This window comes from Achromobacter denitrificans NBRC 15125 (genome assembly GCF_001571365.1).
Classification (GTDB): domain Bacteria; phylum Pseudomonadota; class Gammaproteobacteria; order Burkholderiales; family Burkholderiaceae_B; genus Achromobacter; species Achromobacter denitrificans.
In genome coordinates, this window is sequence record NZ_BCTQ01000012.1 from 1 (window position 1) to 113,946 (window position 113,946).

Annotated in this window: 100 protein-coding genes, 1 tRNA gene and 1 rRNA gene (1 of these 102 only partly in view); 76 read left to right on the forward strand and 26 right to left on the reverse strand. The window is 67.2% G+C overall.

The features are described from left to right. Positions 1–147: 147 nt before the first annotated feature. Positions 148–260, forward strand: a 5S ribosomal RNA gene (gene rrf / locus ADE01S_RS12035). A 216-nt stretch (positions 261–476) separates the two neighbouring features. Here the strand turns inward: rrf and ADE01S_RS12040 are convergent. Continuing rightward, positions 477–1,886: a sigma-54-dependent transcriptional regulator gene (locus ADE01S_RS12040; protein ID WP_242663487.1), complete on the reverse strand. Its 1,410-nt coding sequence runs from the start codon at positions 1,884–1,886 to the stop codon at positions 477–479. Next, on the reverse strand, positions 1,883–3,841 hold the full coding sequence (locus ADE01S_RS12045) for a sensor histidine kinase (RefSeq protein WP_082775767.1): 1,959 nt from the start codon (positions 3,839–3,841) through the stop codon (positions 1,883–1,885). The genes ADE01S_RS12040 and ADE01S_RS12045 overlap by 4 nt, the downstream gene beginning before the upstream one ends. Positions 3,842–4,137: 296 nt before the next feature. On the opposite strand from ADE01S_RS12045, the gene ADE01S_RS12050 reads away from it, so the two are divergent. Next, positions 4,138–5,487, forward strand: coding sequence for a dicarboxylate/amino acid:cation symporter (locus ADE01S_RS12050; protein WP_062681937.1), 1,350 nt, complete (start codon positions 4,138–4,140; stop codon positions 5,485–5,487). Between the two features lie 58 nt (positions 5,488–5,545). Here the strand turns inward: ADE01S_RS12050 and ADE01S_RS12055 are convergent, their stop codons facing one another. From ADE01S_RS12055 to ADE01S_RS12085, 7 genes are all read right to left on the reverse strand, one after another. Next, positions 5,546–6,172: a Maf family protein gene (locus tag ADE01S_RS12055; RefSeq protein WP_062681938.1), complete on the reverse strand. Its 627-nt coding sequence runs from the start codon at positions 6,170–6,172 to the stop codon at positions 5,546–5,548. Positions 6,173–6,248: 76 nt separating this feature from the next. Next, entirely contained in the window at positions 6,249–6,719 is a 471-nt protein-coding gene (rlmH, locus tag ADE01S_RS12060; protein ID WP_062681939.1) for a 23S rRNA (pseudouridine(1915)-N(3))-methyltransferase RlmH, read from the reverse strand. 7 nt (positions 6,720–6,726) lie between these two features. Continuing rightward, positions 6,727–7,131 (reverse strand): ribosome silencing factor, encoded by a 405-nt coding sequence (gene rsfS / locus ADE01S_RS12065; protein ID WP_062681940.1) that lies wholly within the window; start codon positions 7,129–7,131, stop codon positions 6,727–6,729. Between the two features lie 74 nt (positions 7,132–7,205). Then, positions 7,206–7,793 carry a nicotinate (nicotinamide) nucleotide adenylyltransferase gene (gene nadD, locus ADE01S_RS12070; RefSeq protein ID WP_062681941.1) on the reverse strand — a complete coding sequence of 196 codons (588 nt, stop codon included), beginning with the start codon at positions 7,791–7,793 and terminating at the stop codon, positions 7,206–7,208. Beyond that, the gene (hemF, locus tag ADE01S_RS12075; protein WP_062681942.1) at positions 7,790–8,701 is read right to left on the reverse strand and encodes an oxygen-dependent coproporphyrinogen oxidase; all 912 of its coding nucleotides are present in this window, start codon (positions 8,699–8,701) and stop codon (positions 7,790–7,792) included. The genes nadD and hemF overlap by 4 nt, the downstream gene beginning before the upstream one ends. A 12-nt stretch (positions 8,702–8,713) precedes the next feature. Further along, a complete protein-coding gene (gene purD, locus ADE01S_RS12080) occupies positions 8,714–10,021 on the reverse strand; it encodes a phosphoribosylamine--glycine ligase (protein ID WP_062681943.1) in 1,308 nt (435 codons plus the stop codon). Between the two features lie 23 nt (positions 10,022–10,044). After that, on the reverse strand, positions 10,045–10,776 hold the full coding sequence (locus ADE01S_RS12085; protein WP_062681944.1) for a YebC/PmpR family DNA-binding transcriptional regulator: 732 nt from the start codon (positions 10,774–10,776) through the stop codon (positions 10,045–10,047). 161 nt (positions 10,777–10,937) lie between these two features. Here ADE01S_RS12085 and ADE01S_RS12090 point away from each other — a divergent pair, with 161 nt between their 5' ends. The 3 genes from ADE01S_RS12090 (at position 10,938) to ADE01S_RS12100 (ending at position 14,687) form a co-directional block, all read left to right on the forward strand. After that, positions 10,938–12,452: a helicase HerA-like C-terminal domain-containing protein gene (locus ADE01S_RS12090; RefSeq protein WP_062681945.1), complete on the forward strand. Its 1,515-nt coding sequence runs from the start codon at positions 10,938–10,940 to the stop codon at positions 12,450–12,452. Positions 12,453–12,624: 172 nt separating this feature from the next. Beyond that, complete coding sequence (locus tag ADE01S_RS12095; protein WP_062681946.1) at positions 12,625–13,692, forward strand: tartrate dehydrogenase; 1,068 nt, start codon at positions 12,625–12,627, stop codon at positions 13,690–13,692. Positions 13,693–13,727: 35 nt separating this feature from the next. Next, positions 13,728–14,687 carry a WaaZ-like lipopolysaccharide core biosynthesis protein gene (locus ADE01S_RS12100; protein WP_062681947.1) on the forward strand — a complete coding sequence of 320 codons (960 nt, stop codon included), beginning with the start codon at positions 13,728–13,730 and terminating at the stop codon, positions 14,685–14,687. Between the two features lie 49 nt (positions 14,688–14,736). Here ADE01S_RS12100 and ADE01S_RS12105 read toward each other — a convergent pair whose 3' ends face one another. The 5 genes from ADE01S_RS12105 to ADE01S_RS12125 all read right to left on the reverse strand — a co-directional run bounded on the left by ADE01S_RS12105 (position 14,737) and on the right by ADE01S_RS12125 (position 20,488). Next, positions 14,737–16,347: a DHA2 family efflux MFS transporter permease subunit gene (locus ADE01S_RS12105; protein WP_082775768.1), complete on the reverse strand. Its 1,611-nt coding sequence runs from the start codon at positions 16,345–16,347 to the stop codon at positions 14,737–14,739. Further along, entirely contained in the window at positions 16,344–17,537 is a 1,194-nt protein-coding gene (locus tag ADE01S_RS12110; protein ID WP_062681948.1) for an HlyD family secretion protein, read from the reverse strand. Before ADE01S_RS12110 ends, ADE01S_RS12105 begins: the two co-directional genes overlap by 4 nt. 22 nt (positions 17,538–17,559) lie before the next feature. After that, a complete protein-coding gene (locus ADE01S_RS12115) occupies positions 17,560–18,981 on the reverse strand; it encodes an efflux transporter outer membrane subunit (RefSeq protein ID WP_062681949.1) in 1,422 nt (473 codons plus the stop codon). Positions 18,982–19,086: 105 nt separating this feature from the next. Beyond that, positions 19,087–19,572: a MarR family winged helix-turn-helix transcriptional regulator gene (locus tag ADE01S_RS12120; protein ID WP_062681950.1), complete on the reverse strand. Its 486-nt coding sequence runs from the start codon at positions 19,570–19,572 to the stop codon at positions 19,087–19,089. Positions 19,573–19,603: 31 nt separating this feature from the next. Next, positions 19,604–20,488: a DMT family transporter gene (locus ADE01S_RS12125; protein ID WP_062681951.1), complete on the reverse strand. Its 885-nt coding sequence runs from the start codon at positions 20,486–20,488 to the stop codon at positions 19,604–19,606. A gap of 59 nt (positions 20,489–20,547) precedes the next feature. On the opposite strand from ADE01S_RS12125, the gene ADE01S_RS12130 reads away from it, so the two are divergent. The 10 genes from ADE01S_RS12130 to ADE01S_RS12175 all read left to right on the forward strand — a co-directional run bounded on the left by ADE01S_RS12130 (position 20,548) and on the right by ADE01S_RS12175 (position 29,897). After that, on the forward strand, positions 20,548–21,525 hold the full coding sequence (locus ADE01S_RS12130) for a DMT family transporter (RefSeq protein WP_062681952.1): 978 nt from the start codon (positions 20,548–20,550) through the stop codon (positions 21,523–21,525). Positions 21,526–21,578: 53 nt separating this feature from the next. Continuing rightward, entirely contained in the window at positions 21,579–22,568 is a 990-nt protein-coding gene (locus ADE01S_RS12135; protein ID WP_062681953.1) for a quinone oxidoreductase family protein, read from the forward strand. 370 nt (positions 22,569–22,938) lie between these two features. Continuing rightward, entirely contained in the window at positions 22,939–24,450 is a 1,512-nt protein-coding gene (gene styD / locus ADE01S_RS12140) for a phenylacetaldehyde dehydrogenase StyD (RefSeq protein WP_062681954.1), read from the forward strand. 70 nt (positions 24,451–24,520) lie between these two features. Next, positions 24,521–25,402 (forward strand): transporter, encoded by an 882-nt coding sequence (locus ADE01S_RS12145; RefSeq protein ID WP_062681955.1) that lies wholly within the window; start codon positions 24,521–24,523, stop codon positions 25,400–25,402. A gap of 31 nt (positions 25,403–25,433) precedes the next feature. After that, positions 25,434–26,624, forward strand: a complete 1,191-nt coding sequence (locus ADE01S_RS12150; protein WP_062681956.1) for an amine dehydrogenase large subunit — start codon at positions 25,434–25,436, stop codon at positions 26,622–26,624. Beyond that, complete coding sequence (locus ADE01S_RS12155) at positions 26,621–27,163, forward strand: MauE/DoxX family redox-associated membrane protein (protein ID WP_062681957.1); 543 nt, start codon at positions 26,621–26,623, stop codon at positions 27,161–27,163. The genes ADE01S_RS12150 and ADE01S_RS12155 overlap by 4 nt, the downstream gene beginning before the upstream one ends. Positions 27,164–27,174: 11 nt before the next feature. Then, the gene (mauD, locus tag ADE01S_RS12160) at positions 27,175–27,813 is read left to right on the forward strand and encodes a methylamine dehydrogenase accessory protein MauD (protein WP_062681958.1); all 639 of its coding nucleotides are present in this window, start codon (positions 27,175–27,177) and stop codon (positions 27,811–27,813) included. After that, positions 27,797–28,312, forward strand: coding sequence for a methylamine dehydrogenase light chain (locus ADE01S_RS12165; RefSeq protein ID WP_062681959.1), 516 nt, complete (start codon positions 27,797–27,799; stop codon positions 28,310–28,312). The genes mauD and ADE01S_RS12165 overlap by 17 nt, the downstream gene beginning before the upstream one ends. Continuing rightward, positions 28,309–28,863: a c-type cytochrome gene (locus tag ADE01S_RS12170; RefSeq protein WP_062681960.1), complete on the forward strand. Its 555-nt coding sequence runs from the start codon at positions 28,309–28,311 to the stop codon at positions 28,861–28,863. The genes ADE01S_RS12165 and ADE01S_RS12170 overlap by 4 nt, the downstream gene beginning before the upstream one ends. Before the next feature lie 80 nt (positions 28,864–28,943). Next, the gene (locus ADE01S_RS12175) at positions 28,944–29,897 is read left to right on the forward strand and encodes an AraC-like ligand-binding domain-containing protein (protein ID WP_062681961.1); all 954 of its coding nucleotides are present in this window, start codon (positions 28,944–28,946) and stop codon (positions 29,895–29,897) included. 43 nt (positions 29,898–29,940) lie between these two features. Here ADE01S_RS12175 and ADE01S_RS12180 read toward each other — a convergent pair whose 3' ends face one another. Together ADE01S_RS12180 and glnE are read right to left on the reverse strand one after the other, a co-directional pair. After that, complete coding sequence (locus ADE01S_RS12180) at positions 29,941–30,615, reverse strand: epoxyqueuosine reductase QueH (protein ID WP_062681962.1); 675 nt, start codon at positions 30,613–30,615, stop codon at positions 29,941–29,943. A gap of 88 nt (positions 30,616–30,703) precedes the next feature. Further along, positions 30,704–33,484, reverse strand: a complete 2,781-nt coding sequence (gene glnE / locus ADE01S_RS12185; RefSeq protein ID WP_062681963.1) for a bifunctional [glutamate--ammonia ligase]-adenylyl-L-tyrosine phosphorylase/[glutamate--ammonia-ligase] adenylyltransferase — start codon at positions 33,482–33,484, stop codon at positions 30,704–30,706. A 39-nt stretch (positions 33,485–33,523) separates the two neighbouring features. Here glnE and ADE01S_RS12190 point away from each other — a divergent pair, with 39 nt between their 5' ends. Further along, positions 33,524–37,309, forward strand: a complete 3,786-nt coding sequence (locus ADE01S_RS12190; RefSeq protein WP_437340732.1) for a YhdP family protein — start codon at positions 33,524–33,526, stop codon at positions 37,307–37,309. A 130-nt stretch (positions 37,310–37,439) separates the two neighbouring features. On the opposite strand, the gene rho is transcribed toward ADE01S_RS12190, so the two are convergent. After that, positions 37,440–38,699 (reverse strand): transcription termination factor Rho, encoded by a 1,260-nt coding sequence (gene rho, locus ADE01S_RS12195; protein ID WP_043541410.1) that lies wholly within the window; start codon positions 38,697–38,699, stop codon positions 37,440–37,442. Between the two features lie 117 nt (positions 38,700–38,816). Continuing rightward, positions 38,817–39,143 (reverse strand): thioredoxin TrxA, encoded by a 327-nt coding sequence (gene trxA / locus ADE01S_RS12200; RefSeq protein ID WP_062681965.1) that lies wholly within the window; start codon positions 39,141–39,143, stop codon positions 38,817–38,819. Between the two features lie 327 nt (positions 39,144–39,470). Between trxA and parE the strand changes: the two genes are divergently transcribed. Genes parE through ADE01S_RS12220 form a run of 4 tightly spaced genes read left to right on the forward strand, consistent with a single transcriptional unit; the run spans position 39,471 to position 45,612 of the window. After that, the gene (gene parE / locus ADE01S_RS12205; protein ID WP_062681966.1) at positions 39,471–41,432 is read left to right on the forward strand and encodes a DNA topoisomerase IV subunit B; all 1,962 of its coding nucleotides are present in this window, start codon (positions 39,471–39,473) and stop codon (positions 41,430–41,432) included. Further along, complete coding sequence (locus ADE01S_RS12210) at positions 41,432–42,055, forward strand: YcxB family protein (protein WP_062681967.1); 624 nt, start codon at positions 41,432–41,434, stop codon at positions 42,053–42,055. The genes parE and ADE01S_RS12210 overlap by 1 nt, the downstream gene beginning before the upstream one ends. Positions 42,056–42,062: 7 nt before the next feature. Next, positions 42,063–44,387 carry a DNA topoisomerase IV subunit A gene (gene parC, locus ADE01S_RS12215; protein ID WP_062681968.1) on the forward strand — a complete coding sequence of 775 codons (2,325 nt, stop codon included), beginning with the start codon at positions 42,063–42,065 and terminating at the stop codon, positions 44,385–44,387. Between the two features lie 34 nt (positions 44,388–44,421). Continuing rightward, on the forward strand, positions 44,422–45,612 hold the full coding sequence (locus tag ADE01S_RS12220) for a DUF418 domain-containing protein (protein WP_062682053.1): 1,191 nt from the start codon (positions 44,422–44,424) through the stop codon (positions 45,610–45,612). Positions 45,613–45,621: 9 nt separating this feature from the next. On the opposite strand, the gene ADE01S_RS12225 is transcribed toward ADE01S_RS12220, so the two are convergent. The 4 genes from ADE01S_RS12225 to ADE01S_RS12240 form a co-directional block, all read right to left on the reverse strand. Next, positions 45,622–48,240 carry a TRAP transporter permease gene (locus tag ADE01S_RS12225; RefSeq protein WP_062682052.1) on the reverse strand — a complete coding sequence of 873 codons (2,619 nt, stop codon included), beginning with the start codon at positions 48,238–48,240 and terminating at the stop codon, positions 45,622–45,624. Between the two features lie 141 nt (positions 48,241–48,381). Next, positions 48,382–49,386 (reverse strand): TAXI family TRAP transporter solute-binding subunit, encoded by a 1,005-nt coding sequence (locus tag ADE01S_RS12230; RefSeq protein WP_062681969.1) that lies wholly within the window; start codon positions 49,384–49,386, stop codon positions 48,382–48,384. A gap of 159 nt (positions 49,387–49,545) precedes the next feature. Then, positions 49,546–50,886 (reverse strand): aspartate aminotransferase family protein, encoded by a 1,341-nt coding sequence (locus ADE01S_RS12235; RefSeq protein WP_062681970.1) that lies wholly within the window; start codon positions 50,884–50,886, stop codon positions 49,546–49,548. Positions 50,887–50,928: 42 nt separating this feature from the next. Beyond that, positions 50,929–51,861 (reverse strand): MurR/RpiR family transcriptional regulator, encoded by a 933-nt coding sequence (locus ADE01S_RS12240; protein WP_062681971.1) that lies wholly within the window; start codon positions 51,859–51,861, stop codon positions 50,929–50,931. Between the two features lie 263 nt (positions 51,862–52,124). Here ADE01S_RS12240 and ADE01S_RS12245 point away from each other — a divergent pair, with 263 nt between their 5' ends. The 20 genes from ADE01S_RS12245 (at position 52,125) to ADE01S_RS12340 (ending at position 73,588) form a co-directional block, all read left to right on the forward strand. Continuing rightward, a complete protein-coding gene (locus tag ADE01S_RS12245) occupies positions 52,125–52,673 on the forward strand; it encodes a MarR family winged helix-turn-helix transcriptional regulator (protein ID WP_062681972.1) in 549 nt (182 codons plus the stop codon). Beyond that, entirely contained in the window at positions 52,670–53,230 is a 561-nt protein-coding gene (gene ectA / locus ADE01S_RS12250; protein ID WP_062681973.1) for a diaminobutyrate acetyltransferase, read from the forward strand. Before ADE01S_RS12245 ends, ectA begins: the two co-directional genes overlap by 4 nt. A 122-nt stretch (positions 53,231–53,352) precedes the next feature. After that, on the forward strand, positions 53,353–54,660 hold the full coding sequence (ectB, locus tag ADE01S_RS12255) for a diaminobutyrate--2-oxoglutarate transaminase (RefSeq protein WP_062681974.1): 1,308 nt from the start codon (positions 53,353–53,355) through the stop codon (positions 54,658–54,660). Next, positions 54,657–55,061, forward strand: a complete 405-nt coding sequence (locus tag ADE01S_RS12260) for an ectoine synthase (RefSeq protein WP_043541425.1) — start codon at positions 54,657–54,659, stop codon at positions 55,059–55,061. The genes ectB and ADE01S_RS12260 overlap by 4 nt, the downstream gene beginning before the upstream one ends. Positions 55,062–55,076: 15 nt before the next feature. After that, positions 55,077–56,003, forward strand: a complete 927-nt coding sequence (gene thpD / locus ADE01S_RS12265) for an ectoine hydroxylase (protein ID WP_062681975.1) — start codon at positions 55,077–55,079, stop codon at positions 56,001–56,003. A gap of 163 nt (positions 56,004–56,166) precedes the next feature. Next, entirely contained in the window at positions 56,167–57,039 is an 873-nt protein-coding gene (locus ADE01S_RS12270; RefSeq protein WP_062681976.1) for an MOSC domain-containing protein, read from the forward strand. A gap of 275 nt (positions 57,040–57,314) precedes the next feature. After that, positions 57,315–57,683 (forward strand): aspartate 1-decarboxylase, encoded by a 369-nt coding sequence (panD, locus tag ADE01S_RS12275; RefSeq protein WP_062681977.1) that lies wholly within the window; start codon positions 57,315–57,317, stop codon positions 57,681–57,683. Between the two features lie 64 nt (positions 57,684–57,747). Beyond that, a complete protein-coding gene (locus ADE01S_RS12280) occupies positions 57,748–58,794 on the forward strand; it encodes a CDP-6-deoxy-delta-3,4-glucoseen reductase (protein ID WP_062682054.1) in 1,047 nt (348 codons plus the stop codon). Positions 58,795–58,974: 180 nt separating this feature from the next. Next, positions 58,975–60,231, forward strand: coding sequence for a D-amino acid dehydrogenase (locus ADE01S_RS12285; protein WP_062681978.1), 1,257 nt, complete (start codon positions 58,975–58,977; stop codon positions 60,229–60,231). A 4-nt stretch (positions 60,232–60,235) separates the two neighbouring features. Beyond that, entirely contained in the window at positions 60,236–61,576 is a 1,341-nt protein-coding gene (locus ADE01S_RS12290; protein ID WP_062681979.1) for an extracellular solute-binding protein, read from the forward strand. A 192-nt stretch (positions 61,577–61,768) separates the two neighbouring features. Further along, positions 61,769–62,626 (forward strand): TrbG/VirB9 family P-type conjugative transfer protein, encoded by an 858-nt coding sequence (locus ADE01S_RS12295; RefSeq protein WP_062681980.1) that lies wholly within the window; start codon positions 61,769–61,771, stop codon positions 62,624–62,626. Beyond that, positions 62,623–64,206: a hypothetical protein gene (locus ADE01S_RS12300; protein ID WP_062681981.1), complete on the forward strand. Its 1,584-nt coding sequence runs from the start codon at positions 62,623–62,625 to the stop codon at positions 64,204–64,206. Before ADE01S_RS12295 ends, ADE01S_RS12300 begins: the two co-directional genes overlap by 4 nt. 2 nt (positions 64,207–64,208) lie before the next feature. Beyond that, complete coding sequence (locus ADE01S_RS12305) at positions 64,209–65,534, forward strand: hypothetical protein (protein ID WP_242663406.1); 1,326 nt, start codon at positions 64,209–64,211, stop codon at positions 65,532–65,534. Next, a complete protein-coding gene (locus ADE01S_RS12310) occupies positions 65,521–66,039 on the forward strand; it encodes a hypothetical protein (protein WP_062681982.1) in 519 nt (172 codons plus the stop codon). Before ADE01S_RS12305 ends, ADE01S_RS12310 begins: the two co-directional genes overlap by 14 nt. Then, entirely contained in the window at positions 66,036–67,751 is a 1,716-nt protein-coding gene (locus tag ADE01S_RS12315; protein ID WP_062681983.1) for an ATPase, T2SS/T4P/T4SS family, read from the forward strand. The genes ADE01S_RS12310 and ADE01S_RS12315 overlap by 4 nt, the downstream gene beginning before the upstream one ends. Further along, entirely contained in the window at positions 67,744–68,880 is a 1,137-nt protein-coding gene (locus tag ADE01S_RS12320; RefSeq protein WP_062681984.1) for a hypothetical protein, read from the forward strand. The genes ADE01S_RS12315 and ADE01S_RS12320 overlap by 8 nt, the downstream gene beginning before the upstream one ends. Positions 68,881–68,937: 57 nt before the next feature. After that, positions 68,938–69,555: a type 4 pilus major pilin gene (locus tag ADE01S_RS12325; protein ID WP_062681985.1), complete on the forward strand. Its 618-nt coding sequence runs from the start codon at positions 68,938–68,940 to the stop codon at positions 69,553–69,555. After that, complete coding sequence (locus ADE01S_RS12330; protein ID WP_242663405.1) at positions 69,552–70,628, forward strand: prepilin; 1,077 nt, start codon at positions 69,552–69,554, stop codon at positions 70,626–70,628. Before ADE01S_RS12325 ends, ADE01S_RS12330 begins: the two co-directional genes overlap by 4 nt. Positions 70,629–70,706: 78 nt before the next feature. Continuing rightward, on the forward strand, positions 70,707–73,331 hold the full coding sequence (gene alaS, locus ADE01S_RS12335) for an alanine--tRNA ligase (protein WP_062681986.1): 2,625 nt from the start codon (positions 70,707–70,709) through the stop codon (positions 73,329–73,331). Continuing rightward, the gene (locus ADE01S_RS12340; RefSeq protein WP_062681987.1) at positions 73,331–73,588 is read left to right on the forward strand and encodes a sulfurtransferase TusA family protein; all 258 of its coding nucleotides are present in this window, start codon (positions 73,331–73,333) and stop codon (positions 73,586–73,588) included. Before alaS ends, ADE01S_RS12340 begins: the two co-directional genes overlap by 1 nt. 82 nt (positions 73,589–73,670) lie before the next feature. Here the strand turns inward: ADE01S_RS12340 and ADE01S_RS12345 are convergent, their stop codons facing one another. Next, positions 73,671–74,252, reverse strand: a complete 582-nt coding sequence (locus tag ADE01S_RS12345; protein ID WP_062681988.1) for a hypothetical protein — start codon at positions 74,250–74,252, stop codon at positions 73,671–73,673. A gap of 428 nt (positions 74,253–74,680) precedes the next feature. Here ADE01S_RS12345 and rpsP point away from each other — a divergent pair, with 428 nt between their 5' ends. From rpsP to ADE01S_RS12385, 8 genes are all read left to right on the forward strand, one after another. Beyond that, on the forward strand, positions 74,681–74,941 hold the full coding sequence (rpsP, locus tag ADE01S_RS12350; protein ID WP_043541446.1) for a 30S ribosomal protein S16: 261 nt from the start codon (positions 74,681–74,683) through the stop codon (positions 74,939–74,941). A gap of 91 nt (positions 74,942–75,032) precedes the next feature. Next, a complete protein-coding gene (rimM, locus tag ADE01S_RS12355; RefSeq protein ID WP_062681989.1) occupies positions 75,033–75,650 on the forward strand; it encodes a ribosome maturation factor RimM in 618 nt (205 codons plus the stop codon). After that, on the forward strand, positions 75,650–76,486 hold the full coding sequence (trmD, locus tag ADE01S_RS12360; RefSeq protein ID WP_062681990.1) for a tRNA (guanosine(37)-N1)-methyltransferase TrmD: 837 nt from the start codon (positions 75,650–75,652) through the stop codon (positions 76,484–76,486). Before rimM ends, trmD begins: the two co-directional genes overlap by 1 nt. Before the next feature lie 101 nt (positions 76,487–76,587). Further along, entirely contained in the window at positions 76,588–77,277 is a 690-nt protein-coding gene (locus ADE01S_RS12365; protein ID WP_062681991.1) for a helix-turn-helix domain-containing protein, read from the forward strand. A gap of 98 nt (positions 77,278–77,375) precedes the next feature. After that, positions 77,376–78,131 carry an ABC transporter substrate-binding protein gene (locus tag ADE01S_RS12370; protein ID WP_062681992.1) on the forward strand — a complete coding sequence of 252 codons (756 nt, stop codon included), beginning with the start codon at positions 77,376–77,378 and terminating at the stop codon, positions 78,129–78,131. 116 nt (positions 78,132–78,247) lie between these two features. After that, complete coding sequence (locus tag ADE01S_RS12375) at positions 78,248–78,901, forward strand: amino acid ABC transporter permease (protein ID WP_062681993.1); 654 nt, start codon at positions 78,248–78,250, stop codon at positions 78,899–78,901. Beyond that, positions 78,898–79,629, forward strand: coding sequence for an amino acid ABC transporter ATP-binding protein (locus tag ADE01S_RS12380; protein ID WP_062681994.1), 732 nt, complete (start codon positions 78,898–78,900; stop codon positions 79,627–79,629). The genes ADE01S_RS12375 and ADE01S_RS12380 overlap by 4 nt, the downstream gene beginning before the upstream one ends. A 9-nt stretch (positions 79,630–79,638) precedes the next feature. Next, a complete protein-coding gene (locus tag ADE01S_RS12385; protein WP_062681995.1) occupies positions 79,639–80,928 on the forward strand; it encodes an NAD(P)/FAD-dependent oxidoreductase in 1,290 nt (429 codons plus the stop codon). Between the two features lie 56 nt (positions 80,929–80,984). Here the strand turns inward: ADE01S_RS12385 and ADE01S_RS12390 are convergent, their stop codons facing one another. Next, complete coding sequence (locus ADE01S_RS12390) at positions 80,985–83,879, reverse strand: valine--tRNA ligase (RefSeq protein ID WP_062681996.1); 2,895 nt, start codon at positions 83,877–83,879, stop codon at positions 80,985–80,987. Between the two features lie 393 nt (positions 83,880–84,272). Here ADE01S_RS12390 and ndk point away from each other — a divergent pair, with 393 nt between their 5' ends. The 20 genes from ndk to ADE01S_RS12490 all read left to right on the forward strand — a co-directional run bounded on the left by ndk (position 84,273) and on the right by ADE01S_RS12490 (position 106,113). Next, positions 84,273–84,698, forward strand: coding sequence for a nucleoside-diphosphate kinase (gene ndk, locus ADE01S_RS12395; protein WP_062681997.1), 426 nt, complete (start codon positions 84,273–84,275; stop codon positions 84,696–84,698). Positions 84,699–84,742: 44 nt separating this feature from the next. Further along, positions 84,743–85,897, forward strand: coding sequence for a dual-specificity RNA methyltransferase RlmN (rlmN, locus tag ADE01S_RS12400; protein ID WP_062681998.1), 1,155 nt, complete (start codon positions 84,743–84,745; stop codon positions 85,895–85,897). After that, complete coding sequence (locus ADE01S_RS12405) at positions 85,894–86,388, forward strand: helix-turn-helix domain-containing protein (protein WP_062681999.1); 495 nt, start codon at positions 85,894–85,896, stop codon at positions 86,386–86,388. The genes rlmN and ADE01S_RS12405 overlap by 4 nt, the downstream gene beginning before the upstream one ends. Positions 86,389–86,401: 13 nt before the next feature. Beyond that, on the forward strand, positions 86,402–87,688 hold the full coding sequence (gene ispG, locus ADE01S_RS12410; RefSeq protein ID WP_062682000.1) for a flavodoxin-dependent (E)-4-hydroxy-3-methylbut-2-enyl-diphosphate synthase: 1,287 nt from the start codon (positions 86,402–86,404) through the stop codon (positions 87,686–87,688). A 50-nt stretch (positions 87,689–87,738) separates the two neighbouring features. Beyond that, the gene (gene hisS, locus ADE01S_RS12415; protein ID WP_087881390.1) at positions 87,739–89,025 is read left to right on the forward strand and encodes a histidine--tRNA ligase; all 1,287 of its coding nucleotides are present in this window, start codon (positions 87,739–87,741) and stop codon (positions 89,023–89,025) included. A gap of 3 nt (positions 89,026–89,028) precedes the next feature. Further along, the gene (locus ADE01S_RS12420; protein WP_062682002.1) at positions 89,029–89,667 is read left to right on the forward strand and encodes a YfgM family protein; all 639 of its coding nucleotides are present in this window, start codon (positions 89,029–89,031) and stop codon (positions 89,665–89,667) included. Between the two features lie 5 nt (positions 89,668–89,672). Beyond that, positions 89,673–90,830 carry an outer membrane protein assembly factor BamB gene (gene bamB, locus ADE01S_RS12425; RefSeq protein WP_062682003.1) on the forward strand — a complete coding sequence of 386 codons (1,158 nt, stop codon included), beginning with the start codon at positions 89,673–89,675 and terminating at the stop codon, positions 90,828–90,830. Between the two features lie 22 nt (positions 90,831–90,852). Continuing rightward, a complete protein-coding gene (gene der / locus ADE01S_RS12430) occupies positions 90,853–92,211 on the forward strand; it encodes a ribosome biogenesis GTPase Der (RefSeq protein WP_062682004.1) in 1,359 nt (452 codons plus the stop codon). Between the two features lie 3 nt (positions 92,212–92,214). Further along, the gene (gene hisC / locus ADE01S_RS12435) at positions 92,215–93,288 is read left to right on the forward strand and encodes a histidinol-phosphate transaminase (protein WP_062682005.1); all 1,074 of its coding nucleotides are present in this window, start codon (positions 92,215–92,217) and stop codon (positions 93,286–93,288) included. A 156-nt stretch (positions 93,289–93,444) separates the two neighbouring features. Beyond that, positions 93,445–93,681 (forward strand): RNA chaperone Hfq, encoded by a 237-nt coding sequence (hfq, locus tag ADE01S_RS12440; protein ID WP_006218585.1) that lies wholly within the window; start codon positions 93,445–93,447, stop codon positions 93,679–93,681. Positions 93,682–93,765: 84 nt separating this feature from the next. Next, complete coding sequence (gene hflX, locus ADE01S_RS12445) at positions 93,766–94,872, forward strand: GTPase HflX (RefSeq protein ID WP_043541532.1); 1,107 nt, start codon at positions 93,766–93,768, stop codon at positions 94,870–94,872. Then, positions 94,838–96,136, forward strand: a complete 1,299-nt coding sequence (gene hflK / locus ADE01S_RS12450) for an FtsH protease activity modulator HflK (protein WP_062682006.1) — start codon at positions 94,838–94,840, stop codon at positions 96,134–96,136. The genes hflX and hflK overlap by 35 nt, the downstream gene beginning before the upstream one ends. A gap of 18 nt (positions 96,137–96,154) precedes the next feature. Next, positions 96,155–97,057, forward strand: coding sequence for a protease modulator HflC (gene hflC / locus ADE01S_RS12455; RefSeq protein ID WP_062682007.1), 903 nt, complete (start codon positions 96,155–96,157; stop codon positions 97,055–97,057). Between the two features lie 263 nt (positions 97,058–97,320). Further along, positions 97,321–98,478, forward strand: a complete 1,158-nt coding sequence (locus tag ADE01S_RS12460) for an ATP phosphoribosyltransferase regulatory subunit (RefSeq protein ID WP_062682008.1) — start codon at positions 97,321–97,323, stop codon at positions 98,476–98,478. Between the two features lie 76 nt (positions 98,479–98,554). Next, positions 98,555–99,850: an adenylosuccinate synthase gene (locus tag ADE01S_RS12465; RefSeq protein WP_062682009.1), complete on the forward strand. Its 1,296-nt coding sequence runs from the start codon at positions 98,555–98,557 to the stop codon at positions 99,848–99,850. 83 nt (positions 99,851–99,933) lie between these two features. Continuing rightward, positions 99,934–100,476, forward strand: a complete 543-nt coding sequence (locus tag ADE01S_RS12470; RefSeq protein WP_062682010.1) for a phosphoribosyltransferase — start codon at positions 99,934–99,936, stop codon at positions 100,474–100,476. Between the two features lie 307 nt (positions 100,477–100,783). Continuing rightward, positions 100,784–100,996 (forward strand): 30S ribosomal protein S21, encoded by a 213-nt coding sequence (gene rpsU / locus ADE01S_RS12475; protein ID WP_006218592.1) that lies wholly within the window; start codon positions 100,784–100,786, stop codon positions 100,994–100,996. Between the two features lie 19 nt (positions 100,997–101,015). Next, on the forward strand, positions 101,016–103,079 hold the full coding sequence (gene dnaG / locus ADE01S_RS12480) for a DNA primase (RefSeq protein ID WP_062682011.1): 2,064 nt from the start codon (positions 101,016–101,018) through the stop codon (positions 103,077–103,079). A 678-nt stretch (positions 103,080–103,757) separates the two neighbouring features. Then, positions 103,758–106,025 (forward strand): RNA polymerase sigma factor RpoD, encoded by a 2,268-nt coding sequence (rpoD, locus tag ADE01S_RS12485; RefSeq protein ID WP_062682012.1) that lies wholly within the window; start codon positions 103,758–103,760, stop codon positions 106,023–106,025. A gap of 9 nt (positions 106,026–106,034) precedes the next feature. Next, positions 106,035–106,113 (forward strand) — tRNA-Ile (locus tag ADE01S_RS12490). A 346-nt stretch (positions 106,114–106,459) separates the two neighbouring features. Here ADE01S_RS12490 and ADE01S_RS31565 read toward each other — a convergent pair. Continuing rightward, entirely contained in the window at positions 106,460–107,074 is a 615-nt protein-coding gene (locus tag ADE01S_RS31565; protein WP_131828728.1) for a hypothetical protein, read from the reverse strand. 501 nt (positions 107,075–107,575) lie between these two features. Here ADE01S_RS31565 and ADE01S_RS12495 point away from each other — a divergent pair. The 3 genes from ADE01S_RS12495 to ADE01S_RS12505 all read left to right on the forward strand — a co-directional run bounded on the left by ADE01S_RS12495 (position 107,576) and on the right by ADE01S_RS12505 (position 109,426). Further along, positions 107,576–108,190 (forward strand): hypothetical protein, encoded by a 615-nt coding sequence (locus ADE01S_RS12495; protein WP_131828727.1) that lies wholly within the window; start codon positions 107,576–107,578, stop codon positions 108,188–108,190. 136 nt (positions 108,191–108,326) lie between these two features. Further along, positions 108,327–108,689, forward strand: coding sequence for a monooxygenase (locus ADE01S_RS12500; protein WP_305954980.1), 363 nt, complete (start codon positions 108,327–108,329; stop codon positions 108,687–108,689). Positions 108,690–108,832: 143 nt separating this feature from the next. After that, a complete protein-coding gene (locus ADE01S_RS12505; protein ID WP_062682015.1) occupies positions 108,833–109,426 on the forward strand; it encodes a BPSL1445 family SYLF domain-containing lipoprotein in 594 nt (197 codons plus the stop codon). 75 nt (positions 109,427–109,501) lie between these two features. Here the strand turns inward: ADE01S_RS12505 and ADE01S_RS12510 are convergent, their stop codons facing one another. Then, positions 109,502–110,434 carry a LysR family transcriptional regulator gene (locus tag ADE01S_RS12510; protein WP_062682016.1) on the reverse strand — a complete coding sequence of 311 codons (933 nt, stop codon included), beginning with the start codon at positions 110,432–110,434 and terminating at the stop codon, positions 109,502–109,504. Positions 110,435–110,662: 228 nt separating this feature from the next. On the opposite strand from ADE01S_RS12510, the gene ADE01S_RS12515 reads away from it, so the two are divergent. The 5 genes in view from ADE01S_RS12515 to ADE01S_RS12535 are tightly spaced (at most 33 nt apart) and all read left to right on the forward strand, a layout consistent with a single transcriptional unit that may run on beyond the window. After that, the gene (locus ADE01S_RS12515) at positions 110,663–111,058 is read left to right on the forward strand and encodes a Zn-ribbon domain-containing OB-fold protein (RefSeq protein ID WP_062682017.1); all 396 of its coding nucleotides are present in this window, start codon (positions 110,663–110,665) and stop codon (positions 111,056–111,058) included. Beyond that, entirely contained in the window at positions 111,055–112,227 is a 1,173-nt protein-coding gene (locus ADE01S_RS12520; protein WP_062682018.1) for a thiolase family protein, read from the forward strand. Before ADE01S_RS12515 ends, ADE01S_RS12520 begins: the two co-directional genes overlap by 4 nt. Positions 112,228–112,259: 32 nt before the next feature. Next, positions 112,260–112,946, forward strand: coding sequence for a 3-oxoacid CoA-transferase subunit A (locus ADE01S_RS12525; protein WP_062682019.1), 687 nt, complete (start codon positions 112,260–112,262; stop codon positions 112,944–112,946). Continuing rightward, a complete protein-coding gene (locus ADE01S_RS12530) occupies positions 112,936–113,604 on the forward strand; it encodes a 3-oxoacid CoA-transferase subunit B (RefSeq protein WP_062682020.1) in 669 nt (222 codons plus the stop codon). Before ADE01S_RS12525 ends, ADE01S_RS12530 begins: the two co-directional genes overlap by 11 nt. A 33-nt stretch (positions 113,605–113,637) precedes the next feature. Further along, positions 113,638–113,946: the 5' portion of an acyl-CoA carboxylase subunit beta gene (locus ADE01S_RS12535; protein ID WP_062682021.1), read on the forward strand. The gene runs 1,236 nt beyond the window's last position; only the first 309 of its 1,545 coding nucleotides appear in the window; its start codon is at positions 113,638–113,640; its stop codon lies off the right edge, out of view.

The window sequence follows — 113,946 nt, forward strand, 5'->3', positions numbered from 1 at the left end:
TACAAATCTGGCCGCACCGTCGGCGGCCAGCCAACACCAATTACACCCCACTGTGCGCGTGATCATCGAGCTAGTCTCTGATTACCCACACGTTGTGTTTCTTCCAAGATTGGAGCAGTTGCGTTAGCAGCCGCTCAACCAGTTACGCCTGACGACCATAGCGAGTTGGTCCCACTCCTTCCCATCCCGAACAGGACAGTGAAACGACTTTGCGCCGATGATAGTGGACGGACGTCTGTGAAAGTAGGTCATCGTCAGGCTTTTATTGCTCAAAACCCCACAGGTACACCCTGTGGGGTTTTGTCTTTGGGGCGACGCCTTGCCTGCCAGGGCGCATACCCATCAAAAGAAAACCCCTCGCCGGCATTGCCGGCGAGGGGTTTTTGTTTATGCGGCGGCGGAAGATCCGGTATTAATGCGTGCCTGGCCGGTGGAAGCGGGCTGGTGAGCGAGCCGGGCAGCGGCAGCTGACGATCTTACTGGGGCAGGTATTGCTGGCGGTCGATGCCGTGGCGCTGCAGCTTGTCGTAGAAGGTCTTGCGGGGAATGCCCAGGGATTCGAGCGTGGCCTTGAGGTCGCCCCGGTGTGCTTCCAGGGTTTCGCGGATGAGTTGGGCTTCGAAGCGCTCCATGCGCTCCGGCAGGCTCAAGGCGGCGGCGGTGGCCGCCGCCGCGTCGGGTACGGGCGTGTTCAGTACGCCCAGGACCACGCGTTCGGCGAAATGCGCCAGCTCGCGGACGTTGCCGGGCCAATCGTGCGTCATGACATGCTGCTTGATGGCGGCCGGCATTTCGGGGATGTCGCGCTGGAAACGGCGCGACGCATGGCCGAGATAGTGGGCGAACAGCAGCGGGATGTCTTCGCGGCGCTCGCGCAGCGGAGGAATGCGGATGGTTACCACGTTGAGCCGGTAGAACAGGTCTTCGCGGAACGTCGCCCGGATGGCGGGGCTGCCCAGGTCTTCCTTGGTGGCCGCGACCACGCGCAGATCCAGGTTGCGCACGTCATTGCTGCCCAGGGGCGTGATCTGGCGCGATTCGAGCACGCGCAGCAGCTTGACCTGCACGGCCAGCGGCATGCTTTCGATCTCGTCCAGGAACAGCGTGCCGCCGCTGGCATGCTCGATGCGTCCGATGCGCTTCTTCTGCGCGCCGGTGAACGCGCCGGCCTCATGGCCGAAGAGTTCGCTTTCGATGACGCTTTCCGGCAGGGCGCCGCAATTGATCGCGACCAGCGGCCGGTCTCGCCGGCGGCTCAGGCGGTGCAGCGCGGTGGCCACGACTTCCTTGCCCGTTCCGGTTTCGCCTTCGACCAGCACGTCCACGTCCGCGTCGGCGATGTGGCGCAGGGTCTGCTTGATGCGCTGCATGGCGGGCGTCGTGCCGATGAAGGGCACTTCGTCCGCTTCGACGGCGAATGCGGCTTCCCGCAGCCGGCGGTTCTCCAGTACCAGGCGGCGCTTTTCCGCGGCGTGGGTGATCGCCGTGATCAGTCGATCGGCCGCATAGGGCTTGGCCAGGAAGTCGTAGGCGCCGTCGTGCATGCATTGCACCGCCGTGGCGATGTCGCCGTGGCCGGTGATGAGGATGACGGGGATGTCGGGGTCGATCTCGCGCACGCGCCGGAAGAGCTGCAGGCCGTCGATGTCGGGCATGCGGATATCGCTCACCACCACGCCGTCGAAGGCGCGCGTCAGCGCCGGCAGCGCGGCGCGGGCGCTGGCGTGGGCATCCACGGAGATGCCGTGCAGCTTGAGCGTCTGGGCGTTGGCGCGCCGCAGTTCGTCGTCGTCGTCGATGAAGACGGCATGCGGCGGGAGCGGCTGGCGCAGGCCATCGTCGGGCGCGGCCTGTGCCGGGGCTGGGGAATCGGAGGCTCGGGTCATGAGGGGCTCGAAGCAGTGTCCTGGCCGGGCGCCTTGCGCAAGGTCAGGACGAAAAGGGCGCCGCCGTCGGGCGCCTGGGAATCGGAGGAGGCGCTCGCGGGCGGCGCCACGTTCAGCTCGCCGCCGAACTCGGCGACGATGTCGCGGCAGATGACGAGGCCCAGCCCCAGTCCTTCCGGCTTGGTCGTATGGAAAGGGGTGAACAGGCGGGCGCGGGCTTGCGCGGACAGGCCCGGGCCGTTGTCGGCGACCTGGATCCGGATCGTGGCGCCCAGGTCCTGCTGGGTGATGACGATGCGTCCGTCGGTCCGGCCTTCCAGGGCCTCCAGCGCATTTTGCAGAAGGTTGACCAGCACCTGTTCCAGCCGGATGCGGTTGGCCTGCACGAGGTCGTTCTGCATTTCGGGCGGCCGTTGCAGCGCGACGCCCTGGCGTCGGGCGCGGGGGCCGACCAGCAGCAGTGCGCCTTCCAGGCAGTCTTTCAGGCTGGTGGGCCCCACCGAGGCGCCGGCCTTGCGGGAAAACGCGCGAAGCTCGCCAGTGATGTGGCCGATGCGATCGGTCAGGGCGGCGATGGTGCCGAGGTTTTCCCGCGCCGAGCCGTCGTCATGCCGCCGCAGGAATTCCGCGGCGTTGTCGGCATAGGCGCGTATCGCGGCGACAGGCTGGTTGATCTCGTGCGCGACGCCCGCGGCGACCTGCCCCAGCAGGGCGAGCTTGCTGGCCTGCACCAGTTCCTCCTGCATGGTGTGCAGGCGCGCGGCGGTGCGCTGGCGTTCGTCCATTTCGTCGACCAGCTGTTCGTTCACCCTGAGCAGTTGCGACGTGCGTTCGTCGACCAGGGACGTCAGCTGTTCATGGATGGCCGCCTGCTGGTGGGCGCGTTCGCGCTGGCGGTGGCGCCGCAGCAAGACGATGCCGATCAGGGCGGCCAGCGCGCTTTGCGCCAGGAGGGCGCCCAATTGCGCATTGGCCGTGGCCTGGTTGATGGCCGCCTGCACCGGCGACAGCAGGTGCAGCGTCCAGCCGGGGGATTCGACGATGGGCAGCGTCGTGTGCAGGAGGGGCGCGGCGGCCGGGATCTGCGGCAAGGCGGTGTCGGCGCGGACCAGTTGGCCGGTGCTGACCGCCTGCAACGGTGGCTGGACGGGCAGCGGCTGGAAGCGGGCATCGCCGAATTGCAGGCTGGTGCGCAGGGTCTGGGCCAGCCCGGGCGGCAGTGGTGCCAGGACGTCGAAGCGCCAGTCGGCGATGCTGCCCAGCAGCACCACGCCATGTTCGTCGGTGACGAAGATGGGCGCGTTGGACTGGCGCCAGTCCGCTTCCAGTTCGCGGAAGTCCACTTTCAGCACGACCACGCCCAGCATCGCGCCGCCCACGTCGTCGACCCGCCGCGACAGGTACAGGCCGGCCTCGTGGCTGATGGTGCCCAGCGCGAAATGCTCGGCCGACCCATGAGTGACCGCGCCCTGGAAGTAGGGGCGGAACTGGTAGTCGACGCCGACGAAGGTGGCGGGTTCCCGCCAGTTGCTGGCGGCGATCGCCCAGCCCTTCTTGTCCAGCACGTAGATCGCGGAGGCGCCGACCCCGCGGCTGAGCGTGTCGAGTTTTTCGTCCAGGGATTCGATCTGTCCGGGAGCGGGGTTTTGGAGCGCGGCGCGCACGTCGACATCGCGGGTGAGCACGAAAGGCAATGCCCGGAATTTGTCGAGGTTGTTGCGCAACAAGGCCGCGTTGACCTGGGCGGTGCCGCGCGCCTGCGTCGCGGCATTTTTCAGGGCGCCGTCGCGGGCCCAGAGGGTGGCTGCATGCAGCACGCCGAAGACGACGCCCACTCCCAGCAGAATCGCCGCCACGCGCCACGGCCAGGCGTGCTTGCGCCGCCGGGGCACGGACAGGGAGGGCGGCTCCCCGGCCTGGGAGGCGTGGGGCGGAGAAAAGTCGGGGCGGGACATGGCGTGTGCGGGTTTTCGCACATTCTATATCGTTTTTGTGTGGAAATTCGCCATCCAACCAGGGAAAGGGCTGGGGGGGATGGGAAAAAATCGTCGCGTTATCAATGGCTTGCGCCGACATCGCTGGGGCGGACAGGGCTGGCACGGCGCTTGCATAAGAAGGAGCAAGCCGCGCGGCGCCTCCACGCGGTGACATGGGCCCGCGGCGATGCCGCGGAGCCATAAAACAGATAACGCCCCGTCGCCCGCCGCGCCCTGTCGCCCGGAGCAAGGGGCCTTGGTGGGGACAAATCCCAATGATCGACGTGGATCAAGTCGCGCCCGCGCGCAAGCTCAAGTTCTATCAAATCCTTTATGTGCAGGTGATTTTCGCCATCGTGGTCGGGGTGGCCCTGGGCGCGCTGAAGCCGGAACTCGGCCAACAGATGCAGCCGCTGGGCGACGCCTTCATCAAACTGGTGAAAATGATCATCGCCCCGGTGATCTTCCTGACCGTGGCCACCGGCATCGCCGCCATGAGCGACCTGAAGAAGGTCGGCCGCGTGGCGGGCAAGGCCATGCTGTACTTCCTGATCTTCTCCACGCTGGCGTTGATCGTGGGCATGATCGTCAGCCATATCGTGCAGCCCGGCGCGGGCATGCACATCGATCCCAAGACCCTGGATGAGAAGGCGGTCTCGGGCTACGTGGCCAAGGCGCACGACTCGACCATCACCGGCTTCCTGATGAACGTGATTCCCACGACCATCTTCAGCCCGTTCGTGGGCGGCGATATCCTCCAGGTGCTGTTCGTGGCCGTGCTGTTCGGCATCTCGCTCGCCATGGTGGGAGAGCGCGGCAAGCCGATACTGACGTTCATGACGGCGCTGGCCCAGCCGATCTTCAAGCTCGTCGCCATCCTGATGAAGGCCGCGCCCATCGGCGCCTTCGGCGCCATGGCATTCACCATCGGCAAGTACGGCATCAAGTCCGTCGTCAACCTCGCCATGCTGGTGGGCACCTTCTACGCGACTTCGGTATTGTTCGTGGTCGTCGTGCTGGGCCTGGTTGCCCGCTACAACGGCTTCTCCATCCTGAAGCTGGTCCGCTACATCCGCGAGGAACTGCTGCTGGTGCTGGGCACCAGTTCCTCGGAGGCGGCGCTGCCCACCCTGATGCAGAAGATGGAACGGGCGGGGTGCTCGAAGTCGGTGGTGGGGCTGGTGGTGCCCACCGGCTACTCGTTCAACCTGGACGGCACCAACATCTACATGACGATGGCGGCGCTGTTCATCGCGCAGGCTTGCGATATCCCGCTATCGCTGGGCGACCAGATTCTGCTGCTGCTCGTCGCGATGCTGAGCTCCAAGGGCGCGGCGGGCGTGACGGGCGCGGGCTTCATCACCCTGGCCGCCACCCTGTCGGTGGTGCCCTCGGTGCCGGTCGCCGGGATGGCGTTGATCCTGGGCGTGGACCGCTTCATGTCGGAATGCCGCGCGTTGACCAACCTGGTCGGCAATGCGACGGCGGCCGTGGTCGTCGCCCGCTGGGAAGGCGAGCTGGACACAGCGCAATTGCACGCCGCGCTGGAAGGCGAACTTCCTCCGCCGCAACCCGCGGTCGAGGCGCGGCAGCCCGTCCTGGGCCAACCGCTGCAGCAAGGCTGAGCGCCTTTCCTCATTGAAAAACCCCCGCGGGCCTGGACGGTCCTCGGGGGTTTTTCTATCAGGGCGTCTGGATGCCCGCGGCGCGCAGCAAGCCGGCGGTTTCGAACACGGGCAGGCCCATCACGCCCGTGTAGCTGCCGGCGATATGGGAGATGAACACGCCCGCCAACCCCTGGATGCCATAGGCGCCGGCCTTGCCGTAAGGCTCGCCGCTGTCGCAGTAGCGGCCGATTTCGTCGTCGGTCAGTTCGCGCATGCGCACTTCGGTGATGGAAACGGCCTCCAGCAGCTGCTCGCCCGTCCAGACCGCGACGGCGGTGCGGACTTCGTGCGCCGAGCCGGAGAGCGCGCGCAGGATCCGGATGGCGTCGTCCCGGTCCGCGGGCTTGCCCAGGACCTGGCCCGCCAGGATGACCGTGGTGTCGGCGGCCAGCAGGGGCAGGCGCGGCAGGCCGTGCTCGCGCACCCAGTCGCGGCCGCGCAAGGCCTTGTCGCGCGCGGTGCGCTGGACGTAGTCGGCGGCGCTTTCGCCCGGATGCTGGGGTTCGTCCTCGCCCGGCGGGGCGGGCACCAGCAGCACTTCGTGGGCGAGGCCGATCTGCGTGAGCAGTTCGCGCCGGCGGGGGCTGGCCGAAGCGAGATAGAGGCGCGCGGGAGAGGCTTGGAGGTCGGCGGTGTCGGTCATGCGTCGGCGGGAAGGGAAGAGGCCCGGCCTGTGGTACGGTGCGGCCGGCTAGGTGCGGCCGGCCAGGCGCGGCCGGCTAGGCGCGATGGTAGGGATGGTTGGTCATGATGGCCCAGGCGCGGTAGAGCTGCTCCGCCAGCACCACGCGCACCATGGGGTGCGGGAGCGTCAGCGAGGACAGACGCAGCTGGCCGCTGCAGGATGCTTTCAGTCCGGCGTCCAGGCCGTCGGGGCCGCCCACGAGAAAGGCGACGTCCTGTCCGCCGGCCCGCCACTGTTCGAGCTTCTGCGACAGGGCCATGGTGGTCAGGTCGCGGCCGCGCTCGTCCAGCGCCAGGCGCAGCGCGCCGGCGGGCAGGGCGGCTTCGATCCGCTTGGCTTCCGCGGCCATCATTTGCGCCGGGGTTTTGCCGGTGGTGCGGGGTTCGGGCTTGATTTCACGCAGTTCCAGCGCGCAATCGGCGGGCAGGCGCTTGGCGTAGTCGTCCCAGGCCGTTTGCACCCAGTCCGGCATGCGCGTGCCCACGGCCACCACGATGAGCTTCACGGCGTGCTCAGTAATCGGTGCTGTCGTAGGCGCTGTCGCTGACGATGGGCGCCGGCCGGGTCGATTCGGGCAGGAGCTTCACGCGCACCGGCTTGCCGCCCCAGATTTCCTCCAGGTTGTAGTACTGGCGGATGGCGGGCTGCATGATGTGCACGACCACGTCGCCGAGGTCGACCACGACCCATTCGCCGGTGTCCTCGCCTTCGATGGTGATGCCGGACAGATCGAGCGCGCGTCCGCGGTCGGCCACGCTGGAGGCCAGGGCGCGGGTCTGGCGGTTGGAGGTGGCGCTTGCAATCACGACGCGATCGAACAGGCTGGTCAGATGCGTGGTGTTGAAAACCTTGATGTCTTGCGCTTTGACGTCTTCGAGGGCGTCGATGACGGCGCGTTGGAGTTTTTGTATATCCATAGCTGTAAATATAACCCGCGCGCGGTCAGCGCAATGCTGGGTCCGTGGCGCATTCCGGCGCCCGGCGGGTGGGGTTATCGATAAAGATGGTGCGCCGCAATATATGCCGTGACGGCCGGATCGAGCAGGCCCTCGGTGGACTCGCCCTGCGCCAGGCGCTGGCGGATCTGGGAAGCCGAGACGGGCATGGGGGAAAAAGGCAGTTCCTGGAGGTCGCGACCCAGGCTCCGCAGGTGTTCGGCCAGCGCCGGCGGAGCGCTGAGCGCCGTGCCGGGGCGGGTGGCGACGGCCAGGTCGACTTGGCGTGCGATGTCCTGCCAATCGCGCCAGGTGCAGAAATTCGCCAGCTGGTCGGCGCCGAGCAGCCAGACGTAGCGCGCGTCCTGGGGCAGCGCGCGCAGCGTGTCGATGGTGTAGGTAGCGCCGCCGCGATCGATTTCGATCGGGTTGACGGCCAGCCCCGGGTGGCCGTCGATCGCCAGTTCCAGCATGTCGCGCCGTTGTTGCGCGGTGGCATGCAGCGCGGCGCGCTGCCAGGGATTGGCCGCCGGGATGAGCTGCACTTCGGCCAGGCCCAGCGCCTGCAGCGCGCTGCGGGCAAGTGCGATGTGCGCGACGTGGACGGGGTCGAAACTGCCGCCCAGGAGCCCGATGCGTTTCAAGCCCAGTCCCGCGGGGTCAGGTAGGCGGCCAGTTCCGCTTCGGGCGTGCCGGCTTGCGGCTGCCAGTCGTAGCGCCATTGCGCCAGCGGCGGCATGGATAGCAGGATGGATTCGGTGCGCCCGCCGGATTGCAGGCCGAAGAGCGTGCCGCGGTCGAAGACCAGGTTGAACTCGACGTAGCGGCCGCGGCGGTAGGCCTGGAAATCGCGCTCGCGCTCGCCATAGGGCGTGCCGCGGCGGCGCTCCACGATGGGCAGGTAGCTGTCGAGGAAGGCGTCGCCGACCGAACGGGTCAGGGCGAACGAGGCGTCGAAGCCGGGGGCGTTCAGGTCGTCGAAGAAGATGCCGCCGATGCCGCGCGTTTCATTGCGGTGCTTCAGGAAGAAATAGTCGTCGCACCAGCGCTTGTAGCGCGGGTAGTAGTCGGCGCCGTGGCCGGCCAGCGCGTCGCGGCAGACGGTATGGAAATGGCGGGCGTCTTCCTCGAACGGATAGTAGGGGGTCAGGTCGATGCCGCCGCCGAACCAGAAAACGTCGGCTTCGTCGTGGCCGGGCCGGGCGGCCGCGAGGAACATGCGCACGTTCATGTGCGTGGTGGGCACATAGGGGTTGCGCGGATGCAGCACCATGGATACGCCCATGGCCTCCCACGAGCGGCCGGAAAGCTCGGGTCGGTGCGCGCTGGCCGACGGCGGCAGCCTGGTGCCCTGGACGTGGCTGAACAGCACGCCCGCCCGCTCGAACAGTTCGCCGCCTTCCAGCAGCCGCGACAGCCCGCCGCCGCCCTCGGGGCGCACCCATTCATCGGCGCGGAAGGCGGCGCCTTCCGCATCTTCCAGCGCGCCGACGATGCGGGCCTGCAAGCCGGTGAGGTAATCCCTGACTGCGGAGACGGGCAAGGCTTTCATCGTCGGTTCCGGTTAGGCGTTGGACTTGGGCTTCTGCTGCGAGGGCTTGAGCGCGCGCCAGCCGATGTCGCTGCGGTACTGGCGGCCGTCGAAGTGGATGCCGTCGATCGCTTCGTACACGCGGTCGCGGGCCATCTTGACCGAGTCGCCCAGCGCCGTGACGCACAGCACTCGGCCGCCGGTGGTCTTGGTTTCGTCGCCGTCGAGCCGGGTGGCGGCATGGAACACCATGCAGTCCTCGGCGTCGGCCGGCAGGCCGCGGATGACGTCGCCGGTGCGGGGCGTGTTCGGGTAGTTGTGCGCGGCCAGCACGGCGCCCAGCGCGGTGCGGCGGTCCCAGACGATGTCGGCTTGGTCCAGCGTGCCGTCGACGGCGTGTTCCAGGGCGTCCAGCAGGTCGCTCTTCACGCGCATCATGATGGGCTGCGTTTCCGGATCGCCCATGCGGCAGTTGAATTCCAGGGTCTTGATCTCGCGGTCGGGATCGTCGCCGGGGGCGATCATCAGGCCGGCGTAGAGGAAGCCGGTGTAGGGAAGGCCGTCGCGCGCCATGCCCTGCACGGTCGGCAGGATGATTTCGCGCATGATGCGGTGGTGCAGTTCGGGGGTGACGATGGGCGCGGGGGAATAGGCGCCCATGCCGCCAGTGTTGGGGCCCTGGTCGCCGTCCTGCAGGCGCTTGTGGTCCTGGCTGGTGGCCAGCGCCAGCACGTTGCGGCCGTCGCACATGACGATGAAGCTGGCTTCTTCGCCCACCAGGCATTCCTCGATGACGACGCGAGCGCCGGCCTCGCCCATGGAGCCGTCGCCCAGCATGGCGTCGACGGCGGCGTGCGCCTCTTCCAGCGTGGCGGCGACCACGACGCCCTTGCCCGCGGCCAGGCCGTCGGCCTTGATCACGATGGGAGCGCCTTCCTGGTCGATATAGGCATGCGCCTTGGCCGGGTCGGTAAAGGTTTCGTAGCGGGCGGTCGGGATGTTGTGCCGGACCATGAAGGCCTTGGCATAGTCCTTCGAGCTTTCCAGCTGCGCGGCGGCCTTGGTCGGGCCGAAGATCTTCAGGCCGCGGGCGCGGAACACGTCCACGACGCCGGCGGCCAGCGGCGCTTCGGGGCCGACGACGGTCAGGGCCACGCCTTCGCGCTGCACGAAATCGGCCAGTTCCTCGGCGTTGGTGAACGGAATGTTCTCCATCTGCTCGGCTCGTTGCGTGCCGCCATTGCCCGGGGCGACGTACACCTTATGCACGCGCGGGGAGCGGGCCAGCCGCCAGGCGAGGGCATGTTCGCGGCCGCCCGAGCCAATAACCAGGAGTTTCATGTTGGGTGATTCTGAAGGAGGATTTACTGCGCTTCGTCGAAAACGACGGTCGTATAGACTTCCTGCACGTCGTCCAGGCCTTCCAGGGCGTCGAGCAGTTTTTGCATCTTGACGGCGTCTTCGCCGGCCAGTTCGGTTTCGTTCAAGGCTTTCATCACGATGCCGTCGACTTCGGCCTTCAGGCCGGCGGCGTCGAAGGCGCTGCGCACGGCGGCGTAGTCGGCCGGCGAGCAGACGACTTCGATCACGCCTTCCTCGTCGGTCGTGACGTCTTCGGCGCCGGCCTCCAGGGCGGCTTCCATGACCTGGTCTTCCGAAGTGCCGGGCGCGAACACGAATTGGCCGCAATGCTTGAACATGAAGGCCACCGAGCCTTCCTGGCCCAGGTTGCCGCCGTTCTTGGCGAAGGCGTGACGCACTTCGGCCACGGTGCGGGTGCGGTTGTCGGTCATGCAGTCGACGATCACGGCCGCGCCGCCGATGCCGTAGCCTTCGTAGCGGACTTCCTCGTAGGCGTCGCCGTCGGCGCCGCCCGCGCCACGCTGGATGGCGCGCTGGATGTTGTCCTTGGGCATGTTGGCGTCGGTGGCCTTGTCCCAGGCCATGCGCAGACGCGGATTGCTGTCGGGGTCGGGGCCGCCGGCGCGCGCCGCCACGGTGATTTCACGAATGATCTTGGTCCAGAGCTTTCCGCGCTTGGCGTCTTGGCGCCCTTTGCGGTGCTGAATATTGGCCCATTTGCTGTGTCCGGCCATGGCTTCCCAGGATAAATTGTCTGCAAAAGAAGCATTTTACCGTGACGGCGGGCCGCGCGTCCGGGCAAGACCCGCTTGTGTCGATATTGCCACGCGCACAATCCGCGCGGCAGGCTCTACACTTGGGCATCCATCTGATTTCCCGGTTCGGAGAGTTGCACATGCCCACCCCTATCGTCATCGCCAAGAACGCCCGGACGGAGCTGGCGCTGCTGCCCGCGCTGGCCAACCGGCACGGGTGCATCACGGGGGCCACGGGCACGGGCAAGACCGTGACGCTGCAGGTCCTGGCCGAATCCTTTTCCCGCATCGGCACGCCGGTGTTCATGGCCGACGTCAAGGGCGACCTGACCGGCATTTCCCAGGCGGGAGCGGCCAGCCCGAAGCTGCTGGAGCGGCTGAAGACCCTGGGCCTGGACGCGCCGGCCTGGGCGGCCAGCCCCGTCACCCTCTGGGACGTCTTCGGCGAGCAGGGCCTGCCGGTGCGCGCCACCGTGTCCGATATGGGGCCCTTGCTGCTGTCGCGCATCCTCGAACTGAACGACACGCAGGAAGGGGTGCTGACCCTGGTGTTCAAGGTGGCCGACGACGAAGGCCAGCTGCTGCTGGACCTGAAGGATCTGCGCGCCATGCTGCAGAACGTCGCCGACCGGGCCGCGGAACTCAAGACCCGCTACGGCAACGTGTCCGCGGCCAGCATCGGCGCCATCCAGCGCGGCCTGCTGGCCCTGGAGTCCCAGGGCGCGGAGAAGTTCTTCGGCGAACCCATGCTGGACGTGGCCGACCTGATGCGCACGGATGCGCAGGGCCGCGGCATGGTCAACGTCCTGGCGGCCGACAAACTCATGCAGGCGCCGCGCCTGTATGCCATTTTCCTGCTCTGGCTGCTGGCGGACCTTTACGAGAAACTGCCCGAGGTCGGCGACATGGACCAGCCCAAGCTGGTGTTCTTCTTCGACGAAGCCCATCTGCTGTTCAACGACGCCCCGGCCGCGCTGCTCAACAAGATCGAGCAGGTGGTGCGGCTGGTTCGGTCCAAGGGGGTGGGCGTCTATTTCGTGACGCAGAATCCGCTGGACATCCCGGACACGGTGCTGGGGCAGCTCGGCAACCGGGTCCAGCACGCGCTGCGTGCCTTCACGCCGCGCGACCAGAAGGCGGTCAAGACGGCCGCCCAGACCATGCGGCCCAACCCGGGGCTGGACATCGAGGCCGCCATTACCGAACTGGGCGTGGGCGAAGCGCTGGTGTCGCTGCTGGATCCCAAGGGCCGGCCCATGCCGACCGAGCGCGCCTTCATCGTGCCGCCGGCGAGCCGGATCGGCCCCGCCACGGACGCCGAGCGGCAGTCGCTGCGGCAGGGCAGCCCGCTGGCCTCCAAATACGAGACGGCCATCGACCGCGAGTCGGCCTATGAGGTGCTGGCCGGACGCGCGGCGAAGCCGGCGGCTCCCGCCGGAGCCGGACAGAACGAGTCGGGCCAGGCGCCGGCCGGCGACAGCGGCGGCGGGCTGATGGACAGCCTGAACGACGTGTTGTTCGGATCGACCGGGCCGCGCGGCGGCAAGCGCGACGGTATCGTCCAGACCATGGCCAAAAGCACCGTCCGATCGATCGCGCGCGAGCTGACTCGCGGCATATTGGGGTCTTTGCTGGGGTCCAAGGGCCGCCGTTGAGGCGGCAACGGCGCCAGCCGCGGCGGGGCGGCAGCCTGTTGCGAGTTGAAATGGCTAGTTTGTAACGGCAGCTTTTCAGACTTTATCGGTTTGTAAATAATGGGGTTGCGGCTGGGCTGTTTGTGCCTATCATGCCGGGTTACGCATCCCGAAAGAAACAGAGGACGACGCGGTGACAAAGAAACATAAAATTGCAGTAATCCCTGGGGACGGGATCGGGAAGGAGGTCGTCCCGGAAGGCCTGAAAGTGCTCGATGCCGTCGCGAAGCGCTTCGGCATCGGCTTCCAGTGGGACCATTTCGATTGGAGCTGCGACTACTACGCCAAGCACGGCAAGATGATGCCGGACGACTGGCAGGCGCAGATCGGCCAGCACGAAGCCATTTTCTTCGGCTCGATTGGCTGGCCCGCCACGGTGCCCGACCATGAGGCCCTGTGGGGATCCCTGTTCAAGTTCCGCCGCGAATTCGACCAGTACATCAATCTGCGCCCGGTGCGCCTGATGCCCGGCGTGCCGTCGCCGCTGAAGGACCGCCAGCCCGGCGAGATCGATTTCTTCATCGTGCGCGAGAACACCGAGGGCGAGTACTCCAATAGCGGCGGCCGCCTGTTCGCGGGCACCGAGCGCGAAGTGGTCATCCAGGAAAGCGTCTTCACCCGCATCGGCGCCGACCGCGTCCTCAAGTTCGCCTTCGAGCTGGCGCAGAAGCGCGGCAAGCACCTGACCGCGGCCACCAAGTCCAACGGCATTTCCATTTCGATGCCCTGGTGGGACGAGCGCGTGGCCGACATGGCCGGGAACTATCCCGACGTGCGCTGGGACAAATACCACATCGATATTCTCTGCGCGCACTTCGTGCAGCATCCCGATTGGTTCGACGTGGTGGTGGCTTCCAACTTGTTCGGCGACATCCTGTCCGATCTGGGCCCGGCATGCACCGGGACGATCGGCATCGCGCCGTCGGCCAACCTGAACCCCGAGCGCAAGTTCCCGTCCCTGTTCGAGCCGGTTCACGGTTCGGCGCCGGATATCTATGGCAAAGGCATCGCCAACCCGATCGGCCAGATCTGGAGCGGCGCGCTGATGCTCGACTTCCTGGGTTACCCCGAGGCATCCGCCGCCGTCGTGAAAGCCATCGAGACGGTATTGGCGGAAGGCCCGCGCACCCGGGACATGCAAGGCAATGCCTCGACCGCCGATGTCGGCAACGCGATCGCGTCGCTGATCGAGGGCGGCTAAGGGCATTTCGCCGGTAAGGCCTGTCAGGCTAGTAGATGGAAGATTCAGCTTTTTCCTCCTCCGTCGCCCACGTGGGCGGCGGACGGGCCGATCGTTTTGTGCGCAAGCTATTCCGCTTGTTGCGATCGCGCACGCAGAGGCACAACCAGCACTTGTGGCCGTTCGTCCGGATCTGGCGCGACCGCTCCGGCGCCATTTGCGGCTTCCGGGCATTCGGCCGTTCGGTGCCCATTACGCCGTTGGAGCAGGGCTACGATCCCCGCGACGAAACGGTGCATCTCATCTTGAGCGGCCCGTCCGTCGCCGAGATTCCCTACGACCGGCTCGACATCCGCTCGGCGATGGGCGTGAACGGCGCCATCGCGCTGGCGCGCAAGTTCGACCTGCCGTTCAAGTACTACTGCATCATCGACGAGAATTTCGTCAGGGACCGCATCGACCTGGTGCGGGAAATCGTGTCGCGCGACCTGACGCTGTACGTGGTGCCCCAGGTGCTGCGGTACATCATGCAGGGCATCCCGCAGGAATCGATCCGATGCCGCATCTGCATCATCGAATTGATCTCGGAGCGCGCCTACCAGCGCAGCGCCGCGCCGGCCGTGCTCAAGCGCATGGCGGCGGCCACGCCGGACGTGAAGCTGCTGGACGCCAAGCAGGGGCTGGGATTCAGCTTCGACGCGGCGCTGGGCGTGTTCGACGCCGACACCGTCGCCTATGCGGCGCTGCAGGTGCTGGTGTCCGGGGGCGCGCGCCACGTGTACGTGCACGGGCTGGACCTGACCTTGCAGAACGGCCTGCGCTTCTACGACGAGGGGCCCACCCCCCAGGCCAGCAGGCTGGCGCGCAATTTCTCGCTGTTGATCGAGCCGTCGTTCCGCTTCGCCGCCGCGCAGTGGCGCGCGCGGGGCGTGTCGGTGTTCAATCTGTCGCCCATCAGCGCCTTGTCGGCGGACATCATCGAACGCCTGGACTGGCAGGCGCTGCTGAAGGAATGATGCCGGCCCCGGGCCGGGCGCGTTGCGCGCCCGAGGCCCGGACGGCGCGTCAGTGCGCGCCGGCGGCCGCTTCGGCGGCCCCGCCGCCGCCAGCCTTGGCCGATTTCGGCCGGGCGAACCACACCAGACCCGTCAGCGCCAGGAAGATGATCGCGGATGCGTAGAACACGTCTACCGCCGACATGGTGAAGGCCTGGCCGTTGATCATGGCGTCGACCGTGCTCAAGGCCTGCTGGTGCGACATCCCCACGTTCTGCAGCGTATTCACCGTGTGGTCGAACGCCTGCTGCCCGGGCTTGGCCGCCTCCGTCAGCTGGGCATGGTGCATGGTGGCGCGGTTTTCCCAGAGCGTGGTGGCGATGGACGTGCCGAACGCCCCGGCCGTCAGGCGCAGGAAGTTCGACAGGCCCGAGGCGGCCGGGATGCGCCACGGCTCGATGCTGGCTAGGGTGATCGAGGTGAGCGGCACGAAGAAGGCCGCCATGGCCGCGCCCTGGATGATGGTAGGGATCATCAGGGTGCGCACGTCGGTCTGGGTGTTGAATCCCGACCGCATGAAGCACACCAGGGCAAAGATCATGAAGGCCACCGTCACGATCTGCCGCGGGTCGCGCGTGGCCAGCATCTTGCCGACGATGGGCGTGAGCAGGATGGCCAGCAGGCCGACCGGCGCGGTCACCAGGCCCGCGTAGGTGGCCGTGTAGCCCATATTGCTTTGCAGCCATAGCGGCAGCAGCACCACGTTGCCGAAGAAGACGCCGTAGGCCACCGCCAGCGTCAGCGCGCCGACCGTGAAGTTGCGGATCTTGAACAGCCGCAGGTCCACCACGGGGTGGGCGTCGGTGAGCTCCCAGATCAGGAAGAAGACGAAGGCCACGAAGGCGGTCGCGGCCAGGGCGATGATGGTGGGGCTGGCGAACCAGTCCAGCTCCTTGCCCTTGTCCAGCATGATCTGCAGGGCGCCGACCCACACCACCAGCAGCGCCAGGCCGACCTTGTCGATCGGCAGCTTGCGCGTCACCGACTCCCGGTCGCCGTAGATGCGCCAGCTGATCCAGGCGGCCAGCAGGCCCACCGGGACGTTGATGTAGAAAATCCAGGGCCAGGTGTAGTTGTCCGAGATCCAGCCGCCCAGCAACGGCCCGGCGACGGGGGCGACCAGCGTGGTCATGGACCAGACCGCCAGCGCCATGCCCGCCTTGGACTTGGGGAAGCTGGCCAGCATCAGCGCCTGGGACAGGGGAATCATCGGGCCCGCGACCGCGCCTTGCAGCACGCGGAACGCGATCAGGGCTTCCAGCGACGGCGAGAAGCCGCACAGCCACGAGGCCAGCACGAACAGCAGCGTCGAAATCAGGAACAGGCGCACCTGGCCGAAGCGCTGCGTCAGCCAGCCCGTGAGCGGCACCGTGATCGCGTTGGCGACGGCGAAGGACGTGATGACCCAGGTGCCCTGGCTGGTGCTCACGCCCAGGTCGCCCGAGATGGTGGGAATGGACACGTTCGCGATCGAGGTGTCCAGCACGTTCATGAACACCGCCGTGGACAGCGCGATGGACCCGATGATCCGGGTCGCGCCTTCCAGCGGCGGATGGGCGCCCGGCGGGCGGGCGGCCTGGGGGGAGGGGCCCGCGTCCGCGGGCTGGGCGGCCGTGCTCATGATGCGAGATTGGCCTCGATGATCTTGCCGATCATGGCGTCGACTTCATCGTGGGCGGGCTCGAAGGCGCGCGTGGACCAGACCGGCTCCTTGCGCTCGGCCTGCGTCAGCGGCTCGCCGTCCTGCTTGCCCACGTCGACTTCCACGTCCATGGACAGGCCGACTCGCAAGGGGTGCTTTTTCAGGTCCCCGGGATCCAGCGCGATGCGGACCGGCACGCGTTGCACCACCTTGATCCAGTTGCCGGTGGCGTTCTGCGCGGGCAGCAGGGCGAAGGCGCTGCCGGTGCCGGCGTCCAGCCCGGCGATCGTGCCGTGATAGGTCACCGAGCTGCCGTAGAGGTCGGCCACCAGCTTGGCCGGCTGGCCGATGCGCATCTTGCGCAGCTGGCCTTCCTTGAAATTGGCTTCCACCCAGACCTGGTCCAGCGGCACGACCGTCATCAGGGCGGAGCCGGGGGCTACGCGCTGGCCGACCTGCACGCTGCGGCGGGCGATCACGCCGGCGACGGGAGCGGGCAGCACCGTGCGCGACTGCGCCAGCCAGGCATTGCGCAGGCCGGCGGCCGCCTGCCGCACGTCGGGGTGATCGGCCACCGTGGTGCCCTGGGTCAGCGCCTGGTTGGTCGCCAGCTTGGCGCGCGAGGCCGCCAGCGCGGCGCGGGCCTGGGCAAGGCCGGATTGGGCGGCCTTGAGCGCGGCCTCGGCGTGCAGGATTTCCTCGCCGCTGACGCCGCCCGACTTGGCCAGCTGCTGGCGGCGGTTGACGTCGCTCTGCGCGCGGGTCAGTTCGGCCTGGGCGCGCAGGATGTCGGCGTTGCGCAGGTCGACGTCCGCGGCCAGGGCATCGTTCTGGACATAGATGGTGCGCACCTGGCGGACCGTCTGCGCCAGCTTGGCCTGGGCCTGCTGCAGGGCCACGTCGGTGTCGGCGGGATCCAGGCGCACCAGCGGCTGGCCGGCGGCGACGGTTTCCGTATCGTCGGCCTCGATGGCGACGACCGTGCCCGGCACCTGGGGCGTGATCTGCACGAGATTGCCGTGCACGTAGGCGTCGTCGGTGCTTTCGAAGTGGGCGCCGAACAGGACCCACCAGATGCCGTAAGCGATCGCGATGAGGATGAAGGCGCCGGTGGCCAGCAGCAGGAGGCGTTTGCGGGCGGGGTTGGCGGCGGGGGTAGCAGCGTTCATGACGTCTGAATCCGGGGATCGTTCAATGGATGGGGTTCGCGGCGGGCTCGGAGCCGGTGGCGGGGACGTAGCCGCCGCCCAGCGCGTTCGCCAGGCTGGCGTCGAGTTGGTAGGCGCGGATGCGCAGGTCGGTATCCAGGCGGGCCTGGGTGAGCACGCCGGTCTGCGCGATCAGCACGGAGATGTAGTTGCCCATGCCGGCCTTGTAGCGCTTGACGGCCAGGTCGTAGGCCGCGTCGATCGCTTCGCGGGCCTGGCGTTGCTCGGCCTTTTCCCGGTCCAGCAGGCGCAGGCCGTCGAGGGCGTCGGCCACCTGGCGCACCGCGTCCAGCACGGTCTGGTTGTAGTCCGAGACCGCGAGGTCCGCGTCGGCGCGGCGGCCCGCCAGGTTGGCGTTCAGTTCGCCGCCATGGAAGATCGGCAGCGTGATGGCCGGACCGAAGCCCGCCATGCGGGCGTCGGCGCCCAGCAGGTTGCCGGTGCCCATCGCCTGGAAGCCGGCGAAGGCCACCAGATTCACGTTGGGGTAGAACTCGGCCTTGGCGCTGTCGATGGCATGGCGGGCGGCTTCGGCGCGCCATTTGGCGGCGGCCACGTCGGGGCGGTGGCCCAGCAGGTCCAGCGGCACGCTGGCGGGCAGGCCGCCGGCGGGCGCGGTCAGGGCCACCGGCGCCAGCGACTGGCCGCGCTGCGGCCCGGCGCCGGCCAGCGCCGCGACCTGGTTGCGCAATTGCGCGATCGTGGTTTCGGCCTGGGTCAGTTCCACCTTGCCGGCGGCCAGCGACGATTCCGCCTGCTTGACCTCCACCTGCGTATCCAGCCCGGCCTGATAGCGGCCCTGGGTCAGCGACAGCACTTCGGCGCGCTGGTCCAGCACGCGCTTGAGCACCTCGCGCTGGGCGAAGGCATTCTGCAGGTTCAGATAGGCGCGCACCGTGGCGCTGGCCAGCAGGTTGCGCGCCGCCTGCGCGTCGGCCGCCGCGGCCTGCTGCTCCGATACCGCCGACTTCAGGCGCGAACGGTTCTTGCCCCAGAAATCCAGCTCGTAGCTGAAGTCCAGGGCCAGCCGGTTGTCGCTGACGACGGAACCGCCCAGCGGGGCGGGGTAGATGTAGTCCTTGGAGAGGTGCTCGCGGGTCAATGAATAGTTGGCGTCCACGCGCGGCAGCAGCGGGGCCCGGGCGGAACTGACCGCGGCGTTGGCCCTGGCCAGGCGGGCCTGGGCCGCGCTCATCGACGGATTGTTCGCCAGCGCTTCATCCAGCAGCGTGTCGAGCTGCGGATCGCCATAGCGTTGCCACCATTGCGTGGTGGGCCAGGCGGCGTCCTGGCCGGTCAGCCCCAGCTTGGCCGCGTCCAGCGCCGCCACGGGGTCGGGCCCGGGTTCCATCAGGGCGCAACCGCTCAGGGCCAGCACCAATACGGTAGAAAGAAGGCGTTTCATCCTGACTGTTTGCTGAAAGTAATTGATTAATCTGTATTTGCCTAGGCAATTATTATGCCAAATAAAACCCCATTCAATGGGGGCGGGGCGGTGGCGTAGCGAGCGTCAGGCGGAGCCGTTGGCGAGCATGCGGCGCAGCAAGTGCATGAGTTGGGAGACTTCGTCGGTCGAGAACCCGCGCAGATGGTGATTGAGCGAGCGGGCGATGTTCGCCGGGATTTCGCGGGCCTTGGCCTCGCCCAGTTCGGTGAGCTCGATCTTGACCACGCGGCGGTCTTCCTGGCTGCGGCTGCGGCGCAGCAGGCCCTTGGCCTCCAGCCGGTCCAGCGCGCGGGTCATGGCGCCCGTGTCCATGCCGTTGAGCCGCGCCAGTTCGGCCGGCGTATCGGCGCGGCCCAGGAAGACCATGGCGATGGGGCGCCATTGCATTGCGGTGAGGTCCAGCGGCGCCATTTCCTGGTCCAGCATCCGGTTCAGGGAGTTGTAGACCTGCTTGATCAGGAAACCGGCGTTGTCCTCCATCATGCAGCGGGCATCGTTGCGGTAATGGACGGGCGTATCGGGCGTAGAGGGGGGAGGCGCGGCATTCATGCGCCGAATTTTACTGCCTAGTCAGTTATTGTCAAGGCTGTATCTTCGTCGCCGGTTCGGCCGGCGGCTGCTTGCGCAGGCCCGACCAGACGATGGCCGCCACGATCAGGGCGGCGCCCGCCATCATGCGCGGCGTGGGCTCCTGGCTGAACAGGGCCCAGGCGAAGGCGATGGCGTAGACCGGCTCCAGCGCGATGACCAGCCCGGCGCTGCGGGCGTTGAGGCGGGTCAGGCTGGAGACGAACAGGTAATGGGACAGGCCCGTGCAGAAAATGCCCAGCAGCGCCAGCCAGAAGAGGTCCAGCGCCGGCAGGGCGGGCAGCTGGCCGGCGGCGAAGGGCAGCAGCAGGAGGGCGACGATCAGGTTCTGCCAGCACGCCACCTGCATCGGGTCCATGCCCGAGGCCGAACGCCGGTTGCTCAGCGCCAGCAGCGCGAAGGTCAGGCCCGACAGCAGGCCCCAGGCCAGGCCGATGGTGCCCTGGTCGGCCAGGTCGAAAGAGGGAGTGACGAGCACCAGGCCGGCCGTCACCAGCCCCAGCAGCAGCCATTCCGCCAGGCGGATGCGCTCGCGGAAGATCAGGCCCTCGAACAGGGTGATGAACGCGGGGAAGCTGGCGAAGCCCAGGGTCGCGATGGCGATGCCGCCGACCTTGACCGAAATGAAGAACGTAACCCAGTGCCCCGCCAGCAGGGCGCCCGCGATGACCAGCACGAAGAGCTGGGCGGGCGTCAGGGCGCCCAGCAGGGGCTTGCGGCGCATGCGGGCGAACAGCCCCAGCGAGATTACCGCGAAGACGGCGCGTCCCAGGGTGATCACGGCGGCGCTGGCCTGGATCAGTTCGCCGAATACGCCGGTCAGTCCGAAAAGTACGGCGGCGATGTGGATGTAGGTCAGGGCGCGATGTCGGGTCATGCGAGAAAGGCGTAGGGCGAAGCGTGCATTTATTTTTGCACTGAACATAAAATCATCGCATGAATCGCTACGCCGGGTTTTTGCCGCAATTCCGTCCGTCCAGCCGCGCGGCCGGTTTCCTCATGGCGACCTTGGGCGCGATCCTGTTTTCGGCCAAGGCCATCGTGGTCAAGTTCACGTACCGCTATGGCATCGACGCGGTCACGCTCATCGCCTTTCGCATGCTGTTCGCCATGCCGTTCTTCGCGGCCGTGGCCTGGCACCAGTCCCGCCGCGCCGCGCGCGGCGAAATCGTCACACTGACGCTCAAGGAGCGCCTGCAGGTCTGCGTGCTGGGGCTGCTGGGCTACTACCTGTCGAGCTTCCTGGACTTCCTGGGGCTGCGCTACGTCACCGCCAGCCTGGAACGGCTCATTCTCTTCCTGTCGCCCTCGCTCGTGGTGCTGCTGTCGGCCTTCTGGTTCAAGCGCCCGGTCGAGCGCCGCCAATGGATGGCCATGGTGCTGTCCTACGCCGGCGTGGTGCTGGTGTTCGCCCACGACCTGTCCTTCGGCGGAGGCGAGGTGCTGTTAGGGTCTTTATTCGTTTTCGGGTCCGCCGCAAGCTATTCTGTGTACCTGATCTGTTCAGGGGAGCTGATCAAGCGGATCGGCGCGACGCGCCTGGTGGCGTATGCCATGCTGGTGTCCTGCGTGGCCTGCATCATTCAGTTTTTCGTCGTGCATCCGCCGTCCATGCTCATCCAGCCCGCGGGGGTCTACGGATATTCCGTGATCCACGCCACGCTGAACACGGTGGTGCCGGTATTCATGCTGATGTGGGCGGTGGCGCTGATCGGCGCGCCCACCGCCTCGCTGCTGGGCATGATAGGGCCGGTGTCGGTGCTGTTTCTTGCTTCATGGTTCCTGCACGAGCCCATCACGGTGTGGCAGATGGCGGGGACCGCTTTGGTGCTGGCCGGCGTGTTCGCGCTGATGGGGGGCGGGGCCGCGAGGCCGGCGCCCGCCAGGCAGGGCGAGACGCGGCCGCCTCGTTGAATCCGCTAGTCCCGTTCAGTTCGCATTATTTCCATAGAAAAAAGGAGGCCAGCATGGCCAGCAATCTCGTCAAGGCAATTCGTATCGAGCAGCACGGTGGTCCCGAAGTCCTGAAGCTGGTCGAGGTGGAAGTGCCTCCGCCCGCCGCCAATGAAGTCACGATCCAGCAGCACGCCGCCGGCCTGAATTTCATCGATATCTATTTCCGCACGGGCTTGTATCCCCATCCGCTGCCGCATGGCCTGGGTTTCGAGGGCGCGGGCGTCGTGACCGCCGTGGGCGCCGACGTCAAGCACCTGAAGAAGGGCGACCGCGTCGCCTACGGCCAGAGCCCGATCGGCGCCTATGCCCAGGCGCGCAACGTGCCGGCCGCACAGGTCGTCAAGGTGCCCAAGGGCATCGGCTTCGACGAGGCCGCCGCGCTGATGCTCAAGGGCCTGACGGTGCAATACCTGTTCCGCCAGACCTATCGCCTGCAGGGCGGTGAGACCATTCTGTTCCACGCCGCCGCCGGCGGGGTGGGCCTGATCGCCTGCCAATGGGCCAAGGCGCTGGGCGTGAAGCTGATCGGCACGGTCTCCAGCCCCGAGAAGGCCGAGCTGGCCCGCGCCAACGGCGCCTGGGAAACCATCGACTACTCCCGTGAGAACGTGGCCGAGCGCGTGCTCGAACTGACCGGCGGCAAGAAGGTGCCGGTGGTGTACGACGGCGTGGGCAAGGACACCTGGGAAACCTCGCTGGACTGCATCGAGCCGCGCGGCCTGATGGTGAGCTTCGGCAATGCCTCGGGCCCGGTGGCCGGCGTCAACCTGGCGACGCTGAACCAGAAGGGCAGCCTGTACGTGACGCGCCCGTCGTTGGGCGTGCACGTGAACACGCTGGAAAAGCTGCAGGCCGCGTCCGAAGAACTGTTCGACCTGGTCCTGAAGAAGAAGATCAAGGTCCGCATCGACCAGCGCTATCCCCTGGCGCAGGCCGGCGAGGCGCAGACCGCGCTGGCTTCGCGCAAGACCACCGGCGCCACGGTGCTGATGCTGGACTGAGCGGCGCGAGGCGCGGCGCGCCCCGGAAACGGGCTGCGCACGGCCCGGCACGAACGCGCAGCCCGCGTCGCGCCGGGTTTTTTTTGCCTGGCGCGGCCGTGAGGAGCCTTTTCGCCGCCGGCCTGCCTTGGGCCGCCCCAAGGCGGGCCAGCCCCGCGGGGGGCAGCAAGCATGCGCAGCGTGGGGGCCGGCCCGCCGCCGGGCCGCCCCAAGGCGGGCCAGCCCCCGCGGGGGGCAGCAAGCATGCGCAGCATGCGCAGCGTGGGGGCTCACACCCATGCGCAGAATGACAAATCGCCATGCACGGTCCGACAAGCCAGCGGCGGATGCCGTTGCTATTCTGGCTCCGACCCTTACGTTGGAGTTCCGAATGCCTGCTGCAAGCGCTTCCCCCGCCGGCCATGCCGGGGCCGACCGCCCGGAACTGGGCGCCATCCGCGAATCCATGCTCATCGACGGCAAGCCGGTGCGCGAGGGAGAGGGCGAGCCCATCGCCGTGCACGATCCCGCCACCGGCGAGATCATCGCGCACCAGCCCGACGCGGGCCCCGCCCAGATCGACCTGGCCGTGCAGGCCGCCCGGCGGGCCTTCGATTCCGGCCCCTGGCGCGACATGCTGCCCGCCGGGCGTGAACGCCTCTTGTTGAAGCTGGCGGACCTGGTCGAGCAGCACGGCAATGAACTGGCCCGGCTGGAAACGCTGAACAACGGCAAGCTGCTGGGCGTGGCGCAGGGCCTGGAAGTGGGCTCCGGCGCGCAATGGCTGCGCTACATGGCGGGTTGGGCCACCAAGATCACCGGCGACACCTTGTCGCTGTCCATTCCGTTTCCGCCCGGCGTGCGCTACAGCGCCCAGACCCTGCCGCAGGCGGTGGGCGTGGTGGGGGCGATCATTCCCTGGAATTTCCCGCTGCTGATGGCGATCTGGAAGATCGCGCCGGCCCTGGCGGCCGGCTGCACCGTGGTGCTCAAGCCTGCCGAGGAAACGCCGCTGACCGCGCTGCGCCTGGCCGAGCTGGTGCTGGAGGCGGGCTTTCCGCCCGGCGTGGTCAACGTCGTGACGGGCCGCGGCGAGACGGCGGGCGCGGCGCTGGTGGCGCATCCTGGCGTCGACAAGATCGCGTTCACCGGCTCGACCGAGGTGGGCAAGCTGATCGGCCGCGCGGCCATGGACGACATGAAGCGGGTGTCGCTGGAACTGGGCGGCAAGTCTCCCGTGATCATCCTGGACGACTGCGACCTCGATCGCGCCGTGCAGGGGGCGGCGGCCGCGATCTTCTTCAACCAGGGGCAGGTGTGCACGGCGGGCTCGCGCCTGTACGTGCAGAAGACGCTGTATCCCAAGGTCGTGCAGGGCCTGGCCGACCTGGCCGCCGGCATGAAGCTGGGCTCGGGCTTCGACCCGGCCACGCAGATCGGTCCGCTGGTCTCCGCCCGCCACCGGCAGCGCGTCATGGACTACATCGGCATCGGGCAGGCCGAGGGCGGGCGCGTCCTGGCCGGCGGCGGCGCGGGCGAGGGGCCGGGCTATTTCGTGCAGCCCACGGTATTCGCCGATCTGCGGCCGGACGCGCGGATCGCGCGCGAGGAAATCTTCGGGCCCGTCGTCGTGGCCCAGCCCTTCGACACCCTGGACGACGCCGTGCGGCTGGCCAACGACAGCGCCTTCGGCCTGGGAGCCAGCCTGTGGAGCAACGATCTGGCCCGGGTCCAGCGCCTGATCCCGCGCATCGATGCCGGAACGGTCTGGGTGAACACGCACAACATGCTCGATCCCAACATGCCTTTCGGCGGGTTCAAGCAATCCGGCATCGGCCGCGAGCACGGCCGCGCCGTCCTGGACCTGTATCTGGAGAAGAAGTCCGTTTGCATCGCGTACTAGAACCGCGGCGGCGCGGACCCAAGCCGGGAGATACCGGCGGCCGCGTCGTCCCGACACCAAGGGGAAGAGCATGGCAGGGAAGACGGTTTGCCGGAACCGGAGACGCGCGGCGCTGCTGTTGGCATGCGCCGGCGCGACCCAGGCGGCATGGGCGGGAGACCCCAGCGCGCGCGACTGGATACCCGCGCCGGTCGGCACCAATCTGATCGCGGGGTATATGGCGGGGCTACGCTCGTCGGGGCTGTACTCCGAGGGCCGGCGGGTCGACGGCGCCTCGGTGGACGTGAACGCGCTGGTGTACCGCCAGATGCACTACCGCGATTTCTACGGCAAGACGGTGCAGCTCGAATTCATCGTGCCGATGTACCGGACCTCGCTGGACCTGCCCGGCGCGCCGGGCGACCACCAGACGGGCATCGGCGACGTGACCCTGGGGTCGGCGATCTGGCTCTACAACAACGAGCAGACCAAGACCTGGTTCGCCTGGGAGCCGTTCATCGTGGCGCCCGTGGGGCGCTACGACGGGTCGCGTCCGGATGTGTCGCCCGGCAAGAACCGCTGGTCCACCATCCAGGACTTTTCCTTCGTGAAGGGGATAGGCGAATCCACCTACCTCGAAGCCATCGCCGAAGTGGAGATCTACGGCCGCAATACCGATTGGTACGGGCAGACGCTGAAGAAGGATCCGTCGTTCCGCTTCTTCGCCCTGGCCTCGACCAACCTGACGCCCGACACCTACACGGGCGTGCGCTACCGCTACGAGACCGGCGGCCGGGAAACGTCCTCGGGCGAAACCGTGGCCACGAGCGCGCGCAACCACCAACTGGCGGTCGAACTCACGCACCAGATCAACGACGCCAACCAGATTCAGATGCAGTACATCCACGACCTGAAGGTCGAGAACGGGCCGCGCATGCGTGGCGTGCAGCTGCGCTACGTCTACGCGTTCTAGGAATTCGGATCATGAGACCAGGAGAATATCGATGAGTGCGCTTCGTGCCAGATCATGCGCATCGCGGGCCGGGCAATGGGCGCTGTGCGCCGCCCTGGCGGCCACGGCCGGCCTCGCCCGGGCGGACCTGCCCGTGGAGGAGCTCAAGGGCGGCACCCGCCTGCCGCCGGCCACGCCCCACCGGCTGTACGTGATGGACGCCGTCTTCAATCACCTGGTGGACAGCCGCGTCAACATCTACGACGGCGACACCATGAAGTTCCTGGGCCTCGTGCCCGCGTCGTTCAACGGCCACATGACGGTATCGGCGGACGGCAAGGACATCTACGTGATGACGACCTACTACGAGCGGCTCAACCGCGGCAAGCGGACCGACCTGATCGAAGCCTGGGACGCCGAGACGCTGACGCCCAAGTACGAGGTGCCGATTCCAAAGAAGCGCGCGCAGGCGCTGAACTACCGCAACTACCTGCAGCAGAGCACCGACGGCGGCTTGTTGTTCGTGCAGAACGCGACGCCGGCGTCCTCGGTCACGGTGGTGGACCTGAAGGCGCGGCAGTTCACGGACGAAGTCACGGCCGCCGCGGGGTGCTGGAGCATCATCGTCCTGCCTTCGCGTCCGCGCAGCTTCGCCAGCATCTGCGGCGACGGCGCGCTGCTGACGGTCGACCTGGACGCGGCCGGCAAGCCCTCGGGGCAGCAGCGCAGCCAGCCCATGTTCGATCCGGAAAAGGATCCGGTCTTCACCCATACCGAGAACCTCGGCAACACCTTCTATTTCGTTTCCTACAACGGCAACGTGTACAGCGCGGACTTCAGCGGGCCGCAGGCCGCCTTTGGCCAGCGCTGGTCCCTGCTGGACGCTTCGGGCAAGGACCAGGGCTGGCGGCCCGGCGGCTACAACCTGCTGGCCGTGAACCAGGCGACGAAACGACTCTACGTCGGCATGCATCCGGACGGCGCCGAAGGCACGCACAAGACGCCCGCGGCCGAGATCTGGGTCTACGACCTGGCAACGCACAAGCGGGTGGCGCGCGTGCCGGGCAGGAACGCGCTGTCGATGTCGGTGTCGCAGGACGACCAGCCGCGCCTCTATACCCTGGACGGCGGCAACGTGAACATCTACGACGCCGCGCCGGCCGCGCCCGTCCTCATGGGCACGATCGAGGGCGCGGGCGAGACCGCGCTGCAGGTCGAACCGCAACCGCGAGGCGCGCGATGAACGATCCCGTCCTGCTCTACGCCGCGAGCGCGGCGCTGGCCTGCGTGCTGCTCCTGGGCGCGCTGGAGAAGCTCAGGGACATGGCCGGGTTCGCCGCGGCCGTGTCGGCCTATCGGCTGCTGCCCGAGGGCTGGAGCCGCGCTTTCGCGTGGACCTACGCCCTGGCCGAAACGGCGGCCGGCGTCCTGCTGCTGGCGCCGTCGAGCCAGCCGGAGGGCGCGGCGCTGGCCCTGCTGCTGCTGGCGGCGGCCACGGCGGCGCTGGCCTTCAACCTGCTGCGCGGCCATCGCGACATCGATTGCGGCTGCGGCGGCGCCGGCCGCCGCGGGCAGGGCGCGGGGCTGTCGTGGTGGCTGGTGCTGCGCAATGCGGTCCTGGCGCTGTGGGCGGCGCCCGCGCTCCTGGCCGTCGCGGACGGCTCGCGCGGCCTGCAATGGGTGGACGCCGCCGCCGTCTTCGGCCTGGCGATGTCGGCCGTGGGCCTGTACTTCACCGCCAATCACCTCTTGGCCTCGCATCTCAAGCTGCGGAATCTTTGAAGGAGTTTCACATGGATGCCTTGATCATTTCCAACTTCCTGCTGTGGGGCGTGGTGCTCTGCCTGGTGCTGGTCATCCTGGCGCTGTCCCGGCAGATCGGCGTGCTGTATGAACGCGTGGCGCCGATGGGCGCGCTGACGATGGACAAAGGCCCGGGCGTGGGCGAGCCCGCGCCGCGCTTCGAGCTCGCCGATCTGCTGGGCCGCCGCATCGCGGTGGGCGAACGCGGGCAACACAGCCAGCTGCTGTTCTTTCTTTCGCCGACCTGCCCGGTCTGCAAGAAGTTGCTGCCCATCCTGAAGTCGGTGGCCAGCACCGAGAGCGCCTGGCTGCGCATCGTCCTGGCCAGCGACGGCGAAATGCCGGAGCACCTGGCGTTCTACAAGCAGGCCGGACTCGAACGCTTCCCCTACCTGCTGTCGGCCGAGCTGGGCATGAAGTTCCAGATCAGCAAGCTTCCCTACGCGGTGCTGATCGACGAAAACGGGACCTTGCGCGCGAAGGGCCTGATCAATTCCCGCGAACAGCTCGAAAGCCTGTTCACGGCCAAGGAACTGGGCGTGGCGTCGGTGCAGGAATTCCTGGCCGCCGGCACGCTGGAAGAAACCCGGATTTCCCGCAAGGAGAGCGGCAATGCACTGGCTGGATAAACTTGGAGAGCGCGCCACGCGCTCCGTCGCGCACGCCACTTCCCGGCGCAGCGTGCTCAACCGCATCGGCAAGGCGCTGGTCGGAACCGCTTTCCTGATGCCGGTGCTGCCCGTGGCCCGCTCGGCGCCGGCCGACGCCAAGAAGCCGCAGATGGACGATACCGCCTGCGACTACTGGCGCTATTGCGCGGTGGACGGCTTCCTGTGTTCCTGCTGCGGAGGCAGTATGACGTCCTGCCCCCCGGGCACCTCGCCGTCGGCGGTGTCGTGGGTGGGGACCTGCCACAATCCGCTGGACGGCAAGGACTACCTCATCAGCTACAACGATTGTTGCGGCAAGGCGGCCTGCGGCAAGTGCATGTGCGCGGCCGCCGAGCGCGAGCGCCCGGGCTACCAGATGTTCCTGCACAACGACGTGAACTGGTGCATGTCCAACGAATCCTCCATCTTCCATTGCACGACCTCGGTGATCGTGGGCCTGGCCAAGCCGAAGCCATGAAGCCGGGCATGGGGCGGCCGGGGCGGGGATGGGGGCGGCATTGCGTCGCCGCCATCCTGCTCTGCGCGGCGCGCGCCGCCGCGGGCGAAGGCGGGGCGGTCCAAACCGCCGCGGCCCAGGCCGGGGCGGACCCGGCGGAGGCGCAGCGATTGCGGCAGGGCGTGCGCGCCGACTACGTCCTGCAGTGCGCGGGCTGCCATCGCGTGGACGGACGCGGCAGCAGCCGCCACGGCATCCCGGATTTCCGCGACTCGGTCGGCGCGTTCGTGCACATGCCGGCGGGCCGCGAATACCTGATCCGCGTGCCCGGCGCGGCGCAGTCCCAGCTGAACGACGCGGAGCTCGCAGCCGTGCTGAACTGGGTGCTGGAGGAATTCAGCCCCGCGCAACTGCCCGCGGATTTCCGCCCCTACGGCGAGGAAGAGGTCGCCGAGGCGAGGCGGCGCCGCTACGAGGATGTCGTGCCGGTGCGCCACGCGTTGGCGAAGGCCCTGGCGCAGCGGGGCTTCCCCCTGGCCGAATATTCCTACGGCAGCGACCGAAAACCCTAGCGGGCCGGCAACTTAGGGGTTGTTACCGATACTCCCTCCCGTCGGCCGATGCTAGAAAGAGGCAGCATTCCGGAGTCGTCATGTCCCAAACCCTTTTGCGCAGCGCGCCCAGGCATTTCCTGGATTGCGCCAGCTGGCAGGAAAGTGTCAGCGATACCTTCGTCCCCCTGGAAGTGTCCGCCGTGTTTCCCGCGCGTTTCCGCAATAGCGTGGCGGTGGACTCCCTGGGCTGGATGCAGGTCAGCGAGCTGCGCAGCAGCGCGCAACGCGTGCGCCGCAGCAAGCTGCAGGCCGACCAGTCCGTGGCGGCGGGCTACAAGGTGACGCTGCAGTTGTCGGGCCGCAGCGAAATCCGCCAGGCCAGGCGCGGCGCGCTGCTGATGCCCGGCGAATGGGGCATCTACGACACGACCCGTCCGTACGAGGTCGATGTGGACGAGGGCGCGCATTTCCTGGTGATGCAAGTGCCGGGCAAGCACGTCGACGCCTGGCAACCGTTCATGCAGAACGCCGTGGCGCGCCGCTTCAGCGCCCGTCAGGGCTGCGGCCGCATGGCCATGGACTTGCTGCGGGTGGCGCTGAACGAACATGCGCACTTATCGGAGAGCGCGTCGCGCGATGCCGCCAACGCGGTATTGCAGATGATGGGGCTGGACATCAGCGAACAGGCCGGCGCGCTGGCCGAGCAGGACCAGGCCGAACTGCGGCTGGCGCAATTGCGCCGGGTGCAGCAGCACCTCCTCGAAAACCTGCATGACCCGGCCTTGTCGCCCGCCAGCGCGGCCGCGGCCTTCCGGGTGTCGCGGCGCTACCTGTACAACCTCTTCGCGCTGGCCTCCACCACGCCCGCCGATTTCATCCTCAGCGCGCGGCTGGAACGTTGCCGGGACACGCTGTGCGATGCGGCCCAGGCGGCCCGGCCGATCGGCGACATCGCCTACCGCTTCGGCTTTTCGGACGCGGCGCGCTTCAGCCACGCGTTCCGCAAGCGCTTCGGCGTGTCGCCCTCCGAATACCGGCGCCAGGAACGCTAGCGCCCGCGCAGCGCGGCTGGCGCAGCCGGTAGCCCTGCGCGGATCAGAGCGTTTCGTCGTTGATCAGGTCTTCCTTGCCGTAGAACTTCACGCCGATGTGGATGCGCTCGCGGCCCTGCGAACGGCGGTGGCGGTTGGTATCGCGCAGCGAATACACGCAACCGCAGTATTCCTGCTGGTAGAAGTTCTCGCGCTTGCTGATTTCGATCATGCGCGCCGAACCGCCGCCCTTGCGCCAGTTGTAGGTCCAGTAGACCAGGTCGTCGTAGCGCGCCGCGGCGCGCTCGCCGCAGCCGTTGATCTGGTTCATGTCCTTCCAGCGCGAGATGCCCAGGGAGCTCGTGATGGTGTCGAAGCCATGTTCGTGCGCGTAGAGGGCCGTGCGTTCGAACCGCATGTCGAAGCAGACCGTGCAGCGCTCGCCGCGTTCGGGCGAGTCTTCCAGGCCCTTGACGCGATCGAACCAGTTGTCCATGTCGTAGTCGGCGTCGATGAACTCGATGCCGTGCTGTTCGGCGAAGCGGATGTTCTCCTGCTTGCGGATTTCGTACTCTTTGACCGGATGGATGTTCGGGTTGTAGAAGTAAATCGCGTAGTCGATGCCCGAGGCCGTCATGGCTTCCATGACTTCGCCGGAACAGGGCGCGCAGCACGAATGCAGCAGCACCTTGCTGCGGCCGGCGGGCAGGTCGAGTTGGGGGCGCACGAGATCGGACATAGCTTGCGAACGGAAAATAGCGGAAAACTCCTTATTTTACGACGAGTTGCCGCAAGCGCGGCGGGGCGGCGCCCCGCCCGGGGACGGGTCACCCCAGCACCGCTGCCCAGAGTTCGTCCACGGCGGCGCGTTCCTGCTGCAATTGCTCGGGCGGCACGCGCGCCTTTTCCACGCCCTGCAGGCGCAATTGGTGCTGGACGCGACGCAGCGTGCGGTAGGCGTCGCCGGCGCGGGAGGCGAGTTCCGGCGCGATCAGGCCCGCCTCGCCCGCCAGGCGCAGCAGCGCGATGTTGCCCAGGTTGCGCACCAGCTGCGGATGCGTGCCCGCATGGCTAAGCACCAGGTACTGGGTAACGAACTCCACGTCGACCATGCCGCCCCGGTCATGCTTCAGATCGAACATGGGGCTGTTGTTGGGGTGGCCCGCGTTGATTTTCTCCCGCATCGCCAGCACTTCCTCGCGCAGCGCCGCCGCGTCGCGCGGCAGCACCAGGATGTCCTCGCGGATCCGTTCGAAGCGTTCGCCGATGCCCGCGTCGCCGGCCGCATGGCGCGCCCGGGTCAGCGCCTGGTGCTCCCAGGCCCAGGCATGCTTGTGCTGGTATTGCTCGAACGCTTCCACGGATACCGCCAACAGGCCGGCGTCGCCGTCCGGCCGCAGGCGCAGGTCCACTTCGTACAGGCGGCCCGAGGAGGTCATGGTGGATAGCCACGACGTCATGCGCCGGCCCAGCTTGGCATAGACCTCGGCGGCGTCCTCGCGCGGATCGTCGAACAGGAACACCAGGTCCAGGTCCGAGGCGTAGCCGAGTTCCTTGCCGCCCAGCTTGCCGTAGGCGATGACGGCGAAGCGGGGCGGGGCGCCCTCCTTGCGGTTCACCAGCGGCCAGGCGCGGCGGATGGTTTCGTTCAGCAGCAGGTCCGCCAGCGCGGACAACTGGTCCGCCAGCTTTTCCACGGTGAGCTCGCCCTCCAGATCCTGCGCCAGCAACTGGAAGCTGGCCTGGCGCTGCACGTCGCGCATCAGGTTCATCTGCCGCTCGATGTCGGGGTCGCCGTCGGGCAGCCGGCAGGCGTCGAGGTCGGCGGCCAGCTGGCGCGCGATCTGGGTGAAGTCCAGCGGTTCGAACAGCGTGCGCCAGTCGATCAGGCTGTCCAGCAGCAGGGGATGTTGCGTCAGGTACTGGGCTGCCCAGGGGCTGGCCGCGACCATGCGGGCCACGCGGGCCAGCGTGTCCGGATACTCGGCCAGCAGGGCCAGGTAGGCGCTGCGCTGCGCGATTTTTTCGATCAGGTCGAACAGGCGCACGGTGGCGTCCAGCGGCGCCGGCGTCTGGATGGCGGCGCGCAGGGCGGCGGGCAGCAGGGCGTCCATCCGCTTGCGGCTGCTTTCGGGCAGGCTGCGAATGCGATGGCTGTTGAGCAGCGTTTCAGTGCGGCGCAGCAGGTCCTGCGCCGATTCGCCGAACGCCTGCCGGATCTGTTCGGCCAGCTCGCAGTTGTCATCGATGTCGTCCAGGCAGGCGGCGGTTTCGGCCGTCCCCGGCGCCGGCGGCTGTTCCTCGGTTTCGCCCATGCCCATGATGCGGAACACGTTGCGGAAGGTCTGCGAGACGAACTCGCGGTGCGCGGCCAGCGTGCTTTCGAAGTCCGCGGGGCTCATGCCCATCGCCGCGGCCAGGGCGGCGCGCTGCACCGGGTCGCCGGGCAGCAGGTGGGTCTGGGCGTCCTCGCGGTATTGCAGCGCGTGCTCGGTGCGGCGCAGGTAGCGATAGGCTTCCTCCAGGCGGCGCGCGTCTTCCTCGGGCATCAGGCCCGCCACGCGTTCCGCGTGCAGCGCTTCGAGCAGGCCGCGCTTCTGCAGCGCCGGCATGCGGCCGCCGCGGATCAACTGCGCCACCTGCACCACGAATTCGATCTCGCGGATGCCGCCATCGCCCAGCTTGATGTTGTTCGCGCTGTCGATGCCGCTGCGCGCATGGGCACGCCGCTGCCAGTCCTGGCGGATGCGCTCGCGCAAGGCGCGCAGCGCGGCCAGCGCATCGAAATCGAAATACTTGCGGTAGACGAAGGGTACGCGCAGGCTCTCCAGCTGGCGCGCCTGGGCGGCGCTGTCGCTGCCTTCGAACGCCTGGGCCGGCATCAGCCGCGCCTTGAGCCAGGCGTAGCGTTCCCATTCGCGGCCCTGGCCGATCAGGTAGTGTTCCAGCGCGTCCAGGCTCCAGGCCAGGGGGCCGGAGTCGCCGTCGGGGCGCAGGCGCAGGTCCGTCCGGAAGACCTGCCCGTTGGCGTCCACCTCCGACAGCACGGGCATCATCCGCCGCGTCAGGCGGCCGTAGAACTCGTGATGGCTGATGCGGCGCGGGCCGTCGGTCTCGCCTTCCTCGCCGTACAGCATGATCAGGTCGATGTCTGAGGACACGTTCAGCTCGCATCCGCCGAGCTTGCCCATGCCGACGATCAGCATTTCCTGCGGCTTGCCGGTGGCGGGGTCGCGCGGCACGCCGTGAACCGCGGCCAGGTCGGCGGCCACGCTGCGGTAGGCGGCTGCCACCGCGGTATCGGCCAGCGCGGTCATGGCGCCCACCACTTCCTCCAGCGGCGCCTGGCCCGCCAGGTCGCGCACGATGAGCACATTGAAGACGCGTTCGCGCAATCTGCGCAGCACCATGCGGCAGGCGTCCACCGGCAGGACGGCGGGCGCGTCCGGACCGGCCAGCTCGGACTGCCATCCGGCGATGCGGGCGGGCGTGACCGGCTGGAGCACGGCCTGTTCGAGCCAGGCGGCCAGATCGGGGTGGGCGTCCAGTCGGCGGCGCAGGTGGCCGGACCAGGCGAGGGCGGGGGCGAGCAGGGGAGGCGTGGACATGGCGAAAGGGGCGGCGGAATGGGCGCGTTTCAGGTATAAGTGGGGACGATACCGCAAGACAATTCTCCTGCCCACCGATCCGTGTCAGTTTCAAACAAGGCCCCCACACCGGGCCCGCAATCCGGGCCCGCCGCCCCCAATGGGGGCCGCTCGTCCTGGGGCGGCCCGGCAGCGAGAAAAGCGTGCTGTTGGCTATTCTGGGCCGTGCTGGCCATTTATGTCGTCGTGGCCGTCGGCGTGCTGGGCGTGCGGTACTGGGTGCTTCCCAGAATAGACCAATGGCGGCCCGAGATAGAAGCCTACGCCGGCCGCGCCCTGGGCTCGCGGGTCGAGATCGGCGCCATCCAGGCGAACTGGCGAGGCTTGAATCCCCGGCTGGACCTGTCCTCGGTCCAGGTCTACGACGACGAAGTGGCGCCGGTGCTGACTTTACCGTCCGTGTCCGCGGTGCTGGGCTGGCGCAGCATCCTGGCGCTGGCGCCGACGCTGGTGAGCCTGCAGGTCGAGCGGCCCGAAATCACGTTGCGGCGCGACGCGTCCAATCACCTGTGGGTAGCGGGGCAGGACATCGATCTGAACGCCAGCGACCGCGAATCGGACCTGGACCATCCCGCCCTGCGCTGGCTTGCCGCGCAGCGGGAGCTGCGGATCGGCGACGCCACCATCCGCTGGCAGGATGAATTGCGCCAGGCGCCCGAATTGACGCTTTCCGGCGTCGACTTCCTGGCGCGCAATGGCGCGCTGTCGCACCGTTTCGTGGTCCGGGCGGCCGCCGGCGACGCGCTGGCGCGCAATGTCGAACTGCGCGGCGAATTCAACCGCAGTCTATTCGCCGTCAATGCCGCGAATCCCGGCAGCTGGAGCGGCCAGCTGTATGCCCAGGTGGACGATGCGGAACCGCAGGCCTGGGCGCCGTGGTTCGATCTCCCCCCGGTGGCGGGCCGCATCAGCACGCGCGCCTGGCTGCAACTGGAACGCGGCAAATTCACCGAGCTGACCGCGGACGCCGCGGTCCGGGGCGCGCGCTGGAGCGCCGCAGCGGACGGCCCCGGTTTCCAGGCCGGCTACGCGCAAGCCCGCATCCACGGCCTGCCCGGCGATTTCGTGCAGCTCGACGGCGTGCCGCTGGCGCGCAGTCCGGGCGCCGCCGACGTGTCGGTCAGCGCAAAGGCCGAACGGCTGGCCGTGACGCTGCCGGGCGTGTTCGCGGACCCCACGCTCAAGGCGCGCAATATCGCGCTGGACGCCAGCATCAAGGGGCCGGACGCGGAGCACTGGTTCGTGGACGTCGCCCAGCTGCAACTGACCAACGACGACATCGACGCGCGCCTCCAGGGCCAGTGGCGGCGCGAAGGCAAGACGGCCGCGGGCAGCGTCGACATGCGCGGCACGATGGTGCGCGGCGCCATGCCCGCCATTCACCGCTACCTGCCGCTGGAGGTCAACGCCGACGCGCGCGAATGGCTGGCGACCGGCCTGCCCGCCGGCGAAATGCAATCCGCCGCCATCACGCTCAAGGGCGACCTGGACGATTTCCCCTACGCCAACCCCGCCTCCCAGGGCGAATTCGTCATCGCGGGCGCCTTTGCCGGCGCCAAGGTCGACTACGCGCCGGCGCGCGCGCATCGCAAGGGCTGGCCGATGCTGGAGAACCTGTCCGGCAACTTCCGCATCGACAAGGTCAGCCTGGCGCTGGACAGCGCCGGCGGCGCGGTGGCCCATGTGGGATCGGGCCAGACCGTGACGCTGGGCGCGGTTTCCGCCACCATTCCCAACATGGAGGAGAACTCCGAGTTGCTGCTGACCGGCGACACCTCGGGGTCGGTGCCGGCCTACCTGGCGCTCGCGGCGAATTCGCCGTTGGGCGAACTGCTGGACGGCGCGCTGGAAGAAGCCCGCGGGACGGGCGACTGGCGGGTGGGGCTGAAGCTGAAGGTGCCGTTGCTGAACACCGACGACACGCAGGTCCAGGGGCGCATCCAGTTCGCGGACAACAGTTTCACGTTCATGCCGGAAATGCCCCTGCTCAGCCAGATGCACGGGGACCTGGAATTTTCGGAGAAGGGCGTCGAGACCAAGGAAATCCGGGCCCAGTTCCTGGGCGGCCCCGCCCGGATCTTCGGCCGGCTGACCCAGGGGTCGGACGCGCTGCGTTTCGACGGCACGCTGGCCGGCTCGTCCCTGACTCAGCTGAGCAATACGCCGTCGATGTCGCGCTTTTCGGGCAAGGCGGCCTACAAGGGCAAGGTGGGCTACCAGCGGGGTGGGGCGGTGGATATCTCAGTCGAATCCGACCTGGTGGGGATGGCGATCGACATGCCCGCCCCGGTGGGCAAGCCGGCCCAGTCGTCGCAACTGCTGAAAGTGCAATGGTCGCCCGCCCAGGATCGGGGCGCGCAGAACCGGCGCTGGCTCACCGCCAGCCTGGGGGACGGAATCAACGCGCTGTTCGAGCGCGCGCCGTCCGAGGGCCTGCCGTCCTATTTCACGCGCGGCGCGCTGGGCATCGGCCGCCCGGCCAGCCTGCCGGAGCGGGGCCTGAGCCTGAACGCCAGCCTGCCGGAACTGGACATGGACGCGTGGGAAAAAGTGTCCGACGGCTTCAGTCCGGCCGCCGGCAAGGGCGGGGCGAAGGGCAAGACGGCCGCGCGGCCCATGCTGCCCGAACCCGAGCGCATCAGCCTGGCGGCCGAGGTGCTGCGCACCGGCGGCTATACCCTGAACGACCTGACCCTCTACGCCACGCGGCCCGGGCCGGCGCAGTGGCGCGTGGACCTGCAGTCCCGCCAGGCCGCGGGCTCGCTGGAATGGCGCGAGGCCTCGGGGGCCATCGCCGGGCGGATCACGGCGCGCCTGAAACACCTGTCCCTGGGCGGCGAGGGCGACACCAACCAGGCGGACGAGGCCCTCTCGTCCGGCAACGATCTGTCGGACATCCCCGCGATAGACCTGCAGGCCAAGGAATTCCGGCTGTACGGCAAGAACCTGGGCGAATTGCAGGTGGTGGGCACCAACCTGGAGCGCGGCCGCCAATGGCGGCTGGACAAGCTTTCCATCGCCAACGAGGCGGCCTCCCTGAACGCCACCGGCAACTGGCGGCTGGAAGGCGCGGACCGGGGGCTCACGGTGGACGCGTCGGTGAAGTACGAGGACGTGGGCAAGTTCATGGACCGCATCGGCTTCGAGAAGGTGGTTTCCGGCGGGCAGGGCTCGATGACGGGCAAGGCCACCTGGCGCAACCTCCCCTGGACGCACAAGATCGAAGACCTGACGGGCGAAGTCGACGTCAGCCTGGACAAGGGCCGCTTCATGCACGTGAACTCCCGCACCGCGCGGCTGCTGGAACTGCTGTCCCTGCAATCGCTGCAGCGGCTGGCGCGGCTGGACGTGAACCCGAGCAACCTGCTGCGAGACGGATTCCCCTTCGATACCATCCGCGGCCGCGTGAACGTGGCGGGCGGCGTGGCGTCCACCGAAGGCTACAAGATCAATGGGCCCGTGGCCGCCATCGTGCTGGCGGGGGGCGTCAACATCATCCGCGAACGCTGGGACCTGAAGGCGGTGGTGATTCCCAACCTGGACGCCAGCGGCGCGGCCATGGTGACGGCGCTGGCCGTCAACCCGCTCATCGGCCTGGGCGCATTCGTGACGCAGTGGCTGCTGAAGCAGCCGCTGGCGCGCGCCATGACCATGGAATACGCCGTGACGGGCAGTTGGGACGATCCCAAGATCGAGCCGATCGACGCCGCGGGCAAGTCCGTGGCGGACAAGCAGACCAAGCGTCCCGAGACGCCGGGCCGGCTGGAGGACTTTCTGGGTAATTGAGCCGTCGGTTTAGTGCCGATCGCGGCAATAAAAACGGCCGCCCCAAGAGCCAGGCCGCGCGGATCCGGCTCCGCCGGTCCGCAGCGGCGCCCCCCCGGGGGGGGAAGCGCGCAGCGCTTCGGGGGGGGGACTACTTCTTTTTCATCATGTCGAAGAATTCGGCATTGGTCTTGGTGGCGCGCATCTTGTCCAGGATGAACTCCATCGACTGGACTTCGTCCATGTCGTGGATGAACTTGCGGAGCACCCAGACCTTCTGCAGCAGGTCCGGAGCGATCAGCAGCTCTTCGCGGCGGGTGCCGGACTTGTTCAGGTTGATCGAGGGGTAGACGCGCTTTTCAGCCAGGCGGCGTTCGAGGTGGACTTCGGAGTTGCCGGTGCCCTTGAACTCTTCATAGATGACTTCGTCCATGCGGCTGCCGGTTTCGATCAGCGCCGTGCCCAGGATGGTCAGCGAACCGCCTTCCTCCAGGTTGCGGGCGGCGCCGAAGAAGCGCTTGGGGCGCTGCAGGGCGTTGGCGTCCACGCCGCCGGTAAGCACCTTGCCGGAGGCCGGCACCACGGTGTTGTAGGCGCGGGCCAGACGGGTGATCGAGTCCAGCAGGATCACGACGTCCTTCTTCATTTCGACCAGGCGCTTGGCCTTCTCGATGACCATTTCCGCGACCTGCACGTGGCGGGTGGCGGGTTCGTCGAAGGTCGAGGCCACCACTTCGCCGCGCACGGTGCGCTGCATTTCGGTCACTTCCTCGGGGCGTTCGTCGACCAGCAGGACGATCATGACCGCGTCGGGGTAGTTGGTGGTGATGGCATGCGCGATGTGCTGCATCATCACCGTCTTGCCGGACTTGGGGCTGGCGACGATCAGGCCGCGCTGCCCCATGCCGATGGGGGCGAAGACGTCGAGAATCCGGCCGGTGAGGTTTTCCTCGCTCTTGATGTCGCGTTCCAGGCGGATCACGCGGTTCGGATGCAGCGGCGTCAGGTTTTCGAACATGATGCGATGCTTGATCGCTTCGGGCGCCACGCCGTTGACCTTGTCCACCTTCACCAGGGCGAAATAGCGCTCGCCGTCCTTGGGCGTGCGCACTTCGCCTTCGATCGAGTCGCCGGTATGCAGGTTGAAGCGGCGGATCTGCGACGGCGAGATGTAGATATCGTCCGTGCTGGCCAGGTACGAGGTCTCGGGCGAGCGCAGGAAGCCGAAGCCGTCGGGCAGGACTTCAAGCACGCCGTCGCCGAAAATCTGCTCGCCCTGCTTGGCGCGCCGTTTCATGATGGCGAACATCAGTTCCTGCTTGCGCAGGCGGTTGGCGTTCTCGATTTCCAGGCCGGCGGCCATTTCCAGCAGCTGCGAGACGTGCAGCGCCTTCAGTTCGTTGAGGTGCATCGCGGTGAGTGGTGGGGGAAAAGTAAAGGAGGGTTCTGGCGGCGCGCCACGGACGGGCTCGCGCGGTATGGAATGAGCGCCGCCACCAGGGCGGCGCCTTCGTTCACAGCACGCAGTTTACAACGCGCCGTCCAGGAATGCGGTGAGTTGCGACTTCGACAGCGCGCCAACTTTGGTGGCGGCGGCTTGGCCGTCTTTAAAGAGCATAAGGGTGGGAATGCCACGGATGCCGTACTTGGCGGCGGTGCCCTGGTTTTCGTCCACGTTCAGCTTGGCGATCGTCAGGCGGCCGGCGTATTCGTTGGCGACCTCTTCCAGGATCGGGGCGATCATCTTGCAGGGGCCGCACCAGGCAGCCCAGTAGTCCACCAGCACCGGCTGGCCGGACTTCAACACATCGGCATCGAAGCTTGCGTCACTGACGTTCTTGATTTGGTCGCTCATGATGGTGATTCTCGGTTCGGCAGCAAAGGGCGCGAAAAAAGGGACGCGCCTTGCCGTTGTTCTTGTTTGTGGAATGGACTAAAGCATACCACTGTCAATAACAACAGGCATACCACTGTTAATAACAACAGGTTTTGCCGGATTTGTGTAGCATGTTGCGGCGCAGTTGTTGCGATCCGGGCCATGCGGCCCCGATGCGCCGGCTGTGACTGTCATCATCCTACCGAATTCGGAGGTGGTCAGGTCGTGCGCATCCCACCGGGAGCCGCGCAGAACCTGGGCTTATCCGTAAAATGTCGGTTTTTTTCCACAGATGTTGGGGATAACTTGGCCACTCCACGTTACACCGAGGCGTCCATTCGCGTCCTGAAGGGACTGGAGCCCGTGCGCCAGCGCCCGGGCATGTACACCCGAACCGAAAACCCCCTGCACGTCGTGCAGGAGGTCATTGATAACGCCGCAGACGAGGCATTGGCCGGCTACGGCAAGCAGATCCAGGTCACGCTGCACGCGGACGGCAGCGTTTCCGTCGAAGACGACGGCCGCGGCATTCCGGTAGGCCTGCATCCCGAAGAGCACGCGCCCGTCGTGGAGCTGGTGTTCACCCGCCTGCACGCGGGCGGCAAGTTCGACAAGGCCGGCGGCGGCGCCTATGCGTTCTCCGGCGGCCTGCACGGCGTCGGCGTCTCCGTCACCAACGCCCTGGCCACGCGGCTGGAAGTGGTGGTGTGGCGCGACGGCGCGGTCAACCGGCTGGTCTTCAAGGGCGGCGACGTGGCCGAGCCCCTGGCGCCTTACGATCCGGGCGGCCGCAAGAAGTCCGGCACCCGCGTGCGCGTCTGGCCGGACGCCAAGTATTTCGACAGCCCCAACATTCCGCTGGGCGAGCTGACGCACCTGCTGCGCAGCAAGGCCGTGCTGCTGCCCGGGGTCAAGGTTTCGCTCATCAACGAGAAAACCGGCGACACCCGCAGCTGGCAGTACCAGGACGGTCTGCGCGGCTACCTGTCCGAGGCGCTGTCGGGGGCGGAACTGATGGTGCCGTTCTTCGAAGGCCAGCAGTACGCCGGCGCCGACCACGAGAACTTCGCCGAAGGCGAGGGCGCCCAGTGGGTGGTGGCCTGGACGGAAGACGGCAACGCCGTGCGCGAGTCCTACGTCAACCTGATCCCCACGCCCGCCGGCGGCACGCACGAGTCCGGCCTGCGCGAGGGCCTGTTCGGCGCGGTCAAGGGCTTCGCCGAACTGCACAGCCTGCTGCCCAAGGGCGTGAAGCTGCTGCCCGAGGACGTGTTCGCGCGCGCCAGCTTCGTGCTGTCGGCCAAGGTGCTGGACCCGCAATTCCAGGGCCAGATCAAGGAACGCCTGAACAGCCGCGACGCGGTGCGCCTGGTGGGCGGCTTTTCCAAGAGCGCGCTCGACCTGTGGCTGCACAGCAACGTCGAATACGGCAAGAAGCTGGCCGAACTGGCCATCCGCCAGGCCCAGGCGCGCCAGCGCTCCGCGCAGAAGGTCGAGAAGCGCAAGAGCTCGGGCGTGGCCGTGCTGCCGGGCAAGTTGACGGACTGCGAATCCAGCGACGCCTCGCGCACCGAGGTGTTCCTGGTCGAGGGCGACTCGGCCGGCGGGTCCGCCAAGATGGGCCGCGACAAGGAATTCCAGGCCATCCTGCCGCTGCGCGGCAAGGTGCTCAATTCCTGGGAGGTCGACCGCGACCGCCTGTTCGCCAACAACGAAATCCACGACATCTCCGTCGCCATCGGCGTGGACCCGCACGGCCCCGGCGATACGCCGGACCTGTCCGGCCTGCGCTACGGCCGCATCTGCATCCTCTCCGACGCGGACGTCGACGGCTCGCACATCCAGGTGCTGCTGCTGACGCTGTTCTACAAGCATTTCCCCAAGCTGGTGGAAGCCGGGCACGTCTACGTCGCCAAGCCGCCGCTGTTCCGGCTGGACGTGCCGGCGCAGGGCAAGCGGCCGGCCCGCAAGATCTACTGCCTGGACGATGGCGAGCTGGAGGCCGCGCAGGACAAGCTGCGCAAGGAAGGCGTGCGTGAAGGCGCCTGGGCGGTCAGCCGCTTCAAGGGCCTGGGCGAAATGAACCCCGAGCAGCTGTGGGAAACCACCATGAACCCGGATACGCGCCGGCTGCTGCCCGTGGGCTACGGCGACCAGACGCCCGCCGACACCACCCGCATGTTCGACATGCTGATGGGCAAGGGCGAATCCTCGCAACGCCGCGCCTGGATCGAAGAGAAGGGCAACCTGGCGGAGCTGGACATCTGATGGCCGGCTCCGAGTCCGGGCAGGCCCGCATGGACGTCGACCTGACCGCCGACGACTACGCCGACTTCGCCGCCTACGTGTACAAGCGCCCGGAACTGCGCCGCCGCCGCTACCGCTCGCATCTGCGTTTCGCGATCTTCATGATCGTGGCCCTGCTGGCCTACCTGGTCTGGCAGACCTGGGACGGCCAGGGCCCGAATTGGGGCCATCTGCTGCCGGTGTATTTCCAGGGGCTGGCGGTGGGGCTGGGCATCCTCGGGGTGCTGGCGCTGGCCTACGAGTACGTGCTGCCGACGCTCGTGAAGAAGAACACGCGCCGCATGCTGGCCAGGCAGCCCGACGATCTATTCCTCGGGCGGCACCAGCTGGACTTCGGCCGGGAAGGCATCTCGGATTCCACCGCCTCCGCTTCGGGGCGCATGGACTGGGCCGACGTGCGCCGGGTCGAGGAAACCCCGGACCATCTCTACGTCATTCTCGGCACCCTGCAGGGTGTGATCATCCCCAAGCGCGGACAGGACGCCGCCACGCTGGACGCCGTGCGCGGGCAACTGCGCGCGCATGTCGCCGACACGCAGCTGATGCCGTCCGCGCCCGCCGCTTCGACGAAATTGTCTACCTGAAACCATCATGACCGACAGCAATCAACCCGGTTTGTTCGATGCCACCCCGCCGGACGGCGAGGGCGATGCCGCCATTACCCTGGCGCGCTACGCCGAGCAGGCCTATCTGGACTATGCCGTTTCCGTGGTGCGGGGCCGCGCCCTGCCGGACGTCGGCGACGGGCAGAAGCCCGTGCAGCGCCGCATCCTGTTCGCGATGCAGGCGATGGGCCTGTCCGCCGGCGCCAAGCCCGTGAAGTCCGCGCGCGTCGTGGGCGACGTGCTGGGCAAATACCACCCGCACGGCGACCAGGCCGCCTATGACGCCATGGTGCGCATGGCGCAGGATTTCTCGCTGCGCTATCCGCTGATCGACGGCCAGGGCAACTTCGGTTCGCGCGACGGCGACAACGCCGCCGCGATGCGATACACGGAAGCCCGCCTGACCCCCATCGCCAAGCTGCTGCTCGACGAGCTGGACGAGGGCACCGTGGATTTCGTGCCCAACTACGACGGCAGCCAGCAGGAGCCGCAGATGCTGCCGGCGAGGCTGCCGGTGATGCTGCTCAACGGCGCCTCGGGCATCGCGGTCGGCATGGCCACCGAGATTCCTCCGCACAACCTGCGCGAAGTGGCCCAGGCCTGCGTGGCGCTCATCCGCCATCCGCAACTGCCGGATAGCGAGCTGCACGCCCTGGTTCCGGGCCCGGACTTCGCCGGCGGCGGGCAGATCATCACCCCGCCCGAGGACATCGCCCAGATCTACGCGGGGGGCCGGGGCTCGCTCAAGGTGCGGGCGCGCTGGCAGTTCGAGGAAATGGCGCGCGGCCAGTGGCAGCTGGTGGTTACCGAATTGCCGCCGGGCACCTCGGGCCAGAAGGTGCTGGAAGAAATCGAGGAAATCACCAATCCCAAGGTCAAGACCGGCAAGAAGAGCCTGACGCCCGAGCAGACGCAGGCCAAGGCGGTCATGCTGAACCTGCTGGACGCGGTGCGCGACGAATCGGGCAAGGACGCCGCCGTGCGCCTGGTTTTCGAACCCAAGACCTCGCGCGTGGACCGCGACGAATTCGTCAACACGCTGCTGGCGCAGACCAGCATGGAAAGCAGCGCGTCGGTCAACCTGGTGTGCATCGGCACAGACGGCCGGCCGCGCCAGAAGGGCCTGCGCGAGATCCTGGTCGAGTGGCTGGCCTTCCGCACCAACACCGTGGTGCGCCGCACCCGCTTCCGCCTGGACAAGGTCATCGACCGCATCCACGTGCTGGAAGGCCGGATGGTCGTCTACCTGAACGTGGACGAAGTGATCCAGACGATCCGCGAATCGGACGAGCCGCGCGCCGCGCTGATGGAGCGCTTCAACCTGTCCGAGCGGCAGGCCGAGGACATCCTCGAAATGCGGCTGCGCCAGCTGGCCCGCCTGGAAGGATTCAAGATCGAGCAGGAGCTGGCCGACAAGCGCAAGGAACAGCTCGGCCTGCAGGAACTGCTGGACAACCCGTCCGCGCTCAAGCGTCTGCTGATCAAGGAGATCGAGGCCGACGCCAAGCAATACGGCGACGACCGCCGCACGCTGATCGAGACGGCCGAGCGCGCCGTGCTCGAAACCAAGGTGCTGGACGAGCCGGTCACCGTGGTCGTGTCGCAGAAGGGCTGGCTGCGCGCCCGCCAGGGCCATGGCCACGATGCCGCGCAATTCGGCTTCAAGCAGGGCGACGACCTGTACGGCGCGTTCGAGTGCCGCACCACCGATACGCTGATCGCCGTGGGCGACAACGGGCGCGTCTATTCCGTGCCGGTTTCCGGGCTGCCCTCGGCGCGCGGCGACGGCCAGCCGGTCACCACCATGATCGACCTGGGGCCGGGCACGCGCATCGTCCACACGATCGCGGCGGCCGCCGACAGCCGCTGGCTGCTGGCCACGCGCGGCGGCTACGGCTTCGCCGCCAAGCTTTCCGACATGGTCAGCCGCCAGCGCGCCGGCAAGCAGTTCATCACGCTGGAAGAGGGCGACGAACTGCTGCGGCCGGTGCCGCTGTTCGCGGGCGCCACCCAGCTCGCGCTGTTGTCGCACAAGGGCAAGTTCCTGGTCTTCGGGCTGGATGAGGTCAAGACCCTGTCGGGCGGCGGACGCGGCACCATCCTGATGGGCCTGGACCCCTCGGACAAGCTGGACCAGACCGTGCCGATCGGCGCGGGCGGCCTGCGCGCCGCGGGCATCTACCGCAACAAGCACACCGAGGACATCCTGGCCGGCGCTGCGCTGGCGCCCTACGTCGGCAAGCGGGCCCGCAAGGGACGCGCGCTGGACGTCCGGCCCAAGCAGCCGGTGCTGTCGCCGGTGCTGGGCTAGCCCCGCGATGCGCGTCCAGCCGGAGGCCGGCGCGATGGGAGATCCCGGGCGCCTGGCCCAGGTGGACGCGCTGCGCGGCTTCGCGCTGTTCGGCATCCTGGTGGTCAACATCGGGGTGTTCGCATCGCCGTTCTACGGCGCCGGCGTCCCCGACCCGGTGTATTCGCGGCCCGTGGACCTGGCCGTGGGCTGGCTGATCGCCTGGCTGTTCGAGACCAAGTTCTACCTGCTGTTCTCGTTCCTGTTCGGCTACAGCTTCACCTTGCAGATGGCGGCGGCCGAACGCGGCGGCGCCGCGTTCACGCCGCGTTTCCTGCGCCGGCTGGCGGGGCTGGCGGTGCTGGGAGGCGCGCACGCGGTGCTGTTCTACCAGGGCGACATCCTGGTCACCTACGCGTTGCTGGGCCTGGGGCTGCTGCTGTGCCGGCGCATGGATCCGCGGCGCGCGCTGCGCGTCTCGCTGTGGCTCATCGTGCTGGCCGCCACGCTGTGGGCCGTGCTGGGCGGGCTGGCGTTCCTGGATCCGCTGCCGGCCGATTACGCGGCCCAGTACCATGCGGACGCGCTATCGGCCATCGAGGCCTACCGCGGCACCATCGGCACCACCATCGCCCAGCACGTCAAGGAGCTGACCGAGGCCGTCTGGTTCACGGTGCTGTTGGTGCAGGGGCCGTTCGTCTTCGCCATGTTCCTGGCCGGCCTGGCGCTGGGCCGCCGCCAGGCGCTTGCCGATCCCTGGCGCCAGCCGCGCGCGCTGGGCCTGCTGTGCGCGCTGGGGCTGCTGCCGGGCTTGGCCGGCTCGGCGGTCTATGCCACTACCGGGCTGCCTTCGGCCGGCTCGGCCTGGGAGTTGCCGGGGTTGGCGGCCGATCTGCTGACCGCGCCGCTGCTCAGCATGTCGTACGCGGCGGCCTTCCTCCTGGCGCTGCGCACCCGGCCGGGCGCGCGGCTCGGCGCCTGGCTCGCGCCGGCGGGCCGCATGGCGCTGACCAACTACCTGATGCAGTCCGTGGTCTGCGCCTTTCTCTTCACCGCCTGGGGCCTGCGGCTGTTCGCCACGGTGTCGCCCCTGGCGTGCTTCGTCATCGCGGTGGCCATTTTCGCGGCCCAGCTGCCGCTGTCCGCCTGGTGGCTGCGGCGGCACGCCTATGGGCCGGTGGAGTGGTTCCTGCGCGCGCTCACCCTCGGCGCATGGCCGGCCTGGCGGCGCGCGCAACCGGACTGATCGGCCGGATCAGGCAGGATTCGCGCGCAGCCGGCCGGCCGGCGCGCCGCCGTCGCGCCGGCCCTGGCGCACCCAGATGCCCGCCAGCAACAGCAGCGCGGGCAGGTAGACCCAGAAGTCGGACCAACGATGCGGGTTCGGCATTTTCACTTCCACCACGTCCCAGCCCTGTTCCCAGCCGGCGCGCTGCGCGCGGCTGCCGAAGCGCAGGCCGCCGATCTGCGTCTGGTCGCCCAGGCTCATCAGCGTCAGCCCCGCTTCGGCCATGCGCTTGCGGCCCGCGTCCGGCGCGTCGGCGCCGGAGGCCAGTTCGGGCAGGGCGACGGCAACGGTCTTGGTCAGTTCGTCGCCTTCCAGGTTGATGCCGCGCAGCACCACGGTCAGGCGGCCGTTGTCCGGCAGCGCGGCCGCGATGGCCTGCATGTCGGCGGCCGGACGGCTTTCGTGGCGCGGCGCGAAATGGTCCATGAACCAGTCCGGGCGGAACAGCATGAAGGTCACCAGCAGCAGGACTCCGACTTCGAGCAGCGTGCAGCGCGTGCGGAACCAGCGCATGGTGGCCGCGGCGAAGGTCAGCGAAGCCAGGGTGGCGCCCGCTACCACCAGCGCCAGTTCCCAGCCGTAGCTGACGTCGATCAGCAGCAGCATGGGGTTGAACACGAACATGAACGGCAGGATGGCCGTGCGCGCCGCGTAGGTGACGCCCTGGATGCCGGTCTTGATCGGATCCTCGCCCGAGATCGCGGCGGCCGCGAACGTGGCCAGGCCGACCGGCGGCGTGATGTCGGCCATGATGCCGTAATAGAACACGAACATATGCACGGCGATCAGGGGGATGACCAGCCCGTTCTGCGCGCCCAGTTCCACCACCACCGGCGCCATCAGCGTGGCCATCAGGATGTAGTTGGCCGTCGTGGGCATGCCCAGCCCCAGGATCAGGCACACCACCGCCGTGAAGATCAGCATGAGCAGCACGTTGCCCATCGACACCAGCTCGACGAAGGCCGTCATGCGCAGGCCCAGGCCGGTCAGGGTGATGGCGCCGACGATCAGCCCCGCGGTGCCGCAGGCGATGGCGATGCCTATCATGTTGCGGGCGCCTTCTTCCAGGCCGCCGACGGCGTCGCGCCATCCCTGGCGCCAGGCCGGCCCCGCCGGCTGCTTGCGGAACCAGGCGATCAGCGGGCGCTGCGTCACCATCTGGAACAGCATCGCCATCGCCGCCCAGAACGCGGACAGGCCCGCCGACAGCTCTTCCACGCTCAGGCACCACACGAGGATGCCGATCGGGATCAGGAAGTACAGGCCGGCGCGCACGGTGGGCCAGGGCTGCGGCCGCACCGGATGGTTGATGTCGATGTCCTGCGGCAGGTCGGGGTGGCGGGCCGCGATGCGCAGCAGCCACAGGTAGAGCGCGGCCAGGATGGCCAGCAGCAGCCAGGTGGCCGCGGCGCCCGCCACCGCCTGTATGCCGGTGCCGATGTAGTACACGGCGCCCATCACCACCAGCGTGCCGCTGATGCCCATGCCCCATCCCGCCAGCTTCTGCAGCGGCGTGCGCGCGGGCCCGGAGGCCATCATGGGCTGGATCCCCAGCTTCAGGGCCTCCAGGTGGACGATGTAGAAGAGGGCGATGTAGGAGATCGCGGCCGGCAGGATCGCGTGGCGGATGATGTCGGTATAGGGGATGCCGACGTATTCGATCATCAGGAACGCGGCCGCGCCCATCACCGGCGGCATGATCTGGCCGTTGACCGAGGACGCGGTTTCGATCGCCCCGGCGCGCACGCCGCCGTAGCCGGCCTTCTTCATCAGGGGTATCGTGAAGATCCCGCCGGTCACCACGTTGGCCACCGACGAGGCCGATACCAGGCCGTTGACGGCGGAAGACACCACGGCCACCTTGGCCGGGCCGCCCCGCAGGTGCCCCAGCAGCGCGAACGACACCTGCATCATGTAGTTGCCGGCGCCGCACTTGTCCAGCATGGAGCCCAGCAGCACGAAGATGAAAATGTAGGACACCGACACGCCCAGCGCCACGCCGTAGACGCCTTCGGTGGTGAGCCACATGTGGGACATCAGGCGTTCCAGCGACGCGCCCCGGTGGGCCAGCACGTCGGGCAGCCAGGGGCCGGCCAGCGCGTAGGCGACGAACACCAGGCCCAACACCGTCATGGGCAGGCCCAGCGCGCGGCGCGTCACTTCCAGCAGCAGCGCCAGCCCGATGGCGGCGGTGGCCACGTCCATGGGGGTGGGCTGCCCCGGCCGGCCGGCCAGTTCGTTGTAGAACACATAGAGATAGCTTCCGCAGAAGCCGGCCATCAACGCCAGCGCCCAGTCGTACCAGGGCATGCGATCGCGCGCGGACCGCTTGCTGGCCGGATAGGCCAGGTAGCCCAGGAACATGGCGATGCCCAGGTGCAGGGCGCGCGCCTCGGTGTCGTTGAAAATGCCCCAGTTCAGCGAGAACGGCAGCGGCGACGCGTACCAGAGCTGGAAGAGGGACCAGATCAGCGCGCCCGCGGCCAGCGTCGCGCCCGCGACGCCGCGCACGTTGCGGCCTCCGCGGTCGGCATCGGCGACCAGCTGTTCCAGGTCCGGGGCCGGCGATTGCGGCTCTTTTGTCATGAATTTCCCCTGCATGGTGCGCGCCACGGAAAGGCGCGCGTTGTGTCCTTGCGCGCGGCTGCGGCGCGCAAGGGGCGGCAGCCGCCGGGACCGCGCGCGGGGCGGGTCCGTCGGGCATGCCGGACTGGCGGTACCGCGGCCTTAGAGCAGGCCCTTTTCCTTGAAGTACTTCTCGGCGCCCGGATGCAGGGGCGCCGACAGGCCGTTCTTCACCATGTCAGCGGCCTTCAGGTTGGCGAAGGCCGGGTGCAGCTTCTTGAAGTCGTCGAAGTTGTCGAACACGGCCTTGACCACGGTGTAGACGGTGGCGTCGGGCACGTCGGCCGAGGTCACGAAAGTGGCGGTGACGCCGTACGTCTTGGTCTCGTCCGGGTTGTTCGGATACAGCCCGGCCGGGATCGTGGCGTGGGCGTAGTACGGGTACTTTTCGACTAGTTTGTCCACCGCGGGGCCGGTCAGCGAGACGAGCTTGGCGCCGCAACTGGTGGTGGGGTCCTGGATGTTGGCGGACGGGTGGCCGACGCCATAGAAGAAGCCGTCGATCTTGCCATCGCACACCGCGGAGCCGTGCTCGTCCGGACGCAGTTCGGACGCGAGCGAGAAGTCCTTCATCGTCCAACCCATGGTGGCCAGCAGTTCTTCCATCGAGGCGCGGGTGCCCGAGCCGGGGTTGCCAACGTTGAAGCGCTTGCCCTTCAGGTCTTCGAAGCTCTTGATGTTGGCTTCCTTGCGCGTCACGACGGTGAACGGTTCGGGGTGGATCGAGAAGACGGAGCGCAGCTTCGGATAGGGGCCCGCCTGCTTGAACTGGCCTTCGCCGTTGTAGGCGTTGAAGCCGACGTCGGACTGCACGACGCCCAGGTCCAGCTCGCCGGCCTTGATGGTGTTGGCGTTGAAGACCGAGCCGCCGGTCGATTCGACCGAACAGCGGATGCCGTGATTGGCGCGGTCCTTGTTGACGAGGCGGCAGATGGCGCCGCCGGCGGCATAGTAGACGCCGGTGACGCCGCCCGTGCCGATACTGACGAACTTCTGTTGGGCGGCGGCAGGAGCCGGCGCCGCGGACAGCAATGCCGTGGCCAGGCCCGCGGCTGCGAGCGTCCAGGCATTGCGATGGCCCAAGGGGTGTTTGACGGACGTGGTCATGCAAACTCCTTTTGGGGGTTTTCCCCGTGAGATTGCCGGTCTTTGCCGGCGGTTGGCGCATCCCGCGAGCCCGCGGAACGCCCTGTGCGAATCTTCACGCGCCCGCGCGAGGCGGGCAGGGGCGCGGCGGATTCCCCCCGCCGCGCCGGCAGCCGGCGCCTAGGCGCGCGCCTGCTCGATGGCGGCGTCGATGGCGCCGGCCAGGCGTTCGGTCAATTGGTCCAGTTCATCCTCCGTGACGATGAAGGGCGGCGCGAGCAGCACGTGGTCGCCGTGGCGGCCGTCGATGGTGCCGCCCATCGGATAGACCATCAGTCCGCGCGCCATGGCCTCGCGCTTGATGCGCGCATGCAGCGACAGCGCCGGATCGAAGGTCTGCTTGCTGGCGCGGTCGCGCACTAGCTCGACGCCCATGAACAGGCCTCGGCCGCGGATATCGCCCACGTGCGGATGGGCGCCCAGCGCGTGTTCGAGCCGAGCGCGCAGGCCCGCGCCTTGCTCGCGCACGCGCGCCAGCAGGCCGTCGCGCCGGATCACGTCCTGCACGGCGAGCGACGCCGCGCAGGCCACCGCATGGCCCAGGTAGGTGTGGCCGTGCTGGAAGAAGCCGCTGCCTTGCTGCATGGCTCCCACGACGCGCTGCTGCGCCATCACGGCGCCGATGGGCTGATAGCCGCCGCCCAGGCCCTTGGCGATGGTGATCAGATCGGGCGTCACGCCTTCCTGCTCCACCGCGTACAGCGTGCCGGTGCGGCCCATGCCGCACATCACTTCGTCGGCGATCAGCAGCACGCCATGGCGGTCGCATACCTCGCGGATGCGCCGGAAGTAGCCGGGCACGGCGGTGACCGCGCCGGCCGTAGCGCCGACCACGGGCTCGGCCACGAAGGCCATGACGGTGCCCGGGCCCAGCCGTTCGAAGGTCTGCTCCAGTTCGAGGGCCAGGCGCTCGCCGTACTGTTCGGCGCTTTCGCCTTCACGCTGGTCGCGGTACGCATAGCAGGGCGAAACGTGCTCGACCTCGATCAGCAGCGGCGCGAATTGCGCGCGCCGCCAGGCGTTGCCGCCCACCGCCAGCGCGCCCAGCGTATTGCCGTGGTAGCTCTGCCGGCGCGCCACGATGTGGCGGCGTTCGGGCTGGCCGATCTCGACGAAGTACTGGCGAGCCATTTTCAGCGCCGCCTCCACGGCCTCCGAGCCGCCCGACACGAAGTACGCGTGCGAGATGCCGGCCGGGGCGTCGGCGACCAGGCGGTCGGCCAGCTGCTCGGCCACTTCCGTGGTGAAGAAGCTGGTGTGCGCATAGGCCAGCGCGTCGATCTGCGCATGCATGGCGGCCTGGATGTCGGGATGGTTGTGGCCCAGGCAGGAAACGGCGGCGCCGCCCGAGCCGTCGAGATATGCGCGGCCGGCGCTGTCATAGACCCAGGCGCCCTGGCCGCGCACGGCGACAGGGGGCGTCTGGCGTAGGGATCGATGCAGGACGTGGGTTTGGCTCATGAGGCGATTCCACTGATCAGGAGTTGAAGACGAATCCGGGCGTCAGGCCGGCCGGCGGGGCTGGCCGCCGTTCCAGTAAATGTTGTCGGTGAGCAGGCGCTGCTCCACCTCGGTCAGGCGGTTCAGCACCTCGTCTCCGCCGCGCGCCGTCAGGCGCGCGATCAGGTGTTCGGCCAGGCCCAGCAGGCCGGCGGTGGTATGGAAGAACGAACCGGGCCCGTGGCGGGCGGGGCGGGCCTGCACCCCGTCGCGATCGGGCGGGGCGAAGCGCAGCGTGTGGCGGGCATCCACGGCCAGTGGCGAGAGCGGGTCGTCGGTCAGCGCGATGAGCGCGACGCCGCGCTGGGCCGCCTGGCGCGCCAGCTGGACGGTGGCGGTGGGATAGGGCGCCTGCGAAATCACGATCAGCGCGTCGCTGGCGCCCAGGTTGTCGGCCTGTTCGGCGGGGGCGCCGCCCAGGCCGTCGATCAGCACGCTGTTGCGGCGCACCAGCTGGTAGGCATAGCGCATCTGGAAGGCGATGCCGAAGGCGGAACGCGTTCCCAGAAAGCCCACCTGGCGGGCTTCCAGCAGGGTCTGCACCGCCGCGTCGAAGGCGGAGGGCGGGTTCAGGGCGCACACGGAGCCCACGGCCTGCACCTGATATTCGGTCAGTACGTCGTGCCCGGGCGCGGCGGGCTCGCCCGCGGCGGCCTGCAAGGCGGCCGCGCGGTCGCGCAGCCCCGGCTTGCCCTGTCCGGCCAGCGCCTGCTGGAAGGGCAGGCGGAAATCCTCGTAGCTGGAGAACCCCACGGCCCGCGCCAGCCGCAGCATCGTGGCGGGCGCGACGCCCAGCGCCTGGGCCTGGCGCCGCATCGACCACAGGCCGACCTCGGCCGGATGCGCCGCGACCCAGCGCGCCGCCCGCTGCAGTTCCGGGGGCAAGTGTTCCAGCTTTTCCTGGAGGGCGAGGAGCAGGTCCGACGGGAGGGACATATCGGGCGGCGATTCTGAAAAAAACACATGATAAATCTCTGTTCAATTAAAAAACATGTGTTTCTTGTAGGGGCTTCCACCTAGGGCCGCGCAGGGGAAATTCCGCTACCGCGCCGGGGCCGCAAGTCCATGAATCTTGCTGTCATCCGCAGCAAACTCGTATTCATTTATTTACATCGTGCAGGGGGATTTTTGTTTGACTCGAATAGATCGTGCGCATATCATTCGTATAGAAATGAATTTGACCGAATCCACTTTTTCCCATGACTGACGCAGCGAAATCCGATCCCACCCAGCAGTACGACCTGCGCATTTTGCGGGCCCTGCGCCGCATTACGCGCTCGATCGCGCTGCACTCTCGCCAGCTGTCCGCCGTCAGTCATATCACCGCGCCGCAACTGATGTGCCTGCGCACGGTGATCGGCAACGGCCCCATGACGGCCACGGCCATCAGCCGCGAGATGCACGTCAGCCCCAGCACCGTGGTGGGCATCCTGGATCGCCTGGAAGACAAGGGCCTGATCCGCCGCGAGCGCGGCCGTGAAGACCGCCGCATCGTGTTCGTCACGGCCACGGAAGCCGGGCGCGAGCTGGCGCAGGGCGCGCCTTCTCCACTGCAGAAGCATCTTGCCGACGCGCTCAACGCGCTGCCGGAACTCGAACAGGCCACCATCACGCTGTCCCTGGAGCGCATCGTCGCGCTCATGGAGCAGGATGGCCAGGCCGCCGTCGACACGCATGGCGATGTGTCGTCGCCCATCCTTGAAGTGCCCACGGGCGGGGCACCCCCAGAATCGGGAATCGTCGCATGAAGAAAAACGAACTGGACTACCCAACCCTCTCAAGTGCCGTGGCGCCGGCGGTCAGCGCGCAGACCCATACCATGCGTCTGCCCGACCGCAAAGACGGCGCCGCCATCCACCGCCTCATTTCCGAGTGCCCGCCACTCGACCTGAATTCCCTCTACGCGTACCTGCTCCTTGCCGAGCACTTTCGCGACACCTGCGTCCTGGCCGAAAGCTCCGGCGGGCGTATCGACGGTTTTATCTCCGCTTATGTGATCCCGACCCGGCCCGACGTCCTGTTCGTCTGGCAGGTCGCGGTGCACACCCGCGCACGCGGCCATCGGTTGGGCCGCGCCATGCTCCGCGAACTCTTGCGCCGCAAGGGTCTTGAGCATGTCCGCTATCTCGAAACCACGGTGGGGCCTGACAACCAGGCATCGCGTCGCAGTTTCGCCGGCCTGGCCGGCGAACTGGGCGCCCACGTCTCCGAACAGCCGTTCTTCGACCGGCACCTCTTCGGCGGCGCGGACCATGACGATGAGATGTTGTTGAGGATAGGTCCGTTCGCCTTGCCGACCCCTTAGGGGTGGCGCAAGCCCAGCGGTCTTATCGACTACCGGGATGGTTGGCCGATCCGGATGCGCGAAAGCACCCGGAGGGAGCTGGCCGTCTGTCAACTTATGAGATGAAAGGGAGGATTAATCATATGGACTTGAAAATCTTTGACCGGATGGAGTCGGAGGTGCGGGGCTACATCCGGTCGTTCCCCGTGATCTTCAGCCAGGCCAGGGGTTCGACGCTGATCGATGAAGACGGCACCGAGTACATCGATTTCTTCAGCGGCGCCGGCACCCTCAATTACGGCCACAACAATCCTGTTCTCAAGGAAAAGCTGCTGGAGTATGTGCAGTCGGACGGCGTCGTCCATGGCCTGGACATGGCCACCAGCGCGAAGAAGCGTTTCCTGGAGACGGTGGATCGCGTGCTGCTCAAGCCGCGCAACTGGCAGTACACCCTGCAGTTCACCGGCCCGACGGGAACCAACGCCGTCGAGGCGGCGCTGAAGATCGCGCGCCAGGTCAAGGGGCGTTCGAACGTCATTTCGTTCACGCACGGATTCCATGGCGTGAGCGGCGGCTCGCTGGCGGTGACCGCCAACATGAAATTCCGCGAAGCCTCCGGCTATGCGCTGGGCAACACCTCGTTCATGCCCTACGACGGATACTTCGGTCCGGACGTGGACACCATGGCCTACCTTGAGCGCATGCTGGAGGACCCCAGCAGCGGCATGGACAAGCCTGCCGCCGTCATCGTGGAGACGGTGCAGGGCGAAGGCGGCGTGAACGTCGCCACCCTGCGTTGGCTGAAAGAGCTGGAGAAGCTCTGCAAGCGCCACGACATGCTGCTCATCGTGGACGACATCCAGGTCGGCTGCGGCCGGACCGGCACGTTCTTCAGCTTCGAGGCCGCGGGCATCCGCCCCGACATCATCACCCTGTCGAAGTCGCTGTCCGGTTTCGGCCTGCCGATGTCGCTGGTGCTGATGAAGCCCGAACTGGACGTCTGGAAACCGGGCGCCCACAGCGGCACGTTCCGCGGCAACAACCTGGCCTTCGTCACGGCGACGCAGGCGCTGGAAACCTACTGGACCAATGCCGCCTTCACCGCCGACATCCAGCGCAAGGAGCGCCAGGTGCGCGACTGGCTGGAGAACCTGGTTCACAGCTATCCCAACGCCGGCCTGTCGGTGCGCGGCCGCGGCCTGATCCAGGGGCTGGTGTGCAACGCCACGCCCGCCCTGGCCAACCGCATCGCGCAGAACGCCTTCAAGAAGGGCGTGGTGATCGAAACCTCGGGCGCGCAGGACGAAGTGCTGAAGCTGCTGCCCGCGCTGACGATCGAGGAAGAGCTGCTGGGCAAGGGCCTGGAGGTGATCGAGGCCAGCGTGGCGGAGGCGCTCGCCGAAGAGGGGCAGTCCGCCCGCATCCTGAAATTTGGAGGAAAACGTCAATGATCGTACGCAATGTCAAAGATGTGATCGGCACCGCCGATGAGGTCCGCACCGATACCTGGGTCAGCCGCCGCGTGCTGCTGAAGAAGGACGGGATGGGGTTTTCCTTCCACGAAACCACCATCTTCCCGGGCGGCCGCACCCATATCCACTACAAGAACCATCTTGAAGCGGTGTGGTGCATCGAGGGCGACGGCTCCATCGAAACCATTGCCGACGGCAAGAAATACGACCTGGGACCCGGCGTGGTCTATGCCCTGAACGAGCATGACGAGCACTGGCTGTGCGGCGGCAAGGAGCCGCTGCGCGTCATCTGCGTCTTCAACCCGCCGCTGACCGGCCAGGAAGTGCACGACAAGGAAGGCGTCTACGCACTGCCCGAGGCCGAGGCCCAGGTCGCCTGATACAAGGAGGTTCGCATGATCTCAGCTGCACAGGATCCGTACGCCTCGCGTACGGATCGAAGTTCCGCCATCATCGCCCGCCAGGATCCGGTGGTTTACGAGGACGGCAAATACGCCAGCGCCCTGAATGCCGAGCAAGTCGGGCAGTACGAGCGCGACGGTTTCCTCCTGCTGGAGAACCTGTTCTCCGAAGACGAGATCCGCGCGCTGTCGTCCGAAGTTGAACGCATGACGCGCGATCCCTCGATCATCCGCCGGGAAGAGTCCATCACCGAGCCGGGCAGCAATGCCGTGCGCTCCATCTTCATGGTGCACGTGCTCAATCCGATCCTGTCGCGCCTGGTGCGCGATCCCCGGTTGGTCAACGTGGCGCGCCAGATCCTCGGCTCCGAGGTGTACATCCACCAGTCCCGCGCCAACATGAAGCCCGGCTTCAAGGGCAAGGAGTTCTACTGGCACTCCGACTTCGAGACCTGGCACGTCGAAGACGGCATGCCCTCGATGCGCGCCCTCAGCTGCTCGGTGCTGCTGACCGACAACAACGAGTGCAACGGTCCGCTGATGCTGGTGCCGGGTTCGCACCGGCAGTTCATCTCGTGCGTGGGCGAGACGCCCAACGATCACTACAAGCAGTCGCTGAAAAAGCAGGAATACGGCGTGCCGGATCCGGTCAGCCTGCAACTGCTGGTGGAGCAGGGCGGTATCCGCTCCATGACGGCCAAGGCCGGTTCGGTGGTGTTCTTCGACTGCAACACGATGCACGGCTCCAACAGCAACATCTCGCCGTGGCCGCGCGCCAACGTGTTCATGGTCTACAACAGCATGGAGAACACCTTGAGCCCGCCCAAATACGGGCTCACGCCGCGTCCCGAACACATCGCGACGCGCAAGGGGTTCAAGGCGGTCACGCCGCTGGACACGCTGAAGCTGGTCGGCGGCTGAACCCGCCGACAGGAAACCCGGGCAGCGGATCGCCCGGGTTTTTTTTCGCCCGCGGGCCATGCGTAGGGAAAAATGCCCGAGCAAGCCGCCAGCACGGGAGGCGGGGATCCGTCCCTCCTCTGCTATTCTTGGCGCATCCCGCCATCCTGGAACCCGGTTCGCCATGTCCGCCCGCATCCTCAGCCTGCATATCTACCCGCTCAAGTCCTGCGCGGGCATCGACCTGAACGAATCCCCCATCGATCGCGCCGGCCTGGCCCACGACCGACGCTGGATGCTGATCGGGGACGACGGGGCGTTCATGACGCAGCGCCAGTGGCCGGCCATGGCGCTCGTTCGCACGGCGATCACGGCGGATGCCCTGCGCCTGTCCGCGCCCGGCATGCCGGATCTGGACGTCGCGCTGGACGGTTCCGGCCTGGAAGGCGGCCCGCAGGACGTCACCGTCTGGAAGGACACGATCGCGGCCCGGCGCGAAAGCGAGGCCGCCGGACGCTGGTTCTCCGAATTCCTCGGAACGCCGTGCCGCCTGTACAAGGTCGACGCGGCCGCGCGGCGGCCGGCCAAGCTCGACTGGGTCTCGCGCTGGACCGAGTCGCATCCCGACCTGGCCGACAGTTTTTCGGGCGACCACCATTTCGGCTTCGCCGACGGCTTTCCGCTGCTGGTGGCCAACCAGGCCTCGCTGGACGACCTCAACGCGCGCCTGCGCGCCAAGGGGGCCGAGCCGGTGCCGATGGACCGCTTCCGACCCAATATCGTGGTGGAGGGCGAATGGGAACCCTTCGAAGAAGACCACACCGCGATGATCGTCGCGGCCGGCGTGAAGATGGCGTTCGTCAAGCCCTGCACCCGCTGCTCGATTCCGGACATCGACCAGCGCACCGCCCAGCGCTATGAAGAGCCGGGCCGCACGCTGGCGGGCTACCGCAATCTGGAAATCGGGGTGGTATTCGGCCAGAACGCCATTGTCGACGCGCCCGCCGGGGCCCGCCTGAAAGTGGGCGACGGGGTGGAGATCGAACTGGATTTCTAGGCCGCGCCGGCGCGGGCCGCGCTCGGGCCGAAGACAGCTTCAGGCCTGCCAGGCCCGGCACGTTCAGGGCGATGCTGCCGATGCCCGCCCACAGCGCTCAGGCGGCGCCCAGGGCAGGGCTTTCATGGCGACCGCCAGCAGCCGGTCGCTGGCAGCGGGCCGTCCCGCTGCGGCAAAAACTATAGAATACCGGCTTCCAACGGCAAAACCGGGTGCCGGGCATCAACTCTTGCAACACTTCGCGTTCCGGGCCGCGAAACCAGGATATTCCCATCATGCAACGCATTATGCTGCGGGCAAAGCTGCACCGCGTCACGGTCACCGAAGCCGACCTTCACTACGAAGGGTCTTGTGGCATCGACGAAGACCTGCTGGACGCTGCCGGCATGCGCGAGTTCGAACGCATCGAACTCTACAACGTCACCAACGGCGAACGCTTCGACACCTACATCATCAAGGCGGCCCGCGGCAGCGGCGCCATTTCCTTGAACGGCGCCGCCGCGCGCCGGGCCCAGGTCGGCGATCTGCTGATCATCTGCACCTACGGCCCGATGTCCGAAGCCGATTCGGCCGCGCACAAGCCGCAGGTCGTGCTGGTGGACGACGCCAACCGCGTCAAGGAAATCCGCAAGTTCCCGGCCTGAGGCCGGGCCGAACGCGGCGCCCGCCTTGCCGGCCGGCGCCGCGTCAACCCTGAACTGTTTCATCATGAGCTTCCAGGTCATCATCCAACCCAGCCAGCATCAATTCCCGGTCGAGCCCGGCCAGACCGTGCTCGATGCCGCCCTGGCCGCGGGCATCGTCCTGCCTTATAGCTGTCGCAACGGCGCGTGCTCCACCTGCAAGGGCCGCGTGGTTTCCGGGGAGTTCGATGCCGGGCAGTATCCGGCGCAGATCCTGTCGCCCGAAGAACTGGCCGACGGCTACACGCTGTTCTGCCAGGCCCGTCCGGCTTCCGACATGGTGGTCGAGTCCACCGAGGTCCGCCTGGCCGGCGACATCCAGATCCGCAAGCTGCCCTCGCGCGTGCAGACGCTGGAACGCGTGGCGCCGGACGTCACGGTGATCAAGCTGCAGCTGCCGGCTTCTGAGCAGTTCCGCTATTACGCCGGGCAGTACATCGAAGTCATCCTGAAGGACGGCCGCCGTCGCAGCTATTCCATGGCGGGCGCCCCGCATACCGGCAGCCCCCTCGAACTGCACATCCGCCACATGCCGGGCGGCGTCTTCACCGACCACGTCTTCGGCGCCGGCGAGACGCAGATGAAAGAGCGCGAGATCCTGCGCCTGGAAGGGCCTTTCGGCTCCTTCTTCCTGCGCGAGGACAGCGACAAGCCCATCGTGCTGCTGGCCAGCGGCACGGGCTTCGCGCCGGTCAAGGCGATCGTCGAGCACATGATCCACAACAACATCAATCGTCCCGTCGCGCTCTACTGGGGCGGGCGCCGTCCGCGCGATCTCTACATGCACGAGCTGGCGCAGTCGTGGGAGGCCCAGCTGCCGGCGTTCCGCTACGTGCCGGTGGTGTCCAACGCCCTCCAGGAAGACGGCTGGACCGGCCGCACCGGCTTCGTCCACGAGGCCGTCCTGCAGGACATCGCCGACCTGTCCGGCCATCAGGTCTATGCCTGCGGCACGCCGCTGATGGTGGACGCGGCCAGGCGCGAGTTCAGCAGCCAGAACGGGCTGCCCCCGGAAGAGTTCTACGCGGACGCCTTCACGTCCGAAGCCGACTTGGCGAAAGCCGCGTCCTGAGTAACAGGGCATGAATGAAAGGGGCGGAACGAACGGGCCTGGAAAGGTTTGTGACTTCCGCCCCTTTTTATTCCGTAGGCGCGGCGAAATCGCCGGGGTAAACTGCCGTGGCAGCAGCTTGCCATGGGTCGCGGACATCGGGTCCGCGGACCGAGCTGGCACGCAAGGAGCAATGCGGGCATGAAAGTAGCGGTATTGGGTGGCGGCATCATCGGAATCTCCAGCGCCTGGTGGCTGAACCAGGCGGGCCACGACGTCGTGGTCATCGATCGCTGCACCGGTCCCGCGCAGGAAACCAGCCTGGCCAACGGCGCCCAGATTTCGGTGTCGTATGCCGAGCCCTGGGCCAATCCGCAGGCGCCCTTCAAGCTGCTTAAATGGATGTTCCAGGACAACGCCCCGCTGCTGTTCCGCCCGCAGCTGGACTGGCGGCAATGGATGTGGGGTCTCGCCTTCCTGCGCGAATGCCTGCCCGGCCGCCTGGCGCCCAATATCCGCGCCATGGTCCGCATGGCCGAATACAGCCGCGCCACCTTGCGCGGCATGCGCGCCGACCTGGGCATCCAGTACGACCATCTTGAGCGCGGCATCCTGAATTTCTACCGCGACCAGCACGAATTCGAGAACTCGCAACGCGCCGCCGGCCTGATGCGCGACTTCGGCGTGGAGCGGCGCGTGGTGTCGACCGACGAGGTCATCGCCATCGAGCCCGCCCTGGCGCCGCATCGCCAGACCATCGTCGGGGGCGACTACACGCCCGAGGACGAAAGCGGCGACGTGCACCTGTTCACGGTGGCCCTGGCCGAGCACTGCGCCCGCGCCGGCGTCGAGTTCCACTACAACACCCGCGCCACGCGCCTGCTGACCACCGGCGGCACGGTGCAGGGCGTCGAAATCATCGGGCCCGACGGCCGCTACGGCGCCTTGTCGGCCGATGCCTATGTCGTGGCCATGGGCAGTTTCAGTCCCGGCCTGTTGCGTCCCCTGGGCATCCCCTGCAACGTCTACCCGGCCAAGGGCTATTCCGCGACCTTCCCGGTGCTCAAGCCGGACGGCGCGCCCACGGTCAGCCTGACCGACAGCAGCCATAAAGTCGTATTCTCTCGTTTGGGCGACCGTCTGCGCATGGCGGGCACCGCGGAGCTGTCCGGATATTCCCGCAGCCTGAATACGGGGCGCTGCGAAGCCATGACCCGCCTGGCGCGCGAACTTTTTCCCGACGCGCTCGATTTCGAGCGCGTCAGCTATTGGTCGGGCTTGCGTCCGTCCACTCCCTCGAACGTGCCCATCATCGGCCGCAGCCGTATCCCCAACCTGTACGTCAATACAGGGCACGGTACGCTCGGTTGGACGATGGGCGTTGGCTCGGGCCGGGCATTGGCCGATCTGCTCAGCGGACGGCGGCCAGAACCGGAATTTCCTTTTCTTGGTCTGTGAACCTATGAAGAATCTGCAATTGGCGGGCATTGCCCGCGCGATGTTCGCCAACCGGCGCGCATGGGTATTCGGCGCCGCCATGGCGATGGCCGGAGCGGCCAATGCCGCCGCGGTCGAAATACAGGTCTGGCACACGCTGACCGACGCAAACAAGGCCGAGTTCGAAAAGCTCGCCAAGCAATACAACAAGGAGCAGGACCAGGTCCGCGTCACGCTGCGCGGCTTCGCCTCGGCCAGCGCGCTGGAACAAGAGGCCGTTTCCGCCGTCAAGGCCAAGAAGGGCCCGAACCTGCTGCAACTGACCGACAACCATTCGCCCGAAGTCGTGGCCCAGCACAAGGCCGTGCTGCCGATGTACGAATTGCTGGCCAAGTATCCGATCAAGGACCTGAACTGGTTCGTGCCGGCCACCAGCAGCTTCACGCGCGACAGCAAGGGCCGCCTGCTGGCGTTCCCCTGGATGGCCGAAGTGCCGGTGATGTTCTACAACACCGCCGCCTACAAGAAGGCCGGCCTGGACCCCAACAAGCCCGCCCGCACCTGGACCGCGCTGCAAGCCGAACTGCTGAAGCTGCGCGACGTGGCCGACATCGACTGCCCCTACGCTTCCAGCGAGCAGGTCACGGTCCACCTGGAAAACCTGGCGCCGATCAACAACCAGCTGTTCACCAGCAACAACAACGGGCTGGACGCCGTCACCAAGAAGTCCGCCGCGCCGGCCATGCAGTTCGACACGCTCTACATGCGCCACATCTCGCTGATGGTGAGCTGGAAGCGTTCGCTGCTGTTCGTGGCGCACTCGGGCGACAACGCCAGCGACAAGCTGTTCGCCAAGGGCGAATGCGCGGTGCTGACCTCCAATACCGGCGCCTTCGGCCAGTTCCTCAACACCAAGTCGCTGTCGTTCGGCGTCGCGCCGCTGCCTTACTACGACCAGGTCACCAAGGACGGCGGCAAGCCGTTCGTGAGCGGTTCGGCGCTGTGGGCGCTCGAAGGCCATCCCCAGGCCGAGGAAAAGGCCACCGCCCAGTTCCTGGCCTGGCTGTCCAAGCCCGTCATCGCCGCCGAATGGCACCAGCGCACCGGCTACCTGCCGCTGACGGAAGCCGCCTTCCGCGCTTCGGACGTCTCGTTCTACGACCGCATCCCCGGCGTCCAGGCGCTGATCGCCTCCATGCGCACGCAGCCGGGCACCAACAGCCGCGGCTTCCGCATGGCCAACTACGAGCGCATCGAGCCCGTGCTGAACCAGCAGCTCAACGAAGCCTTCGAAGGCAAGGTGCCGCCGGTGGCGGCGCTGAACAACGCCGCTTCGCAGGCGCGCAGCATCGCCGCGCAGCGCTGATCTCGGCAAGGCAATCCGGCGGCGCCCGCGCCGCCCGGAAACCCGGTCCTCGGACCGGGTTTTTTTTCGCCCGGCGAAGGCAGCGGGACCAAAGCATCCATTCGTACATGCCAGTCTGGCGAGGCCGGGGGCGCTCATCCACCATGCGTGCATGCGCATCGCTTCCGGTGCGCCTTTCGCTCGCGGTGAGGCATGTTTCGACTCTTCTTCATGGCGGCAGGCCTGTCCTGCCTGGGGGCTTGCACATGGTCCGACAAGGGCGCCGCCGGATCGTCCTGGCAGGCGGCGCGGCCGGCCGCGCAAGGCTTCCGCTTCGACTGGCAGCTGTCCGGCGATCCCGCCGTGGCGCCCATGCAGGTGTTCGACGACGGCAAGGAAACCTGGCTGCAATTCGCGCCCGGGCAGGCCTTGCCGGCGATCTTCGGCATCGGCAGCGATGGCGAACGCGCCTTGCCGTATTTCCGGCGCGACCCCTATGTGGTGCTGACGGGCGGATGGAACCGGCTGGCGTTCCGGGGAGGGCGTTTGTCGGCCCGGGCGCAGCGCCTGCAGGCGCTTGCCGACGCAAGCGTCGAGCGGGCGCCGGACGCGCCGCAACCCCTCGCGCCGCGCAGCTTGCCGGAATCCGCCGCCGTTTCGCCAGGCGCCGTTCCCCTGGCCGCGGTCGCGGAGCCGGTCGCCGCCGTGCCGGCCGCGGCTTCGCCAGCCGCCGCCGTTGCGCCCGGCGCCCCGGATAGCCCGGGCGTCCCGCCCGCGCGCTATCGCGCCGCGCCGCCGGACGCCACCTTGCGGGCCGTGCTGGCGCGCTGGGCTGGCATGGCGGGGTGGACGTTCCAGCCGCAGCATTGGGCGGTCGACGTCGACATCCCGCTGTCCGCCACGGCGGAATTCTCCGGCGATTTCAAATCGGCCGTGCGCGAGCTGCTGGGCGCCACCGAACTCGCGGAAAAGCCGCTGCAACCTTGCTTCTACGGCAACAAGGTGCTGCGCGTCGTGCCGCTGGCGCAGTCCTGCACGCGCATGGCCGCGCCGGGAGGGGCCGCCGCATGAACCGCAGACTGCTTGCCTGCGCCGTGGCATCGGGGATGCTGGGCGGATGCTCGATCTCGCAGCAGGCCGCCGACCACCGCCGCGCCGCCGTCGAACGGCAGGCCGGCGCCACCGCCCGCCACCAGGCCTTCGCCGATGGCCTGACCGACCGCGCCTCGCGCCTGGCCGCGCAGGAGGTCGCCATGCCCTGGCTGGCCGGCAAACCTCAGCCGCTGGCGCGTGAAGTGCTGCTGCCTCCCGCCTTGCGGGAAAACGTGAAAACCACGCTGATGCTGGCCGACGACGCCGATCTGCCCGAGGTCGCGCAGCGCCTGACCGCCGCCACGGGCATCGCCGTGCGCGTGCGGCCGGATGCCTTGCTGCCGCTGGACTTCTTCCTGCCGCGGCTGGCCGCCAGCGGCGCGCTCGCGATTCCCGCGCCCGCCAGCCTGGAAATCCGCGCGGGCGGGCAGCCGTTGGCCGATCTGCTCGATGCCCTCGCGGCCCGCTATTCCGTGCATTGGCGCTACGAGCACAACGCGCTGGAGTTCTATCGCACCGAAAGCCGCGTGTTCGACCTGCGCGCGCTCTCGCTTGCCAGCAAGGTCGACATCCGGCTGGGCCGCTCGGGCAGCGCGGAAGGCGAGGGCTTCGAAAGCGCGTCCAACACCACGCTGTCCGCCGGCGAACACAATGCGCTGGCCGTCCTGCGCGCCAACATCATGCCGCTGCTGACCCGTTCCGGCGTCGTGGCCGACGCGGTCGAGGGCGCCACGTCCCTCGTCGTCACGGATACTCCGGAAGCGCTGGAGCGCGTCGCCCGCTACCTCGAACGCGAGAACAAGGCGCTGACGCGCCGCGTCCGGCTGGTCTTCGAGGAAATCACCGTCATCGCCAACGACGCGGTATCGGGCGGCATCGATTGGAGCGCCGTCTATGCCGCGGCCGGCGCCACGGCCCGGCTGGCGCTGCCGGGCGGCGGCGGCGACGGCGTGCTCGATGCCTCGGTGGGCAAGGGGCCGTTCCGGGGTTCGCAGGCCATCGTCTCCGCGCTCAGCCAGATGGGGGCCGTCGTGCGGCATAGCCGGGTTCCCGTCCTGACGCTGAACCGCCGGCCCGTCACGCACGCCGTGAGAACCACGTTTTCCTACATCGACCGGGTGCAGAGCACCGCCGTGGCCGGAACCGCGCCGGGCGGCGCCAATGGCACGCTGCCGGCCGTCTCCATCAGCCAGAAGGAAGAAACGGTCGGCTCGTTCCTGACGCTGCTGCCCGACATCCAGGAAGACGGCCAGATCCTGCTCTCGCTCGCCTACGACAACGCGGTCGCGCAGCCCTTGAAAACCATCACCTTCGGCGAGCGCGGCAACCAGGTCCAGGTGCAGCAGATCACGATCGACGGCAACGGCACGGTGCAGCAGATCGAACTGCGCCCCGGGCAGCCCATCATCGTTTCCGGCTTCGACCGCAGCCAGGACCAGCACGAACGCCGGCGGCTCGCGCCCGGCGCGCCGCTGATCGCGGGCGGCCAGGACAGCGCCTCGTCAGAACGCACCACCACGCTGGTGCTGGTGACGGCCCAGGTCGAAGAGGGGTACTAGGCATGGACCGAACTCCTCTCACGCTGCTGCTCGACTGCCCCGGCGCGGGGCGAACGCTGGCGTTCGGCCTGCGCTGGCACGCGCTGATCGGCTCCAACGTGCCCGCGCTGGCCCGTGCTCGCGGCCGGCGTCTGCGGGCCAGCCATTACGTCGTGGGCGGGGCGCCCGCCACCATGGCGGGCTACGGACGCGTGCGATCGCGGCGGGGCGGCGGGTGGCGCGCCGGTTTTGCGCGAGGGCGCGGCGAGGCCCGCGTCCAGGCTGCTGCACAGCTCTTCGCCCTGCTGTATCCCGACGGCGGGCATAGCCTGATCCGACTGCCGGACGGCGGACACTGGCTGGTGGCGGCCCAGCGTGGCACGGTGCTGTCCCAGACCGACCGCGTGTTCGCGTCCCTGGACGAGGCGCTGCGCGAGCAATCGCTGTTGCTGGCCCAGCGGCCCGCCTTGCCCATGCGCGAGGCCGGCGCGGTCTGGGCCGCGCTTCAGCAGGCGGTGGATCCGGCCGCCCGGCTGGTCGCGCTGCCGAGCCGCTGGGCCGAGGTGCCGCTGGCCTTGCGGCTATTCCTGGCGTGCGTAGGGCTGGCGGCTCTTGCGCCTGCCCTATGGAGCGCCTTGGAAACGCAATGGCGCGGGCGCGAAGCGCCGGCGGCCGACGGCGCCGAAGAGGGCCCGTCCCAGCCCGATCCCTACCTCGTATTGCTGCAAACCACGGCGGCCCACGCGCCTTCCGAAGTGGGCCGTCTATTGTCCGGCCTGGGCCGGCTGCCCATACAGGTCGCGGGATGGGCGCTGAGCCGCGCGCAGTGCACGGCGGAGCCGCGCGGTTGGGGCTGCTCGGCGGCCTACGTCCGGGTCCGCTCCTCTGCCACGAACCAGGCGCTGCATGCGCTGCGGCCCGCCGGCTGGGAACTGTCGTTCCAGCCGATGGAGGGAGCGACGCTGTCCTGGCGGATGGCTGCGCGTCAGGCGCGCTTGGCCGACCTGTCGCTGCCCACCGGCCTCCAGGTCGATACCGGGCTGGTCGCCGCCTTGCAGCGTCTGCAGCCGGCATTTTCCGCGATCGCGCTGGCGGCGGCCTCGCCGCTGCCCATGGTGGCGCCGCCCGCGGCCCAGGATGCCTCCAGCCAGCGGCCGGAGCGGCCCGGCGTTCGCCGGCGGGCCCTGGTCTTGCGCGGGCCGCTGCGTTCGTTCGCCTTGTTGCCGGACGCCATTTCAACGGCGCGGTGGTCGCGCCTGTCGCTGGAAATCCGGCCACAGCCGAGGCCCGGCCTGGCCGCGAGCACGCTTATCGCCGAATTGCAGGGAGAACTCTATGAGCAGCAATAGGGCAGGCGCCGCCCGCGGCGGGCATGCGGCGCGGTTGGTCGCGGGGATAGCCGCGGGGATCGTATTGGCGGTCGCGCTTGCGTCGGGCGTCCGCGCCCAGCTTCCACCGCCGGCCACGGAAGAACCGCAGGCCTGGCCGGAAGCCGAAACCGTGCGCATGCTGCTGCGCGCCGACGCCGCGGCCGCCCTGGCGGACTGCCGCGTTCCCGGCATCTGCCCGGCGGGCGCAGGATCCGCACCCGCGTCGGGACCGGCGGCGCCCGCCGCCCGTTCGCTCGACGACATCCGCGTGCTGGCCATCTTCGGCATGGCGCGCAGCCTGCGCGTCGATCTCAACGTCAATGGCGCGGTGCTGCGCTACCAGTCGGGCCGCGGCGCGCCCATCGCGGGCGCGGCCGTGGCGGGCGCCTATCAGCTGCTCGCCATCGAGGACGCCTGCGTGCGGCTGAGCCGCGATGGCCTCGAACGCATCGCCTGCCTCGATCTCGGCAGGGCCCACCCATGACGGCGCCCGCCTTGCCGGTTGCCGTTTCGGCAGCCCGTCCGCCCGAGCTGCGAACGCCGGAAGACATCGCCCGCATGGCGCCGGCGTACGCGCGCGCCCTGGGCCGCGAGTTCGACCTGGCCGCGCTGGCGGGCAGGCTGTGTCCGGTCTTGCTGGAAAGCGGCGAGGTCGCCGTCTTCGCCGTGAAGGACTACACGCTGGGCGACCAGATCGACGAAATCGAACGCATGATCACGGCGCAGGGATACCGGTTGGCGCGGGTGCCGCGCTATCAGTTGCCGGCGCCGCTGCTATTGATGGTGGCCCGCGGCCAGCTTGCCGCGCCGGGGCTGGCCGGGCGGGCCGGCGCGCGGCAGGAAGCGCGCGTCTCGGCCCTCGCCGCGCTGTTCCTGGACATCGTGCGCTGGGGCGTGGCGCAGGGGGCGAGCGACGTGCACATCAACATCGACCGGCGGCGCGAAACCTGCGAGATCCGCTACACCATCGGCGGCGAATACGTGGGCACGGAGCGCTTCGCGGGCCTGTCCAACGCGACGCTGCTGGAAGTCCTGGCCGTGGCCTGGATGGACGTCCGGGGCGGCAACGGCGCGGTGTTCGATCCGGCGCTGGAACAGCAGGGGCGCATCGCCCTGGACGTGGACGGCGCGCCGGTCATGTTGCGCTGGGCGTCGCTGGCCGCCGACGCGGGGCCGTCGGTCTGCCTGCGCATCCTGCGGCTGGACGCGACCGCCGATGGCGACCTGCTCGCGCTTGGCTACCTGCCGGCGCAGGTCGAGATCCTGCTGCGCGCCCGCGAGCGCGAGGGCGGGGCCATCGTGCTCGCGGGCGTGGTGGGCTCGGGAAAATCCACCACCATCGCCACGCTGATGCGGGGCATCGCCGCCACCCGCAAGGTCGTCACCCTGGAAGACCCGGTGGAATACCTGATCGGCAACGCCTTGCAGAACACCTTGGGCGGAGCCTTGGCCGAATCGGCCTGGCCGGCGTTCGATGCCAAGCTCAAGACCATCAAGCGGTCCGCGATGAATGACCTGCTCCTCGGCGAAATCCGCGATGTCGAGACCGGGCGCGCGTTCATGGACCTGGCCAGTTCCGGCGTCAGCCTGTACACCACGACCCACGCGGCCAGCGCCGTGATGATCCCCGAGCGCCTGGCCTCGGACGCGATCGGCGTGTCGCGGGATTTCCTGGCGTCGCCCGGCATCCTGAAACTGCTCGTCTACCAGACCCTGCTGCCGCGCCTGTGCGCCCGCTGCGCGTTGCCGGCCGACAACCTGTGGACGGGCGGCGCGGAGCCGAATGTCGATTGGCGGGCATGGATCGCGCGCATGGCCGAAGCCTTCCAGCTGGATGCCGCGGCGCTGCGCGTGCGCAACGTCGCGGGCTGCCCCGATTGCAGGCGTCCCCACCTGCCGGAACTCAACGGCACGGCGGGCCGCTGCGTCGCGGCCGAGATGGTCGAGCCCGAGCGCGTGGACGGATTCCTCGAACGCGTGCGCACGCGCGACAACCAGGGCCTGAAGCGGCAGGCGCAGGCGGCCGGTCCCGCCGCCTGGCGCGTGGCGGCCACGCGCGGCGCCCAGGCGTTGCACACCGCCTTGTATCGGGCCAGCGTGGGCGAAGTCGATCCGCGCTCCCTGTTGCGCCGCTTCGACTTGCCCGCCGCCGTGGTCCGGGCGGGCGCGGCATCCGGCGGGGGCGGCCATGGCTGAGCCGTTCCCGCAGGCGCCCGGCTGGCGCGGGCTCGCCGGTCTCGCCCCGCTGCTGCGCCTGGACGCGGCGCGCTTCCGGTCCCAGCGCGCGGACTATTACGAATACCTGGCGGATCTGGTCGAGGGCACCCAGGGGCGCAAGAGCCTGCGCGACATTTTCGAAGACGACGCGCGCCGGCATGGCCTGGACACGGTGCGCGGGCGCCTGTCGCGGCATTGGGCGGCCGCCTACCAGGAGGCGGGCGGCGACCTGGGCGCCGCGTGGTCCGGCACGCTGCCCGCCAGCGAATGCCTGCTGCTGGCTTGCGTGCAGGAAGAGGGCGGCGAGCTGGCGGCCGCGTTGCGGGACCTGGCGCGCGCCGTCCGGCTGGCGGCGGACGCTTGGCTGGCCTTCGCGTCGGCGGCCGCGGCCGGCGTCGCCGCTGCCGCCGTGGCGTTCGCCTTGCTGTGCGCCATTCCCTTTTTCACCGTGCCGCGGCTGCAACAGGTTTTCCAGGCGGTGCCGCCCGAGGACTACGCCCGCCTGACCCGCGCCTTGTTCGCGCTGGCCCGCGGCCTGCGGACCTGGCTGCCGCTGTGGCTGGCGCTGGTCTTTGGCCTGGCGGCGCTGAGCCTGTGGTCGCTCCCGCATTTCACGGGTCCGCTCAGGGCGCGGCTGGATCGTTGGCTGATCTGGCGGCTCTACCGCGATTTTCACGGCATCCGCTTTCTTGCGCTGCTGTCCGTACTGGTCCGGCAGCATGGCTCCGCCGATACCCGCCTGCGGCGCGCGCTGGCGGTGCAGACGCGCGATGCGGCGCCCTGGCTGCACGCGCACCTGCTGGACATGCTCGGGCGCATCGACGCCGGCCTGGCCGGCCCGGAGATATTCGGCACGGGGCTGCTGGAGGCCGACACCTGGTGGTACATGGCCGACATGATCGACGCGCTGGGCATGGAAGCCGGGCTGGCGCGGGCGCGTCGGCGCGTCGAGGCGCGCCTGCTGGCGCGCGTTCGGCGTCAGGCCGCGGTGCTGCGCTGGTCGCTGCTGATCTCGTCGGTGTCGGCCGTGCTGGGCATCACGCTCTGGCACTACGGCGTAATCGACGAATTGCGGCAGGGGCTCGCCAATTTCTACGCCAGCCGGTAGGGCGGCGGAGCCGGCAGCCATCCTGGCGCCGGCGCTACACACACCAAGGAGACAACCATGCAGCTCATCCACGAATCCCCGTACGGCGCCTTGCAGCAGCGGGGCTTCTCCCTGATGGAGGTGTCCATCGTCACCGCCATCGTCCTGTTGATCGCCATCGTCGGCATTCCCGCCATCGGCGCCTACGTCATCGAAAACAAGGTGCCCAAGGTGGGTGAGGAACTGCAGCGATTCATCGCCAGCATGAAGATCAACGGGCTGGGCGGCGGCGTCGCGCCCTATGCCGGCCTGGACACCGGCGCCATGGCCAATGCCCTGCGGGATTCCAGCGTCCTGTCGGTGCAGGGCGCCGGAGCCGGGGCGCGCATCGCCCATGGCCTGGGCGGCAACGGCGTGGGGAGCAACGGCGTCATCGAGGTGGCGGCGGCCGCGTTCGGCAGCGCGGGGCTGGGCTCGGCGTTCTCCATCACCCTCACCAACGTCAGCCATGCCGCCTGCCCGGCGCTGGCCTCGGTGCTGCAACGGATGTCGGAGACCATCTCCATCGGCGCGCAGGGCGGCTCCCGGATCGTGAAGGATTCGCTGGCCACGCCCGCCGTGCCTTACCGGGCCGCCCTGGCCCAGGCCCAATGCAGCCAGGGCGACGTCAACACCTTCGTGTTCACCGCCAAATGAGTTCGCGCCCGCATCCGCCGCAGGCCTTCCCGCGAATCGCGCGCGCGCGTCCGGGGCACTCCGGATTCTCGCTGCTGGGGATGACGCTGGCGCTGGCCCTGGCCGCGATGGCCGCCATCTGGGCCTCCAACCAGCTGGTGCAGCGGGTGGAGGATGCGGCGGCGCGTTCCACGGGCACGTGGCTCACCCAGATCCGCCTGGCCCTGGACCAGGCGCTGTCCACCCATTTCACGGCCCTGGCCAAGGGGGAACCGCCGCGCAACGGGCAGGGCGCGCCGTTGTTCGCGGACCCGCTGGCACCCACCGTGGCCGAACTGCGCGCCGCGGGATTCCTGCCCGGTGGCTTTCCGGACCGCTCGGCGCTGGGCTTCGCCGCGCAGCTGCGGATCGCGAGGGCGGCGGCCTGCCCGGGCGCGCAATGCCGGCTGGACGGGCTGGCCTACGGCGCGCAGCCGCTGCTGAAAACAGGGACGCAATTGCCCGACCTGATCGGCATGGCGGCCGTGATCGAGGCCGCGGACGGCTACGGGGGCGCCGTGTGGCCCGGCGCCCCGGGCAGGCTGCGCGGGGCCGCCTTCAACTTCGCGAACCCCCTGGCGGCGGGCATGCCGGCCTATGCGCCGGGCACCGTGGCGGTCTGGGCGGCCGCGGGCGCGGGAGCCGCCGGTCCGGACCTGGAGCGCTTCGTGAAGATCCGCGATACCCGCGATCCCCAGCTCCAGGGCTCGCTGAGCGTCGCGTCCTCGGCCTCGGTCGGAGGCTATCTTTCGGTGGGCGCGCGAGCCGCCGCAGGGCAGTATTGCGGCGCCGCCAACGGGACGATGGCCAATTCCCCCGAGGGCGAGCTGCTGACCTGCCAGTCCAATGTCTGGACGCAGGCCAGCGGGGGCTTCGGCGGGGCGTACAGCCTGAATTACCCCTTGGGTTGCTACCATTACACCGGTGCCTCCACGGCCAATCCGCGCACGGGCGCCTGCTCGTGCCCGGCCGGCTACAGCGCGGTCATCGTTTCCGCGGGCGGCAAATGGACCGAAACCGAGGGCTGGACCACCGGCTACGTCTGCGTGCGCTGAGCCCCGCGCCCCTCATTGCCGCGTATGGCCGCCAACCCTCTATAATCAAAAATTCGCCTAAATCCTGCTTCATCCACGATGAAATCCTCCGAGATTCGCCAGCAGTTCCTGCAATTCTTCAAGTCCAAGGGACACACCATCGTCCCTTCGTCGTCGCTCGTCCCCGGCAACGACCCGACTTTGCTCTTCACCAATTCGGGCATGGTCCAGTTCAAGGACGTCTTCACGGGCAAGGAATCGCGGTCCTACACGCGCGCCACGTCCTCGCAGCGCAGCGTGCGCGCGGGCGGCAAGCACAACGACCTGGAGAACGTGGGCTACACCGCCCGCCACCATACGTTCTTCGAAATGCTGGGCAATTTCAGCTTTGGCGACTACTTCAAGCGCGACGCCATCCAGTACGCCTGGGAGCTGCTGACCCAGGTCTACAAGCTGCCCGCCGAGAAGCTCTGGGTCACCGTGTACCAGGAAGACGACGAGGCCTATGACATCTGGGCCAAGGAAGTCGGCGTGCCGGCCGAGCGCATCATCCGCATCGGCGACAACAAGGGCGCCCGCTACGCGTCGGACAACTTCTGGCAGATGGCCGACACGGGCCCCTGCGGCCCCTGCTCGGAAATCTTCTACGACCACGGCCCCGAGATCTGGGGTGGCCCCCCGGGGTCCCCCGAGGAAGACGGCGATCGCTACATCGAGATCTGGAACCTGGTGTTCATGCAGTTCGAGCGCGACGCCGCCGGCAACATGCCGCGCCTGCCGCGCCCCTGTGTCGACACCGGCATGGGCCTGGAACGCATCGCCGCCGTGCTGCAAGGCGTGCATTCCAACTACGAAATCGATCTGTTCCAGCACCTGATCGCCGCCGCCGCGCGCGAAACCGGCATCAAGGACCTGGAAGACAACTCGCTGAAGGTCATCGCCGACCACATCCGCGCCTGCTCGTTCCTGATCGTCGACGGCGTGATCCCCAGCAACGAAGGCCGCGGCTACGTGCTGCGCCGCATCGTGCGCCGCGCGCTGCGCCATGGCTACAAGCTGGGCCAGACCAAGCCGTTCTTCCACCGCCTGGTGCCCGACCTCGTCGCCGAGATGGGCGAGGCCTATCCGGAGCTGGCCGCCACGGCCGACCGCGTCGCCCAGGTGCTCAAGCAGGAAGAAGAGCGTTTCGGCGAAACGCTGGAACACGGCATGCGCATCCTGGATGCCGCCCTGGCCAACGTGCCCAAGGGCGGCCAGCTGGACGGCACCACGCTGTTCACGCTGTACGACACCTACGGCTTCCCGGTGGACCTGACCGCCGACATCTGCCGCGAGCGCGAAGTGGAAGTGGACATGGCCGGCTTCGAAGTCGCCATGGAACGCCAGCGCGACCAGGCGCGCGCCGCGGGCAAGTTCAAGATGGCCGAAGGCCTGAGCTACGAAGGCGCGGACACGCGCTTCGAAGGCTACGAAAAGCTCGAACTCGACAACGTCAAGGTCACGGCCCTGTACGTCGACGGCACGCAGGTCCAGCAGGTGCAGGCCGGCCAGAATGCGGTCGTCGTGCTCGACGCCACGCCGTTCTATGCGGAATCGGGCGGCCAGGTGGGCGATACCGGCTTGCTCGAAGCAGCCGGCTTGCGCTTCGCCGTCGCCGACACCCTCAAGATCCAGGCCGGCGTCTTCGGCCACCACGGCTTGCTGGAATCGGGCACCCTGTCCGTGGGCGACACGCTGCTGGCCCGCGTGGACGCGGTGCGCCGCGCCCGCACGGTGCGCAACCACTCCGCCACTCACCTGATGCACAAGGCGTTGCGCCAGGTGCTGGGCGCGCACGTGCAGCAGCGCGGCTCGCTGGTGGACCCCGACAAGACCCGTTTCGATTTCGCGCAGGACGCGCCCCTGACGGCCGAGCAGATCGCCCGCGTCGAGGCCATCGTCAACGCCGAAATCCTCGCCAACCAGCCCACTGTGGTGCAGGTCATGGCCTATGACGACGCGGTCAAGGGCGGCGCCATGGCGCTGTTCGGCGAAAAGTACGGCGACACGGTGCGCGTGCTCGACATCGGCTTCTCGCGCGAGCTTTGCGGCGGCACCCACGTCGGCCGCACCGGCGACATCGGCCTGTTCAAGATCGTCTCCGAAGGCGGCGTGGCCGCGGGCGTGCGCCGCATCGAGGCCATCACCGGAGACAACGCCCTGGCCTGGGTGCAGAACCAGAATGCCTTGCTGACCCAGGTCGCGGGCATGCTGCGCTCGACGCCGGCCGATCTGCCCGCCCGCATTGCGCAGGTGCAGGAACAGATCAAGACGCTTGAGAAAGACCTCGAACAATCGCGCAGCAAGCTGGCTGCCAGCGCGGGCAACGATCTGGCCTCCAGCGCCGCCGTCGACGTCAAGGGCATCAAGGTCCTGGCCGCCGGCATCGGCGACGTGGATCCCAAGGCGCTGCGCGGCATGGTCGACAACCTGAAGGATCGCCTGAAGCCGGCGGTCGTGCTGCTGGCCACCGGTTCGGCCGACGGCAAGATCAGCGTGGTGGGCGGCGTCACCGCCGACCTGACCGACCGCATCAAGGCCGGCGACCTGGTCGGCTTCGTTGCCGCCCAGGTGGGCGGCAAGGGCGGCGGGCGTCCGGACATGGCCATGGGCGGCGGCACCGACGTGAGCGCCTTGCCCGCGGCGATCGCCAGCGTGCAGAAGTGGGTGGACGAGCGTCTGTGATGAACGGTCCCGATGCCGGCGCGCAAGCGCCGTCCTTCGAGCAGGAGATCGATGCCAGCGGGCTGACTTGCCCTTTGCCCATCCTGCGCGCCAAGAAGGCCCTGGCGCAGATGGCCAGCGGCGAAGTGCTGCGCGTCGTCACCACGGACCGCAACGCGATCCGGGACTTCCAGGCCTTTGCCCGCCAGACCGGCAACGTCCTGGTGGCGCAGCAGGAAGTCGACGGCCGCGGCGTGCATTTCCTGCGGCGGCGCTGACCGGCCCGCCGTGCCGGGCAGACCCCACAGGCAAAAGGGCCCGCTTTCCGGCGGGCCCTTTTGTTTTTGCCGCGCGGAACCGCTATTTGCGGACGGCGGCGGCCACGGCCTGGGTGATCGTGAAGTCGACCAGATCGCCTTCCTTGAGCTGCTGGAGCCGCGCCTGCAGGGCGGGGTCCTGCACCTGGATGGTGCGCATGCCGCCTTGCGGGCCCTTCAGCGTGACCAGGTTGGCGCTCTTGTTGATGTGCCAGATCTCGGCGGTGATCGTGGTCTGGCGGCCGGCCGCGCCGGCGGGCATGGCGCCCTTGGGGCTGCGCGTGCTCGACGTTTCCGTTACGACCTCGGGGGCGCCCGAGCCGGCCGGACGCACCGCCACCGCCACCGACTCGTAGTAGTCGAGCGTCAGCGTATCGCCGGGCTTGATCTGCTGGAAGTTGCGCACGTTCGGGCCGGCCATGATCTCCACGGTATTGCCGTTCTCGCCTTGCAGCGTGATGGTCCGGCTGGCCTGGTCCACGGCGGTGACCTTGCCCGTGGCGGTCGTGAGGGCGGCGCCGACGACGCGGGCGGAGGCCGCCAGCGGCATCGCCAGCGTGCCCGCCAGCAGGCCCGCCATGGCCAGGCGCGCGACAGGAGTGAAGACGGATTTCTGGTTCTTCATGATGGTGCACCCTCCGAATAGAGGAAGTTTGGGGGACAAACGCGGGGAAAAGCGGAAATGGCGGCGAGGGGCGGAGGACCCGCCCTCAGGGAGATGGCTTGAAGAAAGCGCGGAAGCGGCGCCGCGGAAGCGCGGCAGGGGGGAGCAAAGCGCGGGATCTTGCGTACGATGACATAAAACCGATCTCCAAAAATCGGGTTTTTCTTCAAACGCACTGACTTTGAACGCACTGAGACAGACACAAGCGCGGCCGGGCGGCTACACTTTGGGCTGCGGCGGGCTCCGGCCCGTTTTTGTAGAATACCTGGATGTGGTGTTTTAGGATACAAATCCCGCCGCTATGCAAGATTCCCGCACTCCTATTTGCCAGCTGGCTGGTTTAAGTGCTAGAATTTCCCGTTTTTCACAACTAATTCAAGGGATTACCTATGGTGGTGATTCGCCTGGCCCGCGGTGGGTCCAAGAAGCGTCCGTTTTACAACCTGGTGGCCACCGATTCGCGTAACCGTCGCGACGGCCGCTTCATTGAGCGCGTGGGTTTCTACAACCCCGTCGCCAGCGAAGGCACGGAAAACCTGCGCATCGCGCTGGATCGCGTGCAGCACTGGACCAGCAACGGCGCCCAACTGTCGCCCGCTGTCGAGCGTCTGGTCAAAGACTACTCGGCCAAGGTTTCCGCCGCGGCTTAATGCCCGCGTCGCCAAGCCTCAGCCCTGCTGGCTTTACTACGCTTTAAAGCTACCATTCATAGCTGCTTCATAGCTACCAAGAGCACGATACATGCCTGATGCCGCAACCTCCAACGCGGCGCCGACGGATTTGATCGAGCTGGGCCGCATCACCGCGGCCTACGGCGTGAAAGGCTGGGTTAAAGTGCAGCCGCATTCGGCCAACGCCGAAGTGCTGCTCTCAGCATCTCAATGGTGGTTGACTCGCCCTGTGCCTGAACTGGCGCGGGGCGCTGTCACGTCTGCGCCTGTCGCATACAAGGTCGTGCAATCCCGTTCGCAAGGCGCCACCGTGGTGGCCCAGCTGGCGGGTGTCGCAGATCGCGACCAGGCCGAAGCCCTGCGCGGTTGTTCCGTGCGGGCGCCGCGGGGAGCCTTCCCCGCGACCGAGGAAGACGAATACTACTGGGTCGATCTCATCGGTTGCGCGCTGTACTCCAGCGCCAACGGTGAACCCGCGCTCCTGGGCGTGGTCGACGAGGTCCTGGACAACGGCGCCCACGCCGTGCTGAAAGTCCTGCGCCAGACGGCCGGGGCCGAAGGCCCGGAGCCCGTGCTGGACGCCAAGGGCCGACCCGCCGAAATGCTCGTTCCGTTCGTGCGCGCGCACATTCAAGCCGTCGATCTGGCCGCTCGCCGCATCGACAGCGACTGGCCCGCGGATTTCTGATGCGATTCGACGTCGTGACGCTCTTTCCCGAAATGTTCGGGGTAGTGCGGGACCTGGGTGTCACCGGCCGGGCGCATGCCCAGGGCCGGTGGTCCCTGCATGCCTGGAATCCCCGCGATTTCACGCATGACGTGCACCGTACCGTGGACGACCGCCCCTACGGCGGCGGCCCCGGCATGGTGATGATGGCGGGCCCCCTGGAAGCCGCCGTCAATGCCGCCCAGGAGGCGCGCGCCGCGCAAGGCCTGGGCCGCGCGCCCGTCGCCTTGCTGGCGCCCGTCGGCCGGCGCTACGACCAGGCCGGGGCGGAATCCCTGGCCGCGGGTGACGGCATCATCCTGATCTGCGGCCGTTACGAAGGCGTCGACCAGCGCTTCATCGACCGCTGCGTCACGCAGGAAATCTCGTTGGGCGACTTCGTGTTGTCCGGCGGGGAAATCGCCGCGCTGGCGGTGATCGACGCCGCGGTCCGGCTGCTGCCCGGCGTGCTCAACGACGGCGACTCGGCGCTGCAGGATTCCTTCAACGACACCTTGTCCGGCCTGCTGGACAGCCCTCATTACACGCGTCCCGAAGTGTATGAAGGCGAGCCGGTGCCCGCCGCGCTGCTCAGTGGCCACCATGCCAATATCGCCCGCTGGCGGCGAGAGCGTTCGCTCGCCCTGACGGTGGCGCGCAGGCCCGAGCTGATCGAGTCCGCCCGCGCCCGCGGATGGCTCGACAAGGCCGACGAGCGTTACCTGGCCGAACTGGCCGGCACCTGGGATCCGGCCTCGGAAACTCCCCGGCGCAAGCGCAAGCCCGCCCGGCCCGCCAAGGCCTCGGGCGCGTCCTAACTCCTTCCCGGTTTGGCCCCTGAGCGCTAGGGATGTTCCTAGCTTGTGAGGCCGTGCGCCGCTCCCTAGCATTGAAAATTACATGAAAATGAAATTTTCATATGAGCCGCTCCGACCCCGCCCGATCCGTGCCCGCGCGCCGCTCCACCGCCTCGATGCAGGCGGCGAAGCCCTCGTCCGGCCGTCCGGAATCCGCGGTCGACCTGTGGCTGGGCCAGCAACTGCGCCAGTTGCGCAAGCAGCAGGGCCGGTCGCTGGCGGAGGTCGCCCGCGCCTGCGGCATCTCGCTGGGCCTCCTGAGCCAGATCGAGCGGGGCCTCAGCTCCGCCTCCGTGAAAATTCTGCATCTGCTGGCGCGCGAATTCCACGTGTCGGTGAATTCACTGCTGCGCAACGCCGAACATACCCAGGCCGAGGACGGCGGGCGAGTCGCCCGCGCGGGCACGCACCGCTACATCGACCTGAGCGAGAAGGGCATCAGCAAAGAGATGTACACGCCGCCTGCCTGCCGCAGCATGGATCTCTGCCGCGCCACCATCGAGCCGGGCGGCTCCACCGGCAACGAGCTCTTCGTGACCGGGCAGGGCGAGCAGATCGGCGTGGTGGTCAAGGGTTCGCTCGAACTGTGGGTGGGCGACCGGGTCGTGCTGCTCAACGAAGGCGACAGTTTTTGCTATGCCAGCAGCACGCCTCGCCGCTGGCGCAATCCCGGGTCGCAGACGACCGAGGTCATCTGGGCCATTTCCAACATCACTCAAGCCGCGGGGGACGATACGCAACAGGCGCCATGAGCGCACAGCATCCATAGCGGCGCGACGACACTGGGGATCGTCGCGCCACCGGGCGCGCAGGGCGCGGCCGGCTCTCTTTGCCACGACGAGGAAGTGTCATGAAATTCAAAACTCTGGCTGTCTCGGTAGTTGCTGCATTGTCCATGGCCGCGGGCGCGCAAGCCCAGACGGTATTGAAAGTGGGCTCCACGCCCACCGGCAGTCCTTTCACGTTTCTCGATACCAAGACCAACAGCATAGAAGGCGTGATGGTCGACATCGTGAAGGCGGTGGGCAAAGAGGCGGGATTCGAGGTGCAGATCGAACCCATGGCGTTCTCCGCGCTGATCGGCTCACTGACGTCCAAACGCATCGACATCGTGTCGGCGGCCATGTTCATCACGCCGCAGCGCCAGCAGGTGGTGAACTTTTCCGAGCCCGTGTACCGCTACGGCGAGGGGCTCATGGTGCTCAAGACCGACAACAAGGAATACAAGTCCTTCGCCGACATGAAAGGCATGACCGTCGGCGTGCAGGTCGGCACCGCGTTCGTCGAGCCGATACAGAAGAGCGGCGTGTTCAAAGAGGTCAAGCTCTACGACAACCCGCCCGACATGATGCGCGACGCCAACGCCGGCCGCATCCAGGGCGGCTTCATGGACTATCCCATCGCGGCCTACATCCTGACCCAGGGGAACTATCCCAACCTGAAGATGGCGCAGGCTTATCAGCCGACGGTGATGGGCAGCCTGGGCCTGGCCACGCGCAAGGAAGACACCGCGTTGCTCGACCGGATCAACAAGGCGCTGGTCAAGCTGAAGGCGGACGGCGCCATCGACGCCATCCTGAAGAAGTGGGGGCTGTCCGGCGCTTGATGCCGGCCCGGCCTCAAGCAACCGGACGCCTCGCGGCTACCCCGCGGGCGCGGCTTCGCGCCCGCGGGCGAGCCATGGCGGCGTCCTCGCCGGCTGTCTTGTTGGGGTGGTAAGTCATGACGGAATTCTTCAAGGACGCGGCGGAGTATCTGCCGATATTGCTGCAGGGCGCGAAGCTCACGATCCTGGTCACGCTGGGCTCGCTCGCGCTGTCCACGGTGCTGGGCCTGGTGTGGGCGTTGATGCGCGTGTCGGGGAACCGATACCTGTCCAAGTTCAGCGGCGGGGTGATCAACCTGCTGCGCGGCATTCCCATCATCGTGCTGCTGTTCTACATCTACTTCGTGATGCCCGACATGGGCGTGTCGCTGACGGCGGTGCAGGCGGCCATCATCGGCCTGGGCGTGGCGTATTCCGCCTACCAGGCCGAGAACTTCCGCGCGGGCATCCAGGCCATCGACCGCGGCCAGATCGAGGCGGCCATGGCCATGGGCATGAGCTGGGGCATGACGATGCGGCGCGTGGTGCTGCCGCAGGCGGTGAAGATCGTGCTGCCGCCTTACGGAAACATCATGATCATGATGCTCAAGGATTCGTCGCAGGCGTCGACGATCACGGTGGCCGAACTTGCCCTGCAGGGCAAGCTGATCGCCGTCTCCACGTTCAAGAACGCGACCGTGTTCTCGCTGGTGGCGCTGATGTACCTCGTGATGTGCGTTCCGCTGATCCTGCTGGTGCGCCATCTGGAAAAAAGGAGCGCCGCCAAATGATCGAACTCCAGGGAGTCCGCAAGAGCTTCGGCTCGCTCGAAGTGCTCAAGGGCATCGACGCCGAGGTCACGAAAGGCGAGGTCGTGTGCGTGATCGGCCCGTCGGGGTCGGGCAAGTCCACCATCCTGCGATGCATCAACGGGCTGGAGCGCTACAACGCCGGCCGCATCACGGTGGACGGGGAGCTGGTCGACTGCGACTCGCCGTCCATCGTCTCCATCCGCACGCAGGTGGCGATGGTGTTCCAGCGCTTCAACCTGTTTCCCCACCGCACGGCGCTGGAGAACGTCATCGAAGGTCCGATCTTCGTCAAGAAGGAGCCGCGCGCGCAGGCCGTGGAGCGGGGGCGCGAACTGCTGGCCAGCGTAGGCCTGGCGGACAAGGAGAACGCGCATCCGCCGCAACTGTCGGGCGGCCAGCAGCAGCGCGTCGCGATTGCGCGGGCGCTCGCGATGCGGCCCAAGGCCATCCTCTTCGACGAGCCGACTTCCGCGCTCGATCCCGAGCTGGTCGGCGACGTGCTGGGCGTCATGCGCAAGCTGGCCGAGGCCGGCATGACGATGGTCGTCGTGACCCACGAAATGAGCTTCGCCCGCGAGGTGGCCGACCGCGTCATGTTCTTTGACGGCGGCGTCATGGTGGAGCAGGGCGCCGCCCGCGAGGTGCTGAATCATCCGCAGCATCCCCGGACGCAGGATTTCCTGCGCCGGGTGTTGCATCCCATGTAAGGAAGGACCATGCCGCAAGCGCCATTTCCGCTGTCCCCTTCGCTCTGGGCCGCCACGGCCGCGGCGCCTCCGCCCACGGAGCCGCTCGGGGCGTCCACGCAGGCCGACGTGCTCGTGGTGGGCGGCGGCTACGCGGGCCTGAGCACGGCGCTGCACCTGGCCGAGCGCGGCGTGCGGGTCGTGCTGCTGGAGGCGCGGGAAATCGGCTTCGGCGGGTCGGGCCGCAATGGCGGCCAGGTCATTCCGGGCCTGAAGTACGACCCCGATGCGCTCATCGCCATGTTCGGCGCCGAGCGCGGCGAACGCCTGGTGCGCTTTGCCGGCGCCACGGCGGACTCGGTATTCAATCTGATCGAACGGCACGCCATGGACGTGCCGTTCGTGCGCAAGGGCTGGATCCAGGGCGCGCACACTGCCCAGGCCCTGCGGCTGGCGCACGGCCGGGCCGCCGAATGGGCGAAGCTGGGCGCTGACGTCGAGCCCCTGGACCGCGCCCAGGTGGCCGGCCTGATCGGCACCGACCGCTATCTGGGCGGCTGGGTGGATCGGCGCGCGGGCGCCATCCAGCCGCTGAGCTATGCGCGGGGCCTGGCGCGCGCCGCGCTCGACGCGGGCGCCGTCATCCATACGGACACGCCCGTCACCCGGCTGGCGCGCGCGGGCGGCAAATGGACGGCGGCCACGGCCGGCGGCCCGAGCGTCACCGCCGATCGGGTGGTGATGTGCACGAACGCCTATGGCGGCGATCTGCTGCCTGGCCTGAAGCAGTCGATCATCGATGCCAACACCTTCCAGGTGGCCACCCGGCCGCTGCCGGAGGCCGTGCGCGCCGGCATCCTGCCCGAAGGCCAGGTCACGTCCGATACGCGCAACCTGCTGCTGTATTTCCGTCTGGACCACCAGGGCAGGCTGCTGATGGGCGGGCGCGGCCCGTTCAGGGAGCCCAGGGGAGAGCAGGATTGGGCGCACCTGGAGCGCGTGATGCTGAAGCTGTTCCCGCAGGTCGCGGGCACGCCGTTCGAGTACCGCTGGTGCGGCCGGGTGGCCGTGACCCGCGATTACCTTCCGCACCTGCATGAACCCGAACCCGGCCTGCTGGTGGATATCGGCTGCCAGGGGCGCGGCGTGGGCCTGCAGACCAGCATGGGCCGGGCGATGGCGCAATACGTGGCCAAGGGCGACGCCAACGCCTTGCCGGTTCCGCTCACGCCGGTGGTGCCGTTTCCGCTCTACGGCCTGCGGCGGCTGTACGTGAACGCCGTTGTGACCTGGTACAGGATGACGGACGGCGGGGTGTAGAAAAAAGCCCCTCGATGCATCGAGGGGCCTTGGGGGTTCAGGCGCGCGGGCTGCGGTCAGTTGCCCAGCTTGGCGCGCTGTTCGCGCACCTTTTGCAGGGTTTCGCCGAACTGCGCCATGCGCGCCTTTTCCTGCTCGACCACGGCCGCCGGCGCGCGCTCGACGAAGCTGGCGTTCGACAGCTTGCCATTGGCCTTGGCCATTTCGCCTTCCAGGCGGGCGATTTCCTTGTCCAGGCGCACGCGCTCGGCCGCCACGTCGATCTCGACGTGCAGCATCAGCCGGCTGGTGCCCACGACCTGCACCGGCGCGCCGGCGTCGGGCAGCGCGTCCAGCACTTCGACTTCGCTCAGCTTGGCCAGCGCCGCCAGGTAGGGAGCGTTGCGCTTGAGGATCGGCGCGTCGCCCTGGGCGCACAGCGGCACCTTCTGCGCCGGCGACAGGTTCATCTCGCCGCGCAGCGCGCGCACCGCCTCGACCTGGGCCTTCAGTTCGGCCACGTCGGCTTCCGCCGCGGTGTCGACCGCCGCCGGGTTGGCCTGCGGGAAGGGCTGGACGCTGACGCTGTCCGCCACGCCTTCCTTGCGCTTGCCGGCCACCACCGACACCTTCTGCCACAGCTCTTCGGTGATGAACGGGATGATGGGGTGGGCCAGGCGGAGCACGCCTTCCAGCACGCGGATCAGCGTGCGGCGCGTGCCCAGCTGCTGGGCGGGCGTGCCGGTCTGGATCTGCACCTTGGCCAGTTCCAGGTACCAGTCGCAGTATTCGTCCCAGACGTAGCGGTAGAGCGCGTTGGCGACGTTGTCGAAGCGGTAGTCGGCGAAGCCGCGCGCGACGTCCGCCTCCAGCGCCTGCAGCTGGCTGATGATCCAGCGGTCCACGAAGGACTGCTCGCCCGCGTCCGGCCCCGTCAGGTCATGGCCCTCGGTGTTCATCAGCACGAAGCGCGTGGCGTTCCAGAGCTTGTTGCAGAAGTTGCGGTAGCCCTCGCAGCGCTTGAGGTCGAAGTTGATGTTGCGGCCCAGCGTGGCGTAGGCGGCCATGGTGAAGCGCAGCGCATCGGTGCCGAAAGCGGGGATGCCGTCCGGATACTGGCGGCGGGTGGCCTTCTCGATGGCGCCGGCCTGCTTGGGATTCATCAGGCCGTAGGTGCGCTTGGCGACCAGGCCGTCCAGGTCGATGCCGTCGATCAGATCGACCGGGTCCAGGGTGTTGCCCTTGGACTTGCTCATCTTCTGGCCGTCGGCGTCGCGGATCAGGCCGTGCACGTACACGTGCTTGAAGGGGATGTGGCCGGTCAGGTGCGTGGTCAGCATGACCATGCGCGCCACCCAGAAGAAGATGATGTCGAAGCCCGTGACCAGCACGCTGGAGGGCAGGTAGCGCTGCAGGTCGGGGGTGTTCTCCGGCCAGCCCAGCGTGGTGAAGGGCACCAGGCCGGACGAGAACCAGGTATCCAGCACGTCGGGGTCGCGCTTGAGATCGCCCGTCACGCCCGCCGCGCGCGCCTGCGCGATGGCGCCGGCCTCGTCGTGGGCCACGAACACCTGGCCGTCGTCGGAGTACCAGGCCGGGATCTGGTGGCCCCACCAGAGCTGGCGCGAAATGCACCAGTCCTGGATGTTGTTGAGCCATTGGTTGTAGATGGTGGTCCAGTTGTCCGGGTAGAACTGGATGCGGCCGTCGGCCACCACTTCCAGGGCGACTTCCGTGATGCTCTTGCCCGGGTTCAGCGTGCCTTCGGGGGCGGGCTTGCTCATGGCCACGAACCATTGGTCCGTCAGCATGGGTTCCAGCACGACGCCGGTGCGGTCGCCCTTGGGCTGCATCATCTTGTGCGGCTCGACCTTGACCAGGTAGCCTTCGGCCTCCAGCTGGGCGACCACGGCCTTGCGCGCCTCGTAGCGCTCCATGCCCTGGAACTGCTTGGGGCCGTTTTCATTGATGTGGGCGTCCAGCGTGAAGATCACGATCAGCGGCAGATCGTGGCGCATCGCGCAGGCGTAGTCGTTGAAGTCGTGCGCGCCGGTGATCTTGACGCAGCCGGTGCCGAATTCGGGGTCGACGAAATCGTCGGCGATGATGGGAATGTTGCGGTCGCACAGCGGCAGCTCGACTTCCTTGCCGACCAGGTGCTTGTAGCGCGGGTCTTCGGGGTGCACGCACAGCGCGCCGTCGGCCAGCATGGTCTCGGGCCGGGTGGTGGCGATGGTCAGGCCGCGCAGCGTGACGGTCTGGCCGTCCTTGTCGACGATGGTCTGGGGGCCGTCCACGAAGGGGTAGAGGATGTGCCACATGTGGCCATCGGTCTCTTCGGACTGGACTTCCAGGTCGGACACGGCGGTCAGCAGCTTCGGATCCCAGTTGACTAGGCGCTTGCCGCGGTAGATCAGTCCCTGTTTATGCAGGCGCACGAAAGTTTCGACCACGCCGCGCGACATGCGGTCGTCCATGGTGAAATACTCGCGCGGCCAGTCGGCGGAGGCGCCCAGGCGGCGGACCTGCTCGGTGATGGCGTTGCCCGACTTTTCCTTCCACTCCCAGACCTTCTCCACGAATTTTTCGCGGCCGAGGTCGTGGCGGGAAACCTTCTCGGCGTCCAGCTGTCTTTCAACGACGATCTGCGTGGCGATGCCGGCGTGGTCGGTGCCGGGGATGAACACGGTATCGTCGCCCAGCATGCGGTGGTAGCGCACCAGGCCGTCCATGATGGTCTGGTTGAACGCGTGGCCCATGTGCAGCGTGCCCGTCACGTTGGGAGGCGGGAACTGGATGACGTAGGGCTTGCTTTCCGTCCCTGTTTTTACGTGCTGGCCCGCCTGGAAGTAGCCGCGCTTGTCCCACTCGGCGTACCAGCGGGATTCGAGTTCGGCGGGTTCGAAGCTCTTGGAGAGTTCCGGGGTGTCGCTCGCGGGTGTCGCGGCGTTCGGGGGAGCAGCTTGAGTCATTACAGGTTCCGGCAGACAGGGGCGCCCGGCCTAAGGATGCGGGCAGCAAACCGCTCATTTTAAGATGTAATGCGGTCTTCTCGGCGTGTTAGAATACCGGGTTACTGTAAACCTTTTAGAAGTCCCTGAATTCATTGAGGATTCCTTCGGAAACACGCAACTGAAAACGCGTATCCGCAAGCCCCCGATGCAAATCCGGGTCGAGTCCGACAGGTGGGCAGTGTCGAATCCCTGCCTTGGCCCAGCGGTTCAGGCCGGTCCGGAACATCCCTGTGTTCCGAGCCGCCTGCGCGCCAGCAGCGCGATGACGCTTCAAGGGTGACACCGACAAGCGCAGAGCCGCGCCAGGCAATTGATCAGAAACCAGTCAGAAATCAGTTTTCGGAGTTCTCTATGTCCATTCAACGCACCCTCTCGATCATCAAGCCCGACGCCGTCGCCAAGAACGTCATCGGCCAGATCGTCAGCCGCTTCGAGCAAGCCGGCCTGAAGGTCATCGCCGCCCGCCTGGCCCAGCTGTCGCGCGCCGACGCCGAGCGTTTCTACGCCGTGCACAAGGAACGCCCCTTCTTCAAGGACCTGGTCGACTTCATGGTCTCGGGCCCGGTCTTCGTGCAAGTGCTGGAAGGTGAAGAAGCCATCGCCAAGAACCGCGACCTGATGGGCGCCACGGACCCCAAGAAGGCGGCTCCCGGCACCATTCGCGCCGACTTCGCCGACAGCATCGACGCCAACGCCGTGCACGGCTCCGACGCTCCGGAAACGGCCGCCGTCGAAGTGGCTTTCTTCTTCCCCGAAATCAACATCCACAGCCGTTGATTTCCGCGAAAGCACTGTTTTAGATTTTTAGCGTTACCCAGGTCATGGAATCCGTCGAACGAATCAATCTGCTGGGGCTGGACGGCTCCGCCCTGTCCGAGCTCGTCGGGCAGTGGGGCGGCAAGCCGTTTCGCGCCCGCCAGCTGCAGCGCTGGATGCATCAGCGCGGCGCCGATTCGTTCGACGCCATGACCGACCTTGCCCGCGATTTCCGCGGCCAGCTCGCGACGCATTGCCGCATCGAGGCATTGCCCGTCAATACCGAGCAGCGCTCGTCCGACGGCACCCGCAAGTGGCTGTTCGACGTGGGGCAGGGCAATGCCATCGAAACCGTCTTCATCCCCGAGGACGACCGCGGCACGCTGTGCATTTCCAGCCAGGCCGGCTGCGTGGTGAATTGCCGCTTCTGCTCGACCGGGCACCAGGGCTTCAACCGCAACCTGAAAACCAGCGAAATCATCGGCCAGCTGTGGTGGGCCAAGCGCGTGCTGGAAGCCGACATCGGCACCGCCCGCCTGGCAAGCGCCAAGGCCACCGAAGATACCCGCGTGGTCAGCAACGTGGTCATGATGGGCATGGGCGAGCCCCTGCTCAACTACGACCAGGTCCTGCCCGCCTTGCGCCTGATGCTGGACGACAACGCCTACGGCCTGTCGCGCCGCCGCGTCACCGTGTCCACCTCCGGCGTGGTCCCCATGATGGACCGCCTGTCGCAGGACTGTCCCGTGGCCCTGGCCGTTTCGCTGCACGCGCCGAACGACGCGCTGCGCGACGAGCTGGTGCCGCTGAACAAGAAGTACCCGCTGAAGGAGCTGCTGGCCGCTTGCGAACGCTACCTGGCGTTCGCCCCGCGCGACTTCATCACTTTTGAATATTGCATGCTGGACGGCATCAACGATACCGACCAGCACGCCAAAGAACTGATCCACATTGCACGCCAGCTGCGGTGCAAGCTCAATCTGATTCCGTTCAACCCCTTTCCCGAGTCCGGCCTGAAGCGCTCGAACTCGGCGCGGGTGAAGGTGTTTGCCCAGCGTCTCATGGACGCCGGCATCATCACCACCGTTCGCAAGACCCGGGGCGACGACATCGATGCGGCTTGCGGCCAGCTGGCCGGAGAAGTGCGCGACCGCACCCGGATTACCGAGCGCAACGCCGCACAGCGCCAGACCATACCAATTAAACAGGTGCATGCATGACGCAGGATTTCGCTTCTGCAGTTTCAGAAACGCCCGCCGGCGCAGCGGGCAGCGTGGGTTCGGCATTGCGCGCCTTGCGCGAGTCCAAGGGTTGGTCGCTGGACGAGGTGTCCAGCCGCATCAAGTTCTCCACCAAGCAGATCGAAGCTCTTGAAAACGAAGAGTGGGCGGCCCTGCCCACCGGCGTTTCATTGCGCGGCCTGGTCCGCAATTACGCGCGCCTGCTGGGCGCGGATTCCCAAGCCATCGTCGACTCGCTGGATCCCAAGGCCCGCGTCACCGGCCCGGTGAAGCTCAGCCCCGGCGCCCTGCATTCGGCGCACTCCATTCCCCAGTCCAGCGCCGACGACGACCGTTCGTCCTCGACCTCCTGGGGCTGGCTCATCGCCATCGTGCTGGTGCTCGCCGCCGGCGTGGCCTACGCCTTCTGGCAAGGCTGGCTGCCGCAGCACTGGCTGCCGTCCGACTGGCTGCCCAAGTCGACCAAGTAAACCGGTTTCGCCGATGCAAGATTCTTCTCTGCCTTGCCAGGATGCGCCGCCTCCCGCCGTGGGGGCCGCAGAGCGCCGCGCCACGCGTTCGGTGGCGGTGAAGTGGGGCGATCGCGTCGTGATCGTGGGCGGCGACGCCCCGGTCGTGGTGCAGTCCATGACCAACACCGACACGGCGGACGCCATCGCCACCGCGATACAGATCAAGGAACTGGCCCAGGCCGGCTCCGAGCTCGTGCGCATCACGGTGAATACGCCCGAGGCGGCCCGCGAGGTCGCCGCCATCCGCGAACAGCTGGATCGCATGGGCGTGGACGTGCCGCTGGTGGGCGACTTCCACTACAACGGCCACAAGCTGCTCACGCAGTTTCCCGAATGCGCCCAGGCCTTGTCCAAGTACCGGATCAACCCGGGCAACATGGGCGGCGGCAAGCGGCGCGACGACAACTTCGCCCAGATGATCGAAGTGGCTTGCCGCTACGACAAGCCCGTGCGCATCGGCGTGAACTGGGGCAGCCTGGACCACGAGCTGATGGCGCGCAAGATGGACGAGAACAGCCGTCGCGCGCAGCCCTGGGAAGCCCAGGCGGTGATGCGCGACGCGCTGGTCGTGTCGGCCATCAGCAACGCCGAGCGCGCCGAGGAACTCGGACTGCGCCGCGATGCCATCGTGCTGTCCTGCAAGGTCAGCCACGTGCAGGACCTGATCGCCGTCTACCGCGACCTGTCCGCCCGTTGCGACTACCCGCTGCACCTGGGCCTGACCGAAGCCGGCATGGGCAGCAAGGGCATCGTGGCCTCCACGGCCGCGCTGGCCGTGCTGCTGCAGCAGGGCATCGGCGACACCATCCGCATTTCGCTGACGCCCGAACCCGGCGGGGATCGCAGCCGCGAAGCCGTGGTGGCGCAGGAAATCCTGCAGACCATGGGCTTGCGCGCCTTCACGCCGATGGTGGTCGCGTGCCCGGGTTGCGGTCGCACCAGCAGCACGTTCTTCCAGGAACTGGCCGACAGCATCCAGGGGTATCTGCGCCGCCAGATGCCGGTCTGGCGCGCCCAGTATCCCGGCGTCGAGAGCATGAACGTCGCCGTCATGGGCTGTGTGGTCAATGGACCCGGCGAGAGCCGGCATGCCGATATCGGCATCAGCCTGCCGGGCACCGGCGAAGTGCCGGCGGCGCCGGTGTTCGTCGACGGCGAGCGCACGGTGACGCTCAAGGGCGACCACATTGCCGAAGAGTTCCAGGCCATCGTCGAAGACTACGTCGCGCGCCGTTATGGCGCGCCCGCCTCTCATTAAAGTAAGGGTGTAGCCGTTCGCGCGCCGGCGCGCGACGCGGCATGATCAAGATGACTCAAGCTTTCCAGAAAGTCGCCGCCATACGCGGCATGAATGACCTGTTGCCGGGGGCAAGCGCCCGCTGGGAACAATTCGAGGAAATCGTGCGCGGCTGGCTGCGCGGCTACGGCTATCGCAATGTGCGCACGCCGGTGCTTGAGCATACGCGCCTGTTCGCGCGCGGTATCGGCGAAGTGACCGACATCGTCGAAAAAGAGATGTACACCTTCACCGATGCGCTCAATGGCGAATCGTTGACCATGCGGCCGGAAATGACGGCCGGCATCGTGCGCGCGTCGATCGAGCACAACATGCTCTACGACCGCCCGCAGCGCGTCTACTCCATCGGCCCGGTATTCCGCCACGAGCGCCCGCAGCGCGGCCGCTACCGCCAGTTCCACCAGATCGACGTCGAGGCCCTGGGCTTCGCCGGCCCGGACGTGGACGCCGAACTCATCGTCATGCTGGCCCGCCTGTGGAAGCTGCTGGGCCTGACCGACGTGCGCCTCGAACTGAACTCGCTGGGCCAGCCGGCCGAACGCGCCGCTCACCGCGCCGCGCTGATCGAGCACCTGGAAAAGCACCGCGACATCCTGGACGAAGACGGCCAGCGCCGCCTGTACAGCAACCCGCTGCGCGTGCTGGACACGAAGAATCCCGCCATGCAGGAAATGGCCGACAGCGCTCCGCGCCTGTTCGACTTCCTGGGCGAAGCGTCCCGCGCGCACTTCGACGGCGTGTGCCAGCGCCTGACGGACGCCGGCATCGAATATCGCCTGAACCCGCGCCTGGTGCGCGGGCTGGATTACTACAATCTGACCGTGTTCGAGTGGGTCACCGATCGCCTCGGTTCCCAGGGCACCGTATGCGGCGGCGGCCGCTATGACGGCCTGGTCGAGCTGCTGGGCGGCAAGCCCGCGCCCGCCGTGGGCTTCGCGATCGGCATGGAACGCCTGCTCGACCTCTGGGAGCAGAGCGTGCAGGTCGAGCAGCCGGCCGAGTGCGACGTCTACGTCGTGCACCAGGGCGAAGAGGCGCAGCGCCTGGCCGCCCGGGTCGGGGAAGACCTGCGCGATGCCGGCCTGTCTGTCATCGTGCATGCGGGTTCCGCAAGCTTCAAGTCCCAATTCAAGCGCGCCGATGCCAGCGGCGCCCGGGTTGCGGTTATCCTTGGCGCCGATGAAGTGGCTGCACAGGCCGCGAGCGTCAAGTACCTGCGCTCCGAAGAGCAGGGCGAAACCGCGCAGCAGCAAGTCCCGTTGGCGGGATTGGCCGACGTATTGAACATCAAGGGTTAATGCATGGCATACGATCTGGAAGAACAGGAAAAACTCGACGCGATCAAGGCTTGGTGGGCGCGTTACGGCACGCTGGTGGTCACGCTGGTGGCGGCGGTCGCGCTGGCCTGGGGCGGCTGGTGGGGCTGGAAGGCCTACCAGGCGCACCGCGCCAACCAGGCGATGGGCTACTTCGAAGCGCTGGAAGACGCGGCCCGCCTGGGCGGCGCCGATTCGGCGGTGCGCATCAAGACCGCGGCCGCGACGCTGCGCGAGGAATATCCCGCCACGGGCTACGCCACGCGCGGCGCGCTGGTGGCGGCCCAGGCGCTGCAAGCCCAGAAGGACGAAGCCGGCGCCCGCGAACAGCTGGAATGGCTGGCCGCCCAGGGCAAGAATCCCGCCATGCAGGCCGTGGCCCGCCTGCGCCTGGCCGGCATGCTGCTCGACCAGAAGCAGTACGATGCCGCGCTGGCGCAACTCAACAACCCGCCGCCGGCCTTCGCCGCCTTGTACGCGGACCGTCGCGGCGATATCCTCGCTGCGCAGGGCAAGCGCGACGAGGCCCGGACGGCCTGGCAAAGCGCCATCGATGGCCTGGGCACGACGAATCCCTTGACCCAGGTTGTGCAACTGAAACTGGATGCCCTGAGCGGAGCGTGACTGTAATGCGTAAATTTGCACCTGGCCGTACGTGGCGCGGCGCCCTGGTCCTGGCGAGCCTGCTTGCCCTGGGCGGATGCGGCATGTTTTCCCATGACGACGGCCGCTACGATCCGGCGCCCCTAACCGAATACAAGGCCGGCATGTCCGTGCGGCAAGTCTGGTCCGCCTCGGTCGGCAGCGGATCCGGCCTGGGCTTCGCGCCCACGGTCCTGGGCGATGCCGTCTACGCCGCCACGCCCGACGGCTCGGTCGGCAAGTTCGACCTGCAAAGCGGCCGTCCCATCTGGAAGGCCAAGACTGACGGCAAGCTGTCGGCCGGCGTCGGCAGCGACGGCACCACCACCGCCGTGGCCTCGCCCGACGGCGACGTGATCGCCTTCGACGACACCGGCAAGGTGAAGTGGAAGGTCCGCGCCACCAGCGACGTATCGATTCCGCCCGTCGTGGGCTACGGCATCGTCGTGGTCCGCAGCGGCGACTACCGCATCCAGGCGTTCGACGCCAACAACGGCGAGCGGGTCTGGAACGTGCAGCGTCCCGGCCCCGCGCTGGCCTTGCGCAGCGTGTCGCAGATGGTCCTGGCCGAAGGTCTGGTCATCACCGGCCTGCCGGGCGGCAAGCTGATGGCCATCGCCTCCAACAGCGGCAACGTGCAGTGGGAAGGCACCGTGGCCACGCCGCGCGGCGCCAGCGACCTGGAACGCCTGACCGACGTGGTCGGCGCGCCCCGCATCGCCGGCAACCTGTTGTGCGGCGTGGCCTACCAGGGCCGCATCGTCTGCTTCGACGTCACCGCCGGCGGCCGCGCCCTGTGGGCCAAGGACTTCTCCAGCGTGAGCGGCCTGACCCTCGACGACCGCTTCGCCTACTCCCCGGACCAGAACGGCGTGGTCAACGCCTTCGCCCTGGATAATGGCGGTAATGTCTGGAAGCAGGCCGCCCTGAAGAACCGCCAGCTGACCGCGCCGGCGCTGCTGGGCGGCGCGCTCGCCGTCGGCGACCTGGACGGTTACGTGCATTTCCTGTCGCGCAGCGACGGCAGCCTGATGGCCCGCCTGTCCGTGGGGGGCGGCGCGGTCGTTTCGCCGCCGCAAACCACCTCCCAAGGCGTGCTGGTCCAGACGGGCAATGGCAACCTCGTCCTGCTCGGCGCCAACTAATCCTATAGAAAAGCCTTACACCGTGTCTTTCAAGCCTGTCGTCGCCCTGGTCGGTCGCCCCAATGTGGGGAAATCGACCCTTTTCAACCGCCTGACGCGATCGCGCGCCGCGCTGGTGGCCGATTATTCCGGCCTGACCCGCGATCGCCACTATGGCGAGGGCAGGGTGGGCGAGACCCCCTTCATCGTCATCGATACCGGTGGTTTCGAGCCCGTCGCCAAGGACGGCATCCTGCTGGAAATGGCGCGCCAGACCCGGCAGGCCATCGCCGAGGCCGACGTGGTGGTGTTCCTGGTGGACGCCCGGGCAGGCATCAACGCCCATGACCACGAAATCGCCAAGCTGCTGCGCAAATCCGGCCAGCAGCGCGTGCTGCTGGCGGTGAACAAGGCGGAAGGCATGGGCGCCACCGCCGGCGCCGCGATCTCCGAATTCCACGAGCTGGGCCTGGGGCAACCCTATCCCATCTCGGCGGCGCACGGCGACGGCATCGTCGACCTGATCGAAATGGCCCTCCAGGACCTGGTCGAGCCGCCCGCCGAAGAAGAAGCGGAAGAGGAAGGCGAGCACGATCACCGCATCAAGCTGGCGATCGTCGGCCGCCCCAACGTGGGCAAGTCCACGCTCATCAACACCCTGATGGGCGAAGAGCGCGTGATCGCGTTCGACATGCCCGGCACGACCCGCGACGCCATCGAGATCGATTTCGAGCGCGACGGCCGCCGCTATACGCTGATCGACACCGCGGGTCTGCGCAAGCGCGGCAAGGTGTTCGAAGCGGTCGAGAAGTTCTCCGTCATCAAGACGCTGCAGGCCATCGAGGCCAGCAACGTCGTGCTGCTGATGCTGGACGCCCAGACCGAGATCTCCGAACAGGACGCGCACATCGCCGGCTTCGTGCTGGAAACCGGGCGCGCCGTGGTCGTGGCCATCAACAAGTGGGACGGCCTGGACGGCGAAGCCAAGGAACGCATCGAGCGCGAGTTCCAGCGCAAGTTGCGCTTCCTGTCGTTCGCCCGCATGCACACCATTTCGGCGTTGCGCGGGCAGGGCGTGAAGCCGCTGCTGAAGTCCATCAATGCCGCGCATGCCGCCGCGTTCGCCAAGCTGTCCACGCCCAAGCTCACGCGCGAGCTGCAGGCCGCCGTCGAGCAGCAGCCGCCGCCTCGCAAGGGCATTTTCCGTCCGAAGATGCGCTATGCGCACCAGGGCGGGCAGAATCCCCCGCTGGTCGTCATCCACGGCAATGCGCTGGATGCCATTCCGGACTCTTACCGCCGTTACCTGGAAACGCGTTTCCGCAATGCGTTCGACCTGGCCGGCACGCCTTTGCGCATCGAATTCAAGTCGTCGCACAACCCTTACGCGCAGGAAAGCTGATCCATGAGCCGCTTCTGGAGTCCCGTGGTCGGGACGCTCAGTCCGTATGTCCCGGGCGAGCAGCCCAAGCTTCAGAACCTGGTCAAGCTGAACACCAACGAGCACCCCTACGGGCCGTCGCCCAAGGTGCTCGACGCGATCCGCGCGGCCTGCGACGACGCGCTCAAGCTGTACCCGGACCCGTCCTCCGACCGGCTGCGGCAGGCCATCGCCGACACCGTGGGCGCGCAGCCGGGCCAGGTGTTCGTGGGCAACGGCTCCGACGAAGTGCTGGCGCACGTGTTCCTGGCGCTGCTCAAGCATGAGCGTCCGCTGCGCTTCCCGGACATCACCTACAGCTTCTATCCGGTCTATTGCGGCCTGTATGGGATCCAGTACGAAACGGTGCCGCTGACGGCCGATTTCCGCATCGACGTCGAAGACTACCTGCCCGGCCGCGCCGGGCCGGCGGGCGCCATCATCTTCCCGAATCCCAACGCGCCCACGGGCCGCGCGCTGGATGCCGCCGAGGTCGAGCGCATCGTGGCCGGCAATCCCGACGCCGTCGTCGTTGTGGATGAGGCCTACGTGGATTTTGGCGGAGAGTCCGTCATCCCTTTGGTCTCCCGCTACGACAACCTGCTGGTCGTGCAGACGCTATCCAAGTCGCGCTCGCTGGCGGGGCTGCGGGTAGGCTTCGCCGTCGGCAGCGCGGCGCTCATCGAAGGGCTGGAGCGCGTAAAGAACAGTTTCAACTCCTACCCCATCGATCGCCTCGCGTCGGCGGGCGCGGTAGCGGCCCTGGAAGATACGGAGTACTTTGAGAAGACTCGCCTGGCCGTGATCGAAACCCGGTCGCGGATGACGGCGGGGCTGCAGGCGCTGGGCTTCGAGGTGCTGCCTTCTTCCGCGAATTTCGTGTTCGCGCGGCACCCGGCCAGGGACGCCGCGGACCTCGCCGCCGCCTTGCGCGAGCGCAGCATCATCGTGCGCCATTTCCGTCATGCGCGCATCGACCAGTTTCTGCGCATTACCGTGGGCACCGACGCGCAGTCCGAATTGCTGCTGGCGGCGCTCGCGGAGGTCCTGAGGGCGTGAAGGCCGGGGCGTTCCAGCCGGAAAACTCTGGTGTCACTTTTTGCATCCCGGCCAAGTAGCACGGGCCGGGAAAACCCTGTAGAGTACATGTTTCGGCGTACCCCACCAGTACACAAGTACGCCACCATTCAATAACAAACAAATGGAGCCTGGCCAATGAGCAATAAAGGGCAAACTCTGCAAGATCCGTTCCTGAACACGCTGCGCAAGGACCATGTCCCCGTGTCGATCTACCTGGTGAACGGCATCAAGCTTCAAGGGCAAATCGAATCCTTCGACCAGTACGTGGTGCTGCTGCGCAATACGGTCACGCAAATGGTCTACAAGCACGCCATTTCCACCGTCGTCCCCGCGCGCGCCGTGAATTTTCAGGTGGAAGTCCCTGCTGAGTAATCTCGCTCCAGCTTTACCTTTTATTGCCCGCCGGACGGCTGACGTCGGCGGGCATTTTCGCTTTGGCTCCAATATGGTGCATGTATGCGCGCTTTGATCATCAGCGTGGATCTGGGTGATCCGGACTTCGCGGCCCATGCGGAAGAGTTCGCGATGCTGGCCAAGGGCGCCGGCGCCGAAATCGTGGGCACGCTGACCGCGCGCCGCGACCGTCCCGACGCCAAGTTCTTCATCGGCTCGGGCAAGGCCGATGAGGGCGTGGCCATGGCCCAGGCGCTGCTCGCCGATATCGTTCTGTTCGATCAGCCCCTGTCGCCCGCCCAGCAACGCAACCTGGAACGCGCGTTCAACCTGCGCGTGGTGGACCGCGTCGCGCTCATCCTGGACATCTTCGCCTTGCGTGCCAAGAGCCACGAGGGCAAGCTGCAGGTCGAACTGGCCCAGCTGCAGCATCTGGCCACGCGCCTGACCCGCCTGTGGTCCCACTTGGAGCGTCAACGCGGGGGCATCGGCATGCGGGGGCCGGGCGAATCCCAGCTCGAAATGGACCGTCGCATGATCGGCGCCAAGGTCAAGGTGTTGCGCGAGCGGCTGGACAAGGTCGAGCGCCAGCGGGTAACCCAGCGCCGGGCGCGCGCCCGGGGCGGCGCGCTTTCCGTATCGCTGGTGGGCTACACCAACGCGGGCAAATCCACCTTGTTCAACGCGCTGACGCGCGCCGACGCCTATGCCGCGGACCAGCTTTTCGCCACCCTGGACACGACGACGCGTCGCATCTGGATCGAAGGCGCCGGGTCGGTGGTGATATCGGATACGGTGGGCTTTATCCGCGACTTGCCCCACGGCCTGATCGCGGCGTTTCGCGCCACCCTGGAAGAAACCGTGCATGCGGATTTGCTGCTGCACGTGGTCGATGCCGCCAGTCCCCAGCGGGATGAGCAGATTTTCGAGGTCAACAAAGTGCTGGCGGAAATCGGCGCCGCCTCGGTTCCAACCATTCTTGTATACAACAAGATAGACCGGGCGGGATTGGAACCCAGGGTGGAGCGCGATGCACATGGTACGATTGCGCGAGTATTTGTAAGCGCCACCGAGCGCGCCGGCTTGGACGCGTTGCGCGGGGCAATTGCGGAGACCGGACAGATTGTGGGAAACAATGCCGCGAATTATCAAACTCTTCAATCTGAATGACCCCGGCTGGGGTCGTGGGAACAACAACGGCTCCGAGCCGCCGCCGAAGCGGCCTCAAGGCAACGGAGACGGCCCACCCGACCTGGACGAGGTCTGGCGCGATTTCAACAATCGCATCGGATCCCTGTTCGGTCGCAAGGGCGGGGGCGGGAATAACCGCCCCGGCAACCGCGGCGGCATGACGCCGCCTTCTCCGCGCGGAACGCGTATCGGCCTGGGCGTCGTCGCCCTGGTCGCGGCCGGCATCTGGCTGGCCAGCGGTTTCTACATCGTGCAGGAAGGCCAGGTCGCGGTCGTGACCCAGTTCGGCAAGTACAAGAGCACGTCCCAGGCCGGTTTCCAATGGCGCCTGCCTTATCCCATCCAGAGCCACGAGATGGTCAACGTGTCGCAACTGCGCACGTTCGAGGTCGGCTTCCGTGGCGGCGCGCGCAACAAGGTCCTGCCTGAAGCGCTGATGCTCACGACGGACGAGAACATCGTCGATATGCAGTTCGTCGTCCAGTACCGGCTGCGCGCCGATGGCGCGCCCGATTACCTCTTCATGACGCGCGATCCCGATGAATCCGTCCGCCAGGCATCGGAGACGGCCATGCGCGAAGTCGTGGGCAAGCAGTCGATGGACTTCGTGCTGTACGAAGGCCGTACCGCGGTCGCCACGCAAGTGCAGACCCTGATGCAGCAGATCCTGGACCGCTACCAGACCGGCGTGCAGGTCAGCACCGTCGCCATCCAGAACGTGCAGCCGCCGGAACAGGTGCAGGCCGCGTTCGACGACGCCGTCAAGGCCGGCCAGGACCGCGAACGCCAGATCAACGAAGGCCAGGCCTACGCCAACCAGGTCGTGCCGCTGGCCAGCGGCCAGGCTTCCCGCATGATCGAACAGGCGGAGGGCTACAAGGCCAAGGTCGTCGGCGACGCCCAGGGTAATACCTCGCGCTTCACCAGCATTCTCGGCGAGTACGAGAAGGCGCCCGCGGTCATGCGCCAGCGCATGTACCTGGAGAGCATGCAGGAGATCTTCACGCGCGCCAGCAAGGTCATGGTCGACACCAAGAGCAACAACAATATGTTGTACCTGCCCTTGGACAAGATCATGCATCTGGCCGCCCAGGACGCCAGCAAGTCCAGCGCCGGCAGTATCGGATCGTCGGGCTTGTCCAGCCAGCCTGCCCAGCCGCCGCGCAGCGGCGCGGCGCCGGCGCCTCAGCCTTCCGGCAGCAGCAATAGCAACACGCTGCCCCGCGACCGTACGTCGCGCTAACCCGGAGGAGTCCTGATCATGCAACGTCTCATGCCCATCCTGGTCGGCCTGCTCATCGTGCTGGCCGCTCTTTCTTCCTGCGTCTTCGTCGTGCGCGAGCGCGACTACGCCCTGGTGTTCTCGCTGGGTGAAGTGCGCAAGACCATCAGCGAACCCGGCCTGTATTTCAAGGCCCCGCCGCCGTTCCAGAATGTCGTGACGCTCGACAAGCGCATTCTGACCATCGAAACCAACGAAGCCGAACGCATCCAGACTTCCGAAAAGAAGAACCTGCTGATCGATTCCTACGTCAAGTGGCGCATTGCGGATCCCCGCCAGTACTACGTGTCCACGGGCGGCAACGAACGCGTCGCGCAGGAACGCCTGCAGGCGCTGATCCGCGACGCGCTCAACGCTTCGGTCAACGTGCGCACGGTGCGCGACGTGGTCTCGACCGAACGCGACAAGATCATGGCCGAGATCCTCACCAACGTGGCCAAGCGCGCCGAGCCCCTGGGCGTGCAGATCGTCGACGTGCGTCTGCGCCGCATCGAGTTCGCGCCGGAGATTTCGGAATCGGTGTACCGCCGCATGGAAGCGGAGCGTACGCGCGTCGCCAACGAGCTGCGTTCCATCGGCGCCGCCGAAGGCGAGAAGATCCGCGCCGAAGCCGATCGCCAGCGGGAAGTGATCGTGGCCCAGGCCTATGCCAAGGCACAGGGCGTCATGGGCGAGGGCGATGCCTCCGCCGCGGCGATCTACGCGCAGGCCTACGGCAAGAACCCGCAGTTCTACACGTACTACAAGAGCCTGGAAGCCTATCGCGCTTCGTTCTCGAAGCCGGGCGACGTGCTGGTGGTCGACCCCAGCTCCAGCTTCTTCCAGTTCATGAAGGACCCGTCTGGCGACGCCCTGGCGCCGGTCACCGTGCCGGCCAAGTAAGGCGGCGACGGTAGCAACGCAACGCAAGGCCCCTTGGATTTCCAAGGGGCCTTGCCGTTTTCGGGCGGGCGACGGCGAGGTGCCGGCGTAATGAGGGACGGCTTGCCGGGCGGGCAATTCCGGCTGGCGCTGGCCGCTGAACCATGTACAATACCGCGTAAGCTAGAAAACATTCCGCAGCGGCTGAGCGGGCTTACGCCCCTCAGCCGCTTTTCGTTTGGGCGACGCCCACGCATCACTTGGCGTTCATCAGGTAAACATTCATGGGTAACTGGCTGCTGCCCGAGAGCCTCGCCGACGTACTTCCGGCAGAGGCCCGGCGCATCGAGGAACTGCGCCGCGAACTTCTCGATCTGTACCGCACGTACGGTTTCGAGCTGGTCGCGCCGCCCCTGGTCGAATACATCGATTCGTTGCTGTCCGGCACGGGCAGCGATCTGGATCTGCGTACGTGCAAGCTGATCGACCAGCTGTCCGGCCGCACGCTGGGCGTGCGCGCGGACATGACTCCTCAGGTCACGCGCATCGACGCGCACTTGCTGAACCGCGCGGGCGTTACCCGCCTGTGTTACTGCGGCAACGTGCTGCATGCCCGCCCGGCCGACCTGCTGGCCAGCCGCGAGCTGCTGCAGATCGGCGCCGAAATCTACGGCCATGCCGGTTTCGAGGCCGACCTGGAGATCATCCAACTGGTGCTGGAAACCGTGGCGATCGCCGGCGTGCGCAACCCCCGGCTGGACCTGTGCCATCCGGGCGTGCTGCGCGCCATCCTGGAGTCGGATGCCACCCTGGGCGCGCTGTCGCAGGAGGTCATCCTCCTGATGCGCGAGAAGGACGTCCCCGGCCTGGTCGAGCTGTCGGCGCGCGCGCCGGGCATGCGCGCCGAGACGCTGCAGGCCCTGAAGCTGCTGCCCAATCTGTACGGCGGTCCGGAAGTGCTGAAGGAAGCGCGCCGCGAATTGCCCCTGCTGCCCGGCGTGGTCGCCGCGCTGGATGCGCTGCAGGTCGTGGTGGACGCGATGCCCAACGTGGCGTTCGGCGTCGACCTCGCCGACGTCGGGGGCTATGGATACCATTCCGGCGTGAAGTTCGCGCTGTATGCTGAAGGCTGGCGCGACGCGCTGGTCAGCGGTGGACGCTATGACGACGTCAGCCGCGCTTTTGGCCGGGCGCGTCCCGCCACGGGTTTCAGCCTGGATTTACGCAAGCTGGCGGCGGGTTTGGCGCCGGCGGAACGGGCGCGTGCGGTTCGCGCGCCCTGGGGGCAGGCCCCCGCCCTGACCGAGGCGGTTCGCCGCCTGCGCCGGTCGGGTGAAATTGTCGTTCAGGTATTGCCCGGGCACGAGCAGGATCAGGACGAATTCGTTTGCGATCGCGAGCTGGCGCTGCAGGATGGCGCCTGGACGGTCAGAACGCTGTGACTAACTCCCTCTCGGAAACGAGGGGGCCGCGGGGAGATTTCCGGATTTCCCGAGAAACTCGATATTGATTCGTAACATGAGCAAGAACGTAGTCGTAATCGGCACCCAATGGGGTGACGAGGGCAAGGGCAAGATCGTCGACTGGCTGGCGGAATCCGTCCAGGGCGTGGTCCGCTTCCAAGGCGGTCACAATGCCGGCCATACGCTGTGGATCAACGGCAAGAAGACGATTCTTCGCCTGATCCCGTCGGGCATCATGCATCCCGGCGTCACCTGCTTCATCGGCAACGGCGTCGTGCTGTCCCCGGAAGCCCTGCTCAAGGAAATCGAAGAGCTTGAGGCCGCCGGCCTGGACGTCCGTTCGCGCCTGCAGATCTCCGAGATCTGCCCGCTGATCCTGCCGTACCACGTCGCCATCGACAAGGCGCGCGAAGCGCGCAAGGGCGATGGCAAGATCGGCACGACCGGTCGCGGCATCGGCCCCGCCTACGAAGACAAGGTCGCCCGCCGCGCGCTGCGCGTGCAGGACCTGTTCAATCCGCAGCTGTTCGACGAGAAGCTCGCCGAAGTGCTGGATTACCACAACTTCGTGCTGACCAAGTACCTGGGCGCCGAGGCGGTTTCCGCCAATGAAGTGCGCGACCAGGCCATGGCGCTGGCTCCGGCCATCGCCCCGATGGTCAAGGACGTGTCGAGCAACCTGTTCGCCATGCAACAAGCCGGCCAGCGCCTGCTGTTCGAAGGCGCGCAGGGCGCCTTGCTGGACGTCGACCACGGCACCTATCCGTTCGTCACCAGCAGCAACTGCGTGGCGGGCGCGGCGTCGGCCGGCGCCGGCGTCGGCCCCCAGCAGCTGGACTACGTCCTGGGCATCACCAAGGCCTACACGACCCGCGTCGGTTCGGGTCCGTTCCCCACGGAACTGGTCGACGAGATCGGCACGCGCCTGGCCACCATCGGCAAGGAATTCGGTTCGGTCACGGGCCGTCCGCGTCGCTGCGGCTGGTTCGATGGCGCCGCGCTGAAGCGCTCCGTCCGCCTGAACGGCATTTCCGGCCTGTGCATCACCAAGCTGGACGTGCTCGACGGCCTGGAAACCATCCAGCTGGGCGTGGGCTACCGCGTCAACGGCGAATTCCGCGACGTGCTGCCCTATGGCGCGCATGCGGTCGCCCAGGCGCAACCGGTGCTCGAAGAGCTGCCGGGCTGGAGCGAATCCACGGTTGGCATCACCGAGTACGACAAGCTGCCCCAGGCGGCCCGTCGCTACCTGGAGCGCGTGGCGGAAGTGTGCGGCGTGCCCATCGACCTCGTGTCGACCGGCCCCGACCGCAATGAAACCATTGTGCTGCGTCATCCCCTGAAGGGCTGACATCGGGTTATTATTCGCAAGGCCGCCGCCGGTCTCACACCGGCGGCGGCCTTTTCGTATTTTTAAGCAGGAGATGCTTGCCTATGAGCACGCCGACCAATGATGACAGCCATCTGTGGGTGACGTGGGACGACTACAACCGCCTGATCGAGCGCCTGTCCTTGCAGGTGCATCAATCGGGTTGGAAGTTCGACAAGATTCTTTGCCTGGCGCGCGGCGGAATGCGCGTTGGCGACGTTATGTCCCGTATTTTCGACGTCCCGCTGGGCATTCTGGCCACCAGCAGCTACCGCGAAGCGGCTGGCACCAAGCAGGGCGACATGGATATCGCCCAGTTCATCACCATTACGCGCGGCACCCTGTCGGGGCGCGTGTTGCTGGTGGACGACATGGTCGATACCGGCAAGACCTTCTCCAAGGTCTACGATCACCTGAAGAGCCAATTCACCGAGATCACCGAACTGCGCAGCGCCGTGCTGTGGTGGAAGGGGCATTCCCAGGCGACGCCCGACTATTACGTCGACAAGTTGCCCACGAACCCGTGGATTCACCAGCCTTTCGAAGATTACGACAGCCTGCGCCCGCACCAGCTCGAAGCTTGGATCCGCAAGGGTTCCCAGGGCTGAAGCCGCCGGCCGGCAGGGCGGGGCGCCTGGCGGCCCAGTGCGCCAGACTGTCCCCCCAGTAGTCAAAATGACCTCGGCCATGCTAGAATCGCTGGTTACCGCTAAACCGAACTTGGCTTGTTACTCTTTGGGTAGTCTTTGGGTAACGGAAACGGCCAGCTGGAATCCGGTTCCCTGTACGCGGTGCCTTGGTATGATTTTCATGTCATCGAAGGCTTTTCGCGCTCCTGGATCCGCGCAGCGTAGCTGGTAAGCAAGCCAGGTTTGTCATCAACTTTTGTTACCCTACAAGCAGGCCAATCACTTTATGCCTATCGTTCGACTGAAGGAAAACGAACCGTTTGAAGCCGCTCTGCGCCGCTTCAAGCGCACCATCGAAAAGACCGGTTTGCTCACCGAGCTGCGTTCGCGCGAGTTCTATGAGAAGCCCACGGCTGAGCGCAAGCGCAAGCACGCCGCCGCTGTGAAGCGCCACTACAAGCGCATCCGTAGCCAACAACTGCCCCCGCGCCTGTATTGATTTTTGATTCCCGAATCTATTGATTCCAGAATCATTCATCCAGGATTTGCTCGCCCGAGTCGACGTCGTCGACATAGTCGGGCGATATGTGCAGTTGCGAAAGGGCGGGGCCAACTTGCTTGGCCTGTGCCCTTTTCATAACGAAAAAAGCCCCTCGTTCACTGTCAGCCCCACCAAGCAGTTCTATCACTGCTTCGGCTGCGGCGCGCACGGCAGTGCCATCACTTTCCTGATGGAACACACGGGCGCCAGTTTCCCCGAAGCCGTGCGCACGCTCGCCGGCTCCGTGGGAATGACGGTCCCCGAAGAAAACCGCAGCCCTCGCCAACAGCAGGAATCCGCGCGCCGCAAGGCCGAGGAATCCCGCCATACGCAAGTGCTGGACGCTGCCCAGGCGCATTACCTCAAGCAATTGAGGGCGTCGCCCGCGGCGATCCGCTACCTGAAGCAACGCGGCCTGACCGGCGAGATCGCGGCGCATTTCGGCCTGGGATGGTCCGGCACGGACCGCCACGGCCTGTCGCAGGTCTTTCCCAGCTACGAAGATCCGGTGCTGGTGGAATCCGGCCTGGTCATCGAATCCGAAGACGGCCGGCGCTACGACCGGTTCCGGGAACGCATCATGTTCCCGATCCGCAATGCGCGAGGCAGCCTGATCGGCTTCGGCGGCCGCATCATCGGCAAGGGCGAGCCCAAGTACCTGAATTCTCCGGAGACCCCGCTGTTCTCGAAGGGCCATGAGCTCTACGGGCTGTGGGAGGCGCGCCAGTCCATCCGCCAGGAAGGGCAGGTGATCGTGGTCGAAGGCTACATGGACGTCGTCGGGCTGGCGCAGCAAGGCATCGCGAACGCGGTGGCCACACTGGGCACGGCCACGACGCCGGATCATGTAAAGAAGCTGCTGCGCGCGAGCGACAAGGTGATCTTCAGCTTCGACGGGGACGGCGCCGGACGCCGCGCCGCGTGGCGGGCCCTGCAGGCGTGCCTGCCGGTGCTGCGCGACGACATCGCGATCCGCTTCCTGTTCCTGCCGTCGGAGCACGATCCCGATTCCTACGTGCGCGAGCTGGGCGCGGAGGCTTTCCGCGCCTGCCTGGGCGACGCGGTGGCGCTGTCGCGCTTCCTGCTCGACGAGCTGGGCTCGCGGCACAACATGGACGAGGCGGAAGGGCGGGCGAGCTGCCTGCACGAAGCCAAGCCCTTGCTGGCCGCCATTCCCGAATGCGCGCTGCGCGTGCAGATCGAGCGGGAAATGGCCAAGCTGGTGCAGCTGACGCCCGAGGAAATGGCGCAGGTGCTGGCGCAGCAGCCGGCCAAGCCTTTCGCGCCGGCGCCGCGTCCTGGCGAAGGGGGCGTGGCTTCCGGCCAGGCGCCGGGCCAGGACGGGGCGCCGCCGGACATGGGCTATGACTTCGGCGGGCACGAGTTCCACGACATTCCGGCCGAGGAGTCCGATTACGCGGACTACGGCCATTTTCCGTCCCAGGATGGCGAGTCCGCTGCTCCGGGCGCCGGCCAGGGCGGCCGCCAGGGCTGGAAAGGCAAGAGCGACTGGAAAGGGAAAGGCGACTGGAAGGGCAAGGGCGACTGGAAAGGCGGAAAGGGCGGCTGGAAGGGCCGGCGCGACGACGACGTCGGCGGTTTCGAAGGCCGCCGCACCATGCCTTCGCTGGCCAAGCGCCTGCTGGGCCTGCTGCTGGCGCATCCCGAGCTGGTGGACTCCATGGGAGACCAGCAGCTTGAAGTCATCGACCATGGCCCCCATCTAGGTTTGGTCAGGGACTTGATCATGCTGGCGCAGTCCAGCGGCGCCCGCCATGTCGGCGCCTTGCTGGAGGCCGCGGATCCCGATTCGGACCTGGCGACGGTGCTCAAGGGCCTGCGGGCCGACATCCTGTCCCAGGAAGACCTGCCGGATCCGCAGACCGAATGGGACGACGCGCTGCGCCGCATCGAATTCGATGCGGCCAGGTCCGAAATGACCAAGCTGGCCGCCAGCGGGCTGGCGACCGAAGAGGCGCGCAAACGCTATTTGGAGCTTTCCAGCCGCATCACGGTGCTCAAAGGTGCTGGATTACGCTAAATACGCTAAAATCAAGGGTTTTCCGCGGTGCGGACATTCCCACCGCGGATTTCTGATCCAAGGCGGCAGGCCGGCGGATTGTGGTGTTTACGGTTGATTGGCATTGGATTCGTGCTGAATTTGGTGGTAATCCTGGCACTGCGAGCGTTAGGCAAACGAGTTGGCAGTACGAATGCTTCGGCTGGCGGAATCTATTCCGGCTGCCGGAATCTAATTGATGTAGAGGTTTGGCGCGGCGCCCCGGGATGTCCTCCGGAAATAAAAACGGATGCGCGCGTCAAATTTGTTACATAGTTAATTTAATATAGCTGAGCGGTGAATTCAGGCAGTTCGGCGGCGGTTATCTCCGTGTAGCGTTAGTGGTATGGGTGCTGTGTCTACTCAGCTGCTTTGGGCAAAGACCCGATAAGCAAGCAACGCCTATTTATAGGCAGGCAGCCCCCCCAACGCCCGGGATCCCCCGCAGGATGAGGCCACGCACGCCGAGCGCCACTACGGTCATGAACCGGAACGGCGCAAGGCGGGCTCGCAAGAGCCGGCGCTGCGAACAACGCAGCCGCGTGATTTCGGCCGGTTTCACCAGATTTACCCGTAGTACCGCCGCGCTGGGCAGCCGTCCAGGGTGGCTAAATGCGGTGCAACATGCCCAATCGGGTTGCGACGACCACGGAAGCGACTATGACCAAATCCACCGGCAAATCCTCCTCTGCAATGAATGCGACCGAAACCGAAGCCAAGACGGCCAAGCGTGCGGTAAGCATGGCGGCGGAAAAAGCGCCCGCCAAGACGGCGGTGAAGGTCGCCAAGCCCGCTGCCAAGACGGCCGCCAAGAAGGCGGCCAAGACTGCTGCCGGCGCCGACAAGCCTGAAAAGGTGACGAAGGCTCGCGCCAAGAAGGCCGAAGACAAGCTGGCCGACCTGGTGGGCAGCGCGCGTCCGGCCCCGAGCGGCCGCCGCCCGGGCCGCCCCGCCAAGAATGCCAACAACGATTCCGACGGTTTCGACGATCCGATGGACGGCGAAGGCGAAGTCCTGCCCGATCTGAAGCCGCCCAAGCGCGGCGGCAAGCGCGGCAAGGCCGATCCCAAGGATCTGATCGCCCGCGGCCCTGTCAGCCCGGAAGAGTACGAAGCCCGCCGCAATCGCCTGAAGCAGCTGATCAAGCTGGGCAAGGACCGCGGCTACCTGACGTACGGCGAAATCAACGACCATCTGCCCGACGACCTGGTCGACGCGGAAGCCATCGACGGCATCATCAGCACCTTCAGCGACATGGGCATCGCGGTCTACGACCAGGCCCCCGACGCCGAAACGCTGCTGATGAGCGAGAACGCGCCGGTTGCGTCCAACGACGACGACGTCGAAGACGAAGCCGAAGCCGCGCTGACCACGGTGGACTCCGATTTCGGCCGCACCACGGACCCGGTCCGCATGTACATGCGTGAAATGGGCTCGGTGGAACTACTGACGCGCGAAGGCGAAATCGAAATCGCCAAGCGCATCGAAGACGGCCTGAAGCACATGGTCATGGCCATTTCGGCCTGCCCGACCACGATCAACGAGATCCTCGCCCACATCCTGCGCGTGCGCGAAGGCCAGGCGCAGATCGACGAAGTGGTTGACGGCCTGGTCGATCCGGAAGACGGCGAGGAATACGCCGGCGCCGGCGTCACCGCCGACGAAGACGAGAGCGACGACGGCCCCGCCGGCGGCATGTCCAGCAAGCAGCTGGAAGACCTGCGCGTCAAGGCCCTGGCCAAGTTCGACGAGGTCGGCAAGCAGTTCGACAAGATGCGCCAGTCCTACGAAAAGGACGGCTACAAGTCGGACATCTACGTGCGCGCCCAGGAATCCATCCAGAATGAACTGATGGGCATCCGCTTCACGGCCAAGATGGTCGAGAAGCTGGCCGACACGCTGCGCCAGCAGGTCGAGGAAGTGCGCCAGCTTGAGCGCGCCGTCCTGCATACGTGTGTGGACCGTGCCGGCATGCCGCGCACGCACTTCATCAAGGTCTTCCCGGGCAACGAAACCAACCTGCAGTGGGTCGTGGACGAAGTGGCCGCCGGCCACCCGTACGCCGAAACGCTGGAGCGCCAGATCCCCGCCGTGCAGGAACTGCAGCAGAAGCTGATCGACCTGCAAACGCGCGTCGTGCTGCCGCTGAAGGACCTGAAGGACGTCAACAAGCGCATGGCCACCGGCGAAGCCAAGGCCCGCAAGGCCAAGCGCGAAATGACCGAGGCCAACCTGCGTCTGGTGATCTCCATCGCCAAGAAGTACACGAACCGCGGCCTGCAGTTCCTGGACCTGATCCAGGAAGGCAACATCGGCCTGATGAAGGCCGTGGACAAGTTCGAATACCGTCGCGGCTACAAGTTCTCGACCTACGCAACGTGGTGGATCCGTCAGGCCATTACGCGTTCCATCGCCGACCAGGCGCGTACCATCCGCATCCCGGTCCACATGATCGAAACGATCAACAAGATGAACCGGATCAGCCGCCAGATCCTGCAGGAAACCGGCGCCGAGCCGGATCCCGCGACCCTGGCGCAGAAGATGGACATGCCCGAGGACAAGATCCGCAAGATCCTGAAGATCGCCAAGGAGCCGATCTCCATGGAAACCCCCATCGGCGACGACGACGACTCGCACCTGGGCGATTTCATCGAGGACACCTCCACGCTGGCGCCTTCGGACGCGGCGCTGCACGGTTCCATGCGCGACGTGGTCAAGGAAGTGCTAGACTCTCTCACCCCGCGTGAAGCCAAGGTCCTGCGCATGCGTTTCGGTATCGAAATGAGCACCGACCAGACCCTGGAAGAAGTGGGCAAGCAATTCGACGTCACGCGCGAGCGCATCCGCCAAATAGAGGCGAAGGCGCTGCGTAAACTGCGTCACCCCAGCCGGGCCGACAAGCTGAAGAGCTTCCTGGAAGGGCAGTAATCGTTTCCTGGGCCTCTAGCTCATGCCTGGTTAGAGCAGCGGACTCATAATCCGTTGGTGCCGAGTTCGACTCTCGGGGGGCCTACCAAGAAAGATGCGGGTCTCGGAGCAATCCGAGACCCGTTTTCTTTTCCGCAATCTCGGCGGATTTCCGCAATTCGACTTACCGCGTGGGCGCCGCCTGTCGCCTTTGCGCCGCCGGAAGTACTTTTCGGTGGTTGTCACCGAGCCGCAGTCGAGCCGCTTCTGGGCCTGGCGGCTACCAGCCCTGCGTCCCGCGTTGCTTGTCGGTGTGATGGGTCGGGAGCGGCCAGCCATCACACCAGCCAAAAGAGTGGGGGCCCCGTGACTGGTTTTATCGCCATGAGCCGAGCGGGCATCCTGAATTGACGCAAAGGAGCACACGCGCTCGGCTGTGGGCTGGCCATCCTTTCTTAATACTGATGAATCCAGCCAATCGTCGAGATTTTCTGAGGATCGAGATGTTCGACAGAGATCAGGATCAACCGAGAATGCCACGCGACGTGCTTCTGGTTTTGAGGACTAGTGAGATTGTAGCTTAGGTTGGGATCCAGAAAGTCAATGCTCAACCCCATTGAATATTCGCCCGCTCGCTTGGGAAGTATCAGTTCCTCGGCCGCTATTCCCGGCCGTCCCTTCGCCGCCGGCTGTAATTTTGAAACAGGCTTAGACGCGATCCTGGCCCAAGGCATGTGCCCATCTTGGCGAACGGCCAAGTCTACGAGCGCGATACCCTGGAACGGCTTCTGGCCCTTTCCTTTCGTTAAATGGAAGTGGCCCGGGGGATGGAAAGTTAGATGGGCCCCGTTGATCGGCTTTAAGGCCCGGGGGTCGTGCCCAACCACATACTCAATTTGCCGACGATTGAAGGCGCTCCAGACTCCAAATTGCTCGTCCAAATCAGGAGGACTGAAAACACGTTCATTTAGGCCTACCGAAATCGAGCCATCTTTCTGGAAATTTATCCAGGCGAATTGGGCGAGTCCGTTCTCTCGTTCCGCTCGAACCCGCAACATATATTCTGACAAGGTTTTTCCTCCGGCTTTTGATGGTCAATCGGCGATGCAAACTCTCGAAATCTTGGGAATGAGTTTTGCTCCGGCCCCTCTCAAATAGACGCTATTCGGCTCGCAAGGGCCAGTATAGGGTGACCCTAGGTTTGCAGCTTCCTTCGGGTCGCGGTCCAGGTACCCAACAAGCGCGTGGACCTTCATTACGATCTGCCGCTGCACGGCAAACGGGAGGGCAGCGAATTCCGCCACGACATCGCTCCGCCAATTGGCGAAATGTCGGACGGAGACTGGCAGGCCAGGGTTATAAAACCCTGTCCTAGCCTGAAGCTCAAGTCATCGGCGTTTTCTGTTTTGGGGGCCACGAGATCCGGAAGCCCATCGAACTAATCCAAAAGCGTGAGTCAATCCGATTGACCGGCAAGACCGCCGCACCGATCATTTGTGTTCGGCGTTGAGTCAACGGGATTGGGGCGCGCGGAGCTGACCGTAACGACCGGCGCGGAATTGGAGATGGGCATGGCAAAAATCCAGCCTGCGGTGAACGCGTTGCGGTTTGGCCTGGGGGTAGCAGCACTGGGGCTTGCGCCGATTGGAACCCCACCCGCGTTCTCGATGACAGACTCGCAATGCTCCACCATCAAACTGCTCGCCACGGAGAAGCCGAACCGCTGGCAAAGCCTGCTCGGCGAAGAGGTCCCGACGTCCAATCGGCCGGGAGCCCCATTCCAGCGTCAGAGCTGGAAGGCCAAGGTGGACGGGGCGCCTTTCAAGATGTGCTACATCCGGGAGAAGACCTATCGGGGCGGTGAGCCGGTCAGGTCGGCGTCGTGTCATGTCGAGCTGCCGCCGGTTCCCGAGAAGGTCGCCATGACGACGGAGCTACAGGGGCGCCTGTTCGCCCTGTACACAGGGCTCGCGGGTGAGTTTGCGCAATGTCTGGGCTCGAAGCCGCGGGAGTCGACGGGCACCAATGATTCCGCTACGAGTCGCACGTTGGCTTGGGAATGGAAGCTCTCGCCTCCGCAAGTGCCGCAACCCGTGACGGTGACGCTGTCGGGGGCAATTCCGAATGTCGGTGCGGTCGTCGACGGTATTTACACGAGCGCTCATTTTCTGGTCAGTTTCGACTGAGCCGGTTCGTCCGCTGTTGGTTTGCCGCCGTTGGCGGGCCGCCGAGCCGGCCCGTTTTTGGGTGGCGAGTCCGAATCTCTCCAGTCCTTGTTCTTGCCGGCCCCAGAGTTGCATGCCGAGTTTCGGGACGCCTATCATGAGCCTGGAAGCGGCATTGCGCCAGGCAGAGTCAGCGGAAACGAAAGCAAGGATCTTTATGCGCTACATACTCCAGGTTGATTTTCCCTACACAGGTCCTTGGGGCCAGGAAATGAGCGAGGCCATGGAAGGCTTGGCGCGATCGATTGCGGAAGAGCGCGGACTGCTCTGGAAAATATGGACTGAGAACGAGAGCTCCGGCGAAGCAGGGGGCATTTACCTTTTCGCGGACGCTTCCAGCGCGCAGGCCTATCTGGCGATGCACACCGCTCGTCTTAAAAGCTTTGGCGTTCCGCATGTCAACGCAAAGCTGTTCGCCGTAAACGAAGCGCTTTCGCTGATCGATCGCGGGCCGGTTTGATGGCCGGCCGGAATTTTCCGGGGGAGGCCGTGCTCGTTGCAGCGTGCCGTCTGAACCGTGGCGCACCCAAAACAGGGTAGGATGGCAGCAGTCGTCCAGGGCACACCGGACGGACCGCCTCGATAACAAGAAAGGAGCGCCACATGCTTGATTCGTTTACGAAGTTGCGCCGGACCGGCGCGGCCGCCGCGATGCTCGGCGTGGCCAGTCTGCTGTTCGCCGGTTGCACGACGACCTCTTCGCAGTCGACGGCCACGGCTGCCGAGAAGAAGCAGGAGCTGGACGCCGCGGCCAACGCGACTTTGTCCAAGCTGTATGAATCGTCATCCCAGGCCAGGCAATTGGTCGAGCAGGCGCGCGGCGTGCTGGTGTTTCCCGCCGTGCTGAGCGCGAGCTTCATCGTGGGCGCGCAGCATGGATCGGGCGTGCTGCGAGTGCAGGGCGCCGACAGCGGGTACTACAGCGTCACCGGCGGGTCCATCGGCCTGCAGGCCGGCGCCCAGTCCAAGGCCATGGTGATCTTGTTCATGACGGACGGCGCCCTGGAGAAATTCCGCAAGAGCAGCGGCTGGACGGTGGGGGCGGATGCGACGGTCGCGGTGGCCAACGTGGGCGTCAACGGCAGTATCGATACGAATACGGCGCAGCAGCCCATCGTCGGCTTCGTGCTGAACAACGCCGGCCTCATGGCCGGCGTATCGGTCGACGGCAGCAAGATCTCGCCGCTGCTGCTGTAATCCCGCGGCGCGGGAAAATCGCGTATTCGGGGCGCCCTCTGGGCGCCCCGGCTGCTTCTGCAGGCTGCTCCCTCCCTACAATCCCATCGCCGTTTCCCAAGGCAGCTTGGGAGGCAGGGCCTCGGTCATGGCTTCGACGAAGGCGCGGATGCGCGGCGACAGGTGGCGGTTGGGGAGGTAGACCAGCTGCACAGGCGTGCCGGGGGCGATCCAGTCGGTCAGGATGAGTTTGAGGCGGCCGTCCAGCACCGCGGCTTCGGCGATGAAGCTGGCCATGCGGGCGATGCCCGCGCCGGCCACCACGGCGTCCAGGATGGCTTCGGGGTGGTTGACGTTCAGGTTGCCCGCGGGGGTGATGGTGTAGCGCTCCTCGCCTTTCTGGAAGTCCCATTCGTGATACCGGCCGGTCTGCCATTGGACGTAGGCCAGGCAGTTGTGCCGTTCCAGGTCCGCGGGCGTGGCCGGGGTGCCGTGCGCGGCAAGGTAGGCGGGGCTGGCGCACGTGACGTAGCGCAACCGCGACAGGGTCTTGGCGATGACCCGCGAATCCGCCGTGACGCCGATCCGGATGGTGGCGTCCAGCCCTTCCTCGGCGAGGTTGGGCACGCGGTCGCTGAAATCGGAATTGATGGACAGGCCCGGGTAGCGCGCCGTCAGCGACAGCAGGGCCGGCATGATGACTTTTCTTCCCATGCCCACGGGCGCATGCACGCGCAGTTTGCCGCGCGGGGTGAGGCTGGCGCCGGTGACTTCGGCTTCGGTGGCCTCGACTTCCAGCAGGATGAGGCGGCAACGCTGCAACAGCAGCTCGCCATCGTCGGTCAGTGACAGGCTGCGCGTGGTGCGGTTCAGCAGCTTCACACCCAGTTTGCCTTCCAGCAGGGACACGCTCTTGCTCACGGCGGCCGGCGATACCCCGAGGCGGTGCGCGGCGGCGGTGAAGCTGCCGCTGTCGGCGACACGCACGAAATTGAGGACATGCTTGAGATGGTCAATCAGTATGTACATGGCGATCTGGCGCGGGAACCCACGCCATCTTAGCGATTCCATCGCAGAAAGTTAAAGGTGATTTGCCCTTGGGTCCGTTTATCTCTTGAATCCGCGTCCCTACACTGGCCCGCAGTGCTGAACGACCCTGGACGGTTGTTCGGATCCGCAAGGCGGCAAGCCGGAATCCCCAGCCGATAGCGCAAGGGGCCGGACCGCCAGGCGAGACAACAGGAGACAAGGGTGGAGATGCAGAGCAAGGCACGGGCCGGGGTGGGGCCCGAGCAGGTTTATCTGGATGGCCTGGCGGCCGGCCGGTTCGAGATCCAGCGCTGCGTGGGCTGCGGCCACGCGGTGTTCTATCCGCGCTGGGTGTGCCCGCATTGCGGCGGCGCGGCGCTGGATTGGTTCGCGCCCTCGGGCGCCGGCGTGGTCTACGCCACCACCACCGTGGCCCGCAAGCCCGAGCAGGGCGGCGACTACAACGTGTGCCTGGTCGATCTGGAGGAAGGCGTGCGGATGATGAGCCAGGTGAGGGCGGTTGCGCCCGAGCATGTGCGCATCGGCATGCGCGTGCAGGCGCGCATCGCCATGATCGGCGACGCGGCGCAGATCGTGTTCGAGCCCTCGGAGGTGGCGGCATGAGCTTGCGCGATTTGCGTGGCCGCGCGGCCATCGTCGGCGTGGGGCAGGCCGGCCTGGGGCAGGCCCAGGGCTATACCGAGCAGGAAGTGCTGACGCAGGCGGCGATGGCCGCGATCGCGGACGCCGGCCTGAGCCTCAAGGACATCGACGGCATTACGACCTGCAGTTCCCTGTCGCCCATGTGGGGCATGTCGGTCGTCGAGTATCTGGGCATCCGGCCCACGTTCCTGGACAGCACCATGATAGGCGGGTCGAGCTACGTGGCGCACCTGCTGCCCGCGATGCATGCACTGGAATCGGGGCAGTGCAACGCCGTCCTGGTCTGCTACGGCAGCACCCAGCGCACGGCCAAGTTCAACCGGGCGGACCTGACCCGGGGGCGCAAGTTCCTGGATCCCCAGCCCTTCGAGACTCCCTACGATCCGCCCATGCCGGCGGCGGCCTACGCGTTGGCCGCCAGCCGCCACATGCACCAGTACGGCACCACGCGCAAGCAGCTGTCGGAGGTTGCCGTCGCGGCGCGCAAGTGGGCGCAGCTGAACCCCGAGGCGACGATGCGGGACGCGCTGTCGCTGGAGGACGTGGCCAATGCGCGCCGCGTGTGCGATCCCTTCACGGTGCGCGATTGCTGCATGGTGAGCGACGGCGCGGGCGCATTCGTGATGACCCGGGCGGACCGCGCGCGGGACTGCGCCAAGGCGCCGGTGTACGTGCTGGGCAATGCCACGGCCGTGTGGAACCGGCAGGTGTCGTCCATGCACGATCTGACGGTCACGGCCGCGCTGGAGTCCGGCCGGCGCTGCTACGAGATGGCCGGCGTGGGCGCTAAGGACATGGATCTGGCCATGCTGTACGACGCCTTCACGATCAATACCATTCTGTTCCTGGAGGACCTGGGGTTCTGCGAGAAGGGCGAGGGAGGCGCTTTCGTCGACGACGGCGCGATCGCGCCCGGCGGACGGCTGGCCGTCAATACCAACGGCGGCGGGCTGTCGTGCGTGCATCCGGGCATGTACGGCGTGTTCCTCATGGTCGAAGCGGTGCGGCAACTGCGCGGCGAGTGCGGCGAGCGCCAGCTGAACAGTCCGAGCCTGGCGCTGGTGCACGGCAACGGCGGCACCCTGTCCAGCCAGTCCACCGCGATCCTCGGTACGCGGGACGCGCTGTAGGCGTCCGCGGTTCCATAGCCTTGGAGGAATCCATGTTGAACAAGATCGTGCCCTCGCTGGAGGACGCCGTCGCCGGCGTGGCGGACGGCGCCACGCTGCTGATCGGCGGCTTCGGGGCGTCGGGCGTGCCGACGGAACTGCTGCAGGCGCTGCTGGAGACGGGCGCCCGCGAGCTGACCATCGTCAACAACAACGCGGGCAACGGCGAAGCCGGCCTGAGCCAGCTGATCCGGGCCGGGCGCGTGCGGAAGGTGATCTGCTCTTTCGCGCGTTCGTCGAATCCGAAGAAGCCGAACGCGGCCGCGTTCGGGGAATGGTATGCCGCCGGCCGCATCGAGCTGGAGGTCGTGCCGCAGGGCACGCTGGCCGAGCGGCTGCGCGCCGCCGGCGCGGGCATCGGCCCGTTTTTCACGCCCACCGCGTACGGCACGCGGCTGGCGGAGGGAAAGGAAACCCGCAGCATCGACGGCCGCGGCTACGTGCTGGAAGCGCCGCTGCCGGGCGACGTGGCTTTCGTGAAGGCGCAGTACGGCGACCAGGCGGGCAATCTGACCTACCGCTACGCCAGCCGCAATTTCGGGCCGGTGATGTGCATGGCCGCAAGGCTCGCCGTCGCGCAGGTCGACGAGATCGTGCCCTTGGGCAGTCTTGCGCCCGAGCACGTCATGACGCCGGGGATCTTCGTGCAACGCATCGTCGAGTGCCGCAATGCCAATTGAAACCTTATCGCGCGAACGCATGGCGCAGATCGTCGCCGGCGACATTCCGCCCGCGTCCTACGTCAACCTGGGCATCGGCATGCCGACCCTGGTGGCGGACTACCTGGCTTCCGACAGCGGCGTCGTGCTGCACAGCGAGAACGGCATCCTGGGCATGAAGGGCCTGGCGCCCGGGCAGGAGATCGACGGGGACCTGCTCAATGCCAGCAAGGAACCGGTTGCGCTGGAGACCGGGGCGTCCATCACCGACCACGTGGTGTCGTTCGCCATGATGCGCGGCGGCCATATCGACCTGACCGTGCTGGGCGCGTTCCAGGTGTCGGCCGACGGCGACCTGGCCAACTGGGATACCGGGCGCGAGGACTCGATCCCCGCGGTGGGCGGAGCGATGGACCTGGTCGCGGGAGCCAGACGCATCTTCGTGATGATGCAGCACGTGGACCGCGACGGCCGGCCGAAGATCGTGCCGCAATGCAGCTATCCGCTCACCGGCAAGGGCGTGGTCGATCGCATCTACAGCGACCTCGCCATCATCGACGTGACGCCGGACGGGTTGCGCGTGCGGGCGATGGCGCGGGGGCTGGATTTCGCCACCCTGCAGGCGCGGACGGCGGTGGCCCTGACCCTGGACGATGCGTGGATCGAATTGGCGCCCTGAGCCGAGAGGCGGGCGCCGCAATTGGAGGCGGTAATGAGTTGGACTCACGAGTTGGAAGAACTGGAGCGCCGCAAGGAATACTCCCTGCGCATGGGCGGTCCGGAGAAGATCAAGCGCCAGCATGACGCGGGCAAGCTGGACATCCGCCAGCGCATCGGCCGGCTGGTCGACGGCGAGTCGTTCCTCGAAGTGGGGGGGCTGGCGGGCAGCGGCGAATACGACGAGCAGGGCCGGCTCACGAACGTGGTGCCGTCGAACGTGATCATGGGGCGCGCGACGCTCGACCGCAAGCCCGTGGTGGTGGTGGGAGACGACTTCACGGTGCGCGGCGGGGCGAACGAC

Coding starts and splice junctions, on each gene's coding strand:
- ADE01S_RS12040 (WP_242663487.1), bottom strand. CDS start 1,886: ATGACCCGAGCCTCCGATTCCCCAGCCCCGGCACAGGCCGCGCCCGAC.
- ADE01S_RS12045 (WP_082775767.1), bottom strand. CDS start 3,841: ATGTCCCGCCCCGACTTTTCTCCGCCCCACGCCTCCCAGGCCGGGGAG.
- ADE01S_RS12050 (WP_062681937.1), top strand. CDS start 4,138: ATGATCGACGTGGATCAAGTCGCGCCCGCGCGCAAGCTCAAGTTCTAT.
- ADE01S_RS12055 (WP_062681938.1), bottom strand. CDS start 6,172: ATGACCGACACCGCCGACCTCCAAGCCTCTCCCGCGCGCCTCTATCTC.
- rsfS (WP_062681940.1), bottom strand. CDS start 7,131: ATGGATATACAAAAACTCCAACGCGCCGTCATCGACGCCCTCGAAGAC.
- hemF (WP_062681942.1), bottom strand. CDS start 8,701: ATGAAAGCCTTGCCCGTCTCCGCAGTCAGGGATTACCTCACCGGCTTG.
- purD (WP_062681943.1), bottom strand. CDS start 10,021: ATGAAACTCCTGGTTATTGGCTCGGGCGGCCGCGAACATGCCCTCGCC.
- ADE01S_RS12085 (WP_062681944.1), bottom strand. CDS start 10,776: ATGGCCGGACACAGCAAATGGGCCAATATTCAGCACCGCAAAGGGCGC.
- ADE01S_RS12090 (WP_062681945.1), top strand. CDS start 10,938: ATGCCCACCCCTATCGTCATCGCCAAGAACGCCCGGACGGAGCTGGCG.
- ADE01S_RS12100 (WP_062681947.1), top strand. CDS start 13,728: ATGGAAGATTCAGCTTTTTCCTCCTCCGTCGCCCACGTGGGCGGCGGA.
- ADE01S_RS12105 (WP_082775768.1), bottom strand. CDS start 16,347: ATGAGCACGGCCGCCCAGCCCGCGGACGCGGGCCCCTCCCCCCAGGCC.
- ADE01S_RS12110 (WP_062681948.1), bottom strand. CDS start 17,537: ATGAACGCTGCTACCCCCGCCGCCAACCCCGCCCGCAAACGCCTCCTG.
- ADE01S_RS12115 (WP_062681949.1), bottom strand. CDS start 18,981: ATGAAACGCCTTCTTTCTACCGTATTGGTGCTGGCCCTGAGCGGTTGC.
- ADE01S_RS12120 (WP_062681950.1), bottom strand. CDS start 19,572: ATGAATGCCGCGCCTCCCCCCTCTACGCCCGATACGCCCGTCCATTAC.
- ADE01S_RS12125 (WP_062681951.1), bottom strand. CDS start 20,488: ATGACCCGACATCGCGCCCTGACCTACATCCACATCGCCGCCGTACTT.
- ADE01S_RS12130 (WP_062681952.1), top strand. CDS start 20,548: ATGAATCGCTACGCCGGGTTTTTGCCGCAATTCCGTCCGTCCAGCCGC.
- ADE01S_RS12135 (WP_062681953.1), top strand. CDS start 21,579: ATGGCCAGCAATCTCGTCAAGGCAATTCGTATCGAGCAGCACGGTGGT.
- styD (WP_062681954.1), top strand. CDS start 22,939: ATGCCTGCTGCAAGCGCTTCCCCCGCCGGCCATGCCGGGGCCGACCGC.
- ADE01S_RS12145 (WP_062681955.1), top strand. CDS start 24,521: ATGGCAGGGAAGACGGTTTGCCGGAACCGGAGACGCGCGGCGCTGCTG.
- ADE01S_RS12150 (WP_062681956.1), top strand. CDS start 25,434: ATGAGTGCGCTTCGTGCCAGATCATGCGCATCGCGGGCCGGGCAATGG.
- ADE01S_RS12155 (WP_062681957.1), top strand. CDS start 26,621: ATGAACGATCCCGTCCTGCTCTACGCCGCGAGCGCGGCGCTGGCCTGC.
- mauD (WP_062681958.1), top strand. CDS start 27,175: ATGGATGCCTTGATCATTTCCAACTTCCTGCTGTGGGGCGTGGTGCTC.
- ADE01S_RS12165 (WP_062681959.1), top strand. CDS start 27,797: ATGCACTGGCTGGATAAACTTGGAGAGCGCGCCACGCGCTCCGTCGCG.
- ADE01S_RS12170 (WP_062681960.1), top strand. CDS start 28,309: ATGAAGCCGGGCATGGGGCGGCCGGGGCGGGGATGGGGGCGGCATTGC.
- ADE01S_RS12175 (WP_062681961.1), top strand. CDS start 28,944: ATGTCCCAAACCCTTTTGCGCAGCGCGCCCAGGCATTTCCTGGATTGC.
- ADE01S_RS12180 (WP_062681962.1), bottom strand. CDS start 30,615: ATGTCCGATCTCGTGCGCCCCCAACTCGACCTGCCCGCCGGCCGCAGC.
- glnE (WP_062681963.1), bottom strand. CDS start 33,484: ATGTCCACGCCTCCCCTGCTCGCCCCCGCCCTCGCCTGGTCCGGCCAC.
- rho (WP_043541410.1), bottom strand. CDS start 38,699: ATGCACCTCAACGAACTGAAGGCGCTGCACGTCTCGCAGCTGCTGGAA.
- trxA (WP_062681965.1), bottom strand. CDS start 39,143: ATGAGCGACCAAATCAAGAACGTCAGTGACGCAAGCTTCGATGCCGAT.
- ADE01S_RS12210 (WP_062681967.1), top strand. CDS start 41,432: ATGGCCGGCTCCGAGTCCGGGCAGGCCCGCATGGACGTCGACCTGACC.
- parC (WP_062681968.1), top strand. CDS start 42,063: ATGACCGACAGCAATCAACCCGGTTTGTTCGATGCCACCCCGCCGGAC.
- ADE01S_RS12220 (WP_062682053.1), top strand. CDS start 44,422: ATGGGAGATCCCGGGCGCCTGGCCCAGGTGGACGCGCTGCGCGGCTTC.
- ADE01S_RS12225 (WP_062682052.1), bottom strand. CDS start 48,240: ATGACAAAAGAGCCGCAATCGCCGGCCCCGGACCTGGAACAGCTGGTC.
- ADE01S_RS12230 (WP_062681969.1), bottom strand. CDS start 49,386: ATGACCACGTCCGTCAAACACCCCTTGGGCCATCGCAATGCCTGGACG.
- ADE01S_RS12235 (WP_062681970.1), bottom strand. CDS start 50,886: ATGAGCCAAACCCACGTCCTGCATCGATCCCTACGCCAGACGCCCCCT.
- ADE01S_RS12240 (WP_062681971.1), bottom strand. CDS start 51,861: ATGTCCCTCCCGTCGGACCTGCTCCTCGCCCTCCAGGAAAAGCTGGAA.
- ADE01S_RS12245 (WP_062681972.1), top strand. CDS start 52,125: ATGACTGACGCAGCGAAATCCGATCCCACCCAGCAGTACGACCTGCGC.
- ectA (WP_062681973.1), top strand. CDS start 52,670: ATGAAGAAAAACGAACTGGACTACCCAACCCTCTCAAGTGCCGTGGCG.
- ectB (WP_062681974.1), top strand. CDS start 53,353: ATGGACTTGAAAATCTTTGACCGGATGGAGTCGGAGGTGCGGGGCTAC.
- ADE01S_RS12260 (WP_043541425.1), top strand. CDS start 54,657: ATGATCGTACGCAATGTCAAAGATGTGATCGGCACCGCCGATGAGGTC.
- thpD (WP_062681975.1), top strand. CDS start 55,077: ATGATCTCAGCTGCACAGGATCCGTACGCCTCGCGTACGGATCGAAGT.
- ADE01S_RS12270 (WP_062681976.1), top strand. CDS start 56,167: ATGTCCGCCCGCATCCTCAGCCTGCATATCTACCCGCTCAAGTCCTGC.
- panD (WP_062681977.1), top strand. CDS start 57,315: ATGCAACGCATTATGCTGCGGGCAAAGCTGCACCGCGTCACGGTCACC.
- ADE01S_RS12280 (WP_062682054.1), top strand. CDS start 57,748: ATGAGCTTCCAGGTCATCATCCAACCCAGCCAGCATCAATTCCCGGTC.
- ADE01S_RS12285 (WP_062681978.1), top strand. CDS start 58,975: ATGAAAGTAGCGGTATTGGGTGGCGGCATCATCGGAATCTCCAGCGCC.
- ADE01S_RS12290 (WP_062681979.1), top strand. CDS start 60,236: ATGAAGAATCTGCAATTGGCGGGCATTGCCCGCGCGATGTTCGCCAAC.
- ADE01S_RS12295 (WP_062681980.1), top strand. CDS start 61,769: ATGTTTCGACTCTTCTTCATGGCGGCAGGCCTGTCCTGCCTGGGGGCT.
- ADE01S_RS12300 (WP_062681981.1), top strand. CDS start 62,623: ATGAACCGCAGACTGCTTGCCTGCGCCGTGGCATCGGGGATGCTGGGC.
- ADE01S_RS12305 (WP_242663406.1), top strand. CDS start 64,209: ATGGACCGAACTCCTCTCACGCTGCTGCTCGACTGCCCCGGCGCGGGG.
- ADE01S_RS12310 (WP_062681982.1), top strand. CDS start 65,521: ATGAGCAGCAATAGGGCAGGCGCCGCCCGCGGCGGGCATGCGGCGCGG.
- ADE01S_RS12315 (WP_062681983.1), top strand. CDS start 66,036: ATGACGGCGCCCGCCTTGCCGGTTGCCGTTTCGGCAGCCCGTCCGCCC.
- ADE01S_RS12320 (WP_062681984.1), top strand. CDS start 67,744: ATGGCTGAGCCGTTCCCGCAGGCGCCCGGCTGGCGCGGGCTCGCCGGT.
- ADE01S_RS12325 (WP_062681985.1), top strand. CDS start 68,938: ATGCAGCTCATCCACGAATCCCCGTACGGCGCCTTGCAGCAGCGGGGC.
- ADE01S_RS12330 (WP_242663405.1), top strand. CDS start 69,552: ATGAGTTCGCGCCCGCATCCGCCGCAGGCCTTCCCGCGAATCGCGCGC.
- alaS (WP_062681986.1), top strand. CDS start 70,707: ATGAAATCCTCCGAGATTCGCCAGCAGTTCCTGCAATTCTTCAAGTCC.
- ADE01S_RS12340 (WP_062681987.1), top strand. CDS start 73,331: ATGAACGGTCCCGATGCCGGCGCGCAAGCGCCGTCCTTCGAGCAGGAG.
- ADE01S_RS12345 (WP_062681988.1), bottom strand. CDS start 74,252: ATGAAGAACCAGAAATCCGTCTTCACTCCTGTCGCGCGCCTGGCCATG.
- rpsP (WP_043541446.1), top strand. CDS start 74,681: ATGGTGGTGATTCGCCTGGCCCGCGGTGGGTCCAAGAAGCGTCCGTTT.
- rimM (WP_062681989.1), top strand. CDS start 75,033: ATGCCTGATGCCGCAACCTCCAACGCGGCGCCGACGGATTTGATCGAG.
- trmD (WP_062681990.1), top strand. CDS start 75,650: ATGCGATTCGACGTCGTGACGCTCTTTCCCGAAATGTTCGGGGTAGTG.
- ADE01S_RS12365 (WP_062681991.1), top strand. CDS start 76,588: ATGAGCCGCTCCGACCCCGCCCGATCCGTGCCCGCGCGCCGCTCCACC.
- ADE01S_RS12370 (WP_062681992.1), top strand. CDS start 77,376: ATGAAATTCAAAACTCTGGCTGTCTCGGTAGTTGCTGCATTGTCCATG.
- ADE01S_RS12375 (WP_062681993.1), top strand. CDS start 78,248: ATGACGGAATTCTTCAAGGACGCGGCGGAGTATCTGCCGATATTGCTG.
- ADE01S_RS12380 (WP_062681994.1), top strand. CDS start 78,898: ATGATCGAACTCCAGGGAGTCCGCAAGAGCTTCGGCTCGCTCGAAGTG.
- ADE01S_RS12385 (WP_062681995.1), top strand. CDS start 79,639: ATGCCGCAAGCGCCATTTCCGCTGTCCCCTTCGCTCTGGGCCGCCACG.
- ADE01S_RS12390 (WP_062681996.1), bottom strand. CDS start 83,879: ATGACTCAAGCTGCTCCCCCGAACGCCGCGACACCCGCGAGCGACACC.
- ndk (WP_062681997.1), top strand. CDS start 84,273: ATGTCCATTCAACGCACCCTCTCGATCATCAAGCCCGACGCCGTCGCC.
- rlmN (WP_062681998.1), top strand. CDS start 84,743: ATGGAATCCGTCGAACGAATCAATCTGCTGGGGCTGGACGGCTCCGCC.
- ADE01S_RS12405 (WP_062681999.1), top strand. CDS start 85,894: ATGACGCAGGATTTCGCTTCTGCAGTTTCAGAAACGCCCGCCGGCGCA.
- ispG (WP_062682000.1), top strand. CDS start 86,402: ATGCAAGATTCTTCTCTGCCTTGCCAGGATGCGCCGCCTCCCGCCGTG.
- hisS (WP_087881390.1), top strand. CDS start 87,739: ATGACTCAAGCTTTCCAGAAAGTCGCCGCCATACGCGGCATGAATGAC.
- ADE01S_RS12420 (WP_062682002.1), top strand. CDS start 89,029: ATGGCATACGATCTGGAAGAACAGGAAAAACTCGACGCGATCAAGGCT.
- bamB (WP_062682003.1), top strand. CDS start 89,673: ATGCGTAAATTTGCACCTGGCCGTACGTGGCGCGGCGCCCTGGTCCTG.
- hisC (WP_062682005.1), top strand. CDS start 92,215: ATGAGCCGCTTCTGGAGTCCCGTGGTCGGGACGCTCAGTCCGTATGTC.
- hfq (WP_006218585.1), top strand. CDS start 93,445: ATGAGCAATAAAGGGCAAACTCTGCAAGATCCGTTCCTGAACACGCTG.
- hflX (WP_043541532.1), top strand. CDS start 93,766: ATGCGCGCTTTGATCATCAGCGTGGATCTGGGTGATCCGGACTTCGCG.
- hflK (WP_062682006.1), top strand. CDS start 94,838: ATGCCGCGAATTATCAAACTCTTCAATCTGAATGACCCCGGCTGGGGT.
- hflC (WP_062682007.1), top strand. CDS start 96,155: ATGCAACGTCTCATGCCCATCCTGGTCGGCCTGCTCATCGTGCTGGCC.
- ADE01S_RS12460 (WP_062682008.1), top strand. CDS start 97,321: ATGGGTAACTGGCTGCTGCCCGAGAGCCTCGCCGACGTACTTCCGGCA.
- ADE01S_RS12465 (WP_062682009.1), top strand. CDS start 98,555: ATGAGCAAGAACGTAGTCGTAATCGGCACCCAATGGGGTGACGAGGGC.
- ADE01S_RS12470 (WP_062682010.1), top strand. CDS start 99,934: ATGAGCACGCCGACCAATGATGACAGCCATCTGTGGGTGACGTGGGAC.
- rpsU (WP_006218592.1), top strand. CDS start 100,784: ATGCCTATCGTTCGACTGAAGGAAAACGAACCGTTTGAAGCCGCTCTG.
- rpoD (WP_062682012.1), top strand. CDS start 103,758: ATGACCAAATCCACCGGCAAATCCTCCTCTGCAATGAATGCGACCGAA.
- ADE01S_RS12495 (WP_131828727.1), top strand. CDS start 107,576: ATGGCAAAAATCCAGCCTGCGGTGAACGCGTTGCGGTTTGGCCTGGGG.
- ADE01S_RS12500 (WP_305954980.1), top strand. CDS start 108,327: ATGAGCCTGGAAGCGGCATTGCGCCAGGCAGAGTCAGCGGAAACGAAA.
- ADE01S_RS12505 (WP_062682015.1), top strand. CDS start 108,833: ATGCTTGATTCGTTTACGAAGTTGCGCCGGACCGGCGCGGCCGCCGCG.
- ADE01S_RS12510 (WP_062682016.1), bottom strand. CDS start 110,434: ATGTACATACTGATTGACCATCTCAAGCATGTCCTCAATTTCGTGCGT.
- ADE01S_RS12515 (WP_062682017.1), top strand. CDS start 110,663: ATGCAGAGCAAGGCACGGGCCGGGGTGGGGCCCGAGCAGGTTTATCTG.
- ADE01S_RS12520 (WP_062682018.1), top strand. CDS start 111,055: ATGAGCTTGCGCGATTTGCGTGGCCGCGCGGCCATCGTCGGCGTGGGG.
- ADE01S_RS12525 (WP_062682019.1), top strand. CDS start 112,260: ATGTTGAACAAGATCGTGCCCTCGCTGGAGGACGCCGTCGCCGGCGTG.
- ADE01S_RS12530 (WP_062682020.1), top strand. CDS start 112,936: ATGCCAATTGAAACCTTATCGCGCGAACGCATGGCGCAGATCGTCGCC.